This is a genomic window from Pseudomonas sp. HMSC067G02, from assembly GCF_001813485.1.
GTDB lineage: Bacteria > Pseudomonadota > Gammaproteobacteria > Pseudomonadales > Pseudomonadaceae > Pseudomonas > Pseudomonas aeruginosa.
This window is the reverse complement of the sequence record NZ_KV812721.1, coordinates 1-112,977: the sequence shown is the minus strand read 5'-3', so window position 1 is coordinate 112,977 and position 112,977 is coordinate 1. Positions and strand designations below refer to the sequence as shown.

Annotated in this window: 105 protein-coding genes, 1 pseudogene and 1 riboswitch (1 of these 107 only partly in view); of the genes and pseudogenes, 64 read left to right on the top strand and 42 right to left on the bottom strand. The window is 67.6% G+C overall.

All coding sequences use genetic code 11. From position 1 onward, the window contains the following. From HMPREF2914_RS27135 to HMPREF2914_RS27120, 4 genes are all read left to right on the top strand, one after another. Positions 1-984, top strand: the 3' portion of a protein-coding gene (locus tag HMPREF2914_RS27135; protein ID WP_003093232.1) for an ethanolamine ammonia-lyase subunit EutB. It extends 411 nt beyond the left edge of the window; only the last 984 of its 1,395 coding nucleotides appear in the window; the start codon falls outside the window, past its left edge; the stop codon is at positions 982-984. A gap of 10 nt (positions 985-994) precedes the next feature. Continuing rightward, on the top strand, positions 995-1,816 hold the full coding sequence (gene eutC / locus HMPREF2914_RS27130) for an ethanolamine ammonia-lyase subunit EutC (protein ID WP_003110520.1): 822 nt from the start codon (positions 995-997) through the stop codon (positions 1,814-1,816). A 162-nt stretch (positions 1,817-1,978) separates the two neighbouring features. Further along, positions 1,979-2,440, top strand: coding sequence for a GNAT family N-acetyltransferase (locus tag HMPREF2914_RS27125; RefSeq protein WP_003093235.1), 462 nt, complete (start codon positions 1,979-1,981; stop codon positions 2,438-2,440). A 49-nt stretch (positions 2,441-2,489) separates the two neighbouring features. Then, a complete protein-coding gene (locus HMPREF2914_RS27120; RefSeq protein ID WP_023092445.1) occupies positions 2,490-3,383 on the top strand; it encodes a substrate-binding periplasmic protein in 894 nt (297 codons plus the stop codon). Here HMPREF2914_RS27120 and HMPREF2914_RS27115 read toward each other — a convergent pair. After that, complete coding sequence (locus HMPREF2914_RS27115) at positions 3,276-4,859, bottom strand: protein kinase family protein (RefSeq protein WP_003093239.1); 1,584 nt, start codon at positions 4,857-4,859, stop codon at positions 3,276-3,278. The genes HMPREF2914_RS27120 and HMPREF2914_RS27115 overlap by 108 nt on opposite strands. Before the next feature lie 193 nt (positions 4,860-5,052). On the opposite strand from HMPREF2914_RS27115, the gene HMPREF2914_RS27110 reads away from it, so the two are divergent. The 3 genes from HMPREF2914_RS27110 (at position 5,053) to ppa (ending at position 7,158) form a co-directional block, all read left to right on the top strand. Next, on the top strand, positions 5,053-5,718 hold the full coding sequence (locus HMPREF2914_RS27110) for a DedA family protein (RefSeq protein ID WP_003093241.1): 666 nt from the start codon (positions 5,053-5,055) through the stop codon (positions 5,716-5,718). A gap of 2 nt (positions 5,719-5,720) precedes the next feature. Next, positions 5,721-6,551, top strand: a complete 831-nt coding sequence (locus HMPREF2914_RS27105; protein WP_003093244.1) for a M90 family metallopeptidase — start codon at positions 5,721-5,723, stop codon at positions 6,549-6,551. 79 nt (positions 6,552-6,630) lie between these two features. Next, positions 6,631-7,158 (top strand): inorganic diphosphatase, encoded by a 528-nt coding sequence (ppa, locus tag HMPREF2914_RS27100; protein ID WP_003093248.1) that lies wholly within the window; start codon positions 6,631-6,633, stop codon positions 7,156-7,158. Positions 7,159-7,249: 91 nt separating this feature from the next. Here ppa and HMPREF2914_RS27095 read toward each other — a convergent pair whose 3' ends face one another. Next, positions 7,250-7,966: a response regulator transcription factor gene (locus HMPREF2914_RS27095; RefSeq protein ID WP_003093250.1), complete on the bottom strand. Its 717-nt coding sequence runs from the start codon at positions 7,964-7,966 to the stop codon at positions 7,250-7,252. A 194-nt stretch (positions 7,967-8,160) separates the two neighbouring features. Between HMPREF2914_RS27095 and mucE the strand changes: the two genes are divergently transcribed. From mucE to HMPREF2914_RS27055, 8 genes are all read left to right on the top strand, one after another. Then, positions 8,161-8,430: a mucoid induction factor MucE gene (gene mucE / locus HMPREF2914_RS27090; RefSeq protein ID WP_003093256.1), complete on the top strand. Its 270-nt coding sequence runs from the start codon at positions 8,161-8,163 to the stop codon at positions 8,428-8,430. Positions 8,431-8,776: 346 nt separating this feature from the next. After that, positions 8,777-9,466, top strand: coding sequence for an aquaporin Z (gene aqpZ, locus HMPREF2914_RS27085; protein WP_003102790.1), 690 nt, complete (start codon positions 8,777-8,779; stop codon positions 9,464-9,466). Between the two features lie 165 nt (positions 9,467-9,631). Beyond that, the gene (locus tag HMPREF2914_RS27080) at positions 9,632-10,633 is read left to right on the top strand and encodes a FecR family protein (RefSeq protein WP_003110517.1); all 1,002 of its coding nucleotides are present in this window, start codon (positions 9,632-9,634) and stop codon (positions 10,631-10,633) included. 18 nt (positions 10,634-10,651) lie between these two features. Continuing rightward, positions 10,652-12,952, top strand: a complete 2,301-nt coding sequence (locus HMPREF2914_RS27075) for a CHASE2 domain-containing protein (protein WP_023092444.1) — start codon at positions 10,652-10,654, stop codon at positions 12,950-12,952. A 390-nt stretch (positions 12,953-13,342) separates the two neighbouring features. Further along, on the top strand, positions 13,343-14,269 hold the full coding sequence (locus tag HMPREF2914_RS27070) for an ABC transporter ATP-binding protein (protein ID WP_021265270.1): 927 nt from the start codon (positions 13,343-13,345) through the stop codon (positions 14,267-14,269). Next, entirely contained in the window at positions 14,266-15,000 is a 735-nt protein-coding gene (locus HMPREF2914_RS27065; RefSeq protein WP_003110515.1) for an ABC transporter permease subunit, read from the top strand. Before HMPREF2914_RS27070 ends, HMPREF2914_RS27065 begins: the two co-directional genes overlap by 4 nt. 9 nt (positions 15,001-15,009) lie before the next feature. Next, positions 15,010-16,812 (top strand): GldG family protein, encoded by a 1,803-nt coding sequence (locus HMPREF2914_RS27060; protein ID WP_023092443.1) that lies wholly within the window; start codon positions 15,010-15,012, stop codon positions 16,810-16,812. Between the two features lies 1 nt (position 16,813). After that, the gene (locus tag HMPREF2914_RS27055; RefSeq protein ID WP_023092442.1) at positions 16,814-17,821 is read left to right on the top strand and encodes a DUF4340 domain-containing protein; all 1,008 of its coding nucleotides are present in this window, start codon (positions 16,814-16,816) and stop codon (positions 17,819-17,821) included. A 231-nt stretch (positions 17,822-18,052) separates the two neighbouring features. On the opposite strand, the gene HMPREF2914_RS27050 is transcribed toward HMPREF2914_RS27055, so the two are convergent. Next, entirely contained in the window at positions 18,053-19,222 is a 1,170-nt protein-coding gene (locus HMPREF2914_RS27050) for a mandelate racemase/muconate lactonizing enzyme family protein (protein WP_023092441.1), read from the bottom strand. A gap of 157 nt (positions 19,223-19,379) precedes the next feature. Here HMPREF2914_RS27050 and HMPREF2914_RS27045 point away from each other — a divergent pair, with 157 nt between their 5' ends. The 3 genes from HMPREF2914_RS27045 to dxs all read left to right on the top strand — a co-directional run bounded on the left by HMPREF2914_RS27045 (position 19,380) and on the right by dxs (position 22,501). Beyond that, entirely contained in the window at positions 19,380-19,622 is a 243-nt protein-coding gene (locus tag HMPREF2914_RS27045; RefSeq protein WP_003093283.1) for an exodeoxyribonuclease VII small subunit, read from the top strand. After that, complete coding sequence (locus HMPREF2914_RS27040) at positions 19,619-20,506, top strand: polyprenyl synthetase family protein (protein ID WP_070702873.1); 888 nt, start codon at positions 19,619-19,621, stop codon at positions 20,504-20,506. The genes HMPREF2914_RS27045 and HMPREF2914_RS27040 overlap by 4 nt, the downstream gene beginning before the upstream one ends. A 108-nt stretch (positions 20,507-20,614) precedes the next feature. Next, on the top strand, positions 20,615-22,501 hold the full coding sequence (gene dxs / locus HMPREF2914_RS27035) for a 1-deoxy-D-xylulose-5-phosphate synthase (RefSeq protein WP_023092440.1): 1,887 nt from the start codon (positions 20,615-20,617) through the stop codon (positions 22,499-22,501). Positions 22,502-22,624: 123 nt separating this feature from the next. On the opposite strand, the gene HMPREF2914_RS27030 is transcribed toward dxs, so the two are convergent. The 13 genes from HMPREF2914_RS27030 to nrdR form a co-directional block, all read right to left on the bottom strand. Continuing rightward, on the bottom strand, positions 22,625-23,422 hold the full coding sequence (locus HMPREF2914_RS27030; RefSeq protein ID WP_003132405.1) for a cobalamin-binding protein: 798 nt from the start codon (positions 23,420-23,422) through the stop codon (positions 22,625-22,627). Further along, positions 23,422-23,841: a hypothetical protein gene (locus tag HMPREF2914_RS27025; RefSeq protein WP_003093296.1), complete on the bottom strand. Its 420-nt coding sequence runs from the start codon at positions 23,839-23,841 to the stop codon at positions 23,422-23,424. Before HMPREF2914_RS27025 ends, HMPREF2914_RS27030 begins: the two co-directional genes overlap by 1 nt. Beyond that, positions 23,838-24,455, bottom strand: a complete 618-nt coding sequence (gene ribA, locus HMPREF2914_RS27020) for a GTP cyclohydrolase II (protein WP_009313349.1) — start codon at positions 24,453-24,455, stop codon at positions 23,838-23,840. Before ribA ends, HMPREF2914_RS27025 begins: the two co-directional genes overlap by 4 nt. A 130-nt stretch (positions 24,456-24,585) precedes the next feature. Further along, the gene (locus HMPREF2914_RS27015; protein ID WP_023092439.1) at positions 24,586-25,230 is read right to left on the bottom strand and encodes a TIGR02281 family clan AA aspartic protease; all 645 of its coding nucleotides are present in this window, start codon (positions 25,228-25,230) and stop codon (positions 24,586-24,588) included. Between the two features lie 2 nt (positions 25,231-25,232). Further along, a complete protein-coding gene (locus tag HMPREF2914_RS27010; protein ID WP_003102821.1) occupies positions 25,233-25,979 on the bottom strand; it encodes a substrate-binding periplasmic protein in 747 nt (248 codons plus the stop codon). A gap of 8 nt (positions 25,980-25,987) precedes the next feature. Then, positions 25,988-26,503 (bottom strand): phosphatidylglycerophosphatase A family protein, encoded by a 516-nt coding sequence (locus tag HMPREF2914_RS27005; protein WP_003093304.1) that lies wholly within the window; start codon positions 26,501-26,503, stop codon positions 25,988-25,990. Further along, positions 26,496-27,464, bottom strand: a complete 969-nt coding sequence (gene thiL / locus HMPREF2914_RS27000) for a thiamine-phosphate kinase (RefSeq protein ID WP_023092438.1) — start codon at positions 27,462-27,464, stop codon at positions 26,496-26,498. The genes HMPREF2914_RS27005 and thiL overlap by 8 nt, the downstream gene beginning before the upstream one ends. 18 nt (positions 27,465-27,482) lie before the next feature. Then, on the bottom strand, positions 27,483-27,962 hold the full coding sequence (gene nusB, locus HMPREF2914_RS26995; RefSeq protein ID WP_003093308.1) for a transcription antitermination factor NusB: 480 nt from the start codon (positions 27,960-27,962) through the stop codon (positions 27,483-27,485). Then, entirely contained in the window at positions 27,959-28,435 is a 477-nt protein-coding gene (gene ribE / locus HMPREF2914_RS26990) for a 6,7-dimethyl-8-ribityllumazine synthase (protein ID WP_003093311.1), read from the bottom strand. Before ribE ends, nusB begins: the two co-directional genes overlap by 4 nt. A gap of 117 nt (positions 28,436-28,552) precedes the next feature. After that, positions 28,553-29,650, bottom strand: coding sequence for a bifunctional 3,4-dihydroxy-2-butanone-4-phosphate synthase/GTP cyclohydrolase II (gene ribBA / locus HMPREF2914_RS26985; protein ID WP_003093313.1), 1,098 nt, complete (start codon positions 29,648-29,650; stop codon positions 28,553-28,555). Between the two features lie 26 nt (positions 29,651-29,676). Continuing rightward, the gene (locus HMPREF2914_RS26980; protein WP_003093316.1) at positions 29,677-30,336 is read right to left on the bottom strand and encodes a riboflavin synthase; all 660 of its coding nucleotides are present in this window, start codon (positions 30,334-30,336) and stop codon (positions 29,677-29,679) included. A 183-nt stretch (positions 30,337-30,519) separates the two neighbouring features. Next, positions 30,520-30,682: riboswitch (FMN riboswitch) on the bottom strand. 81 nt (positions 30,683-30,763) lie between these two features. Beyond that, positions 30,764-31,885 carry a bifunctional diaminohydroxyphosphoribosylaminopyrimidine deaminase/5-amino-6-(5-phosphoribosylamino)uracil reductase RibD gene (gene ribD / locus HMPREF2914_RS26975; protein ID WP_023092437.1) on the bottom strand — a complete coding sequence of 374 codons (1,122 nt, stop codon included), beginning with the start codon at positions 31,883-31,885 and terminating at the stop codon, positions 30,764-30,766. Then, positions 31,882-32,346: a transcriptional regulator NrdR gene (nrdR, locus tag HMPREF2914_RS26970; protein WP_003107181.1), complete on the bottom strand. Its 465-nt coding sequence runs from the start codon at positions 32,344-32,346 to the stop codon at positions 31,882-31,884. The genes ribD and nrdR overlap by 4 nt, the downstream gene beginning before the upstream one ends. Before the next feature lie 185 nt (positions 32,347-32,531). Here nrdR and HMPREF2914_RS26965 point away from each other — a divergent pair, with 185 nt between their 5' ends. From HMPREF2914_RS26965 to trxA, 3 genes are all read left to right on the top strand, one after another. Then, positions 32,532-33,002 carry a YbaY family lipoprotein gene (locus HMPREF2914_RS26965; RefSeq protein WP_003132387.1) on the top strand — a complete coding sequence of 157 codons (471 nt, stop codon included), beginning with the start codon at positions 32,532-32,534 and terminating at the stop codon, positions 33,000-33,002. Next, complete coding sequence (locus tag HMPREF2914_RS26960; protein WP_031692152.1) at positions 32,999-33,661, top strand: class I SAM-dependent methyltransferase; 663 nt, start codon at positions 32,999-33,001, stop codon at positions 33,659-33,661. The genes HMPREF2914_RS26965 and HMPREF2914_RS26960 overlap by 4 nt, the downstream gene beginning before the upstream one ends. A 71-nt stretch (positions 33,662-33,732) precedes the next feature. Then, positions 33,733-34,602: a thioredoxin gene (gene trxA / locus HMPREF2914_RS26955; protein ID WP_023092435.1), complete on the top strand. Its 870-nt coding sequence runs from the start codon at positions 33,733-33,735 to the stop codon at positions 34,600-34,602. Positions 34,603-34,626: 24 nt separating this feature from the next. On the opposite strand, the gene HMPREF2914_RS26950 is transcribed toward trxA, so the two are convergent. Next, positions 34,627-34,977 (bottom strand): hypothetical protein, encoded by a 351-nt coding sequence (locus HMPREF2914_RS26950; protein WP_023092434.1) that lies wholly within the window; start codon positions 34,975-34,977, stop codon positions 34,627-34,629. Between the two features lie 131 nt (positions 34,978-35,108). On the opposite strand from HMPREF2914_RS26950, the gene HMPREF2914_RS26945 reads away from it, so the two are divergent. From HMPREF2914_RS26945 to HMPREF2914_RS26920, 6 genes are all read left to right on the top strand, one after another. Continuing rightward, positions 35,109-35,699 carry a DUF2796 domain-containing protein gene (locus HMPREF2914_RS26945; protein WP_023092433.1) on the top strand — a complete coding sequence of 197 codons (591 nt, stop codon included), beginning with the start codon at positions 35,109-35,111 and terminating at the stop codon, positions 35,697-35,699. A gap of 88 nt (positions 35,700-35,787) precedes the next feature. Next, a complete protein-coding gene (locus HMPREF2914_RS26940) occupies positions 35,788-36,492 on the top strand; it encodes an ABC transporter ATP-binding protein (RefSeq protein ID WP_023092432.1) in 705 nt (234 codons plus the stop codon). 2 nt (positions 36,493-36,494) lie between these two features. Further along, on the top strand, positions 36,495-37,760 hold the full coding sequence (locus HMPREF2914_RS26935) for an ABC transporter permease (RefSeq protein WP_023092431.1): 1,266 nt from the start codon (positions 36,495-36,497) through the stop codon (positions 37,758-37,760). Positions 37,761-37,777: 17 nt separating this feature from the next. Then, positions 37,778-38,296 (top strand): DUF3299 domain-containing protein, encoded by a 519-nt coding sequence (locus HMPREF2914_RS26930; RefSeq protein WP_003137628.1) that lies wholly within the window; start codon positions 37,778-37,780, stop codon positions 38,294-38,296. A gap of 147 nt (positions 38,297-38,443) precedes the next feature. Continuing rightward, entirely contained in the window at positions 38,444-39,142 is a 699-nt protein-coding gene (gene oprG / locus HMPREF2914_RS26925; protein ID WP_003093337.1) for an outer membrane protein OprG, read from the top strand. A gap of 82 nt (positions 39,143-39,224) precedes the next feature. Then, positions 39,225-39,581, top strand: coding sequence for a SirB2 family protein (locus tag HMPREF2914_RS26920; protein WP_023092430.1), 357 nt, complete (start codon positions 39,225-39,227; stop codon positions 39,579-39,581). Here HMPREF2914_RS26920 and HMPREF2914_RS26915 read toward each other — a convergent pair whose 3' ends face one another. The 6 genes from HMPREF2914_RS26915 to HMPREF2914_RS26890 form a co-directional block, all read right to left on the bottom strand. Then, on the bottom strand, positions 39,582-40,511 hold the full coding sequence (locus HMPREF2914_RS26915) for an NAD-dependent epimerase/dehydratase family protein (protein WP_003093339.1): 930 nt from the start codon (positions 40,509-40,511) through the stop codon (positions 39,582-39,584). It abuts the gene before it with no gap. Further along, entirely contained in the window at positions 40,504-41,388 is an 885-nt protein-coding gene (locus tag HMPREF2914_RS26910; protein ID WP_003113045.1) for a dTDP-4-dehydrorhamnose reductase, read from the bottom strand. The genes HMPREF2914_RS26915 and HMPREF2914_RS26910 overlap by 8 nt, the downstream gene beginning before the upstream one ends. A gap of 268 nt (positions 41,389-41,656) precedes the next feature. Then, positions 41,657-42,607, bottom strand: coding sequence for a transcriptional regulator FeaR (feaR, locus tag HMPREF2914_RS26905; RefSeq protein ID WP_023092429.1), 951 nt, complete (start codon positions 42,605-42,607; stop codon positions 41,657-41,659). 160 nt (positions 42,608-42,767) lie between these two features. Then, positions 42,768-43,346: a DUF3156 family protein gene (locus HMPREF2914_RS26900; RefSeq protein ID WP_023092428.1), complete on the bottom strand. Its 579-nt coding sequence runs from the start codon at positions 43,344-43,346 to the stop codon at positions 42,768-42,770. Next, positions 43,321-44,808, bottom strand: coding sequence for an APC family permease (locus tag HMPREF2914_RS26895; protein WP_023092427.1), 1,488 nt, complete (start codon positions 44,806-44,808; stop codon positions 43,321-43,323). The genes HMPREF2914_RS26900 and HMPREF2914_RS26895 overlap by 26 nt, the downstream gene beginning before the upstream one ends. 190 nt (positions 44,809-44,998) lie before the next feature. Continuing rightward, positions 44,999-46,486, bottom strand: a complete 1,488-nt coding sequence (locus HMPREF2914_RS26890) for an aldehyde dehydrogenase family protein (RefSeq protein WP_003113043.1) — start codon at positions 46,484-46,486, stop codon at positions 44,999-45,001. A gap of 228 nt (positions 46,487-46,714) precedes the next feature. On the opposite strand from HMPREF2914_RS26890, the gene HMPREF2914_RS26885 reads away from it, so the two are divergent. Further along, a complete protein-coding gene (locus HMPREF2914_RS26885) occupies positions 46,715-47,383 on the top strand; it encodes a helix-turn-helix transcriptional regulator (protein ID WP_023092426.1) in 669 nt (222 codons plus the stop codon). On the opposite strand, the gene HMPREF2914_RS26880 is transcribed toward HMPREF2914_RS26885, so the two are convergent. After that, on the bottom strand, positions 47,380-48,216 hold the full coding sequence (locus HMPREF2914_RS26880; RefSeq protein ID WP_023092425.1) for a class I SAM-dependent methyltransferase: 837 nt from the start codon (positions 48,214-48,216) through the stop codon (positions 47,380-47,382). The genes HMPREF2914_RS26885 and HMPREF2914_RS26880 overlap by 4 nt on opposite strands. A 106-nt stretch (positions 48,217-48,322) precedes the next feature. Between HMPREF2914_RS26880 and HMPREF2914_RS26875 the strand changes: the two genes are divergently transcribed. From HMPREF2914_RS26875 to HMPREF2914_RS26860, 4 genes and pseudogenes are all read left to right on the top strand, one after another. Continuing rightward, entirely contained in the window at positions 48,323-48,697 is a 375-nt protein-coding gene (locus HMPREF2914_RS26875; protein ID WP_023092424.1) for a hypothetical protein, read from the top strand. Further along, positions 48,694-48,900, top strand: coding sequence for a helix-turn-helix transcriptional regulator (locus HMPREF2914_RS26870; RefSeq protein WP_023092423.1), 207 nt, complete (start codon positions 48,694-48,696; stop codon positions 48,898-48,900). Before HMPREF2914_RS26875 ends, HMPREF2914_RS26870 begins: the two co-directional genes overlap by 4 nt. 210 nt (positions 48,901-49,110) lie before the next feature. Beyond that, entirely contained in the window at positions 49,111-52,086 is a 2,976-nt protein-coding gene (locus tag HMPREF2914_RS26865; RefSeq protein WP_023092422.1) for a non-ribosomal peptide synthetase, read from the top strand. 89 nt (positions 52,087-52,175) lie between these two features. Next, a pseudogene (locus tag HMPREF2914_RS26860) lies at positions 52,176-52,864 on the top strand (SDR family oxidoreductase). 14 nt (positions 52,865-52,878) lie between these two features. Here the strand turns inward: HMPREF2914_RS26860 and HMPREF2914_RS26855 are convergent. The 7 genes from HMPREF2914_RS26855 to HMPREF2914_RS26825 form a co-directional block, all read right to left on the bottom strand. After that, positions 52,879-53,523 carry a response regulator gene (locus HMPREF2914_RS26855; RefSeq protein ID WP_003093364.1) on the bottom strand — a complete coding sequence of 215 codons (645 nt, stop codon included), beginning with the start codon at positions 53,521-53,523 and terminating at the stop codon, positions 52,879-52,881. 644 nt (positions 53,524-54,167) lie between these two features. After that, positions 54,168-55,313: a fimbrial protein gene (locus HMPREF2914_RS26850; RefSeq protein ID WP_023092421.1), complete on the bottom strand. Its 1,146-nt coding sequence runs from the start codon at positions 55,311-55,313 to the stop codon at positions 54,168-54,170. A gap of 99 nt (positions 55,314-55,412) precedes the next feature. Further along, a complete protein-coding gene (locus HMPREF2914_RS26845) occupies positions 55,413-58,469 on the bottom strand; it encodes a two-partner secretion domain-containing protein (protein WP_023092420.1) in 3,057 nt (1,018 codons plus the stop codon). 87 nt (positions 58,470-58,556) lie between these two features. Beyond that, complete coding sequence (locus HMPREF2914_RS26840; protein WP_003093371.1) at positions 58,557-59,297, bottom strand: fimbrial biogenesis chaperone; 741 nt, start codon at positions 59,295-59,297, stop codon at positions 58,557-58,559. Then, the gene (gene cupB3 / locus HMPREF2914_RS26835) at positions 59,294-61,762 is read right to left on the bottom strand and encodes a fimbrial biogenesis outer membrane usher protein CupB3 (protein ID WP_031687649.1); all 2,469 of its coding nucleotides are present in this window, start codon (positions 61,760-61,762) and stop codon (positions 59,294-59,296) included. The genes HMPREF2914_RS26840 and cupB3 overlap by 4 nt, the downstream gene beginning before the upstream one ends. 387 nt (positions 61,763-62,149) lie before the next feature. Then, positions 62,150-62,896 carry a molecular chaperone CupB2 gene (gene cupB2, locus HMPREF2914_RS26830; protein WP_023092418.1) on the bottom strand — a complete coding sequence of 249 codons (747 nt, stop codon included), beginning with the start codon at positions 62,894-62,896 and terminating at the stop codon, positions 62,150-62,152. A gap of 30 nt (positions 62,897-62,926) precedes the next feature. Beyond that, positions 62,927-63,496, bottom strand: a complete 570-nt coding sequence (locus HMPREF2914_RS26825) for a fimbrial protein (RefSeq protein ID WP_003137599.1) — start codon at positions 63,494-63,496, stop codon at positions 62,927-62,929. 470 nt (positions 63,497-63,966) lie between these two features. Between HMPREF2914_RS26825 and HMPREF2914_RS26820 the strand changes: the two genes are divergently transcribed. The 6 genes from HMPREF2914_RS26820 to hpaC all read left to right on the top strand — a co-directional run bounded on the left by HMPREF2914_RS26820 (position 63,967) and on the right by hpaC (position 69,811). Continuing rightward, on the top strand, positions 63,967-64,791 hold the full coding sequence (locus HMPREF2914_RS26820) for a molybdenum cofactor biosynthesis F family protein (RefSeq protein WP_023092417.1): 825 nt from the start codon (positions 63,967-63,969) through the stop codon (positions 64,789-64,791). A gap of 8 nt (positions 64,792-64,799) precedes the next feature. Then, positions 64,800-66,185: an aspartate aminotransferase family protein gene (locus HMPREF2914_RS26815; RefSeq protein ID WP_023092416.1), complete on the top strand. Its 1,386-nt coding sequence runs from the start codon at positions 64,800-64,802 to the stop codon at positions 66,183-66,185. Continuing rightward, positions 66,182-66,943: an SDR family oxidoreductase gene (locus HMPREF2914_RS26810; RefSeq protein ID WP_003104535.1), complete on the top strand. Its 762-nt coding sequence runs from the start codon at positions 66,182-66,184 to the stop codon at positions 66,941-66,943. The genes HMPREF2914_RS26815 and HMPREF2914_RS26810 overlap by 4 nt, the downstream gene beginning before the upstream one ends. Before the next feature lie 300 nt (positions 66,944-67,243). Beyond that, on the top strand, positions 67,244-67,534 hold the full coding sequence (locus HMPREF2914_RS26805) for a DUF2218 domain-containing protein (RefSeq protein WP_003093387.1): 291 nt from the start codon (positions 67,244-67,246) through the stop codon (positions 67,532-67,534). Between the two features lie 172 nt (positions 67,535-67,706). Beyond that, positions 67,707-69,269: a 4-hydroxyphenylacetate 3-monooxygenase, oxygenase component gene (gene hpaB / locus HMPREF2914_RS26800; RefSeq protein WP_017148465.1), complete on the top strand. Its 1,563-nt coding sequence runs from the start codon at positions 67,707-67,709 to the stop codon at positions 69,267-69,269. A 29-nt stretch (positions 69,270-69,298) separates the two neighbouring features. Further along, positions 69,299-69,811: a 4-hydroxyphenylacetate 3-monooxygenase, reductase component gene (hpaC, locus tag HMPREF2914_RS26795; protein WP_003104531.1), complete on the top strand. Its 513-nt coding sequence runs from the start codon at positions 69,299-69,301 to the stop codon at positions 69,809-69,811. A 63-nt stretch (positions 69,812-69,874) separates the two neighbouring features. On the opposite strand, the gene HMPREF2914_RS26790 is transcribed toward hpaC, so the two are convergent. Next, complete coding sequence (locus tag HMPREF2914_RS26790) at positions 69,875-70,291, bottom strand: PaaI family thioesterase (RefSeq protein ID WP_003137592.1); 417 nt, start codon at positions 70,289-70,291, stop codon at positions 69,875-69,877. Positions 70,292-70,338: 47 nt separating this feature from the next. Beyond that, positions 70,339-71,298, bottom strand: a complete 960-nt coding sequence (locus HMPREF2914_RS26785) for a helix-turn-helix domain-containing protein (protein WP_003093398.1) — start codon at positions 71,296-71,298, stop codon at positions 70,339-70,341. A gap of 318 nt (positions 71,299-71,616) precedes the next feature. Between HMPREF2914_RS26785 and HMPREF2914_RS26780 the strand changes: the two genes are divergently transcribed. The 6 genes from HMPREF2914_RS26780 (at position 71,617) to HMPREF2914_RS26755 (ending at position 78,498) form a co-directional block, all read left to right on the top strand. Further along, positions 71,617-72,150 (top strand): 2,4'-dihydroxyacetophenone dioxygenase family protein, encoded by a 534-nt coding sequence (locus HMPREF2914_RS26780; protein ID WP_003093399.1) that lies wholly within the window; start codon positions 71,617-71,619, stop codon positions 72,148-72,150. 70 nt (positions 72,151-72,220) lie between these two features. Next, positions 72,221-73,480: an MFS transporter gene (locus HMPREF2914_RS26775; RefSeq protein WP_003118212.1), complete on the top strand. Its 1,260-nt coding sequence runs from the start codon at positions 72,221-72,223 to the stop codon at positions 73,478-73,480. Further along, on the top strand, positions 73,477-74,535 hold the full coding sequence (locus HMPREF2914_RS26770) for a 2,3-butanediol dehydrogenase (protein ID WP_003118211.1): 1,059 nt from the start codon (positions 73,477-73,479) through the stop codon (positions 74,533-74,535). The genes HMPREF2914_RS26775 and HMPREF2914_RS26770 overlap by 4 nt, the downstream gene beginning before the upstream one ends. 14 nt (positions 74,536-74,549) lie before the next feature. After that, the gene (locus tag HMPREF2914_RS26765; RefSeq protein WP_003093405.1) at positions 74,550-75,275 is read left to right on the top strand and encodes an SDR family NAD(P)-dependent oxidoreductase; all 726 of its coding nucleotides are present in this window, start codon (positions 74,550-74,552) and stop codon (positions 75,273-75,275) included. An 84-nt stretch (positions 75,276-75,359) separates the two neighbouring features. Next, positions 75,360-76,664: a carbohydrate porin gene (locus tag HMPREF2914_RS26760; protein ID WP_003093407.1), complete on the top strand. Its 1,305-nt coding sequence runs from the start codon at positions 75,360-75,362 to the stop codon at positions 76,662-76,664. Positions 76,665-76,818: 154 nt separating this feature from the next. Further along, positions 76,819-78,498: a GMC family oxidoreductase gene (locus tag HMPREF2914_RS26755; protein WP_015502346.1), complete on the top strand. Its 1,680-nt coding sequence runs from the start codon at positions 76,819-76,821 to the stop codon at positions 78,496-78,498. Between the two features lie 16 nt (positions 78,499-78,514). Here the strand turns inward: HMPREF2914_RS26755 and HMPREF2914_RS26750 are convergent, their stop codons facing one another. Then, positions 78,515-79,267, bottom strand: coding sequence for an SDR family NAD(P)-dependent oxidoreductase (locus tag HMPREF2914_RS26750; protein ID WP_003093411.1), 753 nt, complete (start codon positions 79,265-79,267; stop codon positions 78,515-78,517). Between the two features lie 158 nt (positions 79,268-79,425). On the opposite strand from HMPREF2914_RS26750, the gene HMPREF2914_RS26745 reads away from it, so the two are divergent. From HMPREF2914_RS26745 to HMPREF2914_RS26735, 3 genes are all read left to right on the top strand, one after another. Continuing rightward, complete coding sequence (locus tag HMPREF2914_RS26745; RefSeq protein WP_003093413.1) at positions 79,426-80,301, top strand: LysR family transcriptional regulator; 876 nt, start codon at positions 79,426-79,428, stop codon at positions 80,299-80,301. 282 nt (positions 80,302-80,583) lie between these two features. Continuing rightward, positions 80,584-81,828, top strand: coding sequence for a cyclic di-GMP phosphodiesterase (locus HMPREF2914_RS26740; RefSeq protein ID WP_023092414.1), 1,245 nt, complete (start codon positions 80,584-80,586; stop codon positions 81,826-81,828). Between the two features lie 318 nt (positions 81,829-82,146). Next, positions 82,147-82,368 carry a hypothetical protein gene (locus tag HMPREF2914_RS26735; protein WP_003093418.1) on the top strand — a complete coding sequence of 74 codons (222 nt, stop codon included), beginning with the start codon at positions 82,147-82,149 and terminating at the stop codon, positions 82,366-82,368. A 16-nt stretch (positions 82,369-82,384) separates the two neighbouring features. On the opposite strand, the gene ampR is transcribed toward HMPREF2914_RS26735, so the two are convergent. Next, on the bottom strand, positions 82,385-83,275 hold the full coding sequence (gene ampR, locus HMPREF2914_RS26730) for a LysR family transcriptional regulator AmpR (protein ID WP_003110142.1): 891 nt from the start codon (positions 83,273-83,275) through the stop codon (positions 82,385-82,387). Between the two features lie 148 nt (positions 83,276-83,423). Here ampR and HMPREF2914_RS26725 point away from each other — a divergent pair, with 148 nt between their 5' ends. Both HMPREF2914_RS26725 and HMPREF2914_RS26720 read left to right on the top strand, forming a co-directional pair. Then, positions 83,424-84,617, top strand: a complete 1,194-nt coding sequence (locus tag HMPREF2914_RS26725) for a class C beta-lactamase PDC-37 (protein WP_023092413.1) — start codon at positions 83,424-83,426, stop codon at positions 84,615-84,617. Between the two features lie 64 nt (positions 84,618-84,681). Further along, entirely contained in the window at positions 84,682-85,080 is a 399-nt protein-coding gene (locus tag HMPREF2914_RS26720; RefSeq protein WP_003093424.1) for a hypothetical protein, read from the top strand. A gap of 163 nt (positions 85,081-85,243) precedes the next feature. Here HMPREF2914_RS26720 and HMPREF2914_RS26715 read toward each other — a convergent pair whose 3' ends face one another. From HMPREF2914_RS26715 to HMPREF2914_RS26705, 3 genes are all read right to left on the bottom strand, one after another. Continuing rightward, on the bottom strand, positions 85,244-89,497 hold the full coding sequence (locus tag HMPREF2914_RS26715; protein ID WP_023092412.1) for a PAS domain-containing hybrid sensor histidine kinase/response regulator: 4,254 nt from the start codon (positions 89,495-89,497) through the stop codon (positions 85,244-85,246). A 127-nt stretch (positions 89,498-89,624) separates the two neighbouring features. Continuing rightward, positions 89,625-90,815, bottom strand: a complete 1,191-nt coding sequence (locus HMPREF2914_RS26710; RefSeq protein ID WP_003093428.1) for a sugar transporter — start codon at positions 90,813-90,815, stop codon at positions 89,625-89,627. Positions 90,816-90,968: 153 nt separating this feature from the next. Continuing rightward, complete coding sequence (locus tag HMPREF2914_RS26705; protein WP_003101282.1) at positions 90,969-91,478, bottom strand: GNAT family N-acetyltransferase; 510 nt, start codon at positions 91,476-91,478, stop codon at positions 90,969-90,971. A 419-nt stretch (positions 91,479-91,897) separates the two neighbouring features. Here HMPREF2914_RS26705 and ppnN point away from each other — a divergent pair, with 419 nt between their 5' ends. The 4 genes from ppnN (at position 91,898) to HMPREF2914_RS26685 (ending at position 96,849) form a co-directional block, all read left to right on the top strand. Continuing rightward, the gene (gene ppnN / locus HMPREF2914_RS26700) at positions 91,898-93,283 is read left to right on the top strand and encodes a nucleotide 5'-monophosphate nucleosidase PpnN (RefSeq protein WP_003093432.1); all 1,386 of its coding nucleotides are present in this window, start codon (positions 91,898-91,900) and stop codon (positions 93,281-93,283) included. Between the two features lie 117 nt (positions 93,284-93,400). Next, positions 93,401-93,988, top strand: coding sequence for a biliverdin-producing heme oxygenase (locus tag HMPREF2914_RS26695; protein WP_003132314.1), 588 nt, complete (start codon positions 93,401-93,403; stop codon positions 93,986-93,988). Between the two features lie 27 nt (positions 93,989-94,015). Continuing rightward, positions 94,016-96,202: a bacteriophytochrome BphP gene (gene bphP / locus HMPREF2914_RS26690; protein ID WP_003093437.1), complete on the top strand. Its 2,187-nt coding sequence runs from the start codon at positions 94,016-94,018 to the stop codon at positions 96,200-96,202. 77 nt (positions 96,203-96,279) lie between these two features. Further along, positions 96,280-96,849 (top strand): COG3904 family protein, encoded by a 570-nt coding sequence (locus HMPREF2914_RS26685; RefSeq protein ID WP_003093439.1) that lies wholly within the window; start codon positions 96,280-96,282, stop codon positions 96,847-96,849. A 110-nt stretch (positions 96,850-96,959) separates the two neighbouring features. Here the strand turns inward: HMPREF2914_RS26685 and HMPREF2914_RS26680 are convergent, their stop codons facing one another. Both HMPREF2914_RS26680 and hpaA read right to left on the bottom strand, forming a co-directional pair. Then, the gene (locus tag HMPREF2914_RS26680) at positions 96,960-97,766 is read right to left on the bottom strand and encodes an APH(3')-II family aminoglycoside O-phosphotransferase (RefSeq protein ID WP_023980230.1); all 807 of its coding nucleotides are present in this window, start codon (positions 97,764-97,766) and stop codon (positions 96,960-96,962) included. 51 nt (positions 97,767-97,817) lie between these two features. Next, entirely contained in the window at positions 97,818-98,729 is a 912-nt protein-coding gene (gene hpaA, locus HMPREF2914_RS26675) for a 4-hydroxyphenylacetate catabolism regulatory protein HpaA (protein WP_003093443.1), read from the bottom strand. A gap of 218 nt (positions 98,730-98,947) precedes the next feature. On the opposite strand from hpaA, the gene HMPREF2914_RS26670 reads away from it, so the two are divergent. The 8 genes from HMPREF2914_RS26670 (at position 98,948) to hpaI (ending at position 106,349) form a co-directional block, all read left to right on the top strand. Beyond that, positions 98,948-99,607 carry a fumarylacetoacetate hydrolase family protein gene (locus tag HMPREF2914_RS26670; RefSeq protein WP_003110133.1) on the top strand — a complete coding sequence of 220 codons (660 nt, stop codon included), beginning with the start codon at positions 98,948-98,950 and terminating at the stop codon, positions 99,605-99,607. A gap of 10 nt (positions 99,608-99,617) precedes the next feature. Then, positions 99,618-100,397, top strand: coding sequence for a fumarylacetoacetate hydrolase family protein (locus tag HMPREF2914_RS26665; RefSeq protein ID WP_003110132.1), 780 nt, complete (start codon positions 99,618-99,620; stop codon positions 100,395-100,397). Continuing rightward, complete coding sequence (hpaE, locus tag HMPREF2914_RS26660) at positions 100,394-101,854, top strand: 5-carboxymethyl-2-hydroxymuconate semialdehyde dehydrogenase (RefSeq protein WP_003110130.1); 1,461 nt, start codon at positions 100,394-100,396, stop codon at positions 101,852-101,854. Before HMPREF2914_RS26665 ends, hpaE begins: the two co-directional genes overlap by 4 nt. Positions 101,855-101,985: 131 nt before the next feature. Continuing rightward, entirely contained in the window at positions 101,986-102,909 is a 924-nt protein-coding gene (gene hpaD / locus HMPREF2914_RS26655; protein WP_003093449.1) for a 3,4-dihydroxyphenylacetate 2,3-dioxygenase, read from the top strand. Positions 102,910-102,919: 10 nt separating this feature from the next. Further along, positions 102,920-103,312, top strand: a complete 393-nt coding sequence (locus tag HMPREF2914_RS26650; protein ID WP_003093450.1) for a 5-carboxymethyl-2-hydroxymuconate Delta-isomerase — start codon at positions 102,920-102,922, stop codon at positions 103,310-103,312. 92 nt (positions 103,313-103,404) lie between these two features. After that, positions 103,405-104,709 (top strand): MFS transporter, encoded by a 1,305-nt coding sequence (locus HMPREF2914_RS26645; protein ID WP_003132293.1) that lies wholly within the window; start codon positions 103,405-103,407, stop codon positions 104,707-104,709. Positions 104,710-104,726: 17 nt separating this feature from the next. Then, positions 104,727-105,530, top strand: a complete 804-nt coding sequence (gene hpaH, locus HMPREF2914_RS26640) for a 2-oxo-hept-4-ene-1,7-dioate hydratase (protein ID WP_003101261.1) — start codon at positions 104,727-104,729, stop codon at positions 105,528-105,530. A 12-nt stretch (positions 105,531-105,542) separates the two neighbouring features. Further along, the gene (gene hpaI, locus HMPREF2914_RS26635) at positions 105,543-106,349 is read left to right on the top strand and encodes a 4-hydroxy-2-oxoheptanedioate aldolase (RefSeq protein WP_003093455.1); all 807 of its coding nucleotides are present in this window, start codon (positions 105,543-105,545) and stop codon (positions 106,347-106,349) included. An 81-nt stretch (positions 106,350-106,430) separates the two neighbouring features. On the opposite strand, the gene HMPREF2914_RS26630 is transcribed toward hpaI, so the two are convergent. Both HMPREF2914_RS26630 and HMPREF2914_RS26625 read right to left on the bottom strand, forming a co-directional pair. Next, a complete protein-coding gene (locus HMPREF2914_RS26630; RefSeq protein ID WP_003093457.1) occupies positions 106,431-106,919 on the bottom strand; it encodes a DUF934 domain-containing protein in 489 nt (162 codons plus the stop codon). Continuing rightward, positions 106,916-108,589: a nitrite/sulfite reductase gene (locus HMPREF2914_RS26625; protein WP_003137554.1), complete on the bottom strand. Its 1,674-nt coding sequence runs from the start codon at positions 108,587-108,589 to the stop codon at positions 106,916-106,918. The genes HMPREF2914_RS26630 and HMPREF2914_RS26625 overlap by 4 nt, the downstream gene beginning before the upstream one ends. A gap of 105 nt (positions 108,590-108,694) precedes the next feature. On the opposite strand from HMPREF2914_RS26625, the gene ccoG reads away from it, so the two are divergent. The 3 genes from ccoG to HMPREF2914_RS26610 all read left to right on the top strand — a co-directional run. Then, on the top strand, positions 108,695-110,416 hold the full coding sequence (gene ccoG / locus HMPREF2914_RS26620) for a cytochrome c oxidase accessory protein CcoG (protein WP_003132287.1): 1,722 nt from the start codon (positions 108,695-108,697) through the stop codon (positions 110,414-110,416). Between the two features lie 97 nt (positions 110,417-110,513). Then, complete coding sequence (mapR, locus tag HMPREF2914_RS26615) at positions 110,514-111,929, top strand: GntR family transcriptional regulator MpaR (RefSeq protein WP_003101248.1); 1,416 nt, start codon at positions 110,514-110,516, stop codon at positions 111,927-111,929. Positions 111,930-112,192: 263 nt separating this feature from the next. Then, positions 112,193-112,977, top strand: a 785-nt coding sequence (locus HMPREF2914_RS26610) for a cbb3-type cytochrome c oxidase subunit I (protein ID WP_177343979.1), incomplete at its 3' end; no start/stop codon positions are given.

Sequence of the window (112,977 nt, the reverse complement as noted above, 5' to 3'; positions counted from 1 at the left end):
GTGGCGCAGAAGATCCGCGTGGTCACCCGCTTCCGCAACACCCTCGGCCTTCGCGGCCGGCTCTCCACCCGCCTGCAACCGAACCACCCGACCGACGACCCGGCCGGAATCGCCGCGAGCATCCTCGACGGCCTGCTGTTCGGCAATGGCGACGCGATGCTCGGGATCAATCCTGCCACCGACAGCATGGCCTCGATCTGCGCCCTGCTGGAGATGCTCGACGCGATCATCCAGCGCTACGAGATTCCCACCCAGGCCTGCGTGCTGACCCACGTCACCAGCTCCATCGAGGCGATCAACCGCGGCGTGCCGCTGGACCTGGTGTTCCAGTCGATCGCCGGCACCGAGGCGGCCAATGCCAGCTTCGGCATCAGCCTGAAGATCCTCCAGGAAGGCTACGAGGCCGGGCTCAGCCAGAAGCGCGGCACCCTCGGTAACAACCTGATGTACTTCGAGACCGGCCAGGGCAGCGCGCTCTCGGCCAACGCCCATCACGGCGTCGACCAGCAGACCTGCGAGACCCGCGCCTATGCGGTGGCTCGTCACTTCAAGCCGTTCCTGGTGAACACCGTGGTCGGCTTCATCGGTCCCGAGTACCTGTACAACGGCAAGCAGATCATCCGCGCCGGCCTGGAAGACCACTTCTGCGGCAAGCTGCTCGGCGTGCCGATGGGTTGCGACATCTGCTACACCAACCATGCCGAGGCCGACCAGGACGACATGGACATGCTCCTGACCCTGCTGGGCGTCGCCGGGATCAACTTCATCATGGGCATTCCCGGCTCCGACGACGTGATGCTCAACTACCAGACCACCTCCTTCCACGACGCCCTCTATGCGCGCCAGACGCTGGGCCTGAAGCCGGCGCCGGAATTCGAGGACTGGTTGCAGCGGATGGGAATCTTCACCCAGGCCGACGGGCGCATCCGCTTCGGCGACGAGCTACCGCCGGCGTTCCGCCAGGCCCTGGCGCAACTGGCCTGAGGAGATGCCGATGAACGACAAGCACCTGCCCGACGCCAGCGCCGAGAACCCCTGGCTGCCGCTGCGCCAGCTGACCCCCGCGCGGATCGCCCTGGGCCGCACCGGCACCAGCCTGCCGACCCGCCCGCAACTGGACTTCCAGTACGCCCACGCCCAGGCGCGCGACGCCGTGCACCTGCCCTTCGACCATGCGGCCATCAGCGACGGCCTGCGCCAGCGCGGCCGCGACAGCCTGCTGCTGCACAGCGCCGCCGCCGACCGCCACGTCTACCTGCAACGCCCGGACCTCGGCCGGCGCCTCGACGAGGCCTCGGTGCAACGCCTGCGCGAACACGCCGCCGGCTACGACGGGCAGATCGACCTGGCCATCGTGGTCGCCGACGGCCTCTCCGCGCTGGCCGTGCAGCGTCACACCCTGCCCTTCCTCGAACGCCTGGAGGAACAGGCGCTGGCCGAAGGCTGGTCGCTGTCGCCGGTGGTCCTGGTGGAACAGGGACGGGTGGCGGTGGCCGACGAGATCGGTGAATTGCTGCGGGCGAAGATGAGCGTGATCCTGATCGGCGAGCGTCCCGGCCTCAGCTCGCCGGACAGCCTCGGCCTGTACTTCACCTGGGCCCCGCGGGTCGGCCTCACCGACGCCTATCGCAACTGCATCTCCAACGTCCGCCTGGAAGGCCTCAGCTACGGCATGGCCGCGCACCGCCTGCTCTACCTGATGCGCGAGGCCTGCCGGCGGCAGCTTTCCGGGGTCAACCTGAAGGACGAGGCGGAGGTCCAGGCGCTGGAAGGCGAGGCTCCGCGCACCGGCAACTTCCTCCTGGCGAGGGACTGAGCCTCCCGGCCGAAGGATGGGCCGGCGCGCGACGCCCCTCCTTCGACCGATTCAAACGTTCGCTTGGATTGCGCTTTCCAGGGAGATTGGGCAGCATCGAAGCGTTGCTGGCATGCAGCCTGCATCGTCCCGGCAGCCCCTTCCCGCAATGCGAGGCCCGTCATGCGAATCGTGCAAGCCACCCTCGAACACCTCGACCTGCTGGCGCCGCTGTTCGTCAAGTACCGCGAATTCTACGGCATGCTCTCCTACCCCGAGTCCTCGCGGAAATTCCTCGAGAAACGCCTGCGCCGCAAGGAGTCGGTGATCTACCTGGCGCTGGCCGACGAAGAAGACCGGCTGCTCGGTTTCTGCCAGCTCTATCCGAGCTTCTCCTCGCTGTCGCTCAAGCGCGTCTGGATCCTCAACGACATCTACGTCGCCGAGGAGGCGCGCCGGCAACTGGTCGCCGACCACCTGCTGCAACACGCCAAGCAGATGGCCCGGGAAACCCATGCGGTGCGCATGCGTGTCTCCACCAGCGTCGACAACGAGGTAGCGCAGAAAGTCTACGAGTCGATCGGCTTCCGCGAAGACCAGGAGTTCAAGAACTACACCCTGCCAATCAGCGACGAACTAAGCTGAAGACAAAGGCACGGCACTTCCCAACCGATCGCTCAGAGCAGAGGCATCCATGGGTTCGCGCACCTGGCACTGGTCCGGCGTCCTGCTCGGCCTGCTCCTCGCCACGGCCGGCGCGCAGGCCGACACCCTGCGCGTGGCGACCCTCGACTGGGCGCCCTACGTCGGCCCCGACCTGCCGGGCAAGGGCCTCGCCAGCCGCATCCTCGACGAAGCCCTGGCCCTCGACGGGCACCGCGCCGAACTGGTGTTCCTGCCCTGGCAACGTGCCCTGAAGGAAGCCGCCGAAGGGCGCTTCGACGCCCTCATGCCGGCCTACTTGTCGCCCGAGCGGCGCGAACTGTTCCACGCCACCATCCCCCTGCTCGACTCGCAACTGGGCTTCTTCCGCCAGCGCGAGCGCCTGCTGCCGGTCAATCCCGCGCATCTGGAAAGCCTGCGTCCGTACCGCATCGGCGTGGTCCGCGGCTACGTCAACCGGGAGGATTTCGACGCCGACCGCAGCCTGACCAAGGACGCGGTGACCAACGACTGGCAGAACCTCGAGAAGCTCCTGCGCGGGCGTATCGACCTGGCCGTGGTCGATCGCTACACCGGCTACCACCTGCTGGCGCGCAACGTGCCGGCGCTGAAGGATCGCCTGGTGTTCATCGAACCGCCGCTGGAGGTCAAGCCGCTCTATGTACTGGTGCCGAAAAGACACGCCCGCGGCGCCGCCCTTGCCGCCAGCCTCGACCGCAACCTGCGCCTGATGCGTCGCAGCGGCCGGCTGGAACAACTGATCGCCGAAGCGCACCTCGAACGCAGCGGGCAGACCCGCACGCTGGCCGTCGATCCGTTAACCGGCCAGGCCGACCAGCAGCGCAGCCCCGGCCAGGAGCAGGACCAGGGCCAGCACGCCCCGTTGCAACCGGCGTGGCGCAAAGACCCGCTGGGGATGCGCTAGCGGCTTCTGCAAGGCCAGCCAGAATTCCGACAACGCTTCGAAGCGCGCCTCCGGACGCGGCGCCAGGGCCCGCGCCAATACCCCGTCCCAGCCGACCGGCAGGTCCGCCTGACGCTCGCCCAGCGGCTCGTAGCGGCATCCGCCGTCGCTCTCCGGGCAGGCGATCGACGGCCAGCGACCACAGAGCAGCCAATAGAACAACGCCGCCAGGGCGAACTGGTCGGCCCGGCCATCAAGCGCCTCGCCGCGACGCAACTCCGGCGCCAGCGGCACGCTGTCCGCAGGCAGAGCCTGGCGCGCCACGCCCGGCAGGATCGCCGCTGCCTCGGGGAGGAACAGCAGGCGCCCGCCCTCGTCCAGCAGGATCTGCCGCGGCGCCAGCCACAAGCCCTGTACGCCGCGCCGCTGCAAGGCGCGAACCGCATCGATAAGTTGCTCCAGGAGGACCAGCGCGCATTGCGGTTCCAGCGGCAGGTGCGCTGGCGCCCAATCCAGCAGGCTGCGCATCGGCCAGCGCGGCGGAGCGAACAACTGGAAGGCATGACGACGCAACCGGGGCGACGACAATACTCGCGGCAGGCTCTCCGCACGGCAGCGCCGCAGTGCCCATTCGCGCTGCCAGAACGCTTCGTCGGCATCGGCCGCCGCGAGCAGCAGCAACGCCTCGCGTCCTTGCTCGTCGCAGGCGCGGAACAGCCGCCCGGGCGGGCCGAACGCGCAAGCCGCCTGCAAGGTCCAGCCATCCACGCAGTCGCCGGGGCACGCCGCGCCCAGCGCTGGCCAGCCGGTATGCCGTGGCGCCGCTGGGGCGCGCTCGAGCGCCCCCGGCAAGACCAGCGCCACCGCCCCCGGCGCATGCAGCAACGGCTGCAGCACGCCCTCCAGGCGCCCCGTGGTCAGCCCGGCACAACGTTCTCCGAGGGCGCGCAGGTCGGCCACTTCGAGCAACGGCTGGGGCGCCAGCACCAAGGGCTCGCCGGCCACCTGGGTCAGGTTGTGCTGGACCAGCGCCAGCTCCGCGCTGCTACCCAGCGGCTGGCCGCTCCCTCCCAGGCGCTGCAGGCTGCCCTGGCGATAACGCAGCAGGCCGACGGCGCCGCACTGGAGAAAGTGCACGCCCCCGGCATGGACCAGCAGCAACCCCGCCGCCAGCTCGAGCACGCCCGGCTCGCCTTCGCGGCGCCGGCGATACAGCTGCATGTTCAGCGAAGCCAGGACCTGCCGCGCCGCCTGCGCTTCCGGCCAACCCTCGGGGGTACAGGCGTAGTCGGCGAACAGTGCGTCGAGATGGCCTTCGATGGCCTGCACCACGTTGGCGCAACCGCGTCCCCAGAGCAGCGCCAGGAGAAACGCCGGAGCCCGTCCGGGGCGAGGCGCGAGCCATTCGGCGCGAACCCGCGCGGCCTGCCCCGGCAAGTCGCGCCCGGCGCCCAGGGCGAGACTGAGCGGTGGCTGGGCAAAAGGCTGGAGTGTCATCGCACGCCCTTCCCTGCTAGAAATTTCTCCTGTTCTTGCAGACTTTATGCCGACCAATTTCGGAAAAATTACCGAAACATCCTGCAATCAGTGGTTTTGCCGGGATCGCGACAAACAGCCCCCCACCCATCCGGACGCCCCCCTATAATGGCGGCCCTCTGCCGCTCAACGCGTTGTCTCCGCAGGTTGCTCAATGGACTTCAACCCAATCGATCTGATTCTCCACCTGGATACCTACCTGGCCATGCTGGTCAGCAACTATGGCGTCTGGATCTACGCCATCCTGTTCCTGGTGATCTTCTGTGAAACCGGCCTGGTGGTGACTCCGTTCCTCCCCGGCGACTCGCTGCTGTTCATCGCCGGCGCCATCTGCGCCACCGGCGGCATGGACCCATGGCTGCTCGGCGGGCTGCTGATGGTCGCGGCGATCACCGGCGACAGCACCAACTACGTGATCGGCCGGACCCTCGGCAAGCGGCTGTTCAGCAACCCGGACTCGAAGGTATTCCGCCGCGACTACCTCGACCGCACCCATGAGTTCTACGAACGCCACGGCGGCAAGACCGTGACCCTGGCGCGCTTCCTGCCCATCGTGCGGACCTTCGCGCCCTTCGTCGCCGGCATGGCGAAGATGCACTATCCGCGCTTCGTCATGTTCAGCGTGGTCGGCACCGTGGCCTGGGTCGGCGGCCTGGTGACCCTGGGCTACTTCTTCGGCAACGTGCCGTTCATCAAGAAGAACCTGTCGCTGCTGGTGATCGGCATCATCCTGCTGTCGCTGCTGCCGATGATCCTCGGCTTCATTCGCCATCGCCTGCAGGCGAGCGCCGCCAAACAGGCCAAGGCCCAGAGCGACTGAGCATGTGGTCGTTCCGCGCCTGGCGGCGCCGGCGCCTGCTGGCGCGCCACCCGGTGGCCGAAGAGCTCTGGCAGCGGGTACGCCGGCACCTGCCGATCCTCGACGGCCTGGACGCCGACGAGGACCGCCGCCTGCGCGAGCGGGCCGTGCTGTTTCTCGCCGACAAGCACCTGACCGCACTCGCCGGCGTCGATCTCGACGACTTCGGCCGCCTGCTGCTGGCGGCGCAGGCGCAACTGCCGCTGTTGCACCTGCCGGAGCTGAACTGGTACCAGGGCTTCCACGAGCTGGTGCTGTATCCCGACGATTTCGTCAGCCCGCAGAAACACCGCGACGCCAGCGGCGTAGTCCATGAGTTCGACGACGAACGCAGCGGCGAGACCTCCCTGCAAGGGCCGGTGGTCCTGGCCTGGCCCGGCGTCGTCGGCGGGGGTGGCTGGGATGCCTACAACCTGGTGATCCACGAACTGGCGCACAAGCTGGACATGCTCAACGGCGACGCCAACGGCCTGCCGCCGCTGCACGCCGGCATGCGCATCGGCGACTGGGCGAGCGCCATGCAGGCCGCCTACGACGAGATGAACGCCCTGCTCGACCGCGATCCCGACGCGCAGACCGCCATCGATCCCTATGCGGCGGAAGATCCGGCGGAGTTCTTCGCCGTTACCAGCGAGTATTTCTTCACCGCTCCGGATCTCCTCCACGAGGCCTATCCGGCGGTATACCGGCAGCTCCAGTTGTTCTACCGCCAGGACCCACTGCAACGCCTGCGCCGCCTGCAGGCCGAGCATCCGGACTACCGCGAGGCGGCGGGCGACACGACTAACGGCTGAATGCCGGTACATGGCATCGACAACCGAATATGCCTATAATCGCGGCCTCTTTTTTGGCCAGAAACCTCTGGAGTCACCCATGAGCTACAGCAAGATCCCGGCCGGCAAGGACCTGCCGAACGACATCTACGTCGCTATCGAGATTCCGGCCAACCATGCGCCGATCAAGTACGAGATCGACAAGGACACCGACTGCCTGTTCGTCGACCGTTTCATGGCCACCCCGATGTTCTACCCGGCCAACTACGGCTTCATCCCGAACACCCTGGCCGACGACGGCGACCCGCTGGACGTGCTGGTGGTGACCCCCTATCCGGTCGCTCCCGGTTCGGTGATCCGCGCGCGCCCGGTTGGCGTCCTGCACATGACCGACGAGGCAGGCGGCGACGCCAAGCTGATCGCCGTGCCGCACGACAAGCTGAGCGTCCTGTACAAGGACGTGAAGGAATACACCGACCTGCCGGCCCTGCTGCTGGAGCAGATCAAGCACTTCTTCGAGAACTACAAGGATCTCGAGAAAGGCAAGTGGGTCAAGGTCGAAGGCTGGGGCAACGCCGACGCCGCCCGCGCCGAGATCACCAAGGCCGTGGCCGCGTTCCAGAAGTAAGCGCGCCTCGCCGAAAAGAAGCCCCGCAGCCGCGGGGCTTTTTCATTCTCCCTCGCCGACCGCCAAGGTCGGTCTCGCCACCCCGCGCCGCTCAGTCGACCGTCGCCACGCTCTCCAACCGATATCCGTAGCCGTAGATGGTCAGCAACTGCCAACCACGCTCGGCGGTCAGGCCAAGCTTGTTGCGCAGGCGATAGATGTGGGTATCCAGCGGCCGCGAGGACAACACTTCCTCGTGGGGCCAGAAGCGCTCGTAGAGATATTCCCGCGACAACGGCCGTCCCAGGTTGGCGAACAGGCAGCGGGCCAGGCGGTATTCGCGTTCGGTCAGGCTGATCGGCGCGCCGGCCCGGGTCACGGTCAGCTCGGCATCGTCGAAACTGAGGTCGTTGAAAGTCTGCACCTCATGCTGCGCGGGACGCGTTCCCCCGTGGCGACGCAGCACGGCGGCTACCCGCGCCTTCAGTTCGTTGGGTCGGAACGGCTTGCTGACATAGTCGTCGGCGCCGCTGTTCAACGCCTGCACGATGTCCTGTTCGGCGTCACGGCTGGTCAGCATGATCGCCGGCGGCGGCGCATCCAGGTGCTCACGGCTCCAGCGCAGCAATTGCAGGCCGCTGAGGTCCGGCAACTGCCAGTCGAGGATCAGCAGGTCGAAGGTTTCCCGCTTGAGCTGCTTGAGCAGGTCCTCGCCACGGGCGAAACGGTGCACCGTCCAGGCCTGTTCGCCCTGCGCGGGTATCTGCTGCAAGGTCTGCTCGACCCGGTCCAGTTCGGCCGACTCGTCGTCCAGTATCGCGACACGCATAAAAGCTGGTCCTGTTCAATCGGGCTAACGCCCCTTTTTCGCTCCAGGAACGGCGAATTACGTACAAATCTGAAGAATTGTGACGAATCTCTCTGGTCGCGACCAGCCCTTGATAGCCTGATTCCAAATAGCCATTAAGCGGGACGAAGAGCCCGCGAGCCAGCGCCAGCCTGACCTATCAAGGAGTCGTAGCCATGGGTTTCCGGCCAGTTAGCCAACGTTTGCGTGACATCAACCTGCAGGCCCTCGGCAAGTTTTCCTGCCTTGCCCTGGTCCTCGGCCTGGAATCGGTGAGCCATCCGGCCGGTCCGGTCCAGGCCCCATCGTTCAGCCAGGGCACCGCCAGCCCGTCCTTCGCCACTCCGCTCGGCCTCGACGGCCCGGCCCGCGCCAGGGCCGAGATGTGGAACGTCGGCCTGTCCGGCGCCGTCAGCGTGCGTGACGAGTTGCGCTGGGTGTTTTGAACGCGACGAATCTGAAATAGCGCGGAAGAATCTGAAGAAATATGGCAAATCTCACAGCAGACAAATCGCGCTTGGTAGATTTCCAACCGCTGAGTAGGCCAAGGAGCAAATGGATTGCTCCGACACAGGGATGTGTAAACCCGCTCCGGCGGGCCGTGGGACGAGACCACTCGAACCACAGTCAGGGGTCGGTGACGGACGATCGCCCCAGGCAACCGAGCCAATCCCCCCAGGGCTGGCTTCGACACACGGATGTGTCATCTCCCCTTCCTTGTTCGAATCATCCCCTCCCGCTATCCGGACGCCTCGATCCGCGTCCCACCCTGGATCTGAAAAGGACCTCATCATGAAGCAATACGGAGCAGAGTTCTTCGGCACCTTCTGGCTGGTATTGGGCGGCTGCGGCAGCGCAGTGCTCGCTGCCGGCGTACCGGAACTGGGAATCGGCTACCTCGGCGTGGCCCTGGCGTTCGGCCTCAGCGTGCTGACCATGGCCTATGCCATCGGCCCGATCTCCGGCGCCCACCTGAACCCCGCGGTATCGGTAGGCCTGTGGGTCGGCGGGCGCTTCCCGGCCAGCCAACTGCTGCCCTATGTCGTCGCCCAGGTCCTCGGTGGCCTCGCCGCCGGCGGCGTGCTGTACCTGATCGCCAGCGGCAAGGCCGGCTTCGACCTAGCCGCCGGCTTCGCCTCCAATGGCTACGGCGAACACTCGCCGGGCGGCTACTCGTTGCAAGCCGCGCTGGTCAGCGAAGTGGTACTTACCGGCATGTTCCTGCTGATCATCCTCGGCGCCACCTCCAAGCGCGCGCCGCAGGGCTTCGCGCCGATCGCCATCGGCCTGACCCTGACCCTGATCCACCTGATCAGCATCCCGGTCACCAACACCTCGGTGAACCCGGCGCGCAGCACCGCGGTCGCCCTGTACGTCGGCGACTGGGCGGTTTCCCAGCTGTGGCTGTTCTGGGTCGCGCCGATTCTCGGTGCGGTACTCGGCGCCCTGGCCTATCGCCTGATCGGCGACAAGAACGACTGAACCGAAGCGCCTGGCCCAACCGCCAGGCGCTGCGGCCGAGGAAACGACAAGGGAGCCTGCGGGCTCCCGATGTCGTTGCAAGGATTGCGAAACCGGCGCCCGATCAGGCAGATTGCAGCCTGACCGGACCGCCAGCGATACCTGACCCGCCGCCCAGTGAAGCCTATGACAGCCCTCGCCCTTACTTCCCGATCCCTCTTCCCGGCTTGCGCCGCCCTGGCGCTGGGCGGACTGTTGACGCTGCTCGCCGGCTCCGTCGCGGCCGCGCCGGCCAAGACGAAACGGCCGCCGTTCATCGAGCAGGGCGAAACGTGCCTGCCCCAGCCGCTCCCCGCCAGCGTGCTCTATCTCGCCGGCGACGCCTGGAAGCTCGACGCCAAGGGCAACCAGACGCCCCTGGAAGAAGGCATGGACATCGACGAACTGGAAGGCGTCAAGACCTCTCCGACCGCCTTCGTCAGCCTGCTGCTCGGCGACGGCAGCCGCATCGTCCTGCCCTCCAGCTCGGAAGTCACCCTGCACCTCGACGAGGACACCGGCATTCCGCAGATCGCCCTGCGCGCGGGGCAGGTCGAGTCCTATGTCCTGAAGAGAAAGAGCGATCACGACCGCTTCCAGGTGCTGACCCCGGTGGGCGTACTGGGCGTGCGCGGTACCCACTTCCGCGCCCGCACCGAAGACGGCCAGGCGCTGACCGAAGTGCTCGACGGGCGCGTCGCGGTGAACCGCGAGCTGACCAGCGACGACCTGCCGCTCAACGGCAGGCGCCCGGCCCGCAAGGCGGCGCAGGCCGAGCCGGACGAGGACGTGCTGGTCGACGCCCGCCGCGGCCTGAAGGTCAAGCCGCAGGGCAAGCTGACGCCGGTGGACCTGCTACCCGCCCCGCAATTGCGCGGCCAGGGCGGCGAGCACGGCGAGTCGCCGGTTTGGAAGCTCTATCTTGCCCCGCTGCACGGCGCCAAGCGCTACCGTGCGCAGGTAGCCAGCGATCCGGACTTCCTGCGCATCCAGCAGGAGCGTTTCTCGAGCACCCCGGAAGTCAGTTTCAGCGGACTCAAGGCGGCCTTCTACCACGTCCGTCTCTCGGCCTTCGACAACGACGGCCTGGAGGGCGAGACCAGCGTCTACGACATTCTCTACTACCCGCGAGGCGGCAGTGCCCGATAGGGCGCCGGGGCCTCGCCGATGAAGGCGCTCGACCGCCAGGACGAGCCCAGCCAGGCGCAGCGGCTGTTCCGCGGCCTGGTGCGCGAATGGCTGCTGGTCAGCCTGCTGCTCCTTCCGCTCACCGCCCTGCTTTCGCTGAGCAGCGGCCTGCCGCTGAACAACCTGCTCTACGACCGCCTGCGCAACCTCACCCCGCTGGCCGTCGATCCGCGCATCCTCGTCGTCGCCATCGACGACCGTAGCCTGGAAAGCCTCGGTCGCTGGCCCTGGCCGCGCAGCATCCACGCCGAGCTGCTGGATCGCCTGGCCGCCGCCGGCGCACGCAGCGTACTGCTCGACGTGATCTTCAGCGAACCCTCCTCCAATCCGGACAGCGACCGCCAGTTGGCAAGATCGCTGTGCCGGGCCGGCAACGTCCTCCTGCCACTGCTGCGCGAAAGCGTGCCGCGCTACGGCGAACCGCCACGGGAGATACCGCCGACCGCGCCGCTGGCCGGCTGCGCCGCCGGCATCGGGCATATCAACGTCGAAGCGGACAGCGACGGCACGGTGCGCAGCGTCTACCTGCGCGAAGGACCGCTCGGCCAGCCGCGCCCGCTGCTCGCCTGGCAAGCATTCGCCGATGCCGGCGCCATGCCCATGCCCGGCCTCGACGACATGCGCAACCTGCCCGGCTGGCAGCGTGACCACGCCATCCGCATTCCCTTCATCGGTGCCGACGCGGGCTTCCCCAGCGTGCCCTACGTCAGCGTGTTGCGCGGCGAGGTGCCAGACAGCCTGCTGCGCGACCGCCTGGTCCTGGTCGGCGCCACCGCGCCGGGCCTCGGCGACCGCTATGTCACCCCGCGGTCGGCCAGCCTCGGCACCACGCCGGGGGTGGAGATCCAGGCCAACATCCTCAACGGGCTGTTGCAGCAGCGCACCGCCGTCGACCTGCAACCCTGGCTCGCCGCCCTGCTCTCCGCCGCCAGCGTAGCGCTGCTGCTCGGCCTGATGCTGTTCCGCTCGCGCCACGCCTTGCTCCTCACCCTGGCCTGCGCGGTCCTGGCCCTGGGTCTTTCCTGGGCGCTGCTGCTCAACGGCTGGTGGTGGTCGCCGCTGGCCAGCCTGGTCGGCCTGCTGCTGGCCTACCTGATCTGGAGCTGGCGCCGGCTGAACGCGGTGCTCGCCTACTTTGGCTGGGAACTGGCGCGTCTCGACCGCGAGCCCAAGGTGCTGCCCGAGCGGGCCAGCCCCCCGCGCGCCGGCAACGATCCATTGCAGAACCGCATCGCCGCCCTGGAGCAGGCGGTCAGCCGCACCCGCGACAGCCGGCGGTTCATGGCCGACGGCCTGGAAGGCCTGCCGGTGGCGACCCTGATCTGCGACCCGCAGGGGCAGATCCTGCTGGCCAACCGCAAGGCACGCGACCTGTTCGGCGGCGAGCTGCGCGGCGACGAACTGCGCCAGTGCCTGGCCGAACTCGGCCATCCGAGCCTCGCCGGCGGCGCCCGCCCAACGCTGGAAACCCTGGAAGCCATCGAGTTCCGCGACCATCGGGAACGCGACCTGCGCCTCGACCTGGCGCGCCTGCTGCCGGTCGAAAGCGAAACCGCCATCGGCTGGCTGGTGAGCCTGATCGACCTGAGCGCCGAACGCGATGCCGAGCGCCAGCGCGCCACCCTCCTGCGCTTCCTCTCCCACGACCTGCGCGCGCCGCACTCGGCGATCCTCGCCCTGCTCGACGTTCGCCCCGCCGAGGACGAAGCCGGCCAGCAGGTCTACCGACAGATAGAGCAGCAGGTCCGTCGCGCCCTGGGCCTGACCGACGCCTTCGTGCAACTGGCCAAGGCCGAATCCGACGCCTACCGCTTCGAAGCGTGCATGTTCACCATGTTGGCGATGGACGCCGCCGACCAGCTCTGGCCCCTCGCGCAGCAGAAGGACATCGACCTGCGGCGCGACTGGGACGACGAGCAGGAACCGATGGTCTGGGCCGACCCCGGCCTGCTCACGCGCGCGCTGTTCAACCTGCTGGAGAATGCGGTCAAGTACAGCCCGGCGGGGACCGTCGTCAGCCTGAGCATCCGCCTCGAAGGCGACTGGCTGAGCTGCCGGATCGTCGACCAGGGCAAAGGTATCGCGGTCGCCGAACTACCGCGCCTGTTCAGCCAGTACCAGCGCTTCGCTTCCGCCGAGGGCAGCGCCGGCCTGGGCCTGGGGCTGGCCATGGTCAAGACGGTGATCGACCGGCACGGCGGCAGGATCGGCTGCCAGAGCCAGGTTGGCCAGGGCACCACTTTCGAGATTCGCCTTCCGCTGCTGAAAGGCGAGGAATAACCACTACTGGCGGAAGTCGGGTCTTCCTCCAACTTGCATTGGTCTCGAAGTCCGGAAGATCCAGGCGGCCGGGCTATTCCGCTTCCCGTCTATCGAAACGGCAACTGCCTTCCCTCGTGAAACTCCGCAGGGGGAATCGACGCGTCCCCAACCTAGGTGCCAGCCGCGTTCCCGCAGCGGAACCAAGGCGCTGCGCCAGCTACAGGGCTGCCCTGGAAGTCTCGATAACTTCCATCTTTTAACGAGAGTTCGTAGGAAGTTTCCCAACAATATAAGTAACTAATCTCAAAAAGATCCCACTGGAAAAACCAGCCAATAACTCCCGGTAATCTACCGCGCTCATGCGATCCCCTACGCATAACAGCAAACGGCTCAACTTCCAGTGAAACCATGATCGACATAGACAGACTGAGCAAACGCTTTTCCGGCCGGACGGTGGTAAACGACTTGAGCTTCCGCATCGACCGGGGAGAGATCGTCGGTCTCCTCGGCCCAAACGGAGCGGGCAAGTCGACCACCCTGAAGATGCTTTCCGGCTTCCTCGCGCCGAGCGCCGGCAGCGTACGCATCTTCGGCTTCGACATGCAGGACAAGGCGCGCCAGGCGCAGAAGCTGATCGGCTACCTGCCGGAGAACGCTCCCAGCTACGGAGAAATGACGGTCGAGGGCTTTCTCGCCTTCGTCGCGTCCATCCGCGACTACAGCGGACGGGAAAAACGTCGGCGCATCGACAGCGCCATGGACTGCATGGAGCTGCGGGATGAGCGCAGGAGCATCATCGAAACCCTGTCCAAGGGCTTCAAGCGTCGCGTCGCGCTGGCCCAGGCGATCCTCCACGATCCCGAGCTGCTCCTGCTCGACGAGCCCACCGACGGCCTCGACCCGAACCAGAAGCACCAGGTCCGGCAACTGGTGAAGAACCTCTCGGAAAGCAAGATCGTGGTGATTTCCACGCACATCCTCGAGGAAGTCTCGTTCATGTGCAGCCGCGCCCTGGTGATCAACGGCGGCCGCCTGCTGGCCGACAACACCCCGGGCGAACTCAGGACCCGCAGCCGCTACCACCATGCCGTCAGCCTCAGCATCGAAGCACCGGTAGACCCGCTGGCCATCGCCATGCTCCCCGGCGTCGCCGGTATCGAAGGACGCCCCGACCGGGCCGGCACCCTGACCATCCTGGCCCGCCCCGGCGCGCAGATCCTTCCCGCGCTCAACCGCCTGATCCACGGCAACGGCTGGCGGGTATCCGGGTTGCGTACCGAACACGGCCAACTGGAAGAAGTGTTCCGCCAACTGACCCGAGAAACCCCCGCATGACCGCCATCGGCACCATTTTCAGACGCGAGCTGGGCAGCTATTTCGCCACGCCGCTCGCCTATGTGTTCACCCTGATCTTCCTCGTCCTCTCCGGCGTGGCCACCTTCTACCTGGGCGACTTCTTCGAGCGCGGCCAGGCCGACCTGGCGCCGTTCTTTTCCAGCCTGCCCTGGCTCTACCTCCTGCTGATCCCCGCGCTGGCCATGCGCCTGTGGGCCGAGGAGCGCAAGTCCGGCTCCATCGAGATGCTGATGACCCTGCCCGTCTCCCGCGCCACCCTGGTCACCGGCAAGTTCCTGGCGGCCTGGTTCTGCGCCGGGCTGGCGTTGCTGCTGACCTTCCCGATGCCGCTGACGGTGAACTACCTCGGCTCGCCCGACAACGGCGCGATCATCGCCGGCTACCTGGCCGGCTGGCTGCTGTCCGGCGGCTACCTGGCCATCGGATCCTGCATGTCGGCGCTGGCGAAGAATCAGATCATCGCCTTTGCCCTGACCGTTCTCGTCTGCCTGCTGTTCGTCGGCGCCGGCACTCCCCACGTGCAACAGGCGCTCTCCGGCTGGCTTCCGCAATGGTTGCTGGACGGCATTGCCTCGCTGAGCGTGCTGGTCCGTTTCGAGGCGCTCGGCCGGGGCGTGCTCGACGTCCGCGACCTGGCCTACTTCTTCAGCCTGATCGTCGCCTGGCTGGTCGCCACCACCATCATCATCGACCTGAAAAAGGCGGCGTAGGAAACACCCATGAAACGAACCCTGTACTCGGGCGTCGGCCTGCTGCTGGTCGGCCTGCTGTTCCTCGCTTTCAACCTGCTGTCCAGCCTGCTGCTGCGCGACCAGCAGTTCGACCTCACCCAGCAGAAGCTCTACACCTTCAGCGCCGGCACCCAGGAAGTCCTCGACAGCCTCGACGAACCGCTCAACCTCTACCTGTTCTTTTCGAAAAGCCGCGCCAGTGACCTGCCCACCCTGCGCAACTACGCCCGCCGCATCGAGGAGGTGCTGGACCTCTATGCGCGGCGGAGCCACGGCAATGTCCGACTGTTCGTGATCGACCCCCTGCCATTCTCCGACGACGAGGACCGTGCCGCGCGCTTCGGCCTGCAAGCGCTGCCCATCGGCACGAATGGCGAAGCCATCTACTTTGGCCTGGCGGCCACCGATGCAACCGACGGCCTCCAGGTGATCCCGTTCTTCTCGCCGGAAGAAGAGCCGCTTCTGGAATACGATCTCAGCCGCCTGGTCCAGGCGCTCGCGCAACGGGAGCGCACGGTAGTCGGCCTGATGAGTTCGCTGCCGATGACCGGGCAGGCGCCCACCGACGGGCAGTCGGGCAGCAGGCCGTGGGCGATGATGGACAAGCTCTACCAACAGTTCGACATCCGCACCCTGGGGCTCGCTTCGACGGAAATCCCCGCCGAAGTCTCGGTGTTGATGCTGGTGCACCCCAAGCAATTGTCCGAACAGACCCAATACGCCATCGACCAGTTCGTCCTGCGCGGCGGCAAGCTGCTGGCCTTCGTCGACCCTCTGAGTCTCGCCGATGCAGACGGCGGGAAAAGCTCCGACCTGGCCCCGTTGCTGCGCTCCTGGGGCGTCCAGTTGCGGCCGGATACCCTGCTGGCGGATGCCTCGTTCGCCATGATCAAGCCCAACGCCGAACGTCGCCCGGAGCGCAATCCGACCTGGCTACACCTCCCCGGCGACACGTTCCCCCACGACAACGTGCTGACCACCGGCCTGGAAAGCCTCAACCTCGCCAGCGTCGGCCTGCTCGAACCTCTCGGCGGAGCCTCGACGCGCTTCATTCCGTTGCTGCACAGCTCGGCGCACAGCATGCCGCTGTCGCTGGAACGCTTCCGCCAATCCTCGACGGAGCAGCTCAACGCCACCCTGGTCCCGACCGGGGAACGCTACGTGCTGGCCGCCAAGGTCGAGGGGCCGGCGACGAGTGCCTTCCCTGCGGACCGCGGGAAGCAAGGCGAAGGCCTGAGCGACAGCGCGAACATCCATGTGCTGTTGGTCGCCGATACGGACCTGCTGAGCAATCCGCTCTGGCTCCAGGAACAGCCCGGCCACAACGAGCCGCAGGTATGGGCGGACAACGACCTGTTCGTCGGCAATGCCCTCGACTACCTCTCCGGTTCGGACGCGCTGATCGACCTACGCTCGCGAGGCCATACGAAGCGCCCGTTCACCCGCGTGGAAGCGCTCCGCCGCGAGGCCGGGATGCGCGCCCAGGAACAGCTCAACGCGCTGCAGCAGAGCCTCAACGATACCGACAAGAACCTGCGGGCCCTACAGCAATCGATGGACGACGGCGGCCAGGAGGTGACTCCGGAAATGGAAGCGACGCTGCGCCGCTTCATCGATGACAAATTGCGCATCCGCCAGCAACTGCGTCAATTGCAGTTCCAACTGAATGCCGATGTCGAGCGCCTGGCGGAACAGGTGAAACTGGCCAATACGGTCCTGCTGCCGGCGCTCCTCACCCTGCTCCTCCTGCTGCATTGGAGCTGGCGCAGCATGCGCCGGAGGAGGGGCTGACATGCGCCTGGGTAGCATAGCGGGACTCGCTCTCGCCCTGGCGCTGTTCGCCGGAACCTTGGGCTGGCTCCACGAACGGCAGCAACCGCCCGCGCAACCGCCTGCGAGCCGCGCCTGGCTGCCAGGGCTGAAACCGCACCAGGTGATCGCGCTGTGCATCGCCACCCCCGGCCAACCGACGATCCGCGCCAGGCGCGATGGCAAGGACTGGACGCTCGCCAGCAAGGACGGCTATCCCGCCTCAGGGGAAACCATCCGGCAGCTGTTGCGCAGCCTGGCCGACGCGCGCCTGCTGGAGGAAAAGAGCGCCTCGCCGGAAAACCGCGAGCGCATGGGACTCTCCGACCAGGGCAAGGGCCAGGCCAGCCGGATCACCCTGGAGCGCGGCGACGCGCCGCCGCTGGTTCTGTTGCTGGGCAAGCGCACCTCGCAGGGCGGGCAGTTGGTCAGGCAGGCCGACGATGAGCGGGCCTGGCTGATCGACCGAACGGTCGGCCTGCCGGTCAACGACCTGGCCCTGCTCGACCCTCGGTTGACCGACCTGCCATTCGAACAGTTGCGCGAGCTGACCCTGTCCTATGGCAACGGTGTACGGCTGAACATTTCCCGAGCCAGCGAAAAGGACGATGGCATCCGCCTGCGACAGTTCCCATCCAGGCCACAGTTGATGGGCGAGGCGGAAGCCGAGCAGGCCGCACGCCTGTTCGCTGCGCTCAGGCTGCTGGAGGTCGCGCCGGCCAAGGCCTCGCGGCAAAAACCGCTGCTGACCTTCACGCTCAAGAGTTTCGCCGGCGGCACGCTGCAGGGCCAGCTTCTGGAACTGGAGCGCCAGTACTGGTTGCAACTGACCGACAGCAAGGGCTTCGCCGACGGGCAGGTCTCAGCCATCAAGGGTTGGCGCTACCGCGTGGAGGGTCTGAGTCCGGATACCGCTCCCGCGCCCCAGCTACCCAAGGCATCGCCGGTGAAGAAAAGCAAGCCGGCCAAGCCCTCGTCGCCCAAGTGCTGAGCGCTCTCGCCAGGCGCCGCTCGCAGCCGGCGAAATAGAGCCCCGCGGGATGCTGGGCAGGACCGGCCGAGTTTGCTAGAGTAGCGCCTCCTTCACGAGCCCTCGGCTCGTCGATGCAGAATTCCTAAGGCAGGCGCGGCTTATCAGAAGTAAGCCAACCCCACCCCAGAAAAGCCGGCCACAAGCCGGCTTTTTTAATGCCTCCGCACAACCCCAGCCAATCACCGTTCTCTAGGCCTCCAGAAGCTTGTGGAACAGCCCGGCAAGTGTCGCCTGGCGCTCGAAGCCGATACCAGGCGATTGTGGCAACCCCGCCAGTCCCGAGGAAAACGGCAGGGCACCGGCGAAATCGTCGAATGGCCGGAAAGCCGACGGCGTAGCCTCGGCCCAGCCCAGGCGCAGGGCCGCCACCAGGTGCAGGCTGAACAGGTAGCCGGCGTGCGGGCGGAAGGCCGCGCGCGGCCAACCCCGGGCGCACAGGTGGTCGAGTATCGCCAGGTAGCCCGGCAGGCCATAGCAATGCACGGGGTCGAAGACCAGCACGTCACGCTCCCGCCGCAAGCCGCCATAGAGGTCCAGCAAGCGAGCTTCGGCCAGGGAGAACAAGGCCTCGCCGGCACCGATGGGCCCCGGATAGATATCCGCCACTTCGGCCTGGGTAGGGAAATCGTGGGGGTCGCAGATGTCCTCGAACCACCACAACCCCAGCGGCGCCAGGGCTTTCGCTGCGTCGACCGCGCCCCCCGCGTCGTAGCGGTTCATCGCGTCGACCGCCAGCCGCGAAGCGTCGCCGAGAACCCGCAGCGCCCTGTCGATACGGCGCCGGTCCTGGTCCAGCCCGGCCGCGCCGATCTTGATCTTGGCGTGGGTGTAGCCGAGATCGACGAAGCGCCGCAGTTCCTCTTCCAGGCGTCCCAGGTCGTCGTGCGGATAGGGGTAGCCGCCGCCGGCGTAGACCGGTACGCGCTGCGGATAGTCTTCCGCCAGCCCCAGGCGTCGCGCCAGGAAGCGATGCAGCGGCAGGCCGGCGGCCTTGGCCGCGGCATCCCACAGGGCCATGTCCAGGGCGCCCACCGCGACGCAGCGTTCGCCGTGGCCGCCGGGCTTCTCGTCGCGCATCATCAGGTCCCAGGCACGCAACGGATCGATGCCACTGCCGTCGTCGCTCGCCAGGCTGTCCGCCGGAGCCCCCAGCAGGCGCGGGGTGAAACGCTCGCGGATCAGCCCGCCCTGGGCGTAGCGCCCTACCGAGGCGTGGCCGTAGCCGACCACACGCCGACCGTCACGCACGGCATCGGTGAGCACCGCCACCAGGCTGGTGCTCAAACCACCGGTGGCAGCCGCCACGCCGGCGTAACGGGAAAGGGGAATACTGCGTTCCCGGACCTCCTGGATGCGCATCGCCTGTCGGCTCCTCCTCGCTGGACCTCTCTCCACCTTAGCCAAGGCCGCCGCCATGGTCGTCCCGATCGGTCGTAGCGACCTTCCGCCGATTTGCCCGGCCCCCGCCCCTCTGCTAGTGTCGCGGGGTTTTGTACACCTCGCCGAGACTCCCCCGATGGCCCGCAAGAAAACCCTCGATTTCGAACAGTCCCTCACCGAGCTGCAAACCCTGGTGGAACGCCTGGAAAGCGGCGAGCTGTCGCTGGAAGAGTCGCTGGGCGCCTTCGAGCAGGGCATCCGCCTGACCCGCGAATGCCAGACGTCGCTGAGCCAGGCCGAACAGAAGGTACAGATCCTCCTCGAACGCGACGGCGAGCTCAGCGAAGCGCCGTTCGATGCGGAAGGCGACGAGGCATGATCGCGGCCTACCAGGCGCGCTGCCAGGCGCGCGTCGATGCCGCCCTGGACGCCCTGTTCGTCGCTCCCCGCGAAGAACTGCAACGCCTCTACGAGGCCATGCGCTACAGCGTGATGAACGGTGGCAAGCGGGTTCGCCCGCTGCTCGCCTACGCCGCCTGCGAGGCCCTCGGCGGTGCGCCGCAGCGCGCCGACGCCGCGGCCTGCGCGGTGGAGCTGATCCATGCCTACTCGCTGGTCCACGACGACCTGCCGGCAATGGACGACGACGACCTGCGCCGTGGCCAGCCGACCACCCACCGGGCCTTCGACGAGGCCACCGCGATCCTCGCCGCCGACGGCTTGCAGGCGCTGGCCTTCGAAGTGCTCGCCGACACCCGGCGCAATCTGCAGGAACATGCCGTCTGTCTGGAAATGCTCACCCGCCTGGCGCGCGCCGCAGGCTCCGCCGGCATGGTCGGCGGCCAGGCGATCGACCTCGGCTCGGTCGGCGTGGCCCTCGACCAGGCGGCCCTGGAAGTCATGCACCGGCACAAGACCGGCGCGCTGATCGAAGCCAGCGTGCGCCTCGGCGCCCTCGCCAGCGGTCGCGCCGAGCCCGCCGCGCTGGCCGCCCTGGAGCGCTACGCCGAGGCGATCGGCCTGGCCTTCCAGGTGCAGGACGACATCCTCGACGTGGAAAGCGACACCGCCACCCTCGGCAAGACCCAGGGCAAGGACCAGGCGCACAACAAGCCGACCTATCCCGCCCTGCTCGGCCTGGAGGCCGCCAAAGGCTATGCCCTGGAGCTGCGCGACCTGGCCCTGGCCGCCCTCGACGGTTTTCCGCCGAGCGCCGACCCGCTGCGCCAACTGGCCCGCTACATCGTCGAGCGACGCAACTGACCGACGGGTCGTCGGAAGTCCCCGGCAAAGGTAGGGGCTCCCTTGCTTGGGCGCGGCCGGTGCATCAGGTAAACTGCTGGCCTCTCCGGATTGCATAACGACAGCCTGATGCCCAAGACGCTCCATGAGATTCCCCGCGAGCGCCCCGCCACGCCCCTGCTCGACCGCGCCTCTTCGCCGGCCGAACTGCGCCGGCTGGGCGAGGCGGACCTGGAAACCCTGGCCGACGAGCTGCGCCAGTACCTGCTGTATACCGTCGGGCAGACCGGCGGTCATTTCGGCGCCGGCCTCGGCGTGGTCGAGCTGACCATCGCCCTGCATTACGTCTTCGACACTCCGGACGACCGCCTGGTCTGGGACGTCGGCCACCAGGCCTATCCGCACAAGATCCTCACCGAACGCCGCGAGCTGATGGGCACCCTGCGCCAGAAGAACGGCCTGGCGGCCTTCCCGCGCCGCGCAGAGAGCGAGTACGACACCTTCGGCGTCGGCCACTCCAGCACCTCCATCAGCGCCGCCCTGGGCATGGCCATCGCCGCCCGCCTGCAAGGCAAGGAGCGCAAGTCGGTGGCCGTGATCGGCGACGGTGCGCTGACCGCCGGCATGGCCTTCGAGGCACTCAACCACGCCTCGGAAGTCGACGCCGACATGCTGGTGATCCTCAACGACAACGACATGTCGATCTCGCACAACGTCGGCGGGCTCTCCAACTACCTGGCGAAGATCCTCTCCAGCCGCACCTATAGCAGCATGCGCGAGGGCAGCAAGAAGGTGCTCTCGCGCCTGCCCGGGGCCTGGGAGATCGCCCGGCGCACCGAGGAATACGCCAAGGGCATGCTGGTCCCCGGCACCCTGTTCGAGGAGCTCGGCTGGAACTACATCGGCCCGATCGACGGCCACGACCTGCCGACCCTGGTGGCTACCCTGCGCAACATGCGCGACATGAAGGGCCCGCAGTTCCTCCATGTGGTGACCAAGAAAGGCAAGGGCTTCGCCCCGGCCGAACTGGATCCGATCGGCTACCACGCGATCACCAAACTGGAAGCTCCCGGCAGTGCGCCGAAGAAGACCGGCGGACCCAAGTATTCCAGCGTCTTCGGCCAGTGGCTGTGCGACATGGCCGCCCAGGACGCGCGCCTGCTCGGCATCACCCCGGCGATGAAGGAAGGTTCCGACCTGGTGGCCTTCAGCGAACGCTACCCGGAACGCTACTTCGACGTCGCCATCGCCGAACAGCATGCCGTGACCCTGGCCGCCGGCATGGCCTGCGAGGGCATGAAACCGGTGGTGGCGATCTACTCGACCTTCCTCCAGCGCGCCTACGACCAGTTGATCCATGACGTCGCCGTGCAGCACCTCGACGTGCTGTTCGCCATCGACCGCGCCGGCCTGGTCGGCGAGGACGGCCCGACCCACGCCGGCAGCTTCGACATCTCCTACCTGCGCTGCATCCCCGGCATGCTGGTGATGACCCCCAGCGACGAGGACGAGCTGCGCAAGCTGCTCACCACCGGCTACCTGTTCGATGGCCCGGCCGCGGTGCGCTATCCGCGCGGCAGCGGCCCCAACCATCCGATCGATCCGGACCTGCAACCGGTGGAGATCGGCAAGGGCGTGGTCCGTCGGCGCGGCGGCAGGGTCGCACTGCTGGTCTTCGGCGTGCAGTTGGCGGAGGCGATGAAGGTTGCCGAAAGCCTCGACGCCACAGTCGTCGACATGCGTTTCGTCAAACCCCTCGACGAAGCCCTGGTACGCGAATTGGCGGGCAGCCACGAACAACTGCTGGTGACCATCGAGGAAAACGCCGTGATGGGCGGCGCCGGCTCGGCGGTCGGCGAGTTCCTCGCCAGCGAGGGCCTCGAAGTCCCGCTGCTGCAACTGGGCCTGCCCGACTACTACGTCGAACACGCCAAGCCCAGCGAGATGCTCGCCGAATGCGGCCTGGATGCCGCGGGCATCGAAAAGGCGGTACGCCAGCGTCTCGACCGGCAGTAGCGCCAAACCCAGCGACAACGGCGGATAACCGCGTTGCGGTTATTCGCCCTACCCCCCAATTGCCCGTAGGACGAATAACGCCACCGGCGTTATCCGCCGGTACAGCGCGATACCGGCAAGCGTTCAGCGCGCCCCGGCGAGCGAGCGGCAGAGTTTCTCGGTCGCCGCCAGCATGGCGAAGCTCGGCCGCTCGAGGTTCTTGTCTTCGATCCGGTACAGCTGTCCGCGCCGCGTCGCCGCCAGCGCCGGCCATTGCCGCCAGAGTTCGAGCTGGGCGTGACTGCCGGCGACGATGACCGCCGGGTCCCGCGCCAGAACCGCCTCGACGCTGACCTGCGGCGCCGGCTGCGGCAGGTCGCCGAACAGGTTCTCGGCACCGCAGACGCGCAGCGCATCGCTGATCACCTGGCGTCCGCCAATGGTGTACAGCGGCCGGTCCCAGACCTGGTAGAACACCTTCAGCGGCTTGTCCCGCCGGTAGCGCTCGGCCAGGCGCCGCATGCCTTCGCGGAACCTGGTCGACAGCCGCTGGCCGGCCTCGGCCTCGCCCAATGCCTCGCCCAGCGCAGCCAGTTGCAGGGCCAGTTCGTCGAGGCTGTGCGGTTCGGCGATGAAGAGGGCGATGCCGAAGTCCCGCAGACGCTGCAACTGCGCCTCGGGCACGCTGCCGGGCCAGACCAGGATCAGATCGGGCTGCAGTTCCAGCAGGCGTTCGAGATTGACCTGGCCGTAGCGGCCGACGGAAGGCAGGTCGCCAATCGCCGCCGGACGCTCGCCACCATCCAGCACGCCGACCAGGCGGCGCGCGGCGCCGAGTTCGAGGACGCTGTCGGTCAGCGAAGGCGCCAGGCTGACCACCCGCTGCGCCGCCCCGGCGGAAAGGCTGAGGAGCAGGCAGGCGAGCAGCCAGAACGAGCGCATCAACCGAGTTGACGCGGAATACGGTAGAGCCAGAACAGCACCAGGCTGGTGATCCCGAGCAGGATCAGCGCAACGCCGTTGAGCCCGGCGAACACACCCGGCACGCCGATCCAGGCCGGCAGGCTGGCGCCGAACAGGGCCTTGCGGCGCACCTGCGCCAGGCGGGTCCAGGCGGCGGCTTCCTCCGCCGTATCCAGCGCTTTCTGGGTGGCGATGAGACCACGCTTGTAGGCACCGAACAGCGGCAGATTGACGAACATCGACAGCAGCGCGGCGATGAACAGCGGCATCGCCAGGCCATGGGGAAGGGGTTGCAGTTCGCCGAGGAAGAACTCGACCAGGATCAGCGGCAACAGCGCCAACGCCAGTTGCAACCACCAGGCGCGTCCCAGCGCGCCGCGGGCTTGCTGGCGACTCACGTGGTTTCCGCCTCGCCCTGGTGCAGGCTGCCGAGCATGTGCCCGAGCTTGCCGGCCTTGGTCGCCAGGTAGCGCCTGTTGTGCTTGTTCAGGCCCCTTTGCAGCGGCACGCGCTCCGCCACGGTGATGGCGTAGCTTTCCAGCGCCTTGACCTTGCGCGGATTGTTGGTCATCAGGCGCAGGGAGGAAACGCCCAGGTGCGCGAGCATCGGCTGGCACATGGCGTAGTCGCGCTGGTCAGCGCCGAAACCCAGTTGCAGGTTCGCCTCGACGGTATCGGCGCCGGCATCTTGCAGCTCGTAGGCGCGGATCTTGTTCAGCAGGCCGATGCCGCGACCTTCCTGGCGCAGGTAGAGGAGCACGCCGCGGCCCTCCTCGGCGATGGCGGCAAGCGCGCCTTCCAGCTGGAAACCGCAATCGCAGCGCAGGCTGAACAGCGCGTCGCCGGTCAGGCATTCGGAATGCAGGCGGCCAAGCACCGGCGCGCCATCGGCGATGTCGCCCATGCTCAGGGCTACATGTTCCTTGCCGCTCTCCTCGTCGAGGAAGCCATGCATGGTGAATTCGCCGAAGGGAGTCGGCAGTTTGGAGGCGGCGACGAACACGACGGACACCGGGGAACTCCTAGGGAAACGGAAGTCCGCCATTGTACCAGCAGCGTCCGGCGCCCGGTCAGCTCGAAATGCCGCAAATACCTATCGAGATGGACGATGAATAGAACCCGGGGTTATGAGCGAGCGACATTCAATGCTTGGCCTCGATAAGCAGCATCCCCTGTTCCTCGCGCCAGCGCACCCGGTTGAGGAAACTCATGCCGAGCAGGGCTTCGGTCGGATAGCCACCCTCGATCACCGCCGCCTCGACGCCCAGCAACTCGATACCGCCGATCTTCACCCGGTCCAGGGTCACCCGCCAGCCGCGCGAGGTGCCGCTGGCGGTGGAGGCGACCATCGGCTTGCCGTCCACCCGGTAATCGATACCCAGGCGGCGCGCCTCGTTCTCGTTCATGGCGATGCTGGTGGCGCCGGTATCCACCAGGAACTGCATGTTCTGCCCGTTCACCGAACCGGCCACCCAATAGTGCCCGCCGGTGCCGCGAGCGATGCTGAAGCTTTGCCGCTGCGGCGCCGAATAGCCCGCCTCGTTGTATTCGCGGCTCAGTTCGTAGGTGCGCTCGACGCCGTCGATCCGCAGCACCGCCTTGCGGCTGTCGGCGCTGACCACCTGGACGCCCTGCGGGCCGGTCTGGCCGACCCTGACCAGCTTGCGCTGGCCATCGACGTTGAGTACCGCCGCGCCGGGGAACAGGCCGACCACGAACACCTGGGGCGCGGCCAGCGAGTACAACGCGAGAACGCTGGAAAACAGGGCGACGCACAGCCGCAGCATGATCACTCCTTGGGTGGCAGGATTGCCTTCAACGGCGCATAGGGCCAGTTCCAGCGGGCGAAGATCCGCTCCAGCTCGCCGCTGGCATGCAACTGCCGCATGCGCCGGTCGAACAGCGCCAGCAGCTCACGGCCCCTGGGGGAATCGGAGAAGCCAAGATACAGCGGCAACCGAGTGACGTCGGTGATGCGGTACTCAGCCGCCAGCGCTCCGGCCCCTGCGAGCATTTCCTCCAGTTCCGGACGCGAATCGATGAAATAGTCGACCCGGTGGTTGAGCAGCATCGGCAGCGCCGAGGTGCGGCGCTGCAACTCGCTGTGCGGGGTCAGGGTAGGGAAATAGCGGGCGAAGGCGTAGCCACGCATCCATGACAGGCGGAACCGGCTCAGGCCCTCCAGTGGCGGCGGCGGATTGTCTTTCAGGGAAAGCACGGCGATCGGATCGACGTCATAGGGCCAGCGAGGGTAAAGCGCTTCGTCGATTTCCCCGCGGTAGGCGCCGACCCAGGCGTCGGCCTCGCCGCGCAGGACCAGGCCGACCGCCCGGGTATAGGGCTCGTTGGCGATCCGCAGGCGTACCCCGGCCGGCTCGTAGACGGCCCGCAGCAGGTCCCAGGCCACCCCGCGACCGTCCTCCTGGGTGTAGCGCGTCCAGGTTTCGCTGACCACGCGGATCTCGCCCACGGAGGGGGCGGCGGAAGCGACGCCGGGCAGCAGCCACAGGCAGCAGAACAGGACGAGCAGACGCATGGGAGGCCTCAGACCAGCCAGTGTACCCATCCCCAGACTAGACCCTGCATGACCAGCCAGGCGAATACCCCGGCCAGGACGTCGTCGAGCATGATCCCGACGCCGCCGTGCACGTTGCGGTCCACCCAACTGATCGGCCAGGGCTTGAGAATATCCACGATGCGGAACACGACGAAGCCGATCAGCAGCCACCACCAGCCCTCCGGCACCAGCCAGAGGGTTATCCACATGCCGACCATCTCGTCCCAGACGATGCCTTCGTGGTCGTGCACGCGCAGGTCGTCGGCGACCTTGCCGCACAGCCAGAAGCCGAACAGCATGGTCACTCCCAGCATCAGCCAGTAGCCCCAGTCCGGCAGCATCTGCCACAGCGGGATGAACGGGATGGCCACCAGCGACCCCCAGGTGCCCGGCGCCTTGGGCAGGGTGCCGGAGCCGAAGCCGAAGGCGAGGAAATGCCAGGGATTGCGCCAGACCGACGGCGGCACCGGCTGCGCCGGCGCCTGATCAGGATGCTCAGTCACGTTGGGTTCCGAAATGTTGGTAGCCGGCCACGGCCGGTATGAGTTCCTTTCCGTCGGCGTCGAGCAGGTGCACCCCCTGCCCCGCCTCGACCCGGCCGATGACGGCCATGGCCGGCCACGCGGCGCGAATCTCGCCAAGGTACGCAGACGGCAGGGTGAAGGCCAGCACGTAGTCGTCGCCGGCGGCCAGTTGCTGGCGCAAGGCTTCCTCGCCGGCGAGCAGGCCGCTCAACGCGGCGCTTGCCTGCAAGCGCTGGCATTCGACCAGCAGGGCGACGCCGGAAGCACGGGCGATATGCCCGCAGTCGGCGAGCAGCCCGTCGGAGATGTCCAGGGCGGCGCTGGCCTTGCCGCGCAGGGCGAGGCCCAGACCGAATTGCGGGGCCGGCGTCCAGTAGCGCGCCAGCAGCGGTTCGGCCACCTCGGCGGGCGCCGATCTTCGCTCCAGCACCAGTTCCAGCGCCGCTCCAGCCTCGCCGAGCGGGCCCCCGACGCAGAGCAGGTCGCCCGGGCGCGCACCGGCGCGGGTCAGCGCCTGGCCGGCCGGCACCCTGCCGAATACGGTCAGGGTCATGCTCAGCGGGCCGCGCGTGGTGTCGCCGCCGACCAGGGCCAGGCCGCACTGCCGGGCCATGGCGTCGAGGCCGCGGGCGAAGCCCTGCAACCACTCGGCGTCGGCCTGCGGCAAGGTCAGGGCCAGGGTGAAGGCCAGGGGCGCGGCGCCCATCGCCGCCAGGTCGCTGGCGGAGACCGCCAGGGCGCGCTGGGCAAGAAGGAAAGGGTCGCAACCGGCGGGAAAATGCACACCTTCCACCAGGGTGTCGGTGGAGACCGCCAGCTGTTCGCCGGCAGGCGGCGCCAGCAGGGCACAGTCGTCGCCGATGCCGAGGGCCACCTCCGTCGCCGGCGCCGCGCAGGCGGCCGCGGCGAAGAAGCGGCGGATCAGCTCGAACTCACCCATGACGCCGCCGGCGCGGGATCAGCGCTTGCCGCCGCGCAGCTCGGCGGCGCGCAGGCGCGGCGCCAGCTTGTCGAGCACGCCGTTGACGAACTTGTGGCCGTCGGTGGCGCCGAAGGTCTTGGCCAGCTCGATGCCCTCGTTGATCACTACCTTGTAGGGCACGTCGATGCGGTTGCGCAGCTCGTAGGTGGACAGCCGCAGGATGGCCAGCTCGACCGGGTCGATCTCGGCCAGCGGGCGGTCCAGGCAGGGCTCGAAGGTGGAGTCCAGCTCGCTCTTCTGTCGCGGCACGCCGTGCAGGATCTCGTGGAAGTAGGCGCCGTCGACCTCGGAGAAGTCGTTGTCGGTGCGGAACTGCGCCTCGATCTCGTGCAGGGGCTGGCCGGCGATCTGCCAGGAGTACAGGGCCTGGACGGCCAGGCTGCGGGCCTTGCGGCGAGCGGCGGTCTTGCCTTTCGGCGGCTTGGCTGCCGGGTTGCCGCTGTCTTGATTGCTCACTTGGCCTCCAACTGCGCCAGCAGGCTGACCATTTCCAGGGCCGACAGCGCGGCTTCGGCGCCCTTGTTGCCGGCCTTGGTGCCGGAGCGCTCGATGGCCTGCTCGATGGAGTCGACGGTGAGGACGCCGAAGGCGACCGGGATGCCGAACTGCAGGGACACCTGGGCCAGGCCCTTGGTGCACTCGCCGGCCACGTATTCGAAGTGCGGGGTGCCGCCACGGATCACCGCGCCGAGGGCGATGATGGCGTCGAAGCCGCCTTGCTGGGCGACCTTCTGGGTCACCAGCGGGATCTCGAAGGCACCCGGGGCGCGGATGATGGTGATCTCGCTTTCAGCCACGCCGTGGCGGACCAGGGCGTCGACGGCGCCGCTGACCAGGCTTTCCACGACGAAGCTGTTGAAGCGGCCGACCACCAGGGCGTAGCGGCCTTTGGGAGCAATGAAGGTACCTTCGATGGTCTTCAGGGTCATGAGCAGGTCTCATCTGTTAAAGAGCCGGGGCGCCGTTGCGCCCCGAGCGAAAAGGGTCGAAAGGTCGGTCCAGCATAGCGCCCGCCGCGATCTTGCACGCGGCGGGCGGGACAGGCCTTATTCGGCGGGCAGGTATTCTACAACTTCCAGGTCGAAACCGGATATCGCATTGAAGCGCATCGGCGCACTCAGCAGGCGCATCTTGCGCACGCCGAGGTCGCGCAGGATCTGCGAGCCGGCACCGACGGTGCTGTAGGTGGTGGTGGCCTTGGGCGCCGGGGCCGGCGCCGAAGCGATCTCGCGGACATGGGCGAGCAGGTCGTCGCCGCCGATCTGGTGGCCGAGCAGCAGCACCACGCCGCTGCCCGCCTCGGCGACCTTGGTCATCGCCGCGCGCAGGCTCCAGCGGCCCGGCTGGTTGACCTGCAGCAGGTCGCGCAGCGGGTCCATGTTGTGCACGCGGACCAGGGTGGGCTCTTCCGCGCAGACCTTGCCGAGGGTCAGCGCCAGGTGCACGTCGCCCTCCACCGAGTCGCGGTAGGTGATCAGGTTGAAGTGGCCCAGTTCGCTGTCCAGCGGCTGCTCGGCGATGCGCTCGACGGTGCGCTCGTGGATCAGCCGGTAGTGGATCAGGTCGGCAATGGTGCCGATCTTGATCCCGTGCTCGGCGGCGAACGCCTCCAGTTCGGGCCGGCGAGCCATGCTGCCGTCGTCGTTCATCACCTCGCAGATCACCCCGGACGGTTCGAACCCGGCCATCCGCGCCAGGTCGCAGGCCGCCTCGGTGTGCCCGGCGCGAGCCAGGGTACCGCCTGGCTGGGCCATCAGCGGGAAGATGTGGCCGGGGCTGACGATGTCGGCGGCCACGGCGTTCTTCGCCGCCGCAGCCTGCACGGTGCGGGCGCGGTCCGCGGCGGAGATGCCGGTGGTGACGCCCTCGGCGGCCTCGATGGAGACAGTGAACTTGGTGCCGAAGCCGGAGCCGTTGCGCTGCACCATCAGCGGCAGGCCGAGGCGCTCGCAACGCTCGCGGGTCATCGGCATGCAGACCAGGCCGCGGGCATGCTTGACCATGAAGTTGATGTCTTCGGTGCGGACGCATTCGGCGGCCATGATCAGGTCGCCTTCGTTCTCGCGGTCCTCGTCATCCATCAGGATGACCATCTTGCCTTGGCGGATGTCTTCGATCAGTTCGTCGATCGTGTTGAGTGCCATGGGCACCCCCTTATGCAATTCGTGGGTTACTTGAGAAAACCGTTCTCGGCGAGAAACGCTTCGCTGATGCCGGAGGCGCTGGGCTCGGCGGCCTTGTCGCCAAGCAGCAGGCGCTCCAGGTAACGGGCCAGCAGGTCGACCTCGAGGTTGACCCGGCGTCCGGGCTGGTACTCGGCCATGATGGTTTCGCTGAGCGTATGCGGGACGATGGTCAGCTCGAACTCCGCGCCGTTCACCGCGTTCACCGTGAGGCTGGTGCCGTCGACGGTGATCGAGCCCTTGTGCGCGATGTACCTGGCCAGTTCGCGCGGGGCACGCACGGTGAACTGGATGGCGCGGGCGTTCTCCTCGCGCTTGAGCACCTCGCCGACGCCGTCGACGTGGCCGCTCACCAGGTGTCCGCCGAGGCGGGTGGTCGGCGTCAGGGCCTTTTCCAGGTTCACCCGGCTGCCCACCTTCAGGTGCTGGAAGGCGGTGCGCGCCAGGCTCTCGCGGCTGACGTCGGCCCAGAAGCCATCGCCGGGCAGTTCCACCGCGGTCAGGCAGACGCCGTTGACCGCGATGCTGTCGCCGAGCTTGACGTCGCCCAGGTCGAGCTTGCCGGTGGCGATGTAGACCCGCAGGTCGCCGCCCTTGGGCGTCATCGCGCGGACGCTGCCGATCGATTCGATTATGCCGGTGAACATGCGACCTCCCGTTTTTCCGCCGCACAGGCGCGCAGCATGGCCGGCGCGACGCCGAGCGGCCTGCGTGCCATAGCGCGGGTATTCCAAGATGAAGACATATGACGAACTCCTGTTTCGTGAAAAACAGGGCTTTTTGGATCGAAGGGGATCTTGCGGGCGCACAGGGTACGCCCAGGCAGGCAATCCCGTTCTCTCTTTATCCGGACTATGACCGTCGGCCCCGGAATCGCACCGGGTCTGCTGACCTTGTCGTCCGGCGGTGGCCGGTCCGGCAAGCGCTCGCGGGCTAGGCGCCTTGCGCGCCATTACCGCCGGTGGGGACTTTCACCCCGCCCTGAGAACGTTACGGCCACCAAGATGGCCGTGTGGCGTTTTACCACAGTTGCGCCGCTTGTGCATCGTCCGCCGCGTCGCCGCGCAGCGAAGTTCAGGCGTCCCGCGGATGGGGCCGCGCGGTGACCAGCCAGTCGTCGCCCACCGCGCGGATGTCGTCGATCCGCAACTGCGCCGCATCGGCCATCCGCGCCAGCGGCCAATCGAGCAAAGGACGGGCGCTGGAGCCGAGGAACTTCGGCGCGACGAACAGCCGGTACTCATCCACCAGCCCCAGCCGGGCGAAGGCGCCGGCCAGGCGGGGGCCGGCCTCCACCAGCACTTCGTTGGCGCCGCGCGCCGCCAGTTCCACGAGCAGCTTGTGCAGGTCGACATGCCCCTCGGCGGAGGGCAGCGCCAGCAGTTCGTGACCGGCGTCCTGGAAGCGTTCGCGCGCCGAGGCGGCGGCGCAGGTCGCCACCAGTGCCGGACCGGCCTGGTAGAACGCCGATTCCAGCGGCACCCGCAGGCGCCCGTCGACCAGCACCCGCAACGGCTGGCGAGCCGCGGCGAGCGCGGTAAGCTCGGCGTTCAGGCCCAGTTCGTCGGGGCGAACGTTGAGCCGCGCATCGTCCGCCAGCAGCGTATCGGCGCCGGACAGCACCACGCTGGAGCGAGCGCGCAAGCGCTGCACCGCCGAACGCGCGGCGGGGCCGGTGATCCACTGGCTTTCCCCGCTGGCCATGGCGGTGCGCCCGTCCAGGCTCATCGCCAGCTTGACCCGGACGAACGGCAGGCCATGTTCCATGCGCTTGATGAAACCGATGTTGAGTTCCCGCGCCTCGGCCTCGAGGACCCCGCTCTGCACCGCGATACCGGCCTGCATCAGACGCAGCAGGCCGCGACCGGCGACCTCGGGGTTGGGATCCTGCATCGCCGCGACCACCCGCGCCACCCCGGCACCCACCAGCGCGTCGGCGCACGGCGGGGTGCGGCCGAAGTGGCTGCAGGGCTCGAGGGTCACGTAGGCGGTGGCGCCGCGTGCATTTTCGCCGGCCTGGCGCAGGGCATGGACCTCGGCGTGCGGCTCGCCGGCGCGGACGTGCCAGCCCTCGCCGACCACCTGGCCGTCCTTGACCAGCACGCAGCCGACGCGCGGATTCGGATGGGTGGAGTACAGCCCCTGGCGCGCCAGTTCCAGGGCGCGGGACATGTACAGCGGGTCGGCGGCGTTCATTCCTTGGCCGGCTCGCGGGCGAGGCGTTCGATCTCCTCGCGGAATTCGTTGAGGTCCTGGAAGCGCCGGTAAACCGAGGCGAAACGGATGTAGGCGACTTCGTCGAGCTTCTGCAGCTCGGCCATCACCAGTTCGCCCAGCACCCGCGACTTGATCTCGCGCTCGCCGGTGGCGCGCAACTGGTGCTTGATGTGGCCGATGGCCGCTTCCAGGCGCTCGACGCTGACCGGACGCTTCTCCAGGGCACGCTGCATGCCGGCGCGCAGCTTGTCCTCGTCGAACGGCTGGCGGCTGCCGTCCTGCTTGATCAGGCGCGGCATGACCAGCTCGGCGGTCTCGAAGGTGGTGAAGCGTTCGCCGCAGGCCAGGCACTCGCGGCGCCGGCGCACCTGATCGCCCTCGGCGACCAGTCGCGAGTCAATCACTTTGGTGTCATGGGCACCGCAGAAGGGACAATGCATGGTGCTGATACAGGCGTAGCTGAAGGAAGCCGCATGGTAGCGCATCCGCGCCCGACCGAGCACCCGCAGAATCGACCGGCGCCGGCACGATGGGAGAGGCGAGAAGAATCGGACGTTGCGGCCTACGCGAAGCGCGACAAGAATCACACTTTGCGCTATACAAGCGCCGCCCGGATTCCACCGCTATGGAGCAGCCCATGACCCTGCGCTCGATCGCCCTGCTGGCCGTCCTTCTCCTCGCCGCTTGTTCCAGCGACAAGCCGAAGCCTGCGCCAACGCCGCAAGCTTCGCGCAGCGTGACCATGGTCGAGCCGGTGCTGCCGGCCCACCTGCGCGAGCTGAGCGGAACGCTGAGCAGCATCCAGGGCAGCCTGCCACGCGGCAGCGAGGTGCAGATGGCACTGCTGGTGATCGACGAGCGCGACCGCCCACAGCGGCTGCTGGCCAGCGAGACGGTGCTGGCCACCGGCGAACTCATGCCCTTCCGCCTGCCGTTCAACCCCGAGTCCTTCCCGCCGGCTGGCGGCGCGCTGCGCGTCGAACTGCACGCGCGGGTGATCCAGTCCGGCCAGTTGGCCTGGCGCCTGCATCCGTTGCGGATCGCCCAGCCGACCACCCAGTCCCTCGGCGAACTGCGCCTGGTACGCGCGCCGTGACGGCACCGCAAGCCCTGACCCAGGCGCTGGGCGAGCTGCTCGGCGACGCCCGGCTCAGCGCCACCGCGCTGCCCGGCACCGACCTGCGCCTGTGGCTGATCGACGCGCAGAACATGGACCGCCAGTTCAGCCCGGAGGAGACCCGCCGCATCCTCGAGAAGCCGCCGTACTGGTGCTTCTGCTGGGCCAGCGGGCTGGTCCTGGCGCGCTGGCTGGCGGCGCGCCCGCAGTGGGTCCGCGACAAGCGCGTGCTGGACTTCGGCAGCGGCTCCGGGGTGGCGGCGATCGCCGCGGCCCGCGCCGGCGCCGCCGAGGTGGTGGCTTGCGACCTGGATCCCCTGGCGCTGGCAGCGAGCCGGGCGAACGCCGAACTGAACGGAGTGGAGCTGAGCTATTCGGCGGACTTCTTCGCCGAGGACGATCGCTTCGACCTGATCCTGGTGGCCGACGTGCTCTACGACCGCGCCAACCTGCCGCTGCTCGACCAGTTCCTCAGCCGCGGCAGCCAGGCGCTGGTCGCCGACTCGCGGGTCCGTGACTTCCGTCATCCGCTGTACCGGCGCCTGGACGTGCTCGACGCCTGTACCTGGCCGGACCTCGCCGAACCCGCCGAATTCCGCCTGGTCAGCCTGTATCACGCCGAACGCGGGCAAGCCTGAGGCACGGGCTTGTTTGCGCGCGGCGCGCCCCCACTTATAGTGGTCACCACCTTGCGTTTCCGAGAATCGACATGAGCGATACGCCCTACATCTTCGACGTCACCGGCGCCAACTTCGAGCAGTTGGTCATCGAGAACTCGTTCCACAAGCCGGTCCTGGTGGACTTCTGGGCCGACTGGTGCGCCCCGTGCAAGGCGCTGATGCCGCTGCTGGCGCAGATCGCCGAGTCCTACCAGGGCGAATTGCTGCTGGCCAAGGTCAACTGCGACGTCGAGCAGGACATCGTGATGCGCTTCGGCATCCGCAGCCTGCCGACCGTGGTCCTGTTCAAGGATGGCCAGCCGGTCGACGGTTTCGCCGGTGCCCAGCCCGAATCGCAGATCCGCGCCCTGCTGGAACCCCATGTGAAAGCACCGGCGCTGCCCGACGAAGACCCGCTGGAAGTGGCCCAGGCGCTGTTCGCCGAAGGCCGCATCGGCGACGCCGAAGCGACCCTGAAAGCCCTGCTGGCGGAGAACAACGACAACCCCGCGGCGCTGATCCTCTACGCCCGCTGCCTGGCCGAGCGCGGCGAACTGGAAGAGGCGCAGGCCATCCTCGACGCGGTGAAGAGCGACGAGCACAAGCAGGCCCTGGCCGGCGCCCGCGCGCAACTGACCTTCCTGCGCCAGGCTGCCGACCTGCCCGACAGCGCAGAGCTGAAGAGCCGTCTGGCGGCCGATGCCGGCGACGACGAGGCGGCCTACCAGTTGGCCGTCCAGCAGCTCGCCCGGCAGCAGTACGAGGCGGCCCTGGACGGCCTGCTCAAGCTGTTCCTGCGCAACCGCGACTACCAGGACGACCTGCCGCGCAAGACCCTGGTGCAGGTCTTCGACCTGCTCGGCAACGACCACCCGCTGGTCACCGCCTACCGCCGCAAGCTGTACCAGGCACTCTACTGAGTCGCCGAGCCCCGTCCGCGGGGCTCAGTCCTCCAGCCAGACGAACACCTGGGTGCCGTCGACCACCTCGACCTTGACCCGGGCGTCGTGCCGCAGGCGCACCAGCAGTTGCTTGGCGGCGCCGGCGTTGCCGCTGAACGCCTCCAGCTCCGCCAGCAACTGCGGCCCCTCGATCCGCCCGCTGCCGCGCAGCAGGTCCTGGGCGGTCTGCCACAGGCGATCCACTGGCGCTGCCGGCGCCCTGGCCGCCGCGATCTGCGGCTCGCCCAGCGGCGGCGGGGGCACGTGTTGCGCCAGCTGGCGCCAATCCTCGGCGTCCAGTTCCAGGGTCAGGTCCACCGGCCAGTCGCCGATGCTTCCGCGAATCCGCACCATCTCGTTTCTCCACAAGCGAATCGCGCCATGCTCCCACGTCGGCGCGTAGGGGCCAAATCGGCCAGGCTAGGCAGGCGGAAAAATTCGTTATAACGTAACAAACTCTTTTCCTTCCTTGCCGGAGTCCGTTCATGCGCCCACTGCTGTTAGCCCTCGTCTTGCTGCCGTTCGCCGCCCATGCCCATGACGATCACGACCATGACCACGCCCACGGCAGCCTGGGCAAGCACGAGCACGGCGTCGCTCAGTTGAACGTGGCGCTGGACGGCAAGACCCTCGAACTGGAGCTGGACAGCCCGGCGATGAACCTGGTCGGTTTCGAACACGCCGCCAGCACCGACGCGGACAAGGCCGCCGTGGCCAAGGCCCGCGCGCAGCTGGAAAAACCGCTGGAGCTGTTCGCCCTGCCGGTCACCGCCGGCTGCTCGGTGGCCAGCCAGGAACTGCGGAGTCCGCTGTTCGGCGACAAGGCGCCGGCCCACGCGCACAAGGAGAAGGCAGGCCACGAACACGAACACGAACACGAACACGAACACGGTCATGCCGATATCCACGCCCATTACCAGCTCAGTTGCGAGAAGCCCGAGCTGCTCAAGCTGCTGACCCTCGCCGAGTTCTTCAAGCGCTTCCCCGCCACCCAGAAAATTCAGGTACAACTGATCGGTCCCGACGGCCAGAAAGGCGCCGACCTGGCCCCGGCCAGCGCCGAGCTGAAGCTGTAGGATCGTTCCGGAAGCGCCGCGAGGGATTCGGCGCGGCGCCCCTCCATCCATTCTCGAGGCTCCGGCGGAGCGTTCCGCCCCTACCCCCATGAGCGCACTGATCACCCTGACCAACCTCGGCTTCGCCTGGCCCGGCCAGGCGGAGTTGCTGGACATTCCCAGCTTCCATCTCGAACGCGGCGAGAGCCTGTTCCTCAAGGGGCCTTCCGGCAGCGGCAAGACCACCCTGCTCGGCCTCCTCGGCGGCGTGCAGAAGCCCGGCCGCGGCAGCGTCCGCCTGCTCGGCGAGGACCTGGAAAAGCTGTCCGCCGCGCGCCGCGACCATTTCCGCGTCGACCACACCGGCTACATCTTCCAGCAGTTCAACCTGCTGCCGTTCCTCTCGGTACGCGAGAACGTCGAGCTGCCCTGTCACTTTTCCGCGTTGCGCCGTCAGCGCGCCCGCGAACGCCACGGTAGCCCGGCGCAGGCCGCCAGCCATCTGCTCGGCCAGCTCGGCCTCGGCGGCGAACTGCACGAACGCCGCGCCGACAGCCTGTCCATCGGCCAGCAGCAGCGGGTCGCCGCCGCCCGCGCGCTGATCGGCCAGCCGGAGCTGGTGATCGCCGACGAGCCGACCTCGGCGCTCGACGCCGACAGCCGCGAGGCGTTTCTCCAGTTGCTCTTCGCCGAATGCCGCGAGGCCGGCGCCAGCCTGCTGTTCGTCAGCCACGACCAGAGCCTGGCCGGGCTGTTCGACCGCAGCCTGTCCCTTTCCGATCTCAACCGCGCCGCCCGGCCGGCAGGACTCTGAGCATGTATCTCTTCCGACTGGCACTGGCCAGCCTGGCCAACCGCCGCTTCACCGCCCTGCTGACGATCTTCGCCATCGCCCTCTCCGCCTGCCTGCTGCTGGCGGTGGAGCGGGTCCGCACCGAGGCCAAGGCCAGCTTCGCCAGTACCATCTCCGGAACCGACCTGATCGTCGGCGCGCGCTCCGGCTCGGTGAACCTGCTGCTCTACTCGGTATTCCGCATCGGCAACGCGACCAACAACATCCGCTGGGACAGCTACCGGCACTTCGCCGAAAACCCGCGGGTGAAGTGGGCGATCCCGATCTCCCTCGGCGACTCGCACCGCGGCTACCGGGTAATGGGCACCGATGCCGGCTATTTCGAGCACTACCGCTACGGCCGCGGCCAGGAACTGCAACTGGCCGAGGGCCGCGCCTTCGGCCAGGACCTGTTCGACGTGGTGCTCGGCGCCGAGGTGGCCGAAGCCCTGCACTACAGGCTCGGCGAGAAGATCGTGCTGGCCCATGGGGTGAGCACGGTGAGCCTGGTCAAGCATGACGACAAGCCGTTCACCGTGATCGGCATCCTCCAGCGCACCGGTACCCCGGTGGATCGCACCCTGCACATATCCCTCGCCGGCATGGAGGCGCTGCACGTCGACTGGCGCAACGGGGTGCCGGCGATGGGCGCCGGGCGCGTCAGCGCCGAACAGGCGCGGCACATGGACCTGCAACCACAGGCGATCACCGCGTTCCTGGTCGGCCTGAAGAGCAAGGTGGCGACCTTCGCCCTGCAACGCGAGGTCAACGACTATCCCGGCGAACCGCTGATGGCGATCCTCCCCGGTGTCGCCCTGCAGGAACTGTGGGGCCTGATGGGCACCGCCGAGAAGGCACTGTTCGTGGTCTCGCTGTTCGTCGTTCTCACCGGCCTGATCGGCATGCTCACGGCGATCCTCACCAGCCTCAACGAGCGCCGCCGGGAGATGGCCATCCTGCGCTCGGTGGGCGCGCGCCCCTGGCACATCTTCGGCCTGCTGCTGGCCGAGGCCTTCAGCCTGGCGCTGGCCGGCGTCGCCCTCGGCCTCGGCCTGCTCTACCTCGGCATCGCCGCCAGCCAGGGCTACGTCCAGGCCAACTACGGCATCTACCTGCCGCTGGCCTGGCCGAGCGACTATGAGTGGAGCCTGCTCGGGGCTATCCTGGCGGCCGCCGTGCTGATCGGCTGCGTGCCGGCCTGGCGCGCCTACCGCCAGTCCCTGGCCGATGGCCTGTCGATCCGCCTATGACCCGGAGATATTCCCCGATGCTGCGCTCCCTGACCGTCCTCCTGCTGGCTTTCGCCCTGCTCCTGGGCAGTGCCGTGGCGCGCGCCGCGCCGCGCGAACTGACCTGGTCGCAACTGATCCCGGCCGGCGCCCCGCCCGCCCCGGCGCCGCTGCCGATCCACGACCTCGCCAACGCCCTCAGCGAAGCCGGCCCGGCGGCCAGCCAGCAGAGCCCCAACGCCCCGGTGGTGAAGGCACTGGACGGCATCGAGGCCAAGCTGCCGGGCTACATCGTGCCGCTGGAAATCAGCGAGGCCGGGCTGGTCACCGAGTTCCTCCTGGTACCCTACTACGGCGCCTGCATCCACGTACCGCCGCCGCCGTCGAACCAGATCGTCTACGTGAAGACCGCCAAGGGCGTGCAGATGGACGAGTTGTACCAGCCGTTCTGGGTCGAGGGCACCTTCAAGGTGGAGAACGCCAGCAGCGAGCTGGCGGCGGCCGGCTACCGCATGCAGGCGAGCAAGGTGACGCCCTACGAATACGAAGGTAGCTGAACGACATGCGACAATCCGCCGCGCCGTTTACGTTGCGGCGGTCACATTTGCTCCTAGGATTGATTGAGCTGTGTCAAGGAAGGCAACTGTTAGCTGGCTGACCATTAGCAGCACCAACACTTTCTAATACAAGGAATGGAGCTCATCATGCGTAAGTCCTGGCTTACCGCTTCCCTGCTGGCCCTCACCGTCGCCTCCCCGTTCGCCGCTGCGGATATTCAAGGACACAAGGCCGGTGACTTCATCATCCGTGGCGGCTTCGCCACCGTCGATCCCGACGACAGCAGTTCCGACATCAAGCTGGACGGCGCCAAGCAGCGCGGTACCAAGGCGACCGTCGACAGCGACACCCAGCTCGGCCTGACCTTCACCTACATGTTCGCCGACAAGTGGGGCGTGGAACTGGTCGCCGCCACTCCGTTCAACCACCAGGTCGACGTCAAGGGCCTCGGCCCGGGCCTGGACGGCAAGCTGGCCGACATCAAGCAACTGCCGCCGACCCTGCTGCTCCAGTACTACCCCATGGGCGGTACCAACAGCGCCTTCCAGCCTTACGGCGGCCTGGGCGTGAACTACACTACCTTCTTCGACGAAGACCTCGCCAGCAACCGCAAGGCGCAGGGTTTCAGCAGCATGAAGCTGCAGGACTCCTGGGGCCTGGCCGGCGAACTGGGCTTCGACTACATGCTCAACGAGCACGCGCTGTTCAACATGGCCGTCTGGTACATGGACATCGACACCAAGGCCAGCATCAACGGCCCGAGCGCCCTGGGCGTGAACAAGACCAAGGTCGACGTGGACGTCGATCCGTGGGTCTACATGATCGGTTTCGGCTACAAGTTCTGAGTCGTAGACTGTCGCGGGGCTTGCGCCCCCAACGGAAAAAGGCGCCTTCGGGCGCCTTTTCTCATCCTGCGGAAACGGGCCCATGTACCTCTGGCTGAAGACCCTGCACATCACCTTCGCCCTCAGCAGCGCCGCCCTGTTCGTCTGGCGCCTGGCCTGGAACTGGTCGGGGCGCAAGGCCAGCGGCATCCGCCGCTGGGGACCGCACCTGGTGGACACCCTGCTGCTGCTCACCGCGCTCGGCCTGGTGCACCTGGCGATGCCCTGGCCGCTACCGCTCTGGCTGCTGGCGAAGCTGGGGCTGTTGCTGGGCTACATCGTCTGCGCGGCGTTCGCCCTGCGGATGGCGCGGGGCCCCGGCAAGGGCCTGCTCAGCGTCCTCAGCCTCGCCCTGCTGGGCGGGATCTTCTACCTGGCGCTGAACAAGCCCTGGTGGTGATCAGCGGCCGAGCAGGCGCGCCAGCCCCACGCCCATCGGCGTCGGCTGGTCGAAGCGGAAACGCCGCAGCAGGCGCTCGTTGTTCGCCCGCGAATGCCTGATGTCACCGGCTCGCGCGTCGGCGTGGGTCACCGGCGGCAGGCCACCGAGCACCTGGCCGATCTCCGCCAGCAACTGCTTCAGGCTGATGCTGCGATTCAGGCCGACGTTCACCGCCCCGGGCTCCACTGCCGTCGCCTCCAGCGCCTGGACCAGGAAATCGACCAGGTCGGCGACGTAGATGAAGTCGCGGGTCTGCTCGCCGTCGCCGAACACGGTGATCGGCGTCCCCTTCAGGGCGCGCTCGGTGAATATGCTGATCACCCCGGAATAGGGCGAGGACGGGTCCTGGCGCGGCCCGTAGACGTTGAAGAAGCGGAAGATCGCCGGTTCCAGCCCATGCTGGCGGCGATAGAAATCGAGGTAGTACTCGCTGGCCAGCTTGTCCGACGCGTAGGGCGTCAGCGGCGACTTCGGGGTGTCTTCGTCGATCGCCGTGCCTTCGCCGTTCTGCCCGTAGACCGCTGCGCTGGAAGCGAACACCACGCGCTTCACGCCCTGCTCGCGCATCGCTTCGCAGAGGTTCAGGGTGGCGATGAAATTGCTCTGGTGGGTGGCGACCGGGTCGTCCACCGAGGCCTGTACCGAGGCGACCGCGGCCAGGTGGGCGACCGCCGCGCAGCCCTTCAGGGCGGCCGCCAGGGTCGCCGCGTCGGCGGCGTCGCCTTCGAGCAGCTCGACCCGTTCGTCGTCCAGGGGCAGGTTGTCGCGCTTGCCGGTGGACAGGTTGTCCAGCACACGCACGCGGTAGCCGCGCGCCAGCAGCGCGTCGGTCAGGTGGGAGCCGATGAAACCGGCGCCGCCGGTGATCAGGATGGGGCGTTCAAACATGCCTGTAGTACCTGTCCAATAGAGCCGGCAAACCTGCGCGCCAGGCGCGCGGCTTGATGCCGAAGGTGTGGAGGATCTTCTTGCAGACCATCACCGCGTGCTGCGGTTCGTCGAGCGCGTCCGGGCGCGCGGCATGGGCCTCCGCCGAAGGCTCCTGGATCAGGTTGGAGCGATAGGTACGCGCCTCGTTGAGGATCACCTGCCCCAGCGCCAGGGTGGTGGTCGCTTCCAGTCCGCCGTAGTGGTAGGTGCCCCACAGCGGCGCCTGGCAGTCGAGCTGCTTGAGCACCGAGAGCACCACCCGCGCGGCGTCGTCCACCGGCGTCGGGTTGCCGCGCCGGTCGTCGGCGAGGAACAGCGGCTGCGGTTGTTCGGCGCGGCTGAGGAAACGTCCCAGCAAGCCGTTCGGGCTTTCGTCCAGCAGCCAGCCGAAGCGGATCAGCACATGTCGCGGGCAGGCCGCGCGCACGCTCTGCTCCATGCGCCAGAGCGCCTGGCCACGCAGGCCCAGCGGAAGGGTCTCGTCCTTCTCGCTGTAGGCGGTGGCGCGGGCGCCGTCGAAGACCCGGTAGCTGGACGGCTGGACCAGCAGGATCTCGTAGTGCTGGCAGAGTTCCGCGAGGCGCTCGACGGCGCGCTCCTGGGCGCCCAGGCGCTCCGCCTCGACCTGCTCGGCCTGGAACCAGTCGTGGTAGAAGGCGAGGTTGATCACCGCGTCGGGGCGCGTTTCGTCCAGCAGGGTGGTGAGGCTGGCGGCATCCCAGCCCTGCTCGGGTGGTCTGGGCGCGAGGAAACCGATGTCTTCCTCCGCCCCTAGGCGGATCAGCGCCTGTCCAAGGGCATTACCGCCGCCCAAAAGCATCAGGCGCATTCGCATGGTGTAGGGGGGCACTCGAAATCTGATAGTGAATAGCGACGCGGCGCACGCCCCAAGGCAATGACATCCTACGCCTCGCTGGCGACATGAAAGGTGCGGGCATCGGGAGCTGCTTGTCGCGGCAGGTACCCCGGACAGCGCCGCCGTTATTTTCATGCAACCTGACACGCCGCATTCTTGCTGTGCCTCCGGTGAAGCGTCAAGCATTCACCGGGCCAGCTCCGCCAGCGGCGCGGATCGGCGGGACGAATGGCAGTGCGCGGCGGCGTCAGGCCGGTAGCGCGCCGGCCCGATAGTCCTTGGGCGAAACCTCGAACTGCTTCTTGAACGCCCGGCTGAAATGTGCCGAGTCGCTGAAACCCCACTTGAAGGCGATGGAGGTGATCGATTCGCCGCGCAGCCGTGGGTTGCCGAGGTCGGCGGCGCTGCGGCTGAGGCGCTGGCGGAGAATGTAGCGGCAGACGCTGTCGCCCTGCTCCTCGAACAACCGGTACAACTGGCGCACCGAGATGCGCAGGCGGCCGGCGAGCATGTCCGGACTCAGGCGCGGCTCCCGCAGGGATTGCTCGATCAGACGCTCCGCGTGCCGGCGCAGACTGTAGCCATAGAGCCCGGCCAGCGGTCCCTCCAATTCCTCGCCGGCGTGCTGTAGCGCCGGCCCGAGCAGGGCGATCAGCGCCTCCTGCAACGCCCCGCCTTCGTCCGCCACCGCCCACGGTTGCAGTTCTCCGGCGCACACCTGCTGCACCAGCAGGCCGAGCAGGCGACCACTGGCGCAGTTCGGCGAGAGTTTGCCGAAGGCCCGCTGGCTGGGTGGCAGGTGCCGGCATACCTGGTCGCGGGAGAGATGGAACGAGGTGTGTTCGATGAGTCCGTGGGGAATGATCTCGCAGCCGCCCGCGGAGTCCATCAGCGCCATTTCCCCTGGCGCCAGCTCTATGCTGTCCCCACCCTGGCGCAGTTGAGCATGGCCGCTGCGCTGGACGACCAGGAAGCAGTGACGGTCGTCGTCATGATCGGCATGGGTGGCCTGGCGGGCGATGCGCCCGGCGTTGGTGCGGATCTGCGCCAGCTCCAGGCCGCCGAGGTCCTGCCGCGAGATATCGCCGATGAACAGCGTCCGGTTCAGCGCGGGCTGCGACTCGAAGCGCCCGCAGACCTGGCGCAACGCCTGGTTCCAGGCTTCGAAGCTGTTGTGTGCGGAAGACAGGGTATGCACCGGGCACCTCCTGACGGCAACGGCCATCGTTATTGTTGTATGGCGCGGCAATTACCAAGCCACGCAGCGCTGCCGACATGATTAACATGTTATCGATATACCCACAAGCTGGCGCAAATAGACCGGCGGATACGCATCCGGGAGAGCCGGCAAGGGCCGTTCAGGCGGGAGAAAGCAGGCGCTGCAATTGGGCGAAGGCACCCAGCAGGGCCAGGCGCTGCTCGGCGACCAGGGGGATGTAGCGGCGATAGGCGGGGAAGCGGTTGACCACCTCGCACGCCCCCAGGTGTTCCAGGCTCACGGTCCAGCCCCTGTCGTCGCGGCAGAGGCGCAAACTCCGGAAGTCCAGCGGCATGAGTTGCTCCAGCAAGGCCCGGTCGCCCCCCTGCAAGGCCTCCCGCAACGGCTCGAGCCCGCTCCCGCTGCGCACCTTGCAAAGGATGCCGCGACGCCGCAAGCAACCGGCGTGACGCAGCTCCAGGCTGGCCGGCGGCCCCCCAGGCGCCGCCACGAACAGGCTGAACTCGGTGCTGACGATATGCATGAACAGGTGCGCCTGGACCCGCTCGCGAACCTCGAAGCTCAGCTCTTTCGTACGCAGCAACAGCCTGCCGTCCTGCGCCTCGCCGTCGCACGCAGCCAGGTTGCGCCGCACCAGGGCCAGGGTGGCTCCGGGGCGATAGGCGGCTGGCCGCCAGTCGCGCCAGTGGCGCTCATACCAGCGCGCCCAGGCGGACATGCGCCCTCTCCCGCTGCTGGTCCTCTTCGGCGAATTCCTTCTCCAGCACCTCTTCCACCGCCAGCGGACGGAACGGATTCACCCGCTGTACGCACAGGGTCCAGAACAGGGCGTAGGCGGCCGCCAGGCCGAGCATCAGGGCGAACGGCAGGTAGATGTCGGCGGGGTTCATATCCGGCGGCGTGATGTAGAACATCCCCAGCAGGATTCCGGCGCTGGAGAACAGCTGCGGCAACGGGAACAGCGGCGAGCGGTAGGCGCGCGGCAGGTCCGGGCGACGGATGCGCAGCAGCACCACGGAGAGGGTCACCAGCAGGTAGGCGGTGCCCCAGGCGCAGACCGCCGCCAGGACCAGGTGGATGATCCCTTCGCTGTCGCCGCCCAGCCACCAGGCGTGCAGGCAGGGAATCGCCGCTGCCACGGCGATGCACAGCAACGGTGTCTTGAAGCGCGGGTGCAGGTAGGTGAAGGCCTTCGGCAAGGCGCCATCCAGCGCCATCCCGTAGAGAATCCGCGGCAGGCCGGCCATCAGGGTGTTGATGGTGGCGGCCCCGGCGAACAGCAGGCCCACGCCCAGCCAGATGCGTCCGAACGGTCCCATCACCTGCTCGGCGAATCGCGGGATCGCCATCGGCGTCTCCAGCAGGTGCAGGCCGCCGCCGAGGTCGAGGTTTTCCACCTGCCGGCGCATCGCCGCGCCATAGAGGAACATGCAGCAGGCCACCCCGACCAACCCCAGGGCCATCGCCCGCGGCAGGGTCCGCGAAGCGTGGCGCACCTCCGGCGCCAGCGGCGTGACGAATTCGCAACCGACGAACATGAACATCGCCATGCCCACCAGCGACAGCAGGGTCGGCAGGTCGTCGCCGACCATCGAGGCCCCGAACCAGCCCTGCAACTCCACCGCGGGCAGGCGCAGCAGACCGGCCACGGCGAAGATCATCAGGGTGCTCCACATGCCGAAGGTGAGGATCACTTCGGCGCGACCGAAGGCGGTGATCCCCAGCGCATTCAGCAGGCCGAAGCAGAGCACCATGCCGACGCCCACCAGCCAGGCGCCGCCGCCCGGCTCGGTGAGGGTATTCAGCGACTCGAAGTTGACCAGCGCCATGGTGCCGCTGAGCATGGTCTCGGCGGTGCCGGCGAACACATGGACGATCAGGTAGGCCGACAGCGTGCCGGTGATCGCGAAGAAGCGCCCGAGGCCGCACGACAGGTAGTCGTAGACCGAGCCACGGGTCGGCAGCAGGCAGGCGGCCTCGGCGAAGGTGGTGGACTGCGCCAGCATCAGCAGCAGCGCCACCAGCATCGCCACGGCGAAGGTTCCGCCGCCCAGGCCGAAGCCGGTGGTGGCGGTGAGGATCACCGGGCTGGCCATGATCAACCCGACCGAACTGGCCAGGGCGGTGGGGAAACCAACCCGCCCGCGGAGCAGGTGCTGGGTGAGTCTGGAGTTGGACATCGACGTATCCTCGACGGCAGCGTTGCTGTTGTTGTTCTTGCGTCAGGCCCTGCCAGGGCGCGCCAGGCGCCCTGCGGGACGCGCCGGCGTCCCGTACGCTCCGCCGGCAGGCGAAGCGTGTCGAACAAAAGGCTGCCGCGGAGGGCAGCGAAAGAGCCGAACGAATCAGCTCACCCCGATTTCATCGATATCAGTAGGCGATGCACACCGACTTGTTCTCGGTGTACGCCTCGATCGCCGCATGGCCCATCTCGCGACCGATGCCGGACTGCTTGAAGCCGCCGAACGGCATCGACGGGTCGAGCAGGTTGTGGGCGTTCACCCATACCGTGCCGGCCTTGATCCTGGGCACCAGGTCCATGACCTGGCGCAGGTCGTTGGACCAGATGCTCGCACCGAGCCCGTAGATGCTGTCGTTGGCCAGACGCACCGCTTCGTCGAGATCGTCGAAGGGCGTCGCCACCAGCACCGGCCCGAAGATTTCCTCGCGCACCACCTGCATCCCCGGGGTGACGTCGGCAAGGATCGTCGGCTGCACGTAGAACCCCGTCTCGCCCTGGCGCGCCCCGCCGCAGACCACGCTGGCGCCCTCGGCCACCCCGCTTTCGATCATCCCCAGCACCCGCTCCTGCTGCCTGGCCGAGACCAGCGGGTTGATCTGCGTGGTCGGATCCAGGCCGGGGCCGATGCTCAGGTCGCCGGCGATGGCCGCCAGGCGCTCCAGCACCTGGTCGAAACGCTTGCGCTGCACATAGAGGCGCGAACCAGCGGTGCAGACCTGCCCCTGGTTGAAGAAGATCGCGCCGGCGGAACCGGCGGCAGCCATGTCCAGGCTGGTGTCATCGAGGATGATCACCGGGGATTTGCCGCCGAGTTCGAGGGAAAAACGCGTCATGTTCTCCACCGCCGCATGCCCGATCAGCTTGCCCACCGGGGTCGAGCCGGTGAACGCCAGCTTGTCGATGCCCGGGTGCGCCGCCAGTGCCGCGCCGGCCTCGGCGCCCGTGCCGGTGACGATGTTCACCACCCCTGGCGGAATCCCCGCCTCCAGGCACAACTGGCCGAGGCGCAGGGCGGTCAGCGGGGTTTCGTCGGCCGGTTTGAGGACTACGGTGCAGCCGCAGGCCAGGGCCGGGACGATCTTCCAGATCGCCATCAGCAAGGGGAAATTCCACGGCACGATGGCTCCGACCACGCCCACCGGCTCCGGCACCGTGTAGGCCCGGTAGCGCGCGCCTGGGACCGCGGCGATCGACAGGTCGAGGCTGCGGCCCTCGATCTTGGTCGCCCAGCCGGCCATGTAGCGGATGAACTCGACCGAGGCGCCGACCTCCAGGGCCCGCGACAGGTTGATCGACTTGCCGTTGTTCAGGGTCTCCAGCTGCGCCAGTTGCTCGCCATGCGCCTCGATCCGTTCCGCCAGTCGCAGCAGCAGGCGCTCGCGATCGGCCGGGCGCTGGCCTGCCCAGTTGCCTTCGAACGCACGCCGCGCGGCGGCGACCGCCCGATCGACGTCTTCGGCGCCGGCGCGGGCCACGCGCGCCAGCTCGGCACCGGTCGCCGGGTCGTACAGCGGCATGTCGGCGCCGGAACGCGCCGGCCCGGACTCGCCGTCGATCAGCAGGCCATGGGGACTGCGCAAGAAGGCGCTGACGGACGGGTCGATGGCAATACTCATGTGTGCTCCTCGGCTTGGCGACGGCGCTGCGTCATGCATGCGCCTACTACCCGGGAATACTCTGGACCCGCCGCTCCCCCGCTCGCTTGCTCCAGCCTGCCGGGTTTCTTGCCGCTGCCTGCCAAGCCAGGCAGAGAGAGACAAGACGGCGCGCCGGGGCATGGACATTCTGCCCGGCAGGCGGGACAGTGGACGTCCCGCCGCCTCGTCCCACGGGAGTCCCGCGCCATGCCTTCGACCCTGTCGCCCGACCTCGGCCCGCGCTGCATGCAGGCCTTCACCCAGGTGGTGCCGGCCAGCCTGTGCGTGTTCTATCGCATCGACGAGGATTGCCGCGCACACGATTTCCAGCTCCTGCGGATGCCGGCCGGCATGCACCGCGACTACCTGCGCCACTACCGCGACTACGATCCGCTGCAGCCGCGCCACTGCCTGGCCAGCGCTTCGCCGGTGGTGCCGCTGCGCCAGGGCATCGCCCGCCAGCCCGCGGAGGACAGCGCGCTGTACCAGGGCTTCCTGCGACGCCACGGGATCTGCGACGTGGTCGAGGTGCTGGCGCATGCGCAGCAGCGTCCGGTGGCGGCCCTGTCGTTGCTGCGCGACGCCCGCCTAGGGGCCTTCTCCGACCAGGAGCTGCGACGGTTGCGCGCCCTGCATGGCCTGATGGAGCTGGCGGCGCAGGCATGCGCCACGCCAACGGCCAGCGCCGAGCGCCTGCAAGGCCTGACACCGAGGGAACGGGAGATCGCCCTGCTGCTGCGCGACGGCGTCAGCAACAAATGCCTGGCGCAGTGCCTCGGACTCGGCCTGCCGACGGTGAAGACCCACCTGCTCAACCTGTTCCGCAAGACCGGCGCGCGCAGCCGCACCGAGCTGGTGAAGCGACTCTTCCTCTAGCCGCGCGCGGCCTGGGGGCTGCGCGCCTCCAGCCAGAAGAGGAACTGCCGCACCGCCAGCGGCTTGCCGCTCTCGTGCAGGCCGCGCAGGCGCTCGCGGTGGCGCCTGAAGGAGAAACCGGGAAATACCCAGGGCAGGTTCAACAGGTACCAGGCCAGGGCGCCGACATCGGCGAAGTGCAACACCTCCCAACCTTCGCCGCCTGCCACCGGCGACAACTCCGCGGCCTCCAGCTGGGCCCGGGCGAAACCCAGGTTCCAGTGCGGCGCCTCCGGCGTCGGCGCCGGTTCGCCGAGCAACGCATAGAACTCGCGGTTGAAGTCGCCGGCCACCTGCTGGGTGAGGAAACAGCCGCCGGGCGCCAGCACCCGCCGGACCTCCGATGGCAGATAGGACTCGTGGCGGTTGCCGACCAGGTCGAAGGTGCCATCGGCGAACGGCAACGCCCCGCCGCCATCGCCCTCCCGGCCCTGGCGATGGTTGTCCGGCGCGCCCTCCACCTCGACCACGCGGATGCCCAGGGGCTCCAGGCGACCCCGGGCAATCTCCAGGTTGGGCGCCCAGCCCTCGGTAGCCACGGTGAGCGGCGGACGATACGGCAGCCGGCTCAACCATTCGCCGCCGCCGGTGCCCATGTCCAGCAGGCTGGCGGCGGCCCGGCAGCGCTCCAGCATGCGCCCCGGGAAATCCCATGGCGGCGGTTCCAGGCGGATGCGTCCGCCATAGTCGTATTCCCAGCCGCGCATCGGTGTGCGGCCGGCTTCCGCCAGCAGCGCGTCGAATTCGTCGCCCGTCGCCATTTCGCCGTTCTCCCAGAGACCGCCCGCTACCATCCCCGAGTCTCCTCGCCAAGGCAAGCCCATAGAGAATGTAAAGCTTGCTTGACAAAGAAGAGCACCCCGGCCAATGTAAAGCTCCCTTTACATGGACGGTTCAACCATGACCCACAAACGTTTCTTCCTCGAACTGCTTCTCGCGCTGGTCGGCTATGCCGCTGCCGTTCTGATCAGCGGCCAGTTGCTGGCAGGCACGGAACCGGGCGCCAGCCGGGTCTTCCTCGCCCTGCTGCCGGTGCCACCGATGGTCGCCCTGGCGCTGGTGGTGATCCGTTACCTGCGGCGCCTCGACGAAATGGCCCGGCGCATCCATCTCGAAGCCCTCGCCCTGGCCTTCGTCGGCACCGCCCTGCTCACCTTCGCCTACGGTTTCCTCGAAACCACCGGCTTTCCGAAACTCTCGATGTTCTTCGTCTGGCCCCTGATGGGCGCGTTCTGGGCCATCGGCTGCGTCCTGGGACTGAGGCGCTACGCATGAGGAACCGGGTTCGCGAGTTGCGCGCGGAGCGCGGTTGGTCACAGGCGGAGCTGGCCGGAAAGCTGGAGGTATCGCGGCAGACGGTGAACGCCATCGAAACCGGCCGCTACGACCCAAGCCTGCCCTTGGCCTTCAAGCTCGCCCGGGTATTCGGACTGGCGATAGAAGCGATCTTCGACGACCGGGAAGCCCCGTTGGACTGAGTCCGATCCCGCTGCCGGAAATGTCCGGGGCGCCCTCTGGCGACCCCGGCGGCGAGCCCCCCTTACCCTGTACCAAATGGCAGTTGCCGCATTTCCCCTCGGGGCTAGCCTTGGACCAGGCCTATCGCCAGCCTTCCCCCTGGTCCCCGCTCGATACGCTGAAAAACCACGGATAACGTCTTTTCAACCGGCAAGACAGGAGTCTCAGCCATGTCGAAAGATTCTGTTCTTGGCTTATTCAGGCAACACGCAGATACCCATCCCGAACGCCCCGCCCTCGTCGATCGCGAGCGCTCGTTCAGCTACCGCGAACTCGACCGACTCAGCGACCGGCTGGCCGCCCACCTGGCCAGGCGCGGCGTCGCCCGGGGCGAGCGGCTGCCCCTGCTGGCCGAACGCTCGGCCGAACTGGTCATCGCCATCCTGGCGGCCGCCAAGTGCGCAGCGGCCTACGTACCGGTGGACCGTCGGCAACCCGACAGGCGCAAGCAGGAAATCCTCCGCCAGTGCCAGGCCCCCGTGGCCCTCGCCACCCAGGCCGAGGACCTGCCGGGGCAACCGGTGGAGGTCATCGCACAGGCGCTCGCGACGAGTGCGGCGGGTGCCGCGCCGAGACCGGCGCTCGACGGCAGCGAAGCGCTGTATGTGATCTTCACCTCGGGCACCACCGGCGAACCCAAGGGCGTGGTGATCGAGAGCCGCTCCCTGAGCAACCTCGTGGACTGGCACAACCGGCGCTTCGAGATGGACCAACGGAGCCGCACCACCCTGATGGCCGGCGTCGGCTTCGACGTTTGCCAATGGGAAATCTGGTCCACCCTGTGCGCAGGCGCCTGCCTCCACCTGGTGCCCGACGAGGTGCGCCCGGACCCGGCGGCGCTGCTGGCATTCTTCGCCGAGCAGCGGATCAGCCATGCCTTCGCGCCTACCGTGATGGTCCCTGCGCTGGTGGAGCAACCCGCTCCGCCGTCGCTGGCGCTGCGCTACCTGTTCTGCGCCGGGGAAAAACTGCCGCCGGTCGCAACCGGCGGGCTGCCCTATACCGTGGTGGATTACTACGGCCCGACCGAAGCCACGGTCTTCGCCACCTGCCGCATCGTCGACGCCGAAGCTCATCGGCGGCCCGCCTCGATCGGCACGCCCATCGACGGTTGCGAGGCATTCATTCTCGACGCCGACGACCGGCCTTGCCATGGCGACCGGCCCGGCGAGCTGAACCTGGCGGGCGTCTGCCTGGCGCGCGAATACCTGCGCGACCCGGACATGACCGCCAGGCGCTTCCACTACTCGCAGGCACTGCGGCGCCGGCTCTATCGCACCGGCGACAAGGCCCGCTGGCTGGCCGACGGCAGCCTGCAGTTCCTCGGTCGGCTGGACGATCAGGTGAAGATCCGCGGCCACCGCGTCGAACTCGGCGACGTCGAAGCCGCGCTGCTGCGCCAGCCGGCGATCCATGGCGCGGTGGTGCTGGCGCATGCCGACCCACGCTGCGGTAGCCAGCAATTGAGCGCCTTCGTGGTCCCCCGCCAGCGGGGCGGCGATGCCAGGGCCGTGCTCGCCGCCATCAAGACCGCCCTGCGCCAGGAACTGCCCGACTACATGCTGCCCAGCCGCTATCTGTCGCTGGACAGCCTGCCGACCACGGTCAACGGCAAGATCGACCGCCAGGCCCTGCGTCGACGCCTGGAGGAACAATGCCAGGAACGACTCGACGAGCAACGCTTCGGCACCCCCGGCGAACTGCAAGTGGCCCTGGCCTGGCAGGAAGTGCTGGGGCATACCGACTTCGGCCTGGACGACAGCTTCTTCGAGGTCGGCGGCCATTCCCTGCTGGCCGCCGCCCTGGTGCGCGAACTGAGCCGACGCTTCGGCAACCGTGCCTACATCCACGACATCTACCGCACCCCGAGCGTACGCCAACTGGCGGCCAGCCTAGCGCGGCGCGCCGGCGAAGCGCCGCCGGCGCTGGACAGCGAACCGGCCCAGGAGCTGCAACGGGACGTGCGCCTGCCCGCCGACGTGGATTTCAGTCGGCCCATGGACGCCGCCCAGTTGCTCGCGCCACGGCACATCCTGCTCACCGGCGCCAGCGGGCTGATGGGCGCCCACCTGCTCGCCGAGCTGCTGGCCAGCCGCGAGGCCGACCTGCATTGTCCGGTCCGTGCGCAAAACGACGCCCACGCCCTCGAACGCCTGCGCCAGGCCGCCCGGCAGCACCGCATCGAACTCGCCGAGTCGGACTGGCGACGGGTCAGGGCCTACGCCGCCGACCTCGCAGAACCAGGTTTCGGACTACCGGCGGAAACCTACCGCGAGCTGGCCGGCAGCGTCGACCAGGTCTTCCATTCCGCCAGCGCGGTGAACTTCATCCAGCCATACAGCTACATGAAGCGCGACAACGTCGAGGGGCTCGGCCAGGTCCTGCGCTTCTGCGCCAGCGGCCGCTGCAAGCCGCTGATGCTGCTGTCGAGCATCTCGGTGTACAGCTGGGGCCACCTGCATACCGGCAAGCGCCTGATGCGCGAGGACGACGACATCGACCAGAACCTGCCGGCGGTGGTCACCGACATGGGCTACGTGCGCAGCAAATGGGTGATGGAAAAGATCGCCGACCTCGCCGCCGAACGCGGCCTGCCGCTGATGACCTTCCGCCTCGGCTACGCCACCTGCCACAGCCGTACCGGCGCCCATGCCGACTACCAGTGGTGGAGCCGGCTGGCGCGGACCTGCCTGGAGTACCGGGCCGTGCCGCTCCTGCGCGAGCTGCGCGAGGGCCTGACCACGGTGGACTACATGGTAGAGGCGATCAGCGTCATCGCCCGCCAGCCTTCGGCGCTGGGCAAGAAATTCAACCTGGTGCCGAGCATTCCGCGCTGCCTGACCCTGGACGAGTTCTTCGACCGTCTCGGGCGACGCGCCGGGCGTCCCCTCCGGCAGATGCCGTTCGACGACTGGGTAAGTCTCTGGGAAGACAATCGCGACGCCCCGCTCTATCCCCTGCTGAGTATGTTCCGCGACAACATGTACGCCGGCCGCAGCACCGTCGAGTTGTACCAGGATACCTATCTCTGGGACTGCACCAACGTCGAGGAACACCTGCGCGGGAGCGCCGTGCGCGAGCCGGAGTTCGACGACCGCCTGCTCGACCTGTACCTCGCCGGCCTGGGCGGCAGCGCCATGCGGTAAGGTCGAGGCCGCCGCGGCCGGTCGCCGCGGCGGTTACCGCAGCGGGACGCGCTTGGGTATCCTGTCCGCTTTATCGCCCGGAGAACCTCATGCACAACGTTCTGATCGTCGGCGCCTCGCGCGGCATCGGCCTGGGACTGGCGGATGCCTTCCTGCAACGCGGCGCACAGGTATTCGCCGTCGCCCGGCGACCGCAAGGCTCTCCCGGGCTGCAGGCACTGGCGGAGCGAGCCGGGGAGCGCTTGCAAGCGGTGACCGGCGACCTCAACCAACGCGACTGCGCCGAACGCATCGGCGAGGCGCTGGGCGAGCGCGGATCGATCGCCTGATCGTCAACGCCGGCATCTACGGCCCGCAGCAACAGGATGTGGCGGAAATCGACGCCGAGCAGACCGCCCAGCTGTTCCTGACCAACGCCATCGCGCCGCTGCGCCTGGCCAGGGCACTGTCCGGGCGGGTTAGCCGGGGTGGCGTGGTGGCGTTCATGAGTTCGCAGATGGCCAGCCTGGCGCTGGGCCTGTCGGCCACAATGCCGCTCTACGGCGCCAGCAAGGCGGCGCTGAACAGCCTGGTACGCAGCTGGGAGGGCGAGTTCGAGGAGTTGCCGTTCAGCCTGTTGCTCCTGCATCCCGGCTGGGTGCGTACCGAAATGGGCGGCGACAGCGCGCCGCTGAGCGTCGAGGAAAGCGCCGCCGGACTGGTCGCGGCGGTGGAGGATGCCGCGGGCGTGAATGCCTGTCGCTTCGTCGATTATCGGAACCAGCCGCTGCCCTGGTGAAGCGGGCCGATCCGTCAGGGCATCCGGCAATAGCCCTCGGCCGCATACCTGATGAGGTCGGCATCGCGCTTGATGCCGAGCTTCTTCATGGCACTGACCTTCTGCGTACTGATGGTCTGCACGCTGCGATGCGAGCGCTCGGCGATTTCGGTGATGGTCAGTCCGGAGCCGAACAGACGGACGATTTCCGCCTCCCGGGGCGTCAGCCGTTCGTTGTGCGAGGAAAGCACCTGGTTGACGAAGATGTCCCTGATCGACGGCGAGAAATACTGGTTTCGCGAATAGGCCGCGCTCACCGCCGCCAGCAGGTGACTGGTCGAGTCGGACTTGCTGAGGATGCAATTGATACCCTGCTTGAGAATGGCCCGGATAAGACCCGGATTGTTCAGCATGGTAAAGACGACCAATTGCAGATGCGGATAACGTCGTCGCAGCAATGACAACAATGCCAGTCCATCGCCATATTTCCCGCCCGGCATCGTATAGTCGACGATAACGACATCGCAGTCGCCTTCGTCGAGCCGGCCGATCAACTCGGTAGAATTGGAAACTTGACCGAGCATCTCCAAAGAACCGCACTGACTCAGTTCGTAGGAAATACCCAGCGAAATGGCGGGATGATCATCCGCAACCATTACGCGAATGCGATGTAGGGACATCCTTGCGTCTCCTTAAGCGGTACACGGCAGGCGAAAGCGTTACCAGGAAACCTGTGGTCTCGGTCATGCCTGCCGCAGGCAGGCGGCCGCCGCTCGGCCGGCAAGGAGGAAAGCGCGGTCCGGAATCCGCCGACGCCACTGCCCCGGTTCAAAGTGAACATGTGTATTTTCTAGTGAAACCGACGATATTTAATATAGTAAAACTACTATTTTTTCGCCTCGCAAACTAACAACAAAGACACTTGAAACAGCCCCCGAAAAACGTATACGTAGACACTTATGAAAAACGATGAAATACGAAACGGACAAGCCAGAGCAGCAAAAAATTTGAAAAAAGAGTTCCGTGACAAGCTGAAACTATCGCCTGGAAAATAGCGTTCTTTTATTTGCGCGAAATCCTACCGAGGAAACTTGCATATCCCTCAGAAAGCCTTCGCCCATACGCAATATCGGTATTCCGCGTGCGGGAATGGCATGTGCGCACGAGACCCAGGACGAGCAGCGGAGCGATATGCAGAGCGCCTTCGGCGATCTGCAACCACTGGAGGTGAGGGGCCGAGCCTTCGCGAGGGCTGGCGCGAAAGCGGCCGACGGCGCTTCCCGAGGCGGGGCGGGAAACGCCGGGGAAAGAACGGCGGCGCCGCTCAGGGGAAGGTAAACGTGAACTCGGCGGCGCCGTCGGCGACCCCGGCCTTCAATTCGCCCTCCGCGCCGATACGGATGTAGGCGGCACTCAGCGGGAGGTCGGCGCTGTCGCCGACACGCCGCATCGGGTAGGGCGTGCCGTCGAAACGTATCCGCTGCTGGTCCAGGCCGTTCTTCACGACGATGCCGAACCCCGCCGCGCCGCCGCTCTTCAAGCTGAGGATCGTCGGGTCCTCTTGCTGCGCCGAGACATACTTGTCGCGGAAAGCGATTTCCGGCTTGGCCAGCGCCGCACACTCGCTGAGAGAAATATCGAAGGAACGCTCCGTGGAGGTGTCGTTGACCCGCGGGAAGTTCTTCAACGCGACGCTACCCAGTTTGACGTTGATTTCCCGTCCCACCTCGACCTTGCATTTCTTCGGGATCGGCGGCGGCGGGGGACCGCCGCCGATCCCGATGGAGGCCGGGCCGATCAGCGAATAGGGCTTTCGGCAAACCCCGGTGGGGTAGTTGTCCGCAGGCACCGCCAGGACGCTGCCGATGGACGCTTCGCCCTTCAGCCTGTCCACCGCCCAGAGATTCAGGGTGGCGCTGCCGGATACGCTGGTTACCTTCAGGTCGCCGGCAGGCAACTCGCCGGGGTCGACCGTCAGGACCAGTTCCTGTAGGTAGTCGCTGGTCGTGCTTCCGGAAAAGCTCGTGACTCGCTTGTCCAGCGCATGGGGCTGGTTGTCGACCGGAATCACCCGCTTGACGCCGTCCTGGGCATCCACCGAGATCCGATAGCCGATGCCTTTGACGTCGGACGCCACCGTGCCGTAGGGCCCCGGATAGCCCACCCCGGACCAGTTCCCCCCGATGACCAGCTCATGCGCCTCCTGGGAAGCCTGGGGCTTGTAGTTCAGGAACAGGCTCACCGGCCTGGCGAACAGCACCGTGCCTTTCGCCGTGCCGCTGGTCAGCTCGTTCACCACACGCCAGGGCAAGCCTTTGCCATTGCCGAACGAGCAGTTCAGGGCGACCTCGTTCAGGGCCCAGGCCTGGCCGCCGGTCAGGCAGCAGAGGCCGAGAACGAGCGCCTGCCGAGCCTGCGCGCCAGGCCGGCGGCGCAGGGAAACGCGGCCGGGAAATAACCTCATGCTCATGGAACTCTCCAAGATTGCGCCTGCGGAAGAGGGCCACACTCCAGGCGAGAGCGGCCCCGGCCGGAAAGGGAGGTCCGCCAGGGACCTCCCCTGCCGGCCTTACCAGATGTTGCCGTAGTCGATACCGGCAGGCGGCAGGAGCGCCGCCTCGCCGATCACGTAGTTGCCGCCCAGGACCCCATGGTTCTCGCCGACCTGCGCACCGTAGATCTGGCCGTAATGGGACTGAGGCTTGAAGTCGATCTTGCCGCTGACGCCGGAGTACTCGATCGATCCCAGGTTGACGCCGGCCAGCCCGCCCATGGAGACGTAGTAGTCGCCACTGACGGTGCCTTCCGACATGGACGAAACGATGCGTCCCTGGATCTGGTTCTCGCCGACCAGGCCGCCGATGCGGCTGCGCCCGCCGCTGTTGACGGTACTGCTGCTGCGCGCCGACAGGATCGAACCGGCGTTGCTGCCGACCAGGCCGCCAACCGACGCACTCGCAGCGGCGCTGACCCTGCCGCTGGTATCCACGTTGACCAGTTCGCCGCCGTTGTGGCCGACGAGCCCGCCCACCAGGCTGTTGAAGCCGCCGCTCACGTCGCCGCGCGAGATCGCATGGGCGACGGAACCGCCGAGGTTGTGTCCAATCAGCCCGCCGACGCGACTGTTGCTGCCGCCGCTGACCTTGCCCGTCGCCTCGGCGGTCTCGATGGCACCCTGGCTGTTGTTGCCGACCAGCCCGCCCAGATCCGCGCCCCCCTGGTCCATGACGCTGCCGCTGGCTTTCAGGTTTCCGAGCATGCCGTTGCCTTCTGCCTTGCCGATCAACCCTCCGGTCGCCAGGCCGCCCTTGCTGTACACCGACCCGCTCGCCTGCGAGCGGAATATCTCGCCGCCGGAACTCAGGCCGACCAGCCCGCCGGTATACCCCGCGCCGCCGGCCTCCACCTGGCCGCTGGCGCTACTATCGGAGACGTGGCCGAACATGTTGTAGCCGACCAGGCCGCCGACGTTCAGGCCGGGCCGGTAGGTCTCGACCTTCCCCTGGCTGCCGGACGCCCTGATCGTGGCCTTCGCATTCAGTCCGACCAGGCCGCCGACGCCGCCCAGGCTGTTGCGCTCGGTGGACTGGGCAGCCACATGGACGTTGCTGTGGGCGTTCTCGATGACCGCCTCCGGCCCCCAGGCGGTGGTGAAGTTCTCCCCCACCAGACCGCCGACCGCCGTGCTCGCCGCATAAGCGGTGACGCCGCCGCTGACGGATGCGTTCGTGATCTGCCCGTTGATATTGCGCCCGACCAGGCCGCCCAGTGCGTTGGAGCGCAGTCGGCTGCCGACGACCGAGACCCCGCTGGCGCTGACGTTGGCGATACGCCCGCTGTTGATCCCGACCAGGGCGCCGAGCGAAGACGGACCGGAGCCGTAGGTGTTATCGGATACCCGCAGGTTGTTCAGTTTCAGGTTGCTCAGGGTGCCCGAGGAGCGGGCGAACAGCCCGACATTCGGCCCGGTGTTGCTGATCGAGAGATTGCCGATGCTGTTGCCGAGACCGTCCAGGGTGCCGCTGAAGACGCCGGCGGGCCCGCCGATGGATTGCAGTGCCGTGCAGTAATAGCTGCCGCCCAGGATATTGCCGCCGAGCACGTACAGGCCGTCCAGGTTCTTGTTGATCGCCTGCAACTGCGCCAGGTTCTGCACCACCGTGTAGTAATAGCCGCCGGAGACGTAGGTCGCGTTGGCCCCGGCCAGGGAGACCGACGCCGTGCCGTTCACCCGGTGGCCTTCGCCGGCATCCATGGCCAGCGCGCTGCCAGCCCCGCCGAGAACGATCTTGTCATTGATATCGATAGCGCCTTCGGCCTTCAGCTCCAGCCCAGCCTTGGCGCCACTGGCATTCAGCCTGCCATTCAGCGTCAGGTCGGCCGCGGAGCCCAGCCCCAGCCGGTTGCCCGATGCCCAGCTCACCGAGCCGTCGAGGTCCAGGTCGCCCTTGGTCGAAACCAGTTCGATATTGGTGCTCGCCAGGTTCCGCGACAGGGTGTCGGCATGAACGGTGACGCCATCCGACACCGCCGATGGGCGCACGTCGATCTTGTCGGCAGCAATCTTCCAGGTGCCGTTGAGGCCATTGCTGGCGAGCGTGTTCACCTGGGTGCCCAGGGCCACCTCCACCGCCTGCCCCCGGACCTCGACCGTCCCGCCGTGCCCCGGTCCGTTCAACGCATTGGCGGACAAGGCGCCTCCCACCATGACCTTGCCGTCCGGGCCGCCATCGAGCACGATCCGCCCGTTCTTGCCGCGCAGCGAGCGGGCCTCGATGGCACCCTGGGTGTTCACCACCGTGTTGAGCAGCGCATTGGCGGTCCTGGCCGCCATCAGGACTCGCCCCCCGTCGGCCTTGAGCAGACCGCCGTTGCTTGCCAGCGCATTGGCGACCCCGGCGTCGACGCGGATGTCGAGCAGCTTGTTGCCGTCGAAATTCAGCGTCAGGTCGCTGCCCGCGCCGAGCCCGACACCGCCCATCTGCGCCAGGACCGTCCCGCGGTTGTCGACCTGCGCGCCCAGCAGGGCGATGCTGCCGCCTTCCGCCGCGGTGATGGCGCCTCCCTGGTTGAGGACACCGTTGGTAGAGGGACCCGTGAAACGGTATCTGGAGGAGTTGCCGTTGAACTCGGCATCCGTGATGTCCAGCGTGGAAGCCACCAGGCCGCCGACATTGACCTGGGCGCCGCGACCGAAGAGCACGCCGTTGGGGTTGACCAGGAAGACCTGGCCGTTGGCATCGATCCGGCCCTGGATATCGCTGGCCTTGGTGCCGATCACCCGATTCAGGGCAATCGAGCTACTGCTCGGCTGGTTGAAGATCACCCGCTCGCCGGCGGCAACGCTGAAGGAGTCCCAGTTGGCGATCAGCTTGTCGACCTTCTGGTTGACCGACAGGCTGTTGCCGCCCGACAGGTGTATCTCCCCGTTCGCGCTCCCGCCGACCACCGTTCCCCCGCTTGGCAGCGCATAGGCCGGAGCCAGGGCCGTGGCGCCCAGCAGGGCCAGGGCGGAGGCGATCGCCGCCTTGGCGCCGGCGGGCTTGCCGCGCCTGCGACTGCCTTCGCTGACGACGTTCCAGCAGCCCTGGGATACGTTCCAGACCAGTGCATAGCATTTGTTCATGTGCTTCCTTCCTCCAGTGAAACCCCGCGACCTATTCGCAGGGCCGTGCTACGGCAGGAGCCCAACTCCCCGGGCCCTGCCGAACTCCTACGGGTATCTCTCTGCCGGCGCGTCGCCGCGCTCGATCTGGCCGTCATCCCCCACCGCATCGAAATGGACCCGCACCGCCTCGCCGGGCACGGCCGGCAGACTCAACGGGGTAACGGCGAAAGGCGGCAAGGTGACGCTGCCGAGGGACATGGCGAGGTCGCCCTCGCCCAGCTCCAGGCGCACCAGGGAAACGTGATAGGGACTGCGGTTGTCCGCCTCCAGCAGCGCCCGCTGCCCCGGCCGTACCGCCGGACGCAGGCGCCAGACGACCTGGCGCGCGGCGGCTCGCGGATCGCCGGCCAGACCCTGCGGACGGAACAGGAGCTTCATCCGCAGGCGGTAGCTCACCAGCAGCAGGTTGCCGCTGCCGTCCTCCCGCCCCGGCACCTCCAGCAGGTTGACCCAGAACAGCGATTCCCGGTCGTCCGGCAGCGGCTCGCCGGTATGGCGAAGCTGGAGCGCCTGGGTCTCCTGCGGGTCCATACGCAACAGCGGCGGCGACAGGATGAACGGCACCGTGACAGCGCTCGGGTCCGCCGTCTCGTCGCCGCGATCGAGCCAGGCCTGGACCAGGGCCGGGCGCGTCCCGACGTTACCGACGCGAATCGTCAGCGCGGAAACGCCCGCCGGATAGATGAAACGGGTCCCGATCACGGACAGCGAGGCGGAGGCATCGGCCACCAGCGCCACCAGCAGGACCCAGGCCGTGCCGCATCGGCCCAGGCCGACGCCGGTCACAGCGTGCGCTCCCGGTCGGCGGCCGACGCCGGGCGACATGCCAGTTGCAGGACGGGAGGCGTCGTCTCGCGCGGGCCCAGCGCATAGTCGACCAGGCACTGCTGCTGCGGCTCGTTGCCCCAGCGCACCCGAACCGAGCCGCGATCCTGCTCGACCCGCAGCACCAGGCGGCTGCCCTGGCCGACGGCGCCCACCGACTGCCCGCTGTGGGCATCGAGCACTTCCGCGGCGAACGGCAGGGGCTCGCCGCTGGGCATCCGGCTATCCACCAGCAAGGGCCTCGCTACCCGCGTCGGATAGTCGAGGCGCACCACCGCTCCGGCGGTGGGCGCCACGTTGCGCGAACTGGACCTCAGCTCGATCTCGTCGGCCATGCCGTTGGGGTCGAGGTCGACACTGTTCAACTGGTAGGGCAGCAGGTTGGGAATCACCGCATAGCCGTGGCGGTCGACCCGGCTTCCCGAGTAGCCGGCAGCCGCGCCCCTGGCGTTTGGCGCGTGGACCAGGCCGATCGTCTCGCCCAGGGTTTGTGCCGCGGTGATCCCGCCGCTGTGCGCGACCAGGCCCCCCGCGGCCTTGACCGACAACTGCCGATAGCCCGGTCCCTGCGAGAGGCTGGAGCCGAGTTCGACCTGCGGCAGTCGATAGTCGAGGCTGGCGCTCTTCGAGGTCTGCCGGCTGTCGCGGTCATGGGAGGCCGACAGCGAGTAGGAGGCCTCGCCACGCTTGCCCAGCATGCCGGAAACCCCGCTGGTGAGCTGGGTTCCGCTGTTGCTGTCGCGGGTCAGGTAGCTGCTCAGGGTCGGCGACCCGCGTCCCGCGCCGCCCAGCGGAATGGACAGGTTCAGGCTGAACAGCGTGCTGGTCTCGCCGCGCTTGTCACCGCTGGAAAAGCCTTCGTAGTGGCTGCGCAGGCGTTGCGCGGAAATGGAGTAACTGACGTCGCGCCACTGGTTGCTGTAGCCGACGGAGAAGTTGACCGCCCGCCCGCCGCCGCTCCAGTAGCGCTGCGAGGAGCCGTTCAGGTACAGGTTGCCGCCGTTGCCCAGTTGCTGGCTGATGTTGGCGTCGAGACGGTTGCGCAAGCGCGAGAACGACTCCAGCGGCTCGCCTCGCTCTACCCGGTCCTGCATGAAGGCCGCGTCGCGCAGGCCGAGATAGCCACCGGTGGAGTAACGATAGGCGAGCAGCGAAAAGTTGGTGCCGGTGTTCGGCAGGTTCTTGCTGTAGGCGAGACGGTAGCTGGAGCCGCTAAGGCGATCGTCGCCGGGAACCTCGGTACGCGCCAGCGTCACGTCACCGGAGAATCCGCCCACCGGCGTGTTCAGCGCCGCGCCCATCAACCCGGACATGTAGCTGCCGGTGAAGGCCCCGCCCCCGTATGCGGTGACGTCGTTGCCCAGGCCGCGCTGGTAGACGCCCTGCAGCATGTTCGGCCGACGCTCCAGGCTGGGATCGTTGAGCCGCCCGGCCGTCAGGCTGTAGCGCGTGGTCCCGGGGCGCAGCAGTTGTACGGTGGTGGCGAACGGCACGATGAAACTGCGGACTTCCCCGCTGGCTTCGGTCACCCGCACTTCCAGGTCCCCGCCATAGCTGGCGGTCTGCAGTTCGTCGAGAGCGAACGCCCCGGGTGCCACCGTGGTTTCGTAGATGAGGTAGCCGCGCTGGTAGACCGATACCCGCGCATTGGTACTGGCGGTCCCACGGACCACCGGAGCGTAGTAGCGCAGCGAATCCGGCAGCATCCGGTCATCGCTGGAGAGCTGCACTCCACGGAAGGACACCGCATCGAAGAACTCGCTGCTGGTGGAGTTTTCTCCCAGCAATAACTGCGCACGCCAGACCGGCAGGTCGGTCTGCACATAGGTTGCGCTACGCTGGTAATGGCTGCCCATGCGGCGCGACCAGGTGGCCGTGCCGTTGTGGCGCAGGCGCGCCCGCCCGAAATTGAAGCCGGCGTTCATCCCGGCATAGCCGCTGGTGGCGCTCCTGCCGTGGTTTTCCCTGACGTGGAGATTGCTGTTGTAGTTGAGCAAGGCGGCGGAAATGCCGCTGTCCCAGCTCGCCGGATCGACATAGGTCTTCGAAGAATCCAGGCTCAGGTAATAGCTGGGCACCGAGACATAGATCGACTGCTCGGCGATATCGAGCTTGACCCGGGCCCCCGGCACATAGCGCTCGAGAGGGTCGCAGTGCAAACCTTCGGGCAGAGGATCGCGAGCCGAGGAACGGTCCTGGCCACGCGCGCTCTTCTCCAGGTCGATGCCCGCCCGCTCCAGCAGGCCCCGGTCGTAGCAGAAGACCGCGCTTTCCCGCCCCGGCTGGCGGCGCAGCTCGACGTCCTCGACGCCACGCCATCGGCTGTTGAGCAGCAGGTCGAGGCGATAGCGGCCTGGCTCGATGACGTCGCCGCGCTCGAAACGCGACGTATCGATCGAGCGTCCGCCCGGCCCCAGGGCCAGCATCTGCGCGTCGAAGACGATCCGCCGCGACGGTGCGTCCAACCCGCCGGCCGGTGACGCAACGGCCGCCGCGGGCGCCTGCAGCTGTTTCGCCGGTGCTCCCGCCCTGGCCTCCTTCGCTTTCGCCCCGGCTACGCCGGCGGCGCCGACGGAGGACCAGGACTGGCAGGAGGACAGCGAAGGAAACAGTGCCAGCAGACAGGCGAATCGCAGGGAACGAACGGCGATCCCTCCCTGTATCGCCATTCGCAACAGGGCGACCTGCCCACCGTAAGCGGGAGCGGACAAGCACCTATGAAGAGAAACTTTGGGCATATGTAATCCCTGCAGCGATTTTAAAATCGCCACTCATATGTCGGGCCGTAAGTAAAAAGCGGGGAAACGGAGGGGTTATTTGCCGAGTGCCCTATCGAGGGTATTGCGGCCACCGTAATCGTTGATGACTTCGTATCTGACGGAAGCGGCTTCCATGTTCTTCGGATTTCCCTGCCAGTCGAACTCCTTCGTCGAGAATGGCGCGACCATTCCCTTTCCCACGGACATGACACGGCCATCGACAATCAATTCGACGCTGGCGAACGAAACGTAGTAAGGCGTCGGATTATTTACCTGTACTACGGACTTTTTTCCTGCTCCCCCTGACTCCAGAAGCTTCCATTGAAGTTTCCCGGCAGCCGAATCGACACTCTTCAACTGGCTGGGTCGAAAGAAGAGTTTGAAGCGCGAACGAAAGGAAAACTGCAATGCATTGTTTTCGTCTTCGTCCCTGGGCGGAACTTCCAGGATATTCAGCCAGAACAGCGATTCGCGATCCGTCGGCAACGGGGCCTTCAGGTAGGCGATGCGCAATACGGCGCCGCCATTGGGGTCCACTCGCGTCACGGCCGGCGTGACGCTGAAGGGGACCTGCAGTTCCTCGGGGGGAACGTCCTGCCGGCCATCGTCGATCCAGGCTTGCGCCAGCACGGGAGTGCCGGACGTATTGCTGACCCGCAAGGTGACCTCGCGCTCGCTGGCCGGAAAGACGACACGAGTGCCCTGTGCGATCAGCCCGGCATGAGCCGTTCCGGCGCACAGGGCGATGGCCACGGCGCTTGCCGCCACGAAAGAATGAAAACGATGCATTAGCGGCGCCATGGCCTCACCTCTTCGTCCGTCGACCGCCGCTTACTCGTACGCCAGGAGGTAGCGGATATGGGACAGGCCGGTACCCGCGATCACGGTCTTCTCGGTGGACACATAGGAGGCCTTGTACTTCAGGGTGGCCGTGTTCTTGTCGATGGTTGCCTTCTGCGGGGCGGCCTCGACCAAGCCCAGCGGGATCTTCGTGGTGTTGGCCGCCGAATTGTTGAAGATCTGGATCTGCACGCCCTTGGCTTTCGACGGCCCCATCAGCATCAGGTTGCCGCTGATGCGGTCGACGTTGGTGACCGTATCGAAGGCGATGGAAACCTTCTTGTCATTGGTGCAGCCGGCACCGGAGAGGACCAGGTCGAACTCCTGGAAAGTGGAGTTGGTTCCGACGGCGGTGAAATGGGTCGGCGCCACGATACCCAGGTCGACGTTGGTGACGTTGCCCGCACCCGGCGCCTGGCCGTTGATATCGCACGCGACGTCGGTGATGTTGCCCGAGAAGTTGACGATCCCATCGACCGCATGGGCCGCGGGGGACATCAGCGCGAGAAGGGTGCCCGACGCAACGAGGGGCGCAAGAATTGCACGTTTGAACTTGTTCATCTGATTTCCTTTGGAGTTGTGGAACATCCTGGCTGCTCCCTGGAGAGCCGATGCAGTACGAACCGGCCAAGGTAGCCAAGCCTTTGCGCGCAACCGGGACGGCCGCCTAGAGCGCCTCCGACCATTACGCGACAGCCGAAGATTGCGCCCTGATAAACGCAGACCCAAATACTAGAAAGAAAGACAGGATTTAAAAATAATAATCATACGAAAACATATGTAGTCCATTTCCGATAACAGCCAATAGGTACATAAGAATACATTCAGAAAATACTTATAGAAGAACAGGAACCCATTAACTAAAAAACCAAAAAAGAAGAAACGAAAACCCATCTAATACTTCATCTTCGATAACTTTCCCTTCGCCGCTCCGTGCTATTTCCGTGGCATATCGACCTATCAACCATCCGGTCGATATCGGGATACTCGAAGACAGGCCAGCATGGGTTTCCCACGACGAGGAGAACCCTATGTCCGCCCACTCGCATTCCGGATGGATCACCGTCGGCGCCCTGGCCGACGGCTTCGCTCCGGACAACCACGTCCTTCCCGCCTGCGGCGATCTCGCCGGGCTCGAACGGGTCCTGCACTTCGCCAACGGCTGGGTCATCGAACATGCCTTCGACTCGCAGCGCCTGCGCTGGCGCCTGGCCGACGGCAGTGCCAGCGGCGAGTCGGACTACCGCGCCAGTTCACTGCGGGAGAACCTTTACCTGGTGGATTTCCTCAAGCAGGAAAACGGCCGGCCGGTCTCGGTCAGCCTGGTGCTGGACTTCGACAACCAGGCGTTCACCGCGGTGCTCGGCCATCTGCCCGACCGCACGGCCTGCGAACAGGGTCTGTTCTCCCGGGCCCTGGCCGGCCGGGAACTGACCGGCGTCGAGGCCGAGTTCCTGCATGGCAGCCTCGACCGCCCGTGGCAGCCCGGCGCCTGCCCGCACGTCCCCAGCGACGAGTTGGTCGGCCTGCGCAACCGCTACGTCTACAGCGCCAGCGAGGCCTACGAACACGTCTACCTCAATCCCGACCTCTACACCTGGCAATGCCTGCGCGGCGCCGAGCGAGGGCTGGCCGATACCGACCGCTGCCACTGCTACCGACTGGCCGAACGCCTGTACCTGTTCGTCTGGCGCGAGAAGATCGTGCCGACCCTCGGCGTGCTGCTGATCGACCTGGAAGCCGGGCGCACCGACGGCAAGATCTTCGGCTACCAGGACGACGACTTCGCCACCCCGGTTAACTTCCCGGTCGGCGCCCTGGCCCAGGTGCTCAACCAGACCCGCCACGACCTGTGAGGACGCCCATGGACACCACCTTCGGCCTCGACCTGGCCCGCGTCGAAGCGCTGTTCAAGCGCGAGCTGCGACGCTTCGACGAACTGCATCCGCGCTCCGCCCAGGCCTACCGGGAAAACCGCCGCCACTGGCTGTACGGCGCACCGTTGCACTGGATGCAACAGTGGCCGGGCAACTGCCCGCTGCTGGTGAAAGAGGCCCAGGGCGCGCGCGTCACCGACATCGACGGCCAGCAGTACGTCGACTTCGCCCTCGGCGATAGCGGCGCCATGTTCGGTCACGCCCAACCGGCGGTGGCCGACGCCATCGCCCGCCAGGCGCGGCGCGGCTCGACCCTGATGCTGCCGACCGAGGACAGCCTGTGGGTCGGCGCCGAACTGGCGCGGCGCTTCGGCCTGCCCTATTGGCAGGTGACCACCTCGGCCACCGACGCCAACCGTTTCGTCCTGCGCCTGTGCCGGATGCTCAGCGGACGTGACAAGGTGGTGGTGTTCAACTGCAACTACCACGGCAGCGTCGACGAATCGCAGGTGGAATTCGACGCCGCCGGGCGCATGGTTCCGCGCGCGGGCGTTCACCCCAATGGCGTACGCCACGACGCCACCACCCGCCTGGTGGAGTTCAACGACCTCGACGCGCTGGAGGCCGCCCTCGCCCATGGCGACGTCGCCGCGGTGCTCACCGAACCCTTCATGACCAACGTCGGCATGGTCCCGCCGGCCGAAGGCTTCCACGCCGGCCTGCGCGAACTGACCCGCCGCCACGACGTGGCGCTGATCATCGACGAGACCCACACCATCTCCTGCGGTCCCGCCGGCTATAGCGGCGCGCATGGCCTCGAGCCGGACTTCTTCGTCCTCGGCAAATGCATCGCCGGCGGCATTCCCAGCGCCGTCTGGGGATGCCGCCAGGCGCAGGCGGAGCGGATCTGGGCGGTACTGCCGCACTTCCGACCGGGGCAGGCGATCAACCATTTCGGCTTTGGCGGCACCCTGGCCGGCAACGCGCTGCAACTGGCGGCGATGCGCGCGACCTTCGCCGAAGTGATGACGGAGGACGCCTATCGGCACATGTTCCAGCTCGCCGCGCAGCTCGAGGCGGGCGTCCGCGCGACGCTCGAGGAACTGCGCCTGCCCTGGCACGTGACGCGCATCGGCGCGCGCGTCGAGTACCTGTTCATGACCCACGCCCCGCGCAACGGCGGCGAGGCCCACCACGCACGCAACGGCCTGGTCGAGGCCTGCCTGCACCTCTACCTGCTCAACCGCGGCGTGCTCTTGACGCCATTCCACAACATGGCGCTGACCTGCCCGGCGACCCGCGCGGAGGACGTCGAACTGCACAACCGCCTGCTCCGCGATTGCCTGGGCGAACTGTTGGAGCGCCCATCGTGAGGCGCTTGGAGAACCGCGTCGCGCTGGTCACCGGCGCCGGCCAGGGCATCGGCCGGGCCATCGCCGAATGCTTCGCCGCCGAAGGCGCCAGGGTGCTGCTGGCGACGCGTACCGCCAGCCGCGGCCAGGCCGTCCTGGAGGCGATCCGCCTGGGCGGAGGCACGGCCGAACTGCTGGCCGTCGACCTGAGCGAGCACGACGCCGCGAGACGAGCGGTGAGCGCGACCCTGGAGCGCTTCGGCCAGTTGGACATCCTCCTGCACAACGCCGCTGCCTTTCCCCAGTGCGCCCTCGCGGAACTGGACGAAGGCACCCTGGAACGGACCCTGGCGGTGAACCTGAAAAGCTGCTTCCGGCTGACCCAGGCCGCCCTTCCCGCCCTGCGCCGCAGCGTGGCCGGGCGCGTCCTGGTGACCTCCTCGGTGACCGGTCCGCGCACGGCGATCCCTGGGCTCTCGCACTATGCGGCGAGCAAGGCCGGGGTCAACGGTTTCATCCGCGCCGCCGCGCTGGAGCTGGCCGGCGACGGCATCACCGTCAACGGCGTCGAGCCCGGCCTGGTCGCGACTCCGGCGCTGGGCAGCCTCGGCGACGCCGCCGCGCTGGCCGCGCACATCCCCCTCGGGCGTGTCGGCCAGCCGCTGGACATCGCCCACGCCATGCTCTTCCTCGCCTCCGACGAGGCGAGCTACATCACCGGGCAGACCCTGGTTGTGGATGGCGGCGCGTTGCTGCCGGAGAACGGCGGGCTGGCCTGAAGCCGCTGGCGTTCGCCCTCTCCCTCCAGAGAGAGCGCCTTCCGACGTATCCGGCAAACCCTTCCGCCGGCTCCGGTAGGGCGAATAACCGCTCGCGGTTATCCGCCAGGCGAGGTCCGGCATCTCGCTGAACATCCCGGCAGGCCTCGATGCAGCCGCCCCCAACTGGCGCTCGCCCTACCCCACGGACAAGGGCCGGCCATTTGCCGGGCGATTATCGAAAGCCCCTGCAAAATGGATGAATAAGAATGACTCTCAGCAGGTTAGTATCGGAAATCCCCAACCGAGAGGATTCGCTTCATGTTCCGCTCCACCTCCCATGTCCGTACCGAATCGGCGGCACGCTACGTCAATCGCCTGTGCAAGCACTGGGGCCACAAGTTCGAAGTCGAACTCACTCCCGAGCGCGGCTTCATCGACTTCGGCGACTCCAACTGCGAGCTGCTCGCCCACCCCGACCATGTCCTGATGATTCTCAACAGCCCCGACGAGGACAGCCTCGCCCATATGCAGAACGTGGTCGCCGATCACCTGCAACGCATGGCCAACAGCGAAAGCCTGGAGATTGCCTGGCAGCCCGCCGAAAGCTGAACGCGCCGCCACCCGGCCGCCCTTCGCGGCCGGGCGCCGGGCGCCGGGCGTCACGCGGGGCCATGGAAAGTGCAATTCATTCCCCGGAAAAGCCATTCAGCTCGCTCCGCCCCCATCCCATCATCCTCTCCAGGCGCTCTCGCGCAGATAACAACAATGACTGGAGACGATGATGAAACCCGAAGATTTCCGTGCCTCTGCCACCCGTCCGTTCACCGGCGAGGAGTACCTCGCCAGCCTGCGCGACGACCGTGAGATCTACATCTACGGCGACCGCGTCAAGGACGTCACCAGCCACCCCGCCTTCCGCAACGCGGCCGCCTCCATGGCCCGGCTCTACGACGCCCTGCACGATCCGCAGAGCAAGGAAAAGCTCTGCTGGGAGACCGATACCGGCAACGGCGGCTATACCCACAAGTTCTTCCGCTACGCGCGCAGCGCCGACGAACTGCGCCAGCAGCGCGACGCCATCGCCGAGTGGTCGCGGCTGACCTACGGCTGGATGGGCCGCACCCCGGACTACAAGGCCGCCTTCGGCAGCGCCCTCGGCGCCAACCCGGGCTTCTACGGACGTTTCGAGGACAACGCGAAAACCTGGTACAAGCGCATCCAGGAAGCCTGCCTGTACCTCAACCATGCCATCGTCAACCCGCCGATCGACCGCGACAAGCCGGTGGACCAGGTCAAGGACGTGTTCATCTCGGTGGACGAGGAAGTCGACGGCGGCATCGTCGTCAGCGGCGCCAAGGTGGTCGCCACGAATTCCGCGCTGACCCACTACAACTTCGTCGGCCAGGGTTCGGCGCAACTGCTCGGCGACAACACCGACTTCGCCCTGATGTTCATCGCGCCGATGAACACCCCCGGCATGAAGCTGATCTGCCGCCCCTCCTACGAACTGGTGGCGGGTATCGCCGGATCGCCGTTCGACTACCCGCTGTCCAGCCGTTTCGACGAGAACGACGCGATCCTGGTGATGGACAAGGTGTTCATCCCCTGGGAGAACGTACTGATCTACCGCGACTTCGAGCGCTGCAAGCAGTGGTTCCCCCAGGGCGGCTTCGGCCGGCTGTTCCCGATGCAGGGCTGCACCCGCCTGGCGGTCAAGCTCGACTTCATCACCGGCGCCCTCTACAAGGCCCTGCAATGCACCGGCTCCCTGGAGTTCCGCGGCGTGCAGGCGCAGGTCGGCGAAGTGGTGGCCTGGCGCAACCTGTTCTGGTCGCTGACCGACGCCATGTACGGCAACGCCAGCGAATGGCACGGCGGCGCCTTCCTGCCCAGCGCCGAGGCCCTGCAGGCCTACCGCGTGCTGGCGCCGCAGGCCTACCCGGAGATCAAGAAGACCATCGAGCAGGTGGTCGCCAGCGGCCTGATCTACCTGCCCTCCGGCGTTCGCGACCTGCACAATCCGCAACTCGACAAGTACCTCTCCACCTATTGCCGCGGCTCCGGCGGCATGGGCCACCGGGAGCGGATCAAGATCCTCAAGCTGCTCTGGGACGCCATCGGCAGCGAGTTCGGCGGCCGCCACGAGCTGTACGAGATCAACTACGCCGGCAGCCAGGACGAGATCCGCATGCAGGCCCTGCGCCAGGCGGTCGGCAGCGGGGCGATGAAGGGCATGCTCGGCATGGTCGAGCAGTGCATGGGCGACTACGACGAGAACGGCTGGACCGTGCCGCACCTGCACAACCCGGACGACATCAACGTACTCGATCGCATCCGCCAATGACGCCCGCGTCGCCTCCGGAGGTTATTCCCATGTCCCAGCTCGAACCCAGGCAGCAAGCCTTCCGCAACGCCATGGCGCATCTTTCGGCGGCGGTCAACGTGATCACCAGCAACGGCCCGGCCGGACGCTGCGGGATCACCGCCACCGCGGTCTGCTCGGTCACCGACAGCCCGCCGACGCTGATGCTCTGCATCAACCGCAACAGCGAGATGAACACGGTGTTCAAGGCCAACGGCCGGCTCTGCGTGAACGTCCTCAGCGGCGAACACGAAGAGGTGGCCCGCCACTTCGCCGGCATGACCGAGGTCCCGATGGAACGCCGCTTCGCCCTCCACGACTGGCGCGAGGGCCTCGCCGGGTTGCCGGTGCTGCACGGCGCCCTGGCCAACCTGCAGGGACGCATCGCCGAGGTCCAGGAGATCGGCACCCATTCGGTGCTGTTGCTGGAGCTGGAGGACATCCAGGTCCTCGAACAGGGCGACGGCCTGGTCTACTTCAGCCGCAGCTTCCATCGCCTGCAATGCCCCCGGCGGGCGGCCTGAACGGCGCCTCCAGGAATCCTCCGCCAGCGTTTCGCAGCCACCGCCGAGAACCCGGCCAGGCCCTCAGCGGCGGTGCGCCGGTGGGATCGAGTAGGTGCCGACCACATGGGCGACCGGTTCCGCGTCGCCTTCGGAGAACAGCGAGACCTCGCCCATCGCCAGGGTCTTGCCGACCTTCATCAGGCGGCACTCGGCGACCACCCGGCGGTCCGCCGCGGGACGCCGCAGGAAGTTGATGGTCAGGCTGGTGGTCACCGCCAGCGGGACGATGCCGATCTCGCCCAGTACCGCCACGTACAGCGCGACATCGGCGATGGCCATCAGGGTCGGCCCGGAGACCGTGCCGCCGGGGCGCAGATCGCTGGCGTCGACCGCCTGCCAGACCGTGGCGCTACGCTCGCCGACGGCTTCGACCACGACCCGGGTCTGGGGAAATTCGTGCTGGATGAAACGGGCGATCTGCTCTTTCTTGTCGGTCACGGAACGGGTCCTTGGCAGTAGGAGGAGGAAAGGTACGGTAGTCGGGTCTAGCGGCCACGCGCCTCGCTCGGCGTCATCCCGTAGCGCGCCTTGAAGGCCCGGGCGAAATGCGCCTGGCTGGAGAAACCGTGGCGATAGGCGACCTCGGCGACGTCCAGGCGCCGGCCCTGGGGCGAGGCGAGCAACTGGCGGGCGCGCTCCAGGCGCCGCTCCTGCAGGTAGCGCCCGGGCGAGCTGCCTTCCTGGGCGAACAGCCGCGCCAGGTGCCGGCTGGAGACGCCAGTGGCGGCGGCCACCCGCTCGCAGCTCAGGGCGGGTTCGTCGAGGTGCTGCTGGATGTACTGCTTGGCCGCCAGCAGGTAGGACGCGCCCAGGGCGCTGGCGCGGTGCTCGCCGGCATGGTCGCTGATGATGCTCGCCAGCAGGTCGTAGGCTTCCTCCTGGTAGCGCTCGGCATCCTCGCCATGGGGGCTGTCGAGGAAATCCCGGGTACGCTCGCCGAGGGTCCGCACCAGCAGGCGCTGCACCGGGCTTTCCGCGCCGATCTTCAGCGGTCCCTTGAAGTCGCGCAGGCAGCGCTCGGCGAAATCGTCCTGGGGAATGTCGAAGATGAACTGCCGCATCGGTCCGGAAAAACCGAACAGGTAGGGCTTGTCGGTCCGGTAGATAACCAGCTCGCCCGGTTGCAGGAGGTTGCAGCCGTTGTCCTGGTAGAAGAACGACTGGCTGCCCTGCACCAGGGAGACGAAGATCGACTCCTTGGGCACTGCGCGGATCATCGAGCGGTCGCGCTCCACCACGTGCTCGTTGCCGCCGATGCGGGCCAGCCGCAGGCGTTCGAGGCAGAGGTTGTCCTGGGTCGCGGCGAAGCCGGCCTGGGAATACGACGAACATTTCAGGCCAACCAGGATGGAAGCGTTGTAGTCCTCCCAGAACGCCAGCCGCTGCTCCAGGGGAATGTCCTGGGTGCTGGCCCGCCGGGTTTCGAGCAAGGCATGTGCGGGCATTTTTATTCTTCTCGTCGAACGCTGCGTGGACCTCCCGGACCTCAGGCAAGGCCTCCGGGGCCAGGCGCCGGGCCGCTCCGCCGACCTGTCGCGGTCGGTCGGCGAGGCGCCTGGCACCCCGTCATTAACATCTGAATCCTTTCCTCCGTCAATCGCCCTCCAGCCGGCTCCGACGCTGGGCAGGCCAGCTTGGCGGCGCGTCGCGGGTCGCGCCAGGCCATGTCCGAAAAGCGCAAGTTTCCTGGCCGCCAGGGTCAAACCCGAAGGCCCGCCCATGGCTAGAGTCGGCCCGACGATAACAACGACAGAGGCCGCCCCATGCCCGAACTCGCCACCCGTGAATTCTGGAAAGACCTGCAACCGATTCCCGACTGCTTCAAGCCGGACGCCAAGCCCGAGGTCTACCTGCGCAACGCGCCGACCGAGGACGAGCGCCTCTACGTGCCCTTCACCGAGACCGTGAAGTCGCGTCCGCTGTGGATCTCGCCAAGCGAAAACCGCTGGTGCGACATCCTGATGGCAACGAGCGCCGGCCTGGTCAACCGCCACTACCACCCGCACGAGGTGTTCGCCTACACCATCAGCGGCAAGTGGGGCTACCTGGAGCACGACTGGACCGCCACCGCCGGCGACTTCGTCTACGAGACGCCCGGCGAGGGCCACACCCTGGTGGCCTACGAGCACGAGCAGCCGATGCGTGCGTTCTTCATCGTCAAGGGGCCGCTGGTCTGGCTCGACGAGAAGGGCAACGCGGACGGCATCTTCGACGTCCACGACTACATCGCGATGTGCCGCGCGCACTACGACAAGATCGGCGTCGGCGCCGCCTACATCGACTCCCTGTTCCGCTGACCCCGGGCGCGCGCCGCCCCGGCGGATGCGCGCCTCCCCGCCGGCCGGCCCGCCCGGCCTGGAGACCGACATGGCGCATAACAACAATTCCGCCAGTTACGAAAACGTCCTGCTCTGCGTGCTGTTCCTGACCTTCGGCTTCGTCTTCTTCGACCGCCTGGCGCTGTCCTTCCTGTTTCCCTTCATGGAACAGGAGCTGCAACTGAGCAACAGCCACCTGGGCATGCTCTCCTCGGTGCTGGCCCTGGCCTGGGCGGTATCCGGCGCGCTGGTCGGCGCCTGGTCCGACCGCCGCGGCCAGCGCAAGCCGCTGCTGATCGTGGCGGTGATCCTGTTCTCGCTGTGCTCGGCGCTGTCCGGGCTGGTCGGCGGCTTCCTCAGCCTGCTGCTGTTCCGCGGCATCATGGGCCTGGCCGAGGGGCCGATCCTGCCGCTCTCGCAATCACTGATGGTCGAGGCCTCCTCGCCGCATCGCCGCGGCCTCAACATGGGCCTGCTACAGGGCTCGGCGGCCGGCCTGCTCGGCGCGGTGGTCGGCCCGCCGCTGCTGGTGGCCCTGGCCGAAGCCCTCGGCTGGCGTCACGCCTTCATCGTCTCGTTGCTGCCGGGCCTGCTGATCGCCTGGCTGATCTGGCGCCATGTGCGTCCCGACCCGCCCCGTGCGCAGCGCCCGGCGCCGCGCGCGGAGGACGCGAAAGGCAAGCGCCTGGCACTGCTGAAGAGCCGCAACATCCTGCTCTGCACCCTGATCAGTTGCGTATTCGTCACCTGGTTCATCGTGCTGATTTCCTTTACCCCGACCTTCCTGGTCAACGCCCGCGGCTTCAGCCCGGCGACCATGGGCAGGCTGATGAGCTGCCTGGGCGTCGCCTGGGTGGTCTGGGGCTTCGCCGTACCGGCGATATCCGATCGCATCGGCCGTCGGCCGACCCTGGTGGCGTTCTCCCTGCTCGCCGCGTGTTGCCCGCTGGCGCTGCTCTATGCGCCGAACGCGACCAGCCTCGGCCTGCTGTTGCTGCTGACCTACACCGGGCTCGGCTGCTTCACCCTGTTCATGGCGACCATCCCGGCGGAGACCGTCTCGCGCAGCGTCATCGCCACCGCCCTCGGCCTGATCATGGGCCTCGGCGAACTGGTCGGCGGTTTCCTCGCGCCGACCGTGGCCGGCTTCGCCGCCGACCGCTTCGGCCTGTCCATCGTCATGTGGATGTCCTGCGGCGGCGCCCTGCTCGCCGCGTTCCTCTCGCTGTTCCTGCGCGAAACCGCGCCCGCCGTGCTGGCGCGCCAGCGCAGCGCGCCTACCTCCGTCCTGCAAGGAAACCAACCATGAAAGCACTGCGCTGGCACGCCGCCCGCGACCTCCGCCTGAGCGAACTGGAACGCCAGGCGCCGCGGCCCGGCGAAGTCGAACTGGAAGTCGCCTACTGCGGCATCTGCGGCAGCGACCTGCACGAATACCAGAGCGGCCCGCACTCGATTCCCCAGGCCGAGGCGCACCCGCTGTCCGGTTGCCGCGCGCCGCTGACCCTCGGCCATGAGTTCTGCGGCGTGGTCGCCGCGCTCGGCCCTGGCGTGGAGGGACTGCGCATCGGCGACCGCGTCGCGGTGGAGCCGGAATACCGCTGCGGCGAATGCCGCTACTGCCGGGAAGGCCGCTACAACCTCTGCGAGTCGATGGGCTTCATCGGCCTGATGGGCGACGGCGGCTTCGCCGAGCGCGCGCGGGTGCCGGCCTACATGCTGCACCGCCTGCCGGACGCGGTGGGCTTCCGCCAGGCCGCCGTGCTTGAACCAGCCGCCGTGGCCCTGCACGCGCTGCGCCGCAGCAGCCTGGCGCCGGGCCAGCGCTGCGCGGTGTTCGGGCTCGGCCCGATCGGCCTGCTGCTGGTGATGCTCGCCCGCCTGCGCGGAATCGAGGACATCGTCGCGATCGACGTCAGTCCCGAGCGCCTCGCCCTGGCCGGGGAGTTCGGCGCCAGCCGGGCGCTCGACGCCCGCGACGGCGACACGGCGGCGCGCCTGCGCGAGGGCGGCGCGCTCGACTGCGCCTTCGAGGCCGCCGGCAGCCAGGCCAGCCTCGACGCCGCCCTGGCCAGCCTGCGCAAGGGTGGCGAGCTGGTGCTGGTGAGCCTGATGGGCGAGGTCCGGCTGGACGCCTTCGACCTGGTCAACCGCGAACTGCGCCTGCTCGGCAGCGTCGGCTACCGCGACGCCTACCCGGAGCTGATCGCCCTGCTCGCCGACGGCCGCCTCGACCTGGCCCGCGCAGTGACCCGCAGCGTGCCCCTGGAGCAGGCCGTCGAGCACGGTTTCGAGGCCCTGCTGCGCGACAAGTCGCAGGTCAAGGTGCTGGTCAATCCCAACCCGGCCCTGGCCGACGCCTGAAGGAACGATCGCCGATGGTTTTCCAACACGATATCTACGCCGGCCAGCAGGTGCTGGTCACTGGCGGCAGCTCCGGCATCGGCGCGGCCATCGCCATGCAGTTCGCCGAACTCGGCGCCGAAGTCGTCGCCCTCGGCCTGGACGCCGACGGCGTGCACGCACCGCGTCATCCGCGGATTCGCCGGGAAGAACTGGACATCACCGACAGCCAGCGCCTGCAACGGCTGTTCGAAGCGCTGCCGCGCCTGGATGTGCTGGTGAACAACGCCGGCATCAGCCGCGACCGCGAGGAATACGACCTGGCGACCTTCGAACGGGTGCTGCGCCTCAACCTGAGCGCCGCCATGCTCGCCAGCCAACTGGCCCGGCCGCTGCTGGCGCAGCGCGGCGGCAGCATCCTCAACATCGCCTCGATGTACAGCACCTTCGGTTCCGCCGACCGCCCGGCCTACAGCGCCAGCAAGGGTGCCATCGTCCAGCTCACCCGTTCCCTGGCCTGCGAGTATGCCGCCGAGCGCATCCGGGTCAACGCCATCGCCCCCGGCTGGATCGACACGCCGCTGGGCGCCGGGCTCAAGGCCGACGTCGAGGCCACCCGCCGGATCATGCAGCGCACGCCGCTGGCGCGCTGGGGCGAGGCGCCCGAGGTGGCCAGCGCCGCGGCCTTCCTCTGCGGTCCCGGCGCCAGCTTCGTCACCGGCGCCGTGCTGGCGGTGGACGGCGGCTATCTCTGCGCCTGAGCCGCCTTCGCTCCGGATGCACCTGTCCGCTTGGGGCGGACAGCGATTCGCACGACAGAACAACAACAAGACGAGTGCCTTGCCATGAAAACCCTCCGCACCTTGCCGGCGCTGCTCTGCGCCGGTTTCCTCGGTCTCTCCGCGCAGGCCGCCGAAGACAGCCGCAGCGGCCCGCTGGCCGGGTTCGGCGAACGACTCCAGCGCCACGGCGTGAAGACTCACGCGCAGTTCTGGAGCCTGTCGCTGAAGAACCTCGACACCGGCCCGCGCCAGCACAGCTTCGGCAACAGCGGCGACCTGTTCCTCGGCGCCGACCTCGACCTCGCCACCCTCGCCGGCCTGGACGGCGCCTCGCTGCACATCGAGGAAACCCTGTTCATCCTCGACCGCGGCACCGGTCAGCCCACCGGGCCGAGCTGGCAGGGCGCGGTGGGCAGCTACTTCGGCGGCGCGCCGCTGCACAACGACATCGGCGCCAACCAGCTGAGCCTGCTCACCTGGCAGCAGCAGTGGCTGGGCGGACGCCTCGACAGCCATCTCGGACGCACCAATGCGCGGCGCTATTTCCTGATCTACAACTGCGAGACCGTGGTCACCTGCAATGACCCGATCATCGACGCCTCCACCGGCATCCTGCCGCCGCCCTACGGCGCCTGGGGCGGCTACCTGAAGTACCGGGCGACCCCGACCCTGTACCTGCACGCCGGGGCCTTCGAGTCCAACCCGGTGGATTACCTGAAGAAGCGCCATGGCCTCGATTTCGGCACCGACGACGCCAGCGGCACCAGCCTGCTGCTGGGGATCGGCGACAAGCGCGAGGAAAGCCTCGATCCCTACCGCTCGCACTATGAACTCAACGCCTACCTGAACACCGCCAACCAGGTCGACCCGCTCACCGGCGCCAGCGACCACGGCAGCGCCGGCGGCTTCTTCAAGTTCCAGCAGCTGTTCTGGCGCGCCGACGGCGGCCGCCTCGATTCGCCGAGGGCGCTGGGGCTGTTCGGCTCGCTGTCGGTATCGGCCGACGACAAGCAGCCGTTCCGTCATTTCGCCGAGCTGGGCCTGACCTACCATGCGCCGTTCGACCGCACGCGGGACAAGCTCAACCTCAAGGCCAGCTACCTGCGCCTGAACGACCACCAGCTGGAGTTCCAGCGCCAGGCGCGGATCGCCGCCGGCGGCGACGCGAAACTCGGCCAGCGCGACGTGTACGCCCTGGAAACCAATGCGCACATCGCACTGACCCCGCACATCGCGCTGGAGCCGTCGGTGCAGTACATCTTCAACCCGGACAACTACTACAACCCCGGCGCCCGCGAACTGAGCGGCGACGGTTTCGTCGTCGGCCTGCAACTGATGGTCGACATGGGCTCGCTGCTGGGGCTTTAGCGCGCCGCCTGGCAGCCTCGGTCAAGCCCGCCGGCAGGCTGGGACAAGCGGCCGGGCGCGCTTCCCCGTCCAATGGAGTAGCGTCGCGCCCATGGGCGCGGGGCGAAAAAGAACGCCGGGCGAGGCCCGGCAGCACACCCAGAAAGGTGCCGACATGACTTCCACTGCCCGCCGCTCGTTCGACTACATCGTGGTCGGCGCCGGCTCCGCCGGTTGCGTCCTGGCCAACCGTCTTTCCGCCGATCCCGCCGTCTCGGTCTGCCTGGTCGAGGCCGGCCCCAGCGACCGCACGCCGCTCCCCGCCGCCTACATCCGCACACCGGCCGGGATCATCCGCCTGATCGCCAACCCGAAGTGGAACTGGATGCATCGCTTCGCCGCCCAGCCCGGCACCGCCAACCAGCCGATCGCCTGCCCGCGCGGCAAGGTCTGGGGCGGCTCCAGCGCGATCAACGGGATGATCTACATCCGCGGCGACCGCCACGACTACGACCGCTGGGCATCCCTCGGCAATCGCGGCTGGAGCTACGACGAGCTGCTGCCCTACTTTCGCCGCTCGGAACATTTCGAGCCGGGCGAATCGCCCTGGCACGGGCGCGGCGGCGAATTGAACGTCGCCGCGCAGCGCAGCCCGGGCCCGATCAACCAGGTGTTCTTCCAGGCCGCCGAGGAAATGGGCTGGCCGTACAACGCCGACTTCAACGGCGAGCGCCAGGAAGGCATCGGCCCGTTCCACGTCACCCAGGTCAACGGCGAACGCTGTAGCGCGGCGCGCGCCTTCCTGCACCCGGCCCTGGCGCGGCCCAACCTCACCGTGCTCAGCTCGGCGCTGACCCTGCGCGTGCTGCTGGAAGGCACCCGCGCCACCGGCGTGGAGATCAGCCAGGCTGGCGAGGTCGTGCAATTGCAGGCACGCCGCGAAGTGATCCTCAGCGCCGGCTCGATCAACTCGCCGCAGCTCCTGTTGCTCTCCGGCATCGGCCCGGCGGCGGAACTGGCGCGCCACGGCATCGTCCAGCGCCATGAGTTGCCTGGGGTCGGCGAGAACCTGCAGGACCACCAGGACATCGTGCTGATGTACCGCACCGAGGCCAAGCTCGGCTACGGCCTGGGTTTCTCGCCGAAGGGCTGGCTGCCGCTGCTGCGCTCGCCCTGGCAGTACCTGTTCGGCCGGCGCGGGGCGCTGACCTCGAACACCGTCGAGTCCGGTGGCTTCCTCCGCCTCGACCCGCAGGCAGAGACCCCGGAGCTGGGTCTGATCGTCGCCCCCGCGCTGAAGAACCAGCCGCAGCGCCTGGTCCCCTTCGGCCACGGGGTCAGCCTGCACGTCGCGGTGATGCACCCGCAGAGCCGCGGGCGGGTCCGCCTGAACTCGCCGGCCCCGCACGACCGGCCGCTGATCGAAGCCAACTTCCTCAGCCACCCTGCCGACCTCGATACCCTGGTCCAGGGTTTCCAACTGGTCCGCAAACTGGCCGCCAGCCGCAGCTTCGCCCGTCACCTCAAGGGCGAGCTGGTACCGGGCCCGCAGGTTTCCAGCCGCGGCCAGATCGAGGCCTGGATCCGCGCCAACCTGGGCACCGTGTTCCATCCGGTGGGCACCTGCAAGATGGGCCACGACCAGCTCGCGGTGGTCGACGACCAGTTGCGCGTGCACGGCCTGCAAGGCCTGCGGGTGGCCGATGCGTCGATCATGCCGACGCTGATCACCGGCAATACCAACGCCCCGGCGATCATGATCGGCGAGAAGGCCGCCGACCTGATCCTCGGCAAGCCGGCGCCCCATGCGCCGACGGAACAGCGGCGGGATGCGCCGGAGCTGGTAGAGGCCTGAGCCTCCGGCACTCTGCTCAGAACTGCACGCCCCGGGTCAACCCGCCGTCCACCAGCAGGTTGGTTCCGGTGGTGAAGCTGGCCGCCGGGCTGGCCAGGAACAGCACCGCCCGCGCCACCTCGTCGGGTCGCGCCATGCGCCCCATGGGATTGGCGGCGAGACAACGGGCGAAGGTTTCCGGGCTATCCCGTTCGATCGCGCCCCATACGCCATCTTCGAAATAGACGTTGCCCGGCGACACCGTATTGACCCGAATGCCGTCCTCCGCATGGCGGCTGGCAAGCGTCTTCCCGTAGTGGACCAGGGCCGCCTTGAGCACGCCATAGGGCTCAGCGAACATGTCCACCTCGCGGCCGGAAACACTGGAGATCAGCACCACCGAGGCAGCCTCGGAGCGTTTCAACCACGGCAGGGCGGCAGCGACCATGCCCACGCTGCCCAGCAGGTCGGTCTCGAAAGCGCGCCGCCAGGTGTCCAGGTCTCCGCCACCGGCCAGCGCGCTGACGTTGGGCACAACGATGTCAATGCCGCCCAAGTGCAGCGCCGAGCGCGTTACCCAACCGCGCACCTGCTGCGGGTCGGTGATGTCCACAGACATGCCAAAGGCACGCTCGCCGAAGCAATCCGCTGCTTCGGCCACGCCCGCCTCACCACGGGCGCAGAAGGCCACCTCGGCCCCTTCGGCGAGAAAATGTTCGACGATGGCGCGGCCGATACCGCGCGAACCGCCACTAACCAGCACCCTGCGCTGTGCGAGTTGCAGATCCATGTAATCTCTCCATGAGCGGACGCGATGGGCCCGCAAGCCGGGAAGGAACGCCGGGATCCGATCACCGGACGTAAGGACGGGCGAACGGTAGCGAACGACAAGGTATTCTGGAAATCGAAAAATATTCAGCCAACGATTCGCAAAGCGAGAATACCCAGGTGCAATTGTCTCAGCTCCGCGCCTTCTGCGCCGTGGCCCACACCGGCTCGATCAACGCCGCGGCGAAGGCGCTGAACCGTGTCCCGTCGAGTCTCTCCGTACGCATCCGCCAGCTTGAGGAAGACCTCGGCTGCCAGCTGTTCCTGCGCGAGCACCAGCGTCTGCGCCTGTCGCCGGACGGTCGGCGTCTGCTGGAGCATGCCCGGCGAATCCTCGATCTCAGCGACAGTACCCGGGCCATGATGCGCAACGAAGAGAGCGGCGGCCGCCTGGTGGTAGGTGCCCTCGACGTGGTTCTGGTCGCCTTCATGCCATGCCTGATCGGGCGGTTCCGCCAACGCCACCGCGCGATCGAACTGGACATCCGCAGCGAAGCCTCGGAAGCCTTGGTGCAGCAGGTCTCGGATGGAGTGCTAGACCTGGCCCTGAGCGATGGTCCCGTGCGCTCTCAGACCCTGGAAAGTAGCCTGGCCTTCGTCGACGAAATGGTGCTGGTTACCGAGCTGGATCATCCACCGATCACCAGTCCGCGCGACCTGCGTTGCGCCGAACTGTATGGGTTCCGTCACGACTGCTCGTTCCGCTTCCGCATGGATCGCTGGCTGGAGGAAGCCGACTGCCTGCAACAACTGCCAGTGCTGGAAATCGAGTCCTACCACACCATGCTCGCCTGCGTCAGCGCAGGCATGGGTGCCGCCTGGGTGCTGCGCTCCGTGCTTGCGACGCTACCTGGCAACCACCAGGTCCGCGCGCATCCGTTGCGCGACTATGGCACCACCGAGATCCATTTCATCTGGCACAGCGGCCATCTCACGCCCAACGCGCAACGCTTGATGGCTGTACACCAGGACGCGCTCGTCGAGCGCCGCGACTGAGATTTGGCCCGTGCTATCGCCGCCGTAGGTTTCCACCGCCGTCTCCGCCAGCGCGAGGACCTGGCTGGCGCCGGTTTGGATAGGGCCACTTCGCCAGGGCGATGTATCGGGGCTGTACCGTCGGCGGAGGGATTTGTATGCCGGGAGTACGCGGATACAGAACGATACGCAGCCAAGCGAAGGTCACGCCGACGAACTGACGGGCATCTCTCACTCCCGCCGGCCCATCTCGGCTACCGTTAGGAGACAGCCACCTGGCCCAGTCTCGAGGTCGAGCCCATCGTGCTGAAACGCATTCCGGTAACCCAGCTTCGCCTCGGTATGTTCGTCCAGAGCCTTTGCGGCTCGTGGCTGGACCACCCGTTCTGGAAAAGAGGCGGCTTCCTGCTCGACAACCAGTCCGACCTGCAGCGCCTGCGCGAAAGCGCCGTGAAGGAGGTCTGGATCGACGCCGGCAAGGGCCTCGACCTCCCGGAGGAAGCGGCGGTCTCGGCCGCTGCGGTCCTGCCGGTCACCATGCCGGCCGACCCTTCGCCGGCGCGGGTCGCCCTGGAGGAGGAAATCCGCCACGCCGCCCTGCTCTGCGGCCGCGCCAAGGCCGCCGTGGTCAGCATGTTCCACGACGCGCGCATGGGCCAGGCCATCGACACCGCGCATGCATCGGACCTGGTGGACGAAATCTCCGCCTCGGTGCTGCGCCATCCCAACGCGCTGGTCAGCCTGGTACGGCTGAAGACCTCGGATGAATACACCTACATGCATTCGGTGGCGGTCTGCGCGCTGATGATCGCCCTCGCCCGCCAGCTCGAACTGTCCGACCCGCTGGTACACGAGGCGGGGCTGGCCGGGCTGCTGCACGACATCGGCAAGATGGCGGTACCCGATCCGATCCTGAACAAGCCCGGCAAACTCACCGAGCAGGAATTCGGCCTGGTCCGCCGGCATCCGCAGAACGGTGCGCGGATGCTGCTCGATTGCCGCCAGGTCAGCGCCCTGGTGGTGGATGTCTGTCTGCACCACCACGAGCGCATCGACGGCACCGGCTACCCCTTCGGCCTGGCGCAGGAGCAGATCAGCCTGCTGGCGCGGATGGGCACGGTGTGCGACGTCTACGACGCGATCACCTCCGACCGTCCCTACAAGAAGGGCTGGAACGCCGCCGAGGCGATCCGGCGCATGGCCGAATGGAACGGGCACTTCGACCCGCAGGTGTTCCGCGCCTTCGTCAAGGCAGTGGGCATCTACCCGGTCGGCGCGCTGGTCAGGCTGGAAAGCGGGCGCCTCGGCGTGGTCCTCGAGCAACACGGCCGCTCGCTGCTGACGCCACGGGTCAAGGTATTCTTCTCGGCCCGCTCGAAGGTGCCGATCCCGCAGCAGGTGATAGACCTGGGTAGGGCCGGACAGACCGACCGAATCGTCGGCTTCGAGCCGGCGGAGGCCTGGAACTTCCGCAATCTCGACGAGATGTGGACGGGACTGCCGAGCAACGGCGGATCGTATTTCGACGCGGGAACCGAAAAGCCGTAGCCTTCCGCCGGCAACGCCGGGCACCGCTCCCGTAGGGCGCATAACGCGAAGCGTTATCCGCCGTTTCGCCACAATCTCCGCCTGCTCCGCATTGCTTTAAGCGCACCATCGTCGATACTGCTGGCAATCCACCGACAGTTTTCAAGAGGCCATATGAGTCCGCTCCTGGAGACAATCGAAGAGCGCAGCAGAAATGGCTGTGCTCCATCCAAAGCGCTGCTTGCCCTGTGGTCCGCAGGCGCCGACCTGAGGGTTTCCCCGAGGAAGGCTGGCCGCCTATGCGAACTTGCCGTCGTTGCCGCAGCAAGGAAAGCAGGCATGCTCGAGAGCGAGATCGTTGCGGCACGCCGGGCCTATGCCGCCAGCCTGGGAGTGACGCTTAGCGGAGCGATCAGCAACGCCGACGAGCCGGTCCATATCCACCACGCCGTCAGCAATTCCAATCACAACCCCAACGCCTCAAACCGTATCAACCTTGGGAGAGCCCGAGCGTATAAAGAAAGGCGCGAGGAAGGTGATTACTTCTTCATCGACACTTGAATCGCCTGCATAACCGTTATCTCCCCCGCGCCTCAACGGCAGCCCTCTCCAGCAACCACTCCCTGAACGCCAGCATCGCGCTGGTCTCCCCCCGCGACTGCAAGCGCGTCAGCCAGTAGCTGCCGGTACTCACTTCGGTGGCGAACGGACGCCGGACGCTCTCGCTGGCCAGTTGCCGGGCAAACATCGCCGCCGGCGCCAGGGCCACGCCGACACCCTGGCGGGCCGCCTCGAGCATGGCCAGCGAGGTGTCGAAGACGATGCTCCGGGTCAGTGGCGCGTGCGCCGGCAGTCCGGCCGCCTGGAACCACAGCGGCCACTCGTCGGCGCGGTAGGAGCGCAGCAGGGTGTGCTGCAGCAGGTCGGCGGGACTGTGCAACTGGGCGGCGACCTCCGGGCAGCAGAGCACCGTCAGCGGCGCCTCGAACAACGCCAGCGCCTCGGTGCCGTGCCAGGCGCCGCCGCCGAAGCGGATCGCGTAGTCGAGCCCCTCGGCGGCGATGTCGACGCGGTTGTTGTGGGTGGACAGGCGCAGATCGATGAAGGGATGGCGCGCCTGGAAGTCCGCCAGCCGCGGCAGCAGCCAGCCGACCGTGAAGGTTCCGACCGCGCCGACGGTGAGCACGTCCCGGTAGTGGCCGCCCTCGAAACGTTCCAGCAGGCCGGCGATGCGGTCGAAGGAGTCACACAGCACCGGCAGCAGGCTCTCGCCCTCGTGGGTCAGCATGAGGCCGCGCGGCAGACGCTTGAACAGGGCTACGCCGAGACGCTCCTCGAGGCTCTTCACCTGATGGCTGACCGCCGCCTGGGTCACGCACAGCTCGATGGCCGCGCGGGTGAAGCTCAGGTGCCGGGCCGAGGCTTCGAAGGCGCGCAGGGCGTTCAGCGGCAAATGGGGTCGAACCAATCTCTGCTCCAAATTTTTCTAATGGCTGCCGCGAGTATTCGTCGTTTGCCGCAAATCCTGCGCAAGCCTAGATTTTCCCCGCCCGCCGATCAAGGAGCGCTCCCGGGGCGGTTTCTCATGCAGCCAACGACAAAGGACGCCAATCCTCATGCGCGATACCAGATTCTCCTGCCTGTGCGGCATCGCCGCTTCCACACTGCTGTTCGCCACCACCCCGGCCATTGCCGATGAGGCCCCGGCGGATCGCCTGAAGGCACTGGTCGACGCCGCCGTACAACCGGTGATGAAGGCCAATGACATTCCGGGCCTGGCCGTAGCCATCAGCCTGAAAGGAGAACCGCATTACTTCAGCTATGGGCTGGCCTCGAAAGAGGACGGCCGCCGGGTGACGCCGGAGACCCTGTTCGAGATCGGCTCGGTGAGCAAGACCTTCACCGCCACCCTCGCCGGCTATGCCCTGGCCCAGGACAAGATGCGCCTCGACGACCGCGCCAGCCAGCACTGGCCGGCACTGCAGGGCAGCCGCTTCGACGGCATCAGCCTGCTCGACCTCGCGACCTATACCGCCGGCGGCTTGCCGCTGCAGTTCCCCGACTCGGTGCAGAAGGACCAGGCACAGATCCGCGACTACTACCGCCAGTGGCAGCCGACCTACGCGCCGGGCAGCCAGCGCCTCTATTCCAACCCGAGCATCGGCCTGTTCGGCTATCTCGCCGCGCGCAGCCTGGGCCAGCCGTTCGAACGGCTCATGGAGCAGCAATTGTTCCCGGCACTGGGCCTCGAACAGACCCACCTCGACGTGCCCGAGGCGGCGCTGGCGCAGTACGCCCAGGGCTACGGCAAGGACGACCGCCCGCTACGGGTCGGTCCCGGCCCGCTGGATGCCGAAGGCTACGGGGTGAAGACCAGCGCCGCCGACCTGCTGCGCTTCGTCGATGCCAACCTGCATCCGGAGCGCCTGGACAGGCCCTGGGCGCAGGCGCTCGATGCCACTCATCGCGGTTACTACAAGGTCGGCGACATGACCCAGGGCCTGGGCTGGGAAGCCTACGACTGGCCGATCTCCCTGAAGCGCCTGCAGGCCGGCAACTCGACGCCGATGGCGCTGCAACCACACAGGATCGCCAGGCTGCCCGCGCCACAGGCGCTGGAGGGCCAGCGCCTGCTGAACAAGACCGGCTCCACCAACGGCTTCGGCGCCTACGTGGCGTTCATTCCGGGCCGCGACCTGGGCCTGGTGATCCTGGCCAACCGCAACTATCCCAATGCCGAGCGGGTGAAGATCGCCTACGCCATCCTCAGCGGCCTGGAGCAGCAGGCCAAGGTGCCGCTGAAGCGCTGAGGCGCGCTCGCGAGGGCGACGGAGCGTAGCGGCGCGGGACGCCGGTCCTGGCTATGATGGTGCCATGAGCGCTTCCCCGCCCCTCCGCCAGCCCTGCCCGCCCGGCGCCTGCGTCTGCGAACGCGAGCGCCTGGAGGCGCCCGGCGCGGACCGTCGCATCCTCCTCCTGACCCGCCAGGAAGAGCAGCGCCTGGCCGCTCGCCTGGAAGCCCTGCGCAGCCTGGAAGACCTGGAACACCTGCTGCGGCGCATGGAGGAACAACTGGGCATCCGCCTGCGGATCGCCCCGGCCTTCGGCGAGGTGCGCAGCATGCGCGGCATCCGCATGCGCTTCGAGGAGCAGCCGGGGCTCTGCCGCAAGACCCGCCAGGCGATTCCCGCCGCCATCCGCCGCGGCCTGGAGAAGCGCCCGGAAGTCGCCTACGCCCTGCTCAACGCCCACGACCTGCTGCGCGACGCCTGAAGGCACTGAACGACAGGAAGAGGATGTCGCTCAAGACCTGGGCGGGCTTCAGGAGTATCGGCGGATAACGCCCATGGCGTTATTCGCCCTACAGGCCGCAGCGGATGCAGGCGAGCCCCGGGTCCGCCTGAATTCTTGGCGGGACAGGCCACCGCGCCGGGGTTCAGCTCGCCGACTCCGCCTGCACGTCGCCGAACATCGCCTGCAGGCGGAGCAGGCAGGCATCGCACAGGGTGCGCAGTTCGTCGAGGCGGATGCCGGCGAGGATTTCCATGCCGCGCCGCGGATCGGCGCGGCGCAGGGCCTGCTCCAGCTCGCTGGCACGGCCGGCCAGGGCGCTGGCGCCAACGGTGGACGCGCTGCCCTTGATGGTATGCAGGGTCGCGGCGCTGCCCTGGACATCGCCCTCGCCGAGCTGGCGTTCGAGCTGGGCGAAGAGGTCCTGCATATCCGGAACGAAGCGCCGCAACACCTGGACGATCAGCTCCAGGCTGCCGCCGAAACGCCCGACGATATCGCCCCGCGCCTCGACCAGTTCGCCCGCGTCCGCTGTCGTTGCCGGCGCGCCCCTGTCGCCGCTCCTGCCGAGATGACCGAGCAGACAAAGCACCAGGCGCTCCTTGTCGATCGGCTTCGCCACATGGTCGTTCATGCCCGCCGCCAGGCAGGCTTCGCGGTCGGCCAGCGAGGCGTTGGCGGTCATGGCCAGGATCGGCAGCCCGGCGAAGCGCCCGTCGGCGCGGATTCGCCGGGTCGCCTCGAGACCATCGATATCCGGCATCTGCATGTCCATCAGCACCGCGTCGAACGGCACGCTCGCCTCCAGCACCTGCTGAACGCCCGCCAGCCCACCGTCGGCGAGGGCCACCCGAGCGCCCTCGCTGCTCAACAGCTCGGCGGCGACCTGGCGGTTCAGCGCGTTGTCCTCCACTACCAGCAGACGCACGCCCCGCAACCGCTGGGTGCGCTCCACCGGGCGCGGCGGCGGGTTGGCCGGGGCGCCCTGTTCACCGTGCAGGGCATGCAGCACCGAGTCGGCCAGTTGCTTGGGCGTGACCGGCTTGGTGAGAAAATCGACGAAGGGCGGCGCGCTGTGGTCGCGCGCATCGGCCAGCACCTCGCGGCCATAGGCGGTGATCATGATCACCATGGGCGGCGGCAGGTCGCCCTGCAACTGGCGGATCAGTTGCGCCGCGCTGAGGCCGTCGAGATCGGGCATGCGCCAATCCATCAGCACCACGTCGTAGCGACGGCCTTCGGCCATCGCCGCCTGGACCCGTGCCACCGCCTCGCTGCCGCTGCCGACGCAGTCGGCGCGCCAGCCGAGGGCGCCGACCGTGCGTTTGAGCAGCTCGCCGGCCACCAGGTTGTCGTCCGCCACCAGCAGCCGCAGCGGTTCGCCGGCCCCGGGGCAGGCCGCACGCAGCGGTTGGTCGTGGGCGACGTCGAGGTCCAGGTCGAACCAGAACCGGCTACCGCTGCCCGGCGCGCTCTCGACCCGCAACTCGCCGCCCATCAGGTCGACCAGGCGCTTGCAGATGAACAGGCCGAGGCCGGTGCCGCCGAAGCGTCGCGAGGTGGACGCCTCGGCCTGGGTGAAACCTTCGAAGATGCGCTGCTGCTGTTCCGCGCTGATGCCGATGCCGGTGTCCGCCACCAGCACCCGCAGGCGCACCAGGTGGGCGTCGTGCGCCAGACGCCGCAAGCTCACCAGGACGTGCCCGCGGGCGGTGAACTTCAGTGCGTTGCCGGCCAGGTTGATGAGGATCTGCTGCAGGCGCAGGCGGTCGCCGACCACCGCGCTGGGCAGCTCGGGATCGATGTCGAAGATCACCTCGACGTCCTTGTCGCCCTGGTTGCCGGAGAGCACCACGGCCAGGTCCTGCATCAGCGGCTCCAGCTCGAAGGGGAGCATTTCCAGGACCAGTTTGCCGGCCTCGATCTTCGAGTAGTCGAGGATGTCGTTGAGCAGGCCGAGTAACGAGGTGGCCGCCGAGCTGGCCTTGTCCAGGTAGTCGCGCTGGCGTTCGTTGAGATCGGTCTGCCGGGCCAGTTGCAGCATGCCCAGCACGGCATTCATCGGCGTGCGGATCTCGTGGCTCATGTTCGCCAAGAACGACGACTTCGCCGCGCTGGCGGCGTCCGCCTGCTCCTTGGCCTCGCGCAGGCGCGCCTGCAGTTGCTGGTCGCTGGTGATATCGATATTGATCCCGGTGACCTGCAGCGGGTTGCCGTCGGCGTCGCGCTCGACCTGCGCGCCGGCCTGGATGAAGCGGATGCCGCCGTCGGGCAGCACCACGCGGAAGATCACATCGTAGTTGCCGCGCCCCTCCACCGCCGCGCGCAGGCTGGCCTCGGTGCGCTCGAGGTCTTCCGGATGCAGGCGGCTGCGCCAATGCTCGTAGACCAGGCCGCCGTCGCGCAACGCCAGCGGCTGGCCATACAGCTCGCACATGCGCTCGTTCCACTGCAGGCTGTCGTCGGCCAGGTTCCAGCGCCAGATGCCCAGGCGCGCCACGTCGGCGGCCATTTGCAACTGGTCGCGCGCCGCGGCCATCTCGCGCTCGGCGTTGCGCCATTCGGTGACATCGACGGCGATGCCCAGGTAGCCGTTGATCGCCCCGGCCTCGTCGCGCAGGACGGTAACCGAAAGCGTCACGCTGAGCGGCGAGCCGTCCTTGCGCAGATAGGTCCATTCGCGGGTCTCGGCGCCCTCCTGTTCGGCCCGCGCCACCAGCACGCGGAAACCCTCCTCGCCCAGCTCCTGGCCGCGGGCGAGCAACTCCCGCTCGCTGTGCAGCAGGGTCGGCGAGGCCTTGCCGACCACCTCGTCGGCGCGGTAGCCGAGCATCCGCTCGGCACCGAGATTGAAGCCGCTGATGATGCCGTCGCGGTCGAGGGTGATGATCGACACCTCGGACGCCGCCTGCAGCACGCTGCCGAGCAGTACGTTCAACCGACGCAGTTCGGCGGTACGCTCGGCGATCTGGTGCTCCAGGCCGGTATTGAGTTCGCGGATGCGGGCCTCGGCGGCCTTCTTCGCGGAGATGTCGCGTACGGTCTTCGAGGCGCCGACCACGCCGCCATCCGGACCGAGGATCGGCGAGACGGTCACCGCCACGTCGAGCAGGTGGCCATCCTGGTGCCGGCGCACGGTATCGAAGCTGACCACCTGTTCTTTACGGGCGATGCGGGCGAGGATGTCGAGTTCCTCGTTCTCCTTGGATGGCGGCACCAGCAGGTCCACCACCCGCCGCCCGACCGCCTGCTCCTCGCGGTAGCCGAACAACGCCTCGGCCCCGCGATTCCAGTCGCTGATGACGCCGTCGAGGCCGACGCCGATGATGCCGTCCGCCGAATTGCCGACGATCGCCGCCAGCCGCGCCTGGGTCGCCGCCTCCCGACGCCGGCGCAGGCGGCCGAGGGCGCTGGCGTTGACCAGCGCCGCCAGCAACAGGCTGACTAGGCTGCCGGCCAGGAACAGGATGCGCGGCGAAGGCTGGTGCAGGCGCTGGACGAACAGCGGCAGTGCGCTGAACGCCATCTGCCAGTGCCGACCGTAGATCTCCCGCCGCAGCATGTGGCCGAACAGGCGTTGAGCCGGCGCCGCGGCGCCGTTGACGAAGAAGGGTACGGCAGCGCCGTCGCCGGTGACGTCGCTGAGTTCGAGGTGGATCGCCGCATTGTCGATGGGCAACCCGGCCAGCACCTCGCCGGTCAGCAGCGGCGCATAGCTCCAGCCGAAGCCTTCGAGTTCGCGCTGGGGCCCCGGCGGTGGAGTGATGCCGCTGCGGTAGATCGGCATCAGGATGAGGAACGATTGCTGGCGCAAGCCGCTGGCCTGGACCAGGGTGATCGGCCCCGTCAGGCGCACCTGCCCGGTCTCCAGGGCGGCGCGGGCGGCCTCCCGGCGATTGGCTTCCGAGGCGATGTCCAGGCCCAGCGCCTGGCCGTTGCGCGCCACCGGCTCGATGTACTGGATGACGTAGCGCTCGCCATCGTGCGGAGTCAGTTGCTGGATGCGGAACTCCGGCTGGCCGTCGGCCCGCGCCTGGCGCAGGAACCCGGCCTCGTCGGCGGCCGCCACCCGGCGGATGAAGCCGAAGCCGCGGGCGCCGGGAAACTCGCGATCGATGTCGCGGGTCAGGCTGTAGCGGCGGAACAGTTCGCGGTCGATGTGCGCCTCGCCCGCCGTCAGCAAGGCACCGCGCACCCCACGCAAGCCATACTGGTAGAGTTCCACGCGGCGGGTCACCGCCTCGGCCAGCAGTTCCGCCTCGCGTTCCAGCGCCATCCGCGCCTGTTGCTCGTTGACCAGCGCCAGCCCCCAGGCGCCCAGCCCGGACAGCAGCAGTCCGAGCGCCAGTGTCGCGCCCGCCCAGCGGCTCAGCCTGAACTTGCTCTGTTGTACGTTCACCCGATATTCCGTCCCTGCGCCGGCCCGGCGCGGGGCAATCCCGCACTCCCTGCGCCTTTTCGTCACAGAAGACTAGATCAAGCGGGCGGATTCCTCCGCCGAATCATCCGACCCCAGGTATGACCGCTCACAACGACGTGCTTTTCAGCGCCTCCGCGTAGCGCAGTGCGGCGAACAGGGCGAGCAGCAGGCCGGCCAGCGCCAGCGCGGCGCCGACGTTGCCGATCGAGGCCAGGCCCATGCGTTCGCTGACCACGCTGCCGAGCAGCGCGCCGGCGCCGATGCCGACGTTGTACAGGCCGGAGAACAGCGCCATGGCCACGTCGGTGGCGTCCGAGGCGAGGCGCAGGACGCGGGACTGCTGGGCCAGGCCGAAGCACATGATCGACATGCCCCAGAGCAGGCTGAGCGCCATCAGCCAGGTCGGCTGCGCGGACAGCGGCAACAGCAGCGCCAGGCTGCTGCCCAAGGCGAGGATCGCGGCCAGCAGGAAGCCTCGCGGGAAAGCCTCGCTGTAGCGGCTGAAGAGGATCGAACCGAAGATCCCGGCGCCGCCGAACAACAGCAGCAGCAGGGTGGTCGCCTCGCCGCTCATCTGCGCCACCTGCTTGGCGAAGGGCTCGATGTAGCTGTAGGCGGTGAACTGGGCGCTGATCACCACCACGGTCAGCACGTACAGGCAAACCAGCGCCGGGCGTCGGAACAGCATCGGCAGGCTGCGCAGGGAACCGGAGTTCTGGCTTGGCAGCAGCGGCAGGGAGCGCGCCAGGTAGAGCAGGGTCAGCACCGAGAGTCCGGCGATGGCCATGAAGGTGGTACGCCAGCCCAGGGCCTCGCCGACCACCCGCCCCAGCGGGATGCCCAGGACCATCGCCAGGGTGGTGCCGGTGGCCAGCAGCCCTAGCGCCTTGGCCTGCTGTCCCGGCGGCGCCACGCGCACCGCCAGCGAAGCGGTGATGGCCCAGAACACCGCGTGGGCGAAGGCAATGCCGATCCGGCTGAGCATCAGCACCTGGAAGCTCCAGGCCAGCCCGGACAGCACGTGGCTGGCGATGAACAGCAGGAATACCCCGACCAGCAGCTTGCGCCGCTCGATGTTGCGGGTCAGCAGCATCATCGGCAACGAGGCCAGCGACACCACCCAGGCATAGATGGTCAACATCAGGCCGACCTGCGAGGTGGGCATCTCGAAGCTGTGGCCGATGTCGCTGAGCAGGCCGACCGGGACGAACTCCGTGGTGTTGAAGATGAAGGCGGCCAGGGCCAGGGCGATCACGCTCAGCCAGCTGCCGCTGCGGGTTTCGGAGGTGCTGTCCATGGGGCGTTCGGTTCCGGAGCAGGGGGCGGACGGGCAGGTCCCGCGACCCTCGCCACGCACGACGGAAAACGCCCCGGACGCAAGGGTCCGGGGCGGCGATGTGCGTTGGATGGTCGTTATAGGTATTGGAGGGAACTGCCGAATCCCGCGATTCTACGCCGGGACGCCGTGCGCTGCACGCCCGCCCGGCGCTCCGGCGACCTTCCCGGAGCGATGGGACGGCTCCGGCAGCATCAGGCAGGCCATCGTCTCGCCCCAGGGCGCGAGGCCCTGTTCGACGAAGCCGGCGTCCCGATAAAGCTGGCGGGCCACGTCGTTGTCGACGGCGTAGGCGACCATCAGGCGATCGCTGCGCCGCCTCGTCCGGCGCACGCTGGCGATGATCCGTTGCAGGGCGGCGCGGCCATGCCCCTTGCCCTGGTAGCGGCGGTCGATCATCAGGCGGTAGAGCCAGTAGTGGCCGTCGTCGGCGTCGGGGCCGTAGAGGGCGAAGCCGACCATGCGCCCGCCGTGGTGGATGCCGACCGCGCGGAACCCCGGCAGGAAGCGGCTCTGGGCCAGCGAATAGAGGTTGGAAGCGACGAAGTGCGCCTGGTGGCGGGCGACCTTCAGGTCAATGCAGGTTTCCCAGTCGTCGCGGGTGATGGTTCTGAGTTCGATCATGGATGACAGGCTCTTGGAAAAAGGAGGAAAGAAAGTCGCTAGGTACGCTGCTGGACTGTTCATACGACATGCTTCGTTCCTCCCTTCGACTGGCCGAGCATCCGGCGGAAACGCAACGATATCAGGAGAAGAGTCGATTATCCCAGCCGATGCCGGATTTTTTCGCCCATGGCTAGTGGCAGGATTTCCCCGGTGCCAGGCCGGCGACAGATAAATTCGAGATTTTCCTTGTCAGATCAGTCAGGTTCTCGCTATTACATTTAACCAAGACCCTGGAGCCAAGCCCCAGCGCACGGTTGCCTCGTCGCCCCACTCCGACGGCTGATCGCCCTCTCCCCCGGCACGCAACCTGCCCGGCGCTCCCTTATCCGGATGCGGCGGTTCTTCTACGCCGCCGCGTCCCCTGCATGGAATCGCACATGTCTCATCGCCCTGTGATCAACGCCTCGGTCAGTCCGAAAGGCACGCTGGAAACCCTCTCCCAACGCGAAGTGCAACAACTGAGCGAAACCGCCAACGGCAAGACCTACCAACTGTTCCGCCAGTGCGCCCTGGCGATCCTCAATACCGGCGCCCACAGCGACAACGCCAAGACCATCCTCGACGCCTACAAGGACTTCGAGGTGCGTATCCACCAGCAGGACCGCGGCGTGCGCCTGGAACTGATCAACGCGCCGGCCGACGCCTTCGTCGATGGCGAGATGATCGCCAGCACCCGCGAGATGCTGTTCAGCGCCCTGCGCGACATCGTCTACACCCAGAGCGGGCTGGACAGCCAGCACGTCGACCTGGACAGCTCCCAGGGCCTCACCGACTACGTCTTCCAGCTGCTGCGCAACGCCCGTACGCTGCGCCCCGGCGTCGAGCCGAAGATCGTCGTGTGCTGGGGCGGCCACTCGATCAGCAGCGAGGAATACAAGTACACCAAGAGGGTCGGCCACGAACTCGGCCTGCGCAGCCTGGATGTCTGCACCGGCTGCGGACCGGGGGTGATGAAGGGGCCGATGAAGGGCGCCACCATCAGCCACGCCAAGCAGCGCATCGTCGGCGGCCGCTACCTGGGCCTGACCGAGCCGGGGATCATCGCCGCCGAGGCGCCGAACCCGATCGTCAACGAACTGGTGATCCTGCCGGACATCGAGAAGCGCCTGGAAGCCTTCGTCCGCGTCGGCCACGGGGTCATCATCTTCCCCGGCGGCGCCGGGACCGCGGAGGAGTTCCTCTACCTGCTGGGCATCCTCATGCACCCGGACAACCAGGACCTGCCCTTCCCGGTCATCCTCACCGGTCCCCGCAGCGCCGAAGCCTACCTGCAGCAGCTCCATGAATTCGTCGGGGCGACCCTCGGCCATGCGGCGCAGCGCCACTACCGGATCGTCATCGACGACCCGGCCGAGGTGGCCAAGCAGATGGCCCAGGGCCTGAAGGAAGTGAAGCAGTTCCGCCGCGAGCGCAACGACGCCTTCCACTTCAACTGGATGCTGAAGATCGATGAAAGCTTCCAGCGCCCGTTCGAGCCGACCCACGAGAACATGGCCAGCCTCCAGCTCAGCCGCAGCCTGCCGCCCCACGAGTTGGCGGCCAACCTGCGCCGCGCGTTTTCCGGGATCGTCGCCGGCAACGTCAAGGACAACGGCATCCGCATGATCGAGCAATACGGGCCCTACGAGATCCACGGCGACCCGGCGGTGATGCTGCCGCTGGACCGCCTGCTGCAGGCCTTCGTCAAGCAGCACCGGATGAAGCTGCCCGGCGGCGCGGCCTACGTCCCCTGCTACCGGGTGGTGCAGACCGAGGCGGCCTGAGCGCGCCCGCTCCGGCATCCCTGCGCCGCGCGCGGGGATGCCCATTTATTCCGAGCCGGGCGTACGGCTTCCTGCTACTCTTTTCCGTTCATGCCTCGAATCGCTGGCCCTGACCTCATGTCCCCATCTCCATCGCCAGCCCTCGCCGCACTCCGCGACGCCACCCGTGACCTGCACGCAGAACTGGACCGCCGTTCGCCGTTGGGCGACGACGATCTCGACGACCGCGCCTACCTCGACCATGCCGGACGCATCCTTGGCTGGCTGGAGCCTCTGGAGCGCGCGCTGCGCGACAACCGCAGCGGCTGGCCGGCGGCGCTGCGGGCCGACGCGCGGCTGGTCAAGAGCGCCTGGCTGGAAAGCGACCTGCTGGCCGGCGGCATGAGCCGCGCGCAGGTGGAGGCGCTACCGCGCTGCGCCGACCTGCCGAATGCGACACGGGCCGCGGAGGTCTTCGGGGTGGCCTACGTGATGGAAGGCGCGACGCTGGGCGGCGCGTATCTCTACAAACGACTAGCTCCACGCCTGCCCGGTCTGCCGCTACAGTGGTTGCGGGGCTACGGCCAGGCAACCGGGGTGCGCTGGCAGGAGTTTCTCGAACAGCTCGCCCGGCAGATCGACAGCCCCGAAGCCATCGGCCTTGCGCAGGATGCGGCACAGGCTACATTCCTTTCGTTTCGTCGATGGGTTCTCGACGAAGCCTGACTGCCTGGAGACCAGGCTGGACGATAGATGACGAGCATCACCCCGGTTACCCTGGCGAACTGCGAGGACGAACCCATCCACGTGCCTGGCGCGATCCAGCCGCACGGGGCGCTGATCGCCCTGCGCGCGGACGGCATGGTCCTCGCGGCAAGCGAGAACATCCAGGCGCTACTGGGTTTCGTCGCCTCGCCGGGTTCCTACCTGACGCAGGAGCAGGTGGGGCCGGAGGTCCTGCGCATGCTCGAAGAGGGACTGACCGGCAACGGCCCATGGTCGAACAGCGTCGAGACGCGGATCGGCGAACACCTGTTCGACGTGATCGGCCACAGCTACAAGGAAGTGTTCTACCTGGAGTTCGAGATCCGCACCGCGGACACGCTGTCGATCACCTCCTTCACCCTCAACGCCCAGCGCATCATCGCCCAGGTCCAGTTGCACAACGACACCGCCAGCCTGCTCAGCAACGTCACCGACGAACTGCGCCGGATGACCGGCTACGACCGGGTGATGGCCTACCGTTTCCGTCATGACGACTCCGGCGAGGTGGTCGCCGAGAGCCGTCGCGAAGACCTCGAAAGCTACCTGGGGCAACGCTACCCGGCCTCGGACATCCCGGCCCAGGCGCGTCGCCTGTACATCCAGAACCCGATCAGGCTGATCGCCGACGTGGCCTATACGCCGATGCGCGTGTTTCCCGCGCTGAACCCGGAGACCAACGAATCGTTCGATCTCAGCTACAGCGTGCTGCGCAGCGTTTCGCCGATCCACTGCGAATACCTGACCAACATGGGCGTGCGCGCCTCGATGAGCATCTCCATCGTGGTCGGCGGCAAGCTCTGGGGACTGTTCTCCTGCCATCACATGTCGCCCAAACTGATTCCCTACCCGGTGCGCATGTCGTTCCAGATCTTCTCCCAGGTCTGCAGCGCCATCGTCGAGCGCCTGGAGCAGGGGCGTATCGCCGAACTGCTGCGCGTGTCCACCGAGCGCAGGCTGGCCCTGGCTCGCCGCGCGCGGGACGCCGACGACCTGTTCGGCGCACTGGCCCACCCGGACGATGGCATCGCCGCACTGATTCCCTGCGACGGCGCCCTGGTCATGCTCGGCGGCCGCACCTTGAGCATCCGCGGCGACTTCGAGCGCCAGGCCGGGAATGTCCTGCAACGCCTGCAGCGCGACCCGGAACGGGACATCTACCACACCGACAACTGGCCGCAGCCCAGCGAGGACTCTCCGGACGGCGGCGACTGCTGCGGTGTGCTGGCGATCCGTTTCCACCGCCAGGAATCGGGCTGGATCTTCTGGTTCCGCCACGAGGAAGTGCACCGCATCCGCTGGGGCGGCAAGCCGGAAAAGCTGTTGACCATCGGCCCCTCCGGCCCGCGGCTGACCCCGCGCGGCTCGTTCGAGGCCTGGGAGGAAGTGGTCCGCGGCCACTCCACGCCCTGGAGCGAAACCGACCTGGCGATCGCCGAAAAGCTGCGCCTGGACCTGATGGAACTGTGCCTCAACCATGCGGCCGAGGTCGACCGCATGCGCCAGCGCCTGATCGCGGTGCTCGGCCACGACCTGCGCAACCCGTTGCAGTCGATCTCCATGGCGGCGGCCCTGCTGTCCTCCAGCGACACCCGCACCACCGAACTGCGCCAACACATTTCCGCGTCCAGCAGCCGCATGGAACGGCTGGTCAGCCAGATCCTCGACATGAGCCGCCTGCAATCGGGCATCGGCCTCACCGTGAACCCGGTCGACACCGACGTCTCGCAACTGGTGCAGCAGATCGTCTGCGAAACCGACGTCGCCTATCCCGGCCTGGTGATCGAGATCGCCATCGACCCGCAGGTTCGTGCCGTGGTCGACCCGGACCGCTACGCCCAGGTCGCCGCCAACCTGCTGAGCAACGCCCGTCATCACGGCCTGCCCGGCCGGCCGGTGCTGGTCACCCTGACCCGCCAGGGCGACGAGGTGTGCCTGAGCGTGCTCAACGAAACCAGCGGCCTCTCCGAAGCGCAGCTGGCCAACCTGTTCGAACCGTTCAAGCGCGAGTCGGCGGACAACCAGCGCAACCGCAACGGCCTCGGTATCGGCCTGTACATCTCCCAGGCCATCGCCCAGGCCCACCAGGGGCGTATCGACGTGGACTGCCGCGACGACGTCATCACCTTCTGCCTGCGCCTGCCGGTGCGCCAGGCGGAGACCGGCTCCTCGTCCTGACGACGAGGACCGTGCACAATGCAACGCTTGCAGGTATCTTCGGCAGCCATCGCCGTCTGACAGGATCGCCCCGTTCCATGCCCCGCCTCCGCCTCCGGACCGTCCTCGCCTGCCTCGCCGTGTTCTGCGCGACTCCCGCACTGGCCAGGGTCGAAGTGCATTCGCTGCAACACAAGAGCATGGGGCGGGTGCTGACGGTCCGCGTCTCGGAGGAGATCGCGCCGGGCGACTACGAAACGCTGCTCAAGGGTTTGCGCAACAATCCGGGAACCTACTCGCGCAAGCTGCTCCTGCTGAACAGCATCGGCGGCAGCGTGCCGGAGGCGATCCGCATGGGCCGCCTGCTGCGCGAATCCGGCTTCGACGCGCTGGTGCCGTCGAGCAGCGTCTGCCAGGGCACCTGCGTCTACCTGCTGGCGGCCGGCAAGCGCAAGACCGTACGCGGCTACGTCGGCCTGCACCGTCCCTACTACGCCCACGGCGACTCGCTGCACTCGCGCTCGGCCAACGGCATGCGCTACGACTCCGCCGCCTACTTCCGCGAAATGGATATCCCCAGCACCTTGGTACAGGCCATGCAAAGCACCGATCCCAAACGGATGCGCGTGCTTTCGGCGAAGGAACTGGCGCAGTACCGGCTGAACTGAGCCGGCGACTCTACGGAGCAGTCAAGAAAAGACGCGATGGCGGGTGCCGTCGTACCCCGTTTCCGTGCAAAGACAGGCCGAATCCGCACCGGATCCGAACCGGCCCTACTCTAGAAGAACTCGTCCAATAGCCTGAAGTACGCCAGCCGTTCGCCGTCGATATCACCGCCGTATTCGACGAGGAAGGCCTCGGCCCAGGCCGCGCCGAGTTCGGCCTCGATGTCCCGCGCGGCCAAGGCCAGGTCCTGGTGGCGGTCGGCGACGCCGAGCCGCCCGCAATCGATGAAGCCGCTGAAGCGCCGGCCCTCCGCCAAGAGGTTGGGCAGGCAGGCGTCGCCATGGGCGACCACCAGGTTTTCGACCGCCAGACGCCGGTCGAGGAGCAGGCGGTACAGCTCCGTGGCGCTGCGACCGCGATGGTCGTCGTCGAAGTCCGCCTCGTCCACCAGCCCGGCCTCGACCCGCTGGCGCACGGTGTCCAGGCGCCGTTCCAGGCGATGGTCGAAGGGACAGGCGGCCGGATCGAGATCGTGCAGCCGGCGCAGGGCGGCGGCCACCAGGCGCACCAGGCGCTCGGGCTCCAGCTCGCCGCGCTGCGCCAGCGCGGACAGCGTGTCCCCCGGCACTGCGCTCATCAGCAGCCATTGCCGGCCGTCGCTCTGGGTTTCGTTCAGCACCTGCGGGCAATCGATGCCGGCACCGTGCAGCCAGCGCAGGCGGGCGATTTCGGCGGGCAGCTCGGCATGTGCGGACAGCACTTCCTGCTTGACGAACAGGGTCGGCCGCCGCGCAGCCTCCAGGCGGTGGACCGTGGCCGCGGAACATCCTTCGCCCTGCCCTCGCCAGCGGTAGCCGACAAGGTAGTCGGCCCAGGTTGAGGGAGCCTGCGGCGGCATGGAGGTGGCTGCATCATGCATGGAGAAACGCTTCCTGTTCGAGTGGGAGCGCGAGTATACCCGCCCACCCGCTCAGCGACGGGACTCCCCGTCGGCCTGTCGCTGGCGGTAAGCGCTGGGGGTGAGCCCCGCGTAACGCACGAAGAAACGACTGAAGTAGGCCGGGTCCTTGAAGCCGAGCTGGTAGCAGATCTCGTTCACCGAGCCGCCGGTGAACAGCAGCAGGCGCTTGGACTCCTGCATAAGCCGTTCGTACACCAGGCGCTTCGACGGCAGGTCGGCGATGCGCCGGCAGACGTCGTTGAGGCGCGCCTCGGTGACGCCGATGCGGCTGGCGTAGAGCGACAGCGGCCAGTGCTCGGCATAGCGCTCCTCGATCAGCGCGTTGAAGCGCTGGAAGATCTGCAGGTCTTCGTGGCGCATCGGCCGCGCAGCCACCGAATTGGCCGAGAGACGCAGCAGGCTGATCATGACCAGGCGGGTCAGCGCCAGCAGCGTCTGCTGGCGGCCGGGACGGCTGGCCATCGACTCGCTGCGCAACTGCTCGAAGAGCAGCGCCAGGCGCGCCGCCTCCTCGGCCGCGCCGCCCTCCAGGTTGCCCAGCGCCACACAGGCCGGCGCCACCTGCGGGCCGGGCGCCAGGCCCGGCTCGGCCTCGGTGAGGCTCCACACCAGTTGCTGGCGCACGGTCAGCACATGGCCATCGGCGTCCGCCTCGGTGACGAAGGCGTGCGGCACGGTCGGCGGGGTGAGGAAGAACATCGGCCCCGACTCCAGGTACTGGCGCTCGTCGAGATAGACCCGCACCGCGCCGTTCTTCACGTAGTGCACCTGGAAGAAACGGTCGTGCCGGTGCGCCGGCATGTTACGGCCGAAGAATCCGGCCAGGTTGCCCAGCGCATCGTAGTGCACCTCGGCGTCGGCATAGCGCTGGTCGTAGACCTGCCCAATGTTGATGTTGGGGATCGGCTGGCGCTCTGGCATGGCGATCTTCTCTTTGTTGTTCTTCCCGGCTGCGCACGCAAGCCGTCGCGGGCATCCGTATACCGCAGACGGCGCCTCTTGCCACCTCCCCGGGACGAATGGCGCAGCAGCCGGGGTTGACGATCATTAACATGTTAAATATAACGTTAACACATTAACGAGTTTTCGCCAGGACGGCCCCTCGCCGTTCGCTTATCGCGCCAGGAGACACCACCACAATGAGCCGCGCACTGAATGACGTCGCCGCCGGCACCCTGTTCGGCGTCGCGCTGAACTACAAGGGCCTGCTCGACAGCCGCCTGCCGGAGTTCCAGCAGCCGCCCTACCAGAAGCCGCCGGTGAAGCCGGTGTTGTTCATCAAGACACCGAATACCCGCAACGAGCACGACGCCCCGGTGCTCTTCCCGCGCGGCGTCGAGCGCCTGCAACCGGGTCCGGCGCTGGGCGTGGTGATCGCTCGCGACGCCAGCCGGGTGAAGGAGGAAGAGGCCATGGCGCATGTCGCCGGCTACGTGATCGTCAACGAGTTCAGCCTGCCGGAAGACAGCTACTACCGCCCGGCGGTGAAAGCCAAGTGCCGCGACGGCTTCTGCCCGTTCGGTCCGCAACTGGTGCCGACGCAGGAGATCGCCGATCCCCATGCGCTGGAGCTGAAGCTGTACGTCAACGGCGAACTGCGCCAGCGCAACAACACCGCCAACCTGGTGCGCGACATCCCGCGGCTGATCGCCGAGATCAGCGAGTTCATGACCCTGCACGCCGGCGACGTGCTGATCACCGGCACCCCCGAAGGGCGCGTCGACGTGCATCCCGGCGACCGCGTCGAGGTCGAGATCGACGGCCTCGGCCGCCTCGCCAACAGCATCGTCGCGGAATGAGGAACCGACCATGAAACACGCACGCATCCGCTACCAGGGCCGGGTTCACCAGGTCACCGTGGAAGACGCCAACGCCGTCCGCCTGGCCGACGGCACCCTGCTCGCCGAGGACCGGGTGGAGTGGCTGCCGCCGGCCACCGGGAGCATGTTCGCCCTCGGCCTGAACTACGCCGACCATGCCGCCGAACTGTCGTTCAAGGCGCCCAGCGAACCGCTGGCGTTCATCAAGTCGCCGGGCACCTACACCGGCCACCGCCAGGTCAGCTGGCGTCCGGACAACGTCGACTACATGCACTACGAGTGCGAACTGGTGGCAGTGATCGGCAAGCCGGCGCGCAACGTCCGCCGCGAGGACGCCCTCGGCTACCTGGCCGGCTACACGGTGTGCAACGACTACGCGATCCGCGACTACCTGGAGAACTACTACCGGCCCAACCTGCGGGTGAAGAACCGCGACGCCACCACCCCGGTGGGGCCGTGGATCGTCGACGCGGCCGAGGTTCCCGAGCCGAACCGGCTGACCCTGCGCACCTGGGTCAACGGCGAGCTGCGCCAGGAAGGCAGCACCGCGGACATGATCTTCGACATTCCCTACCTGATCGAATACTTCTCCAGCTTCATGACCCTGCAGCCGGGCGACATGATCGCCACCGGCACCCCGGAAGGCCTGTCCGACGTGGTCCCCGGCGACGAAGTGGTGGTGGAGGTGGAAGGCGTCGGTCGCCTGGTCAACCGAATCGTCAGCGAGGCCGAATTCTTCCGCGCCCGCGCACAGGAGCACGCAGAATGATCAAACACTGGATCAATGGCCGCGAGGTCGAAAGCAAGGACGTCTTCGAGAACTACAACCCGGCCACCGGCGAGCTGATCGGCGAGGTCGCCAGCGGCGGCGCGGCGGAAATCGACGCGGCGGTGGCGGCGGCCCGGGAAGCCTTCCCGAAATGGGCCAATACCCCGGCCAAGGAGCGCGCGCGCCTGATGCGCCGGCTCGGCGAGCTGATCGACCGGAACGTGCCGCACCTGGCGGAACTGGAGACCCTCGACACCGGCCTGCCGATCCACCAGACGAAGAACGTGCTGATCCCGCGCGCCTCGCACAACTTCGAGTTCTTCGCCGAAGTCTGCACGCGGATGAACGGGCACAGCTATCCGGTCGACGACCAGATGCTCAACTACACCCTGTACCAGCCGGTGGGCGTCTGTGGCCTGGTCTCGCCGTGGAACGTACCGTTCATGACCGCCACCTGGAAGACCGCGCCGTGCCTGGCGCTGGGCAACACGGCGGTGCTGAAGATGTCCGAGCTGTCGCCGCTGACCGCCAACGAGCTGGGCCGCCTGGTGCACGAGGCGGGCATTCCGCCGGGGGTGTTCAACGTGGTCCAGGGCTACGGCGCCAGCGCCGGTGACGCGCTGGTCCGCCACCGCGACGTGCGCGCGGTGTCCTTCACCGGCGGCACCGCCACCGGGCGACGAATCATGGAGGCGGCCGGGATCAAGAAGTACTCGATGGAGCTGGGCGGCAAGTCGCCGGTGCTGGTCTTCGAGGACGCCGACCTCGAGCGGGCGCTGGACGCCGCGCTGTTCACCATCTTCTCGCTGAACGGCGAACGCTGCACCGCCGGCAGTCGCATCTTCGTCCAGGAAAGCGTCTACCCGCAGTTCGTCGCCGAGTTCGCCGCGCGCGCCAGGCGCCTGATCGTCGGCGATCCGCAGGACCCGAAGACCCAGGTCGGCTCGATGATCACCCAGGCCCACTACGACAAGGTCACCGGCTACATCCGCATCGGCCTCGAGGAAGGCGCCACCCTGGTGGCCGGCGGCCTGGAGCGTCCGGCCGGCCTGCCGGCGCACCTGAGCAAGGGGCAGTTCATCCAGCCCACGGTGTTCGCCGACGTGGACAACCGCATGCGCATCGCCCAGGAGGAGATCTTCGGCCCGGTGGTCTGCCTGATCCCGTTCAAGGACGAAGCCGAGGCGCTGCGCCTGGCCAACGACGTGGAATACGGCCTGGCCTCCTACATCTGGACCCAGGACATCGGCAAGGCCCATCGCCTGGCACGCGGCATCGAGGCCGGGATGGTCTTCATCAACAGCCAGAACGTGCGCGACCTGCGCCAGCCGTTCGGCGGGGTGAAGGCCTCGGGCACCGGACGCGAAGGCGGGGAATACAGCTTCGAGGTATTCGCCGAGATCAAGAACGTGTGTATATCCATGGGCAGCCATCACATCCCCCGCTGGGGCGTGTAGGGCGCGCTCGTGCAGAGCGGCCGCCCGAGGCCGCCAGCAGCGCCGGCGTGCAGACACAATCAGAAGAATCCGGGCGAGCCGCCAACGGCCGCGCCCGCTGCCAGGCCCAACGGGCCACCAGGAGAATCGTCATGGGCAAAGTCGCTCTGGCTGCCAAGATCACCCACGTACCCTCGCTGTACCTGTCCGAGCTGCCCGGCCCGCGCCACGGCTGCCGCCAGCCGGCGATCGACGGGCACCGCGAGATCGGCCGGCGCTGCCGCGAACTGGGGGTCGACACCATCGTGGTGTTCGACACCCACTGGCTGGTCAACGCCGGCTACCACATCAACTGCGCGCCGCACTTCGAGGGGCTCTACACCAGCAACGAGCTGCCGCACTTCATCGCCAACATGGAGTACGGCTTCCCCGGCAACCCGGAGCTGGGCCGCATCCTCGCCGAGGGCTGCAACGCGCTCGGCGTGGAGACCCTGGCCCACGACGCCACCACCCTCGGCCCGGAGTACGGCACCCTGGTACCGATGCGCTACATGAACCAGGACCGCCACTTCAAGGTGGTCTCGGTCTCCGCCCTGTGCACCGTGCATTACCTGAACGACAGCGCGCGCCTGGGCTGGGCCATGCGCAAGGCGGTGGAAGAGCACTACGACGGCACGGTGGCGTTCCTCGCCAGCGGCTCACTGTCCCACCGCTTCGCCCAGAACGGCCAGGCGCCGGACTTCTCCGACCGCATCTGGAGCCCGTTCCTCGAGGTCCTCGACCATGAAGTCGTGCAGATGTGGCAGGAAGGCCGCTGGGCGGAATTCTGCGGGATGCTCCCGGAGTACGCCTCCAAGGGCCATGGCGAAGGCTTCATGCACGACACCGCGATGCTCCTCGGTGCCCTCGGCTGGTCGGCCTACGACGGCAAGGCGGAGGTGGTGACGCCCTACTTCGGCTCCTCCGGCACCGGGCAGATCAACGCGGTATTCCCGGTCACCGCCCAGGACGGCTCGGCGATTCCCGCCGCCCAAGCCGGCAACCCGGCCGGCGCCAGTTGCGCCAGCCGCCTCTGAGGACGCCACCATGCCGCACTTCATCGCCGAATACACCGACAACATCGAAGCCGAAGCCGACCTGCCCGGCCTGTTCGAGAAGGTCCATGCCTGCCTTGGCGCCAGCGGCGTTTTCCCGCTCGGCGGCATCCGCAGCCGCGGCGTGCGCCTGGACACCTGGCGCATGGCCGACGGCAAGCACGACTACGCCTTCGTCCACATGACCCTGAAAGTCGGCGCCGGTCGCGACCTGGAGACTCGCCGGCAAGTCGCCGAGGCACTTTTCGAGGTGATCACCGCGCACTTCGCCGAGCTCCAGGCGCGACGCCTGCTGGCGCTGTCCTTCGAACTCACCGAACTGGACGCGGAGCTGAACTACAAGCGCAACAACGTGCATGAATTCCTGAACAACCCGGCGGACTGACCGGCCCGCCATAACGCTGCACTCACCCAGCTCGCCTCCCGGCCACCGACAGGTCGCCGGGACGTCCGGGCGCTCACAAAAAGTACAAGATCATGAGCACAGCCAGCACCCTGAACAGCACCACCCTGCCTCTCAGCGACAGCACCCACGACCGCGTCACCTGGCGGCTGATGCCGCTGCTGCTGGTGTGCTACGTCTTCGCCCATCTGGACCGCATCAACATCGGTTTCGCCAAATTGCAGATGAGCGCCGACCTGCACTTCAGCGACACCGTCTACGGTCTCGGCGCCGGGCTATTCTTCATCGCCTATGCGCTGTTCGGCCTGCCCAGCAACCTGATGCTGGAACGGATCGGCCCGCGCCGCTGGATCGCCTGCCTGATGCTGGTCTGGGGCTGTCTCTCCACCGCCATGCTGCTGGTGGAGACCGCGCGCGGCTTCTACCTGCTGCGCTTTCTCCTGGGGGTCGCCGAGGCCGGCTTCTTCCCCGGTATCCTGGTCTACCTGAACCGTTGGTTCCCGGCGCGCCGACGCGGGCAGATCACCGCCCTGTTCGCCATCGCCGTGCCCATGGCCGGGGTGATCGGCGGACCGCTTTCGGGCTGGATCCTAGAAGGCTTCCATGACGCCCTCGGACTGCGCGGCTGGCAGTGGATGTTCCTGATCGAAGGCCTGCCGGTTGTGTTGCTCGGCGTGGTGGTCTGGTGCTCGCTGCCGGAAAGCTTCGAACGGGTGACGTGGCTCAGCGACGAACAGAAGCACCTGCTGCGCGAGGAACTGGCCGGCGAGGAGCAGCGCAAGACCATCACCTCCTTCTCCGGCATCTTCAGCAATCCGCAGGTGTGGCTGCTGGTGGCGATCTATTTCGCGGTGATGCTGGCGGTGAACACCATCGCGTTCTGGATGCCGAGCCTGATCCACGGCGCCGGCATCGCCCAGGACAGCCGCATCGGCATGCTCAGCGCGGTGCCCTATCTCGCCGGCTGCGCCTTCATGATCTTCATCGGCCGTTCCTCCGACCGCCTGCGCGAGCGCCGCTGGCACCTCGGCATTCCGTTGCTGATGGCCGCCGCCGGGCTCAGCCTGGCGGCCCTGGCGCCGACCAGCGCCTGGCTGGTGATGGGCGGCCTGGTGATCGCCGGGATGGGCGCCAGCGCCGCCCTGCCGATGTTCTGGCAACTGCCGCCGGCCTTCCTTTCCAGCACCACCCTGGCCGCCGGAATCGCCCTGATCAGTTCCTTCGGCAGCATCGCCGCCTTCCTCGCGCCCTACCTGATCGGCTGGATGCGCGACACCACCCAGAGCGCCAGCCTGGCCCTGTACCTGCTGGCCATCCTCATCGCCCTCGGCGCCGGCCTGGTCCTGCGGACCCCCGCCGCCGTGGTCAACCCACGCTGAACCGAGAGACCCCGACCATGCTCGATCCCCGTCTGATCCAGGAAGCCGCCAACCGCCTCGACGCCGCCGAACGCTCGCGCCAGCAGGTAAGGCAGTTCTCCCTCGACTACCCGGACATCGCCATCGAGGACGCCTACGCCATCCAGCGCGCCTGGGTCGAGCGCAAGATCGCCGACGGGCGCGTGCTCAAGGGCCACAAGATCGGCCTGACCTCGCGCGCCATGCAGGTCTCGTCGAACATCAGCGAACCGGACTACGGCGCCTTGCTCGACGACATGTTCTTCGAGGAAGGCAGCGACATCCCCTTCCAGCGCTTCATCGTGCCGCGGGTCGAGGTGGAGCTGGCGTTCATCCTCGGCAAGCCGCTGAAGGGACCGGGCTGCACCCTGTTCGACGTGCTCGAGGCCACCGAGTGGGTGATCCCGGCGCTGGAGATCATCGATGCGCGCATCCAGCAGGTCGACCCGCAAACGAAAGTCACGCGCAAGGTCTTCGACACCATCTCCGACAACGCCGCCAACGCCGGCGTGGTGATGGGCGGCCGGGCCGTGCGGCCAGGCGATATCGACCTGCGGCGGGTACCGGCGATCCTCTACCGCAATGGCGTGATCGAGGAGTCTGGCGTCTCCGCCGCGGTGCTCAACCACCCGGCCAAGGGCGTCGCCTGGCTGGCCAACAAGCTGGCGCCCTACGGCGTCTGCCTGGAGGCCGGCCAGGTGATCCTCGGCGGCTCCTTCACCCGCCCGGTGGCGGCCGCGCCGGGGGACACCTTCCACGTCGACTACGATCTGCTCGGCAGCATCTCCTGCCGTTTCGTCTGAGGAGGTATTTCCATGGACCTGCCCGTCAATCGCTTCAAGCAACGCCTGCGCAGCGGCGAGGCGCAGATCGGCCTGTGGCTCGGCCTGGCCGATCCCTACTGCGCGGAGCTGGCCGCCAACGCCGGCTTCGACTGGCTGCTGCTGGACGGCGAGCACGCGCCCAACGACCTGCGCAGCCTGCTCGGCCAGTTGCAGGCGCTGGCGCCCTACCCCGGCCAGCCGGTGATTCGCCCGGTGCAGGGCGACACCGCGCTGATCAAGCAATTGCTCGACATCGGCGCACAGACCCTGCTGGTACCGATGGTCGACAGCGCCGCCCAGGCCGAAGGCCTGGTGCGCGCCGTGCGCTATCCGCCGGCGGGCGTGCGCGGGGTCGGCAGTGCGCTGGCCCGGGCTTCGCGCTGGAACAGCGTGGCGGAATACCTGGACCACGCCGACGAGCAGATGTGCCTGCTGGTCCAGGTGGAAAACCTGGAGGGCCTGGCCAACCTCGACGCGATCGCCGCCGTCGAGGGCGTCGACGGCGTGTTCATCGGTCCGGCCGATCTCAGCGCAGCCATGGGCCATCGCGGCAATCCCGGCCATCCCGAGGTGCAGGCGGCCATCGAGGACGCCATCCGCCGCATCCGCGCGGCCGGCAAGGCCGCCGGCATCCTCTCCGCCGACGAGGCGCTGGCGCGGCGCTACCTGGAGCTGGGCTGCGCGTTCGTCGCGGTGGGCGTGGACACCAGCCTGCTGATGCGTTCGCTGCGCGAGCTGGCGGGGCGCTTCAAGGGCGGCGCGCCGGCGCCGTCCGCCAGTTCCTCGGTCTACGGCTGAGGGGCGCGCCCCGCTCCCGCAGCGGGAGAGGGGCCAGGTCGGCGTTGCGGCAGGTATCGGCGTCGGTCCGGGGGCGTATGCCTAGCGTCGGCGGAACAATGGTCGCGGCTCGATCGCCGAGCGGCCGTAGAGCACGCTCAAGCCCGCCAGCCCCTTGAGCGCATCCTCGACGTTCTTGTCCTCGCGCACCGCGAAGGCATCGAAGCCGCACTGGCGCATATGGCTGAGCTGGTCGCGCAACACGTCGCCCACGGCGCGCAACTCGCCGCTCCAGCCCAGGCGCACGCGCAGCAGGTAGGCCAGGCTGTAGCCACGGCCGTCGCGGAAGCTGGGGAAGTCGACGGCGATCAGCGGCAGCTCGGCGAAGTGCGGCAGCAAGGCTTCCACCTCATCGTCCGGCGCCAGCCAGGGCGCGGCGGCTCCGGCCTCGCCGCGGCGCTCCAGCCAGGCCGCCAGAGGCAGCAGCAACGGCCCCGGCGGCAGCGCGTCGGGCAACTCGCGCAGGAGTTGCCAGGGATCGTCGCGGCAGACCTCGGCGACGCCATCGCGCAAACGGATCAGGTTGTTCATGCCGGTTCCTCCATCCTGGCGTAGACCCGGGCCTTGAACGGCTCCAGGCCGACCCGGTTGAAGGTGTCAATGAAACGTTCCGGGCCGACCCGCAGGTCGGTGAAGGTTTCGACGATCCGCTCGATCACCGCCGGCACCTCGGCAGCGCTGAACGATGGCCCGATCACCTTGCCCAGCGCGCTGTCCTTGCCCTGGGCGCCGCCGAGGGTGACCTGGTACCACTCGCTGCCGTTCTTGTCGACGCCGAGGATGCCGATGTTGCCGATGTGGTGGTGGCCGCAGGCGTTCATGCAGCCGGAGATGTTCAGGCTCAGCTCGCCGATGTCGTGCAGGTGGTCGAGGTCCTCGAAGCGCTGCTGGATGCCCTGGGCGATGGGGATCGACTTGGCGTTGGCCAGCGCGCAGTAGTCGCCGCCGGGACAAGCGATGATGTCGCTGAGCAGGCCCTGGTTAGGCGTGCCGAGGCCGGCTGCGCAGGCCTCGCGCCACAGCGCGTGGAGGTTCTCCAGGCGCACGTCGGGGAGCACCAGGTTCTGTTCGTGGGCCACGCGGATCTCGCCGAAACCGTAGCGCTCGGCCCAGTCGGCGACGCGTTCCATCTGCTCCGCGGTGACGTCGCCCGGCGGCGCGCTGGCGCCGGGCTTGGTCGACAGCACCACCGAGGCGTAACCCGGCACCTTGTGCGCCTGGACGTTGCGCGAGGCCCAGCGGGCGAAGGCCGGATCGACCGCACGGGCGCTGCCGTAGGCCAGCTCGCCGCCGGCCGGCGGCAGGTAGCGCGGCAATACGAAGCGTTCGGCGACCCGCTGGCACTCCTCGGCAGTCAGTTGTGCCGGGCCGTCGCGCAGGTGCTGCCACTCTTCCTCCACCTCGCGGGCGAAAGCCTCGATGCCCAGCGCCTTGACCAGGATCTTGATCCGCGCCTTGTACTTGTTGTCGCGCCGGCCGTAGCGGTTGTAGACCCGCAGGATCGCCTCGACGTAGGACAACAGGTGCTGCCAGGGCAGGTCGTCGCGGATCACCTGGCCGAGCATCGGCGTGCGTCCCAGGCCGCCGCCGACCAGGACCCGCAGGCGCAACTCGCCGGCGTCGGGGTGGCGGTAAAGGTACAGGCCGATGTCGTGCATCTGCACCGCGGCGCGGTCTTCCACCGCCGAACTGAGGGCGATCTTGAACTTGCGCGGGAGGAACAGGAACTCCGGGTTCACCGTCGACCACTGGCGCAGGATCTCGGCCAGCGGCCGGGGGTCGGTCCATTCGTCCGCGGCGACCCCGGCGAAGGCTTCGGTGGTGATGTTGCGCACGCAGTTGCCGGAGGTCTGGATCGCATGCATCTGCGCGCCGGCGAGGTGTTCGAGGATATCGCCGACCTGCTCCAGTTCGATCCAGTTGAACTGGATGTTCTGCCGCGTGGTGAAGTGCCCGTAGCCGCGGTCGTAGTGCCGGGCGACATGCGCCAGCGCGCGCAGTTGCGGCGACGAGAGGGTGCCGTAGGGAATCGCCACGCGCAGCATGTAGGCGTGCTTCTGCAGGTACAGGCCGTTCTGCAGGCGCAGCGGGAGGAACTCCTCCTCGCTCAGTTCGCCGTCGAGGCGGCGGGCGATCTGGTCGCGGAACTGCGCCACCCGCTCGCTCACCAGCGCCTGGTCGTATTCGTCGTACTGGTACATCGCAAAGCCCTCATCGACAGGGTTTCTCCACCGATGACGGGCAGGGTGGGTGGCGAAGAAACCGGGGACCGGCTGCGCCCCTGTTTCTGGCGACAGGATGGGCCGGTGTTCACTGGCACCCACTATCGCCCGCGTACAGACAGCGAAACAGCGGCAGATTCCGCCGAAAAAAACACATCAGATGGCCGACGACGGCGAATTCGCGCCGCCTGCGACCGGTTGCCACGGGGTGCATATCTGTACTGCCGGAGGACGCCCGGTAACCCGCGGCAATGCTGGGCCGCTGCTTTCCGGAGGCATCTGATATGGTTTTTCCCGCTCGATCTGCCGCTGTTTCGCCCATCAGCCGGTTCCTATAGTCGCAACCGCCTCTCCAGCCTGATGGGCCTACGAAAAATGAGCGAAAGAATTCCCGCTATCCAGGTCGAGCCCGCCGTACCGGCCGCTCCGTCGAAACAGCCGCCCGCGCCCGGCAAGCTGCCGTCGGCGGTGAACGGCCCGATCTACACCCGCAGCTTCACCGGTCTGTTCCGCAACTTCCGCCGCCTCGGCGGCGGCCTGCTGTTCCTGCTGTTCTTCGGCACCCTGTGGCTGAACTGGAACGGCCGCCAGGCGGTGCTCTGGGACCTGCCCGAGCGCAAGTTCTACATTTTCGGCGCGACCTTCTGGCCGCAGGACTTCATCCTGCTCTCGGCGCTGCTGATCATCGCCGCCTTCGGCCTGTTCTTCATCACCGTGTTCGCCGGCCGCGTCTGGTGCGGCTATACCTGCCCGCAGAGCGTATGGACCTGGGTGTTCATGTGGTGCGAGAAGGTCACCGAGGGCGACCGCAACGCGCGGATCAAGCTCGACCAGGGTCCGGCGAGCGCCGCCAAGCTCTTGCGCAAGACGGCCAAGCACGCGCTATGGCTGGGTGTGAGCCTGGTCACGGCGGTCACCTTCATCGGCTACTTCACTCCGGTGCGACCGCTGGTGGCCGACCTGTTCAGCTTCCAGCTGGACCTGGAAAGCCTGTTCTGGGTGCTGTTCTTCACCGCCGCCACCTATGTCAACGCCGGCTGGCTGCGCGAGCAGGTGTGCATCCACATGTGTCCCTACTCGCGCTTCCAGAGCGTGATGTTCGACAAGGACACCCTGATCGTGTCCTACGACGCCGCCCGCGGCGAGTCCCGCGGCGCCCGCAAGAAAGGCAGCGATCCGCGCGCCCAGGGGCTTGGCGACTGCATCGATTGCCAGCAGTGCGTGCAGGTCTGCCCCACCGGCATCGACATCCGCGACGGCCTGCAGATCGCCTGCATCGGCTGCGCCGCCTGCGTCGACGCCTGCGACTCGATCATGGACAAGATGGGCTATGAACGCGGCCTGGTGCGCTACACCTCGGAACGCGCCCTGGAAGGTGGCCAGACCCGTTTCCTGCGTCCACGCCTGGTCGGCTACGCGGCGGTGATGCTGGCGATGATCGGCGCCTTCGTCGTCGCCCTGGATGCCCGCCCGCTGGCCTCGCTGGACGTGACCCGCGACCGTGGGCTGTTCCGCGAGAACGCCGCCGGGCAGATCGAGAACATCTACACCCTCAAGGTCATCAACAAGACCCAGCAGCCGCAGCGCTATCGCCTGCAACTCGACGACGCACCGGAGTTCCGCCTGCAGGGCGAGCACACCCTGAGCCTGAAGCCCGGCGAGATCCTCGACTTCCCGGTGTCGGTGGCCTCTACCGCCGAACGCGCCAGGGCCGGCTCGCAACCGCTGGCGTTCAGCCTGCGCGGCATCGACGACCCGAGCCTGGCGGTCGGCAGCACCAGCACCTTCGTTTCGCCGGCGCGCTGAGGAGGCCGCGATGAGGCATGACAACACGGTCCCGGCGCGCATAGAGTGGGCGCCAGCGGCCGTGCCCACGGCCAGCCAGGACAGCGGCCAGGACAAGATGAAGCGCTACGAGAAATTCGCCGACGAGATTGCCGAGCTGATCCGCACCGGCGTCCTCGCCCCCGGGCAGAAGGTGCCCTCGGTACGGCACGCCAGCCGTACCTACGGGGTCAGCGCTTCCACCGTGTTCCAGGCCTACTACCTGCTGGAAAGCCGTGGGCTGATCATGGCCCGCGCACGCTCCGGCTACTTCGTCTGCCAGCACGTGCAGCGGCCGCTGCCGGAACCGGAGATCAGCCCGCGCCAGGCCGACGCCACCGAGGTCGACGTCAGCGAGCTGGTGTTCTCCGTACTCAGTTCGATCAAGGACCCGGACACCGTGCCCTTCGGCTCGGCGTTCCCCAGTCCGCAACTGTTTCCCCTGCCGCGCCTGGCGCGCTCGATGGCCCACGCGGTGCGCGACATGGACCCGCAGTCGGTGGTCGCCGACATGACGCCGGGCAACCATGGCCTGCGCCGGCAGATCGCCCTGCGCTACATGGTCGGCGGCCTGCTGCTGCCGGTGGAAGAACTGGTCATCAGCAACGGCGCGCTGGAGGCACTCAACCTCTGCCTGCAGGTGGTCACCCGTCCCGGCGACCTGGTGGCCATCGAGGCGCCGGCGTTCTACGCCACCCTGCAGGTGCTGGAACGGTTGAAGCTGAAGGCGGTGGAAATCCCCGTGCATCCGCGCGAAGGCATCGACCTGGAAGTGCTCGCCGACAGCCTGGAGCGCCTGCCGATCAAGGCCTGCTGGTTCATGAGCAACTTCCAGAACCCGATGGGCGCGAGCATGGACGACGAGAAGAAACGCGCCCTCGCCGAGCTGCTGGCGCGCCACCAGGTGCCGATGATCGAGGACGACGTGTACGCCGAACTGTACTTCGGCCAGCAGGCGCCGAAACCGGTCAAGGCCTACGACCAGGAAGGCCTGGTGATGCACTGCAGTTCCTTCTCCAAGAGCCTGGCGCCGGGCTACCGGGTCGGCTGGGTGGCCGGCGGACGCTACGCCGAGCAGATCGAGCGACTGAAGCTGATGACCAGCCTGTCGGCGTCGATCCCGGCCCAGGCGGCCATCGCCGACTATCTCCAGCACGGCGGCTACGACCGCCACCTGCGCAAGCTGCGCTACGCCCTGGAGACCCAGCAGAACGCCATGCTCGCGGCGGTGGCGCGTTACTTCCCCGAGCAGACCCGGGTCAGCCGTCCCAGCGGCGGCTACTTCCTCTGGCTGGAGTTGCCCGAGGCGGTCGACTCGCTGCGCCTGTTCCAACTGGCCCTGGCCCAGGGCATCAGCCTCGCCCCGGGGCCGATCTTCTCCGCCACCCGCCGCTTCGCCCATTGCGCCCGGCTCAACTACGGGCACCCGTGGAGCGCGCGGCAGGAGAAGGCGATGGAGACCCTCGGGCGGATCGCCCAGTCGCTGGCGGGATGACGCCCCGCAGACGGAAAGCCACTCCGGAGTAAGGCGGATAACCGCGCGCGGTCATCCGCCATGATCGGCTCGCGTCCCCCATCCCGGTATGCGCCGCTGCCCTGCGCGAACGCCTTCCCCTGCCCCATCTGATACCCAAATTCCATATCGACCTGAAGCTGTTTTACCCCCGCCTCAGCCCTTAGATTGCAGGCTCCGGCTGGCGCCCCGTCACCCCCCTCGACGGCGGTCGCCGGCTGTTCATTTCTTTCGGGACTGTACAGATGAACAAAGCAACGACGGAACCTGCCTACAACTACAAGGTGGTTCGCCAGTTCGCCATCATGACCGTGGTATGGGGCGTGATCGGCATGGGGTTGGGCGTACTGATCGCCTCGCAACTGGTCTGGCCCCAGATGAACTTCGACCTGCCCTGGACCAGCTTCGGCCGCCTGCGGCCGCTGCATACCAACCTGGTGATCTTCGCCTTCGGCGGCTGCGCGCTGTTCGCCACCAGCTACTACACGGTGCAGCGCACCTGCCAGGTACGCCTGTTCTCCGACACCCTGGCCGCCTTCACCTTCTGGGGCTGGCAGGCGGTGGCGGTGATCCTGCTGGTCAGCCTGCCGCTGGGCAACACCACCACCAAGGAATACGCCGAGATCGAGTTCACCGGCGCGATCTGGCTGGCGATCGTCTGGGTCGCCTACGCGGTGGTGTTCTTCGGCACCCTGATCAAGCGCAAGGTCAAGCACATCTATGTCGGCAACTGGTTCTTCGGCTCGTTCATCCTGACCACCGCGATGCTGCACATCGTCAACCACATGTCGCTGCCGGTGAGCTGGTTCAAGTCCTACTCGATGTACTCCGGCGCCACCGATGCCATGGTCCAGTGGTGGTACGGGCACAACGCCGTAGGCTTCTTCCTGACCACCGGCTTCCTCGGCATGATGTACTACTTCGTGCCCAAGCAGGCCGGGCGCCCGGTCTACTCCTACCGGCTGTCCATCGTCCACTTCTGGGCGCTGATCACCCTGTACATCTGGGCCGGCCCGCACCACCTGCACTA

Coding starts and splice junctions, on each gene's coding strand:
- eutC (WP_003110520.1), top strand. CDS start 995: ATGAACGACAAGCACCTGCCCGACGCCAGCGCCGAGAACCCCTGGCTG.
- HMPREF2914_RS27125 (WP_003093235.1), top strand. CDS start 1,979: ATGCGAATCGTGCAAGCCACCCTCGAACACCTCGACCTGCTGGCGCCG.
- HMPREF2914_RS27120 (WP_023092445.1), top strand. CDS start 2,490: ATGGGTTCGCGCACCTGGCACTGGTCCGGCGTCCTGCTCGGCCTGCTC.
- HMPREF2914_RS27115 (WP_003093239.1), bottom strand. CDS start 4,859: ATGACACTCCAGCCTTTTGCCCAGCCACCGCTCAGTCTCGCCCTGGGC.
- HMPREF2914_RS27110 (WP_003093241.1), top strand. CDS start 5,053: ATGGACTTCAACCCAATCGATCTGATTCTCCACCTGGATACCTACCTG.
- HMPREF2914_RS27105 (WP_003093244.1), top strand. CDS start 5,721: ATGTGGTCGTTCCGCGCCTGGCGGCGCCGGCGCCTGCTGGCGCGCCAC.
- ppa (WP_003093248.1), top strand. CDS start 6,631: ATGAGCTACAGCAAGATCCCGGCCGGCAAGGACCTGCCGAACGACATC.
- HMPREF2914_RS27095 (WP_003093250.1), bottom strand. CDS start 7,966: ATGCGTGTCGCGATACTGGACGACGAGTCGGCCGAACTGGACCGGGTC.
- mucE (WP_003093256.1), top strand. CDS start 8,161: ATGGGTTTCCGGCCAGTTAGCCAACGTTTGCGTGACATCAACCTGCAG.
- aqpZ (WP_003102790.1), top strand. CDS start 8,777: ATGAAGCAATACGGAGCAGAGTTCTTCGGCACCTTCTGGCTGGTATTG.
- HMPREF2914_RS27080 (WP_003110517.1), top strand. CDS start 9,632: ATGACAGCCCTCGCCCTTACTTCCCGATCCCTCTTCCCGGCTTGCGCC.
- HMPREF2914_RS27075 (WP_023092444.1), top strand. CDS start 10,652: ATGAAGGCGCTCGACCGCCAGGACGAGCCCAGCCAGGCGCAGCGGCTG.
- HMPREF2914_RS27070 (WP_021265270.1), top strand. CDS start 13,343: ATGATCGACATAGACAGACTGAGCAAACGCTTTTCCGGCCGGACGGTG.
- HMPREF2914_RS27065 (WP_003110515.1), top strand. CDS start 14,266: ATGACCGCCATCGGCACCATTTTCAGACGCGAGCTGGGCAGCTATTTC.
- HMPREF2914_RS27060 (WP_023092443.1), top strand. CDS start 15,010: ATGAAACGAACCCTGTACTCGGGCGTCGGCCTGCTGCTGGTCGGCCTG.
- HMPREF2914_RS27055 (WP_023092442.1), top strand. CDS start 16,814: ATGCGCCTGGGTAGCATAGCGGGACTCGCTCTCGCCCTGGCGCTGTTC.
- HMPREF2914_RS27050 (WP_023092441.1), bottom strand. CDS start 19,222: ATGCGCATCCAGGAGGTCCGGGAACGCAGTATTCCCCTTTCCCGTTAC.
- HMPREF2914_RS27045 (WP_003093283.1), top strand. CDS start 19,380: ATGGCCCGCAAGAAAACCCTCGATTTCGAACAGTCCCTCACCGAGCTG.
- HMPREF2914_RS27040 (WP_070702873.1), top strand. CDS start 19,619: ATGATCGCGGCCTACCAGGCGCGCTGCCAGGCGCGCGTCGATGCCGCC.
- dxs (WP_023092440.1), top strand. CDS start 20,615: ATGCCCAAGACGCTCCATGAGATTCCCCGCGAGCGCCCCGCCACGCCC.
- HMPREF2914_RS27030 (WP_003132405.1), bottom strand. CDS start 23,422: ATGCGCTCGTTCTGGCTGCTCGCCTGCCTGCTCCTCAGCCTTTCCGCC.
- HMPREF2914_RS27015 (WP_023092439.1), bottom strand. CDS start 25,230: ATGCTGCGGCTGTGCGTCGCCCTGTTTTCCAGCGTTCTCGCGTTGTAC.
- HMPREF2914_RS27010 (WP_003102821.1), bottom strand. CDS start 25,979: ATGCGTCTGCTCGTCCTGTTCTGCTGCCTGTGGCTGCTGCCCGGCGTC.
- thiL (WP_023092438.1), bottom strand. CDS start 27,464: ATGGGTGAGTTCGAGCTGATCCGCCGCTTCTTCGCCGCGGCCGCCTGC.
- ribE (WP_003093311.1), bottom strand. CDS start 28,435: ATGACCCTGAAGACCATCGAAGGTACCTTCATTGCTCCCAAAGGCCGC.
- ribBA (WP_003093313.1), bottom strand. CDS start 29,650: ATGGCACTCAACACGATCGACGAACTGATCGAAGACATCCGCCAAGGC.
- HMPREF2914_RS26980 (WP_003093316.1), bottom strand. CDS start 30,336: ATGTTCACCGGCATAATCGAATCGATCGGCAGCGTCCGCGCGATGACG.
- ribD (WP_023092437.1), bottom strand. CDS start 31,885: ATGAACGCCGCCGACCCGCTGTACATGTCCCGCGCCCTGGAACTGGCG.
- nrdR (WP_003107181.1), bottom strand. CDS start 32,346: ATGCATTGTCCCTTCTGCGGTGCCCATGACACCAAAGTGATTGACTCG.
- HMPREF2914_RS26965 (WP_003132387.1), top strand. CDS start 32,532: ATGGAGCAGCCCATGACCCTGCGCTCGATCGCCCTGCTGGCCGTCCTT.
- trxA (WP_023092435.1), top strand. CDS start 33,733: ATGAGCGATACGCCCTACATCTTCGACGTCACCGGCGCCAACTTCGAG.
- HMPREF2914_RS26950 (WP_023092434.1), bottom strand. CDS start 34,977: ATGGTGCGGATTCGCGGAAGCATCGGCGACTGGCCGGTGGACCTGACC.
- HMPREF2914_RS26945 (WP_023092433.1), top strand. CDS start 35,109: ATGCGCCCACTGCTGTTAGCCCTCGTCTTGCTGCCGTTCGCCGCCCAT.
- HMPREF2914_RS26940 (WP_023092432.1), top strand. CDS start 35,788: ATGAGCGCACTGATCACCCTGACCAACCTCGGCTTCGCCTGGCCCGGC.
- HMPREF2914_RS26935 (WP_023092431.1), top strand. CDS start 36,495: ATGTATCTCTTCCGACTGGCACTGGCCAGCCTGGCCAACCGCCGCTTC.
- HMPREF2914_RS26930 (WP_003137628.1), top strand. CDS start 37,778: ATGCTGCGCTCCCTGACCGTCCTCCTGCTGGCTTTCGCCCTGCTCCTG.
- oprG (WP_003093337.1), top strand. CDS start 38,444: ATGCGTAAGTCCTGGCTTACCGCTTCCCTGCTGGCCCTCACCGTCGCC.
- HMPREF2914_RS26920 (WP_023092430.1), top strand. CDS start 39,225: ATGTACCTCTGGCTGAAGACCCTGCACATCACCTTCGCCCTCAGCAGC.
- HMPREF2914_RS26915 (WP_003093339.1), bottom strand. CDS start 40,511: ATGTTTGAACGCCCCATCCTGATCACCGGCGGCGCCGGTTTCATCGGC.
- HMPREF2914_RS26910 (WP_003113045.1), bottom strand. CDS start 41,388: ATGCGAATGCGCCTGATGCTTTTGGGCGGCGGTAATGCCCTTGGACAG.
- HMPREF2914_RS26900 (WP_023092428.1), bottom strand. CDS start 43,346: ATGTCCGCCTGGGCGCGCTGGTATGAGCGCCACTGGCGCGACTGGCGG.
- HMPREF2914_RS26895 (WP_023092427.1), bottom strand. CDS start 44,808: ATGTCCAACTCCAGACTCACCCAGCACCTGCTCCGCGGGCGGGTTGGT.
- HMPREF2914_RS26890 (WP_003113043.1), bottom strand. CDS start 46,486: ATGAGTATTGCCATCGACCCGTCCGTCAGCGCCTTCTTGCGCAGTCCC.
- HMPREF2914_RS26885 (WP_023092426.1), top strand. CDS start 46,715: ATGCCTTCGACCCTGTCGCCCGACCTCGGCCCGCGCTGCATGCAGGCC.
- HMPREF2914_RS26880 (WP_023092425.1), bottom strand. CDS start 48,216: ATGGTAGCGGGCGGTCTCTGGGAGAACGGCGAAATGGCGACGGGCGAC.
- HMPREF2914_RS26875 (WP_023092424.1), top strand. CDS start 48,323: ATGACCCACAAACGTTTCTTCCTCGAACTGCTTCTCGCGCTGGTCGGC.
- HMPREF2914_RS26870 (WP_023092423.1), top strand. CDS start 48,694: ATGAGGAACCGGGTTCGCGAGTTGCGCGCGGAGCGCGGTTGGTCACAG.
- HMPREF2914_RS26865 (WP_023092422.1), top strand. CDS start 49,111: ATGTCGAAAGATTCTGTTCTTGGCTTATTCAGGCAACACGCAGATACC.
- HMPREF2914_RS26855 (WP_003093364.1), bottom strand. CDS start 53,523: ATGTCCCTACATCGCATTCGCGTAATGGTTGCGGATGATCATCCCGCC.
- HMPREF2914_RS26850 (WP_023092421.1), bottom strand. CDS start 55,313: ATGAGCATGAGGTTATTTCCCGGCCGCGTTTCCCTGCGCCGCCGGCCT.
- HMPREF2914_RS26845 (WP_023092420.1), bottom strand. CDS start 58,469: ATGAACAAATGCTATGCACTGGTCTGGAACGTATCCCAGGGCTGCTGG.
- cupB3 (WP_031687649.1), bottom strand. CDS start 61,762: ATGCTGGCCCTGGGGCCGGGCGGACGCTCGATCGATACGTCGCGTTTC.
- cupB2 (WP_023092418.1), bottom strand. CDS start 62,896: ATGGCGCCGCTAATGCATCGTTTTCATTCTTTCGTGGCGGCAAGCGCC.
- HMPREF2914_RS26825 (WP_003137599.1), bottom strand. CDS start 63,496: ATGAACAAGTTCAAACGTGCAATTCTTGCGCCCCTCGTTGCGTCGGGC.
- HMPREF2914_RS26820 (WP_023092417.1), top strand. CDS start 63,967: ATGTCCGCCCACTCGCATTCCGGATGGATCACCGTCGGCGCCCTGGCC.
- HMPREF2914_RS26815 (WP_023092416.1), top strand. CDS start 64,800: ATGGACACCACCTTCGGCCTCGACCTGGCCCGCGTCGAAGCGCTGTTC.
- HMPREF2914_RS26805 (WP_003093387.1), top strand. CDS start 67,244: ATGTTCCGCTCCACCTCCCATGTCCGTACCGAATCGGCGGCACGCTAC.
- hpaB (WP_017148465.1), top strand. CDS start 67,707: ATGAAACCCGAAGATTTCCGTGCCTCTGCCACCCGTCCGTTCACCGGC.
- hpaC (WP_003104531.1), top strand. CDS start 69,299: ATGTCCCAGCTCGAACCCAGGCAGCAAGCCTTCCGCAACGCCATGGCG.
- HMPREF2914_RS26785 (WP_003093398.1), bottom strand. CDS start 71,298: ATGCCCGCACATGCCTTGCTCGAAACCCGGCGGGCCAGCACCCAGGAC.
- HMPREF2914_RS26780 (WP_003093399.1), top strand. CDS start 71,617: ATGCCCGAACTCGCCACCCGTGAATTCTGGAAAGACCTGCAACCGATT.
- HMPREF2914_RS26775 (WP_003118212.1), top strand. CDS start 72,221: ATGGCGCATAACAACAATTCCGCCAGTTACGAAAACGTCCTGCTCTGC.
- HMPREF2914_RS26770 (WP_003118211.1), top strand. CDS start 73,477: ATGAAAGCACTGCGCTGGCACGCCGCCCGCGACCTCCGCCTGAGCGAA.
- HMPREF2914_RS26765 (WP_003093405.1), top strand. CDS start 74,550: ATGGTTTTCCAACACGATATCTACGCCGGCCAGCAGGTGCTGGTCACT.
- HMPREF2914_RS26760 (WP_003093407.1), top strand. CDS start 75,360: ATGAAAACCCTCCGCACCTTGCCGGCGCTGCTCTGCGCCGGTTTCCTC.
- HMPREF2914_RS26755 (WP_015502346.1), top strand. CDS start 76,819: ATGACTTCCACTGCCCGCCGCTCGTTCGACTACATCGTGGTCGGCGCC.
- HMPREF2914_RS26750 (WP_003093411.1), bottom strand. CDS start 79,267: ATGGATCTGCAACTCGCACAGCGCAGGGTGCTGGTTAGTGGCGGTTCG.
- HMPREF2914_RS26735 (WP_003093418.1), top strand. CDS start 82,147: ATGCTCGAGAGCGAGATCGTTGCGGCACGCCGGGCCTATGCCGCCAGC.
- HMPREF2914_RS26725 (WP_023092413.1), top strand. CDS start 83,424: ATGCGCGATACCAGATTCTCCTGCCTGTGCGGCATCGCCGCTTCCACA.
- HMPREF2914_RS26720 (WP_003093424.1), top strand. CDS start 84,682: ATGAGCGCTTCCCCGCCCCTCCGCCAGCCCTGCCCGCCCGGCGCCTGC.
- HMPREF2914_RS26710 (WP_003093428.1), bottom strand. CDS start 90,815: ATGGACAGCACCTCCGAAACCCGCAGCGGCAGCTGGCTGAGCGTGATC.
- HMPREF2914_RS26705 (WP_003101282.1), bottom strand. CDS start 91,478: ATGATCGAACTCAGAACCATCACCCGCGACGACTGGGAAACCTGCATT.
- ppnN (WP_003093432.1), top strand. CDS start 91,898: ATGTCTCATCGCCCTGTGATCAACGCCTCGGTCAGTCCGAAAGGCACG.
- HMPREF2914_RS26695 (WP_003132314.1), top strand. CDS start 93,401: ATGTCCCCATCTCCATCGCCAGCCCTCGCCGCACTCCGCGACGCCACC.
- bphP (WP_003093437.1), top strand. CDS start 94,016: ATGACGAGCATCACCCCGGTTACCCTGGCGAACTGCGAGGACGAACCC.
- HMPREF2914_RS26685 (WP_003093439.1), top strand. CDS start 96,280: ATGCCCCGCCTCCGCCTCCGGACCGTCCTCGCCTGCCTCGCCGTGTTC.
- HMPREF2914_RS26680 (WP_023980230.1), bottom strand. CDS start 97,766: ATGCATGATGCAGCCACCTCCATGCCGCCGCAGGCTCCCTCAACCTGG.
- hpaA (WP_003093443.1), bottom strand. CDS start 98,729: ATGCCAGAGCGCCAGCCGATCCCCAACATCAACATTGGGCAGGTCTAC.
- HMPREF2914_RS26670 (WP_003110133.1), top strand. CDS start 98,948: ATGAGCCGCGCACTGAATGACGTCGCCGCCGGCACCCTGTTCGGCGTC.
- HMPREF2914_RS26665 (WP_003110132.1), top strand. CDS start 99,618: ATGAAACACGCACGCATCCGCTACCAGGGCCGGGTTCACCAGGTCACC.
- hpaE (WP_003110130.1), top strand. CDS start 100,394: ATGATCAAACACTGGATCAATGGCCGCGAGGTCGAAAGCAAGGACGTC.
- hpaD (WP_003093449.1), top strand. CDS start 101,986: ATGGGCAAAGTCGCTCTGGCTGCCAAGATCACCCACGTACCCTCGCTG.
- HMPREF2914_RS26650 (WP_003093450.1), top strand. CDS start 102,920: ATGCCGCACTTCATCGCCGAATACACCGACAACATCGAAGCCGAAGCC.
- HMPREF2914_RS26645 (WP_003132293.1), top strand. CDS start 103,405: ATGAGCACAGCCAGCACCCTGAACAGCACCACCCTGCCTCTCAGCGAC.
- hpaH (WP_003101261.1), top strand. CDS start 104,727: ATGCTCGATCCCCGTCTGATCCAGGAAGCCGCCAACCGCCTCGACGCC.
- hpaI (WP_003093455.1), top strand. CDS start 105,543: ATGGACCTGCCCGTCAATCGCTTCAAGCAACGCCTGCGCAGCGGCGAG.
- HMPREF2914_RS26630 (WP_003093457.1), bottom strand. CDS start 106,919: ATGAACAACCTGATCCGTTTGCGCGATGGCGTCGCCGAGGTCTGCCGC.
- HMPREF2914_RS26625 (WP_003137554.1), bottom strand. CDS start 108,589: ATGTACCAGTACGACGAATACGACCAGGCGCTGGTGAGCGAGCGGGTG.
- mapR (WP_003101248.1), top strand. CDS start 110,514: ATGAAGCGCTACGAGAAATTCGCCGACGAGATTGCCGAGCTGATCCGC.